General features: G+C 43.9%; 101 protein-coding genes, 1 tRNA gene and 1 riboswitch (1 of these 103 running past the window's edge). Of the genes, 54 read left to right on the top strand and 48 right to left on the bottom strand.

Annotated elements, in window-relative coordinates; translation table 11 throughout:
• The 4 genes from DYU05_RS17840 to DYU05_RS17825 all read left to right on the top strand — a co-directional run.
• On the top strand, positions 1–370 hold the final stretch of the coding sequence (locus DYU05_RS17840; protein ID WP_117384509.1) for an acyltransferase family protein. 845 nt of this gene lie to the left of the window's left edge; 370 of the gene's 1,215 nt are visible here — the last part of the coding sequence; the start codon falls outside the window, past its left edge; the stop codon is at positions 368–370.
• A 24-nt stretch (positions 371–394) separates the two neighbouring features.
• Positions 395–1,732, top strand: coding sequence for an acetylxylan esterase (locus tag DYU05_RS17835; protein ID WP_117384508.1), 1,338 nt, complete (start codon positions 395–397; stop codon positions 1,730–1,732).
• A gap of 10 nt (positions 1,733–1,742) precedes the next feature.
• Positions 1,743–2,588, top strand: a complete 846-nt coding sequence (locus DYU05_RS17830) for a hypothetical protein (protein ID WP_133300258.1) — start codon at positions 1,743–1,745, stop codon at positions 2,586–2,588.
• 132 nt (positions 2,589–2,720) lie between these two features.
• Positions 2,721–3,101, top strand: coding sequence for a hypothetical protein (locus DYU05_RS17825; protein ID WP_117384506.1), 381 nt, complete (start codon positions 2,721–2,723; stop codon positions 3,099–3,101).
• 954 nt (positions 3,102–4,055) lie between these two features.
• Here the strand turns inward: DYU05_RS17825 and DYU05_RS17815 are convergent.
• The 3 genes from DYU05_RS17815 to porV form a co-directional block, all read right to left on the bottom strand.
• Complete coding sequence (locus DYU05_RS17815) at positions 4,056–4,661, bottom strand: hypothetical protein (protein ID WP_117384504.1); 606 nt, start codon at positions 4,659–4,661, stop codon at positions 4,056–4,058.
• 111 nt (positions 4,662–4,772) lie between these two features.
• Positions 4,773–5,255, bottom strand: a complete 483-nt coding sequence (ispF, locus tag DYU05_RS17810) for a 2-C-methyl-D-erythritol 2,4-cyclodiphosphate synthase (protein ID WP_117384503.1) — start codon at positions 5,253–5,255, stop codon at positions 4,773–4,775.
• A gap of 2 nt (positions 5,256–5,257) precedes the next feature.
• Positions 5,258–6,448 carry a type IX secretion system outer membrane channel protein PorV gene (gene porV, locus DYU05_RS17805; RefSeq protein ID WP_117384502.1) on the bottom strand — a complete coding sequence of 397 codons (1,191 nt, stop codon included), beginning with the start codon at positions 6,446–6,448 and terminating at the stop codon, positions 5,258–5,260.
• Positions 6,449–6,659: 211 nt separating this feature from the next.
• Here porV and DYU05_RS17800 point away from each other — a divergent pair, with 211 nt between their 5' ends.
• The 4 genes from DYU05_RS17800 to DYU05_RS17785 all read left to right on the top strand — a co-directional run bounded on the left by DYU05_RS17800 (position 6,660) and on the right by DYU05_RS17785 (position 10,741).
• On the top strand, positions 6,660–8,351 hold the full coding sequence (locus tag DYU05_RS17800; protein ID WP_117384501.1) for an SUMF1/EgtB/PvdO family nonheme iron enzyme: 1,692 nt from the start codon (positions 6,660–6,662) through the stop codon (positions 8,349–8,351).
• A 438-nt stretch (positions 8,352–8,789) separates the two neighbouring features.
• Positions 8,790–9,263 (top strand): ribonuclease H-like YkuK family protein, encoded by a 474-nt coding sequence (locus DYU05_RS17795; protein ID WP_117384500.1) that lies wholly within the window; start codon positions 8,790–8,792, stop codon positions 9,261–9,263.
• 115 nt (positions 9,264–9,378) lie between these two features.
• Entirely contained in the window at positions 9,379–10,212 is an 834-nt protein-coding gene (locus tag DYU05_RS17790; RefSeq protein WP_117384499.1) for a sulfurtransferase, read from the top strand.
• A 52-nt stretch (positions 10,213–10,264) separates the two neighbouring features.
• Positions 10,265–10,741, top strand: coding sequence for an SRPBCC family protein (locus DYU05_RS17785; protein WP_117384498.1), 477 nt, complete (start codon positions 10,265–10,267; stop codon positions 10,739–10,741).
• A 260-nt stretch (positions 10,742–11,001) separates the two neighbouring features.
• Here DYU05_RS17785 and DYU05_RS17780 read toward each other — a convergent pair whose 3' ends face one another.
• Positions 11,002–12,444, bottom strand: a complete 1,443-nt coding sequence (locus DYU05_RS17780) for a pseudouridine synthase (protein WP_117384497.1) — start codon at positions 12,442–12,444, stop codon at positions 11,002–11,004.
• A gap of 249 nt (positions 12,445–12,693) precedes the next feature.
• On the opposite strand from DYU05_RS17780, the gene DYU05_RS17775 reads away from it, so the two are divergent.
• Positions 12,694–13,476, top strand: a complete 783-nt coding sequence (locus DYU05_RS17775; RefSeq protein ID WP_117384496.1) for a lytic transglycosylase domain-containing protein — start codon at positions 12,694–12,696, stop codon at positions 13,474–13,476.
• Between the two features lie 139 nt (positions 13,477–13,615).
• On the top strand, positions 13,616–14,572 hold the full coding sequence (locus tag DYU05_RS17770; RefSeq protein ID WP_117384495.1) for a nitrilase family protein: 957 nt from the start codon (positions 13,616–13,618) through the stop codon (positions 14,570–14,572).
• Between the two features lie 57 nt (positions 14,573–14,629).
• On the opposite strand, the gene DYU05_RS17765 is transcribed toward DYU05_RS17770, so the two are convergent.
• On the bottom strand, positions 14,630–15,007 hold the full coding sequence (locus DYU05_RS17765; protein ID WP_117384494.1) for a hypothetical protein: 378 nt from the start codon (positions 15,005–15,007) through the stop codon (positions 14,630–14,632).
• 279 nt (positions 15,008–15,286) lie between these two features.
• Between DYU05_RS17765 and DYU05_RS17760 the strand changes: the two genes are divergently transcribed.
• The 4 genes from DYU05_RS17760 (at position 15,287) to DYU05_RS17745 (ending at position 19,333) form a co-directional block, all read left to right on the top strand.
• Positions 15,287–15,808, top strand: a complete 522-nt coding sequence (locus DYU05_RS17760) for a DUF4142 domain-containing protein (RefSeq protein WP_117384493.1) — start codon at positions 15,287–15,289, stop codon at positions 15,806–15,808.
• A 130-nt stretch (positions 15,809–15,938) separates the two neighbouring features.
• The gene (locus DYU05_RS17755; protein WP_117384492.1) at positions 15,939–17,447 is read left to right on the top strand and encodes a cryptochrome/photolyase family protein; all 1,509 of its coding nucleotides are present in this window, start codon (positions 15,939–15,941) and stop codon (positions 17,445–17,447) included.
• A gap of 70 nt (positions 17,448–17,517) precedes the next feature.
• The gene (locus DYU05_RS17750; protein WP_117384491.1) at positions 17,518–18,024 is read left to right on the top strand and encodes a GbsR/MarR family transcriptional regulator; all 507 of its coding nucleotides are present in this window, start codon (positions 17,518–17,520) and stop codon (positions 18,022–18,024) included.
• 103 nt (positions 18,025–18,127) lie between these two features.
• Positions 18,128–19,333 (top strand): hypothetical protein, encoded by a 1,206-nt coding sequence (locus tag DYU05_RS17745; protein ID WP_235854050.1) that lies wholly within the window; start codon positions 18,128–18,130, stop codon positions 19,331–19,333.
• A gap of 3 nt (positions 19,334–19,336) precedes the next feature.
• Here DYU05_RS17745 and DYU05_RS17740 read toward each other — a convergent pair whose 3' ends face one another.
• The 3 genes from DYU05_RS17740 to pta form a co-directional block, all read right to left on the bottom strand.
• Positions 19,337–20,254, bottom strand: a complete 918-nt coding sequence (locus DYU05_RS17740; RefSeq protein WP_117384490.1) for a glycerophosphodiester phosphodiesterase family protein — start codon at positions 20,252–20,254, stop codon at positions 19,337–19,339.
• A gap of 113 nt (positions 20,255–20,367) precedes the next feature.
• Positions 20,368–21,570, bottom strand: a complete 1,203-nt coding sequence (locus DYU05_RS17735; protein ID WP_117384489.1) for an acetate/propionate family kinase — start codon at positions 21,568–21,570, stop codon at positions 20,368–20,370.
• Between the two features lie 14 nt (positions 21,571–21,584).
• Entirely contained in the window at positions 21,585–23,678 is a 2,094-nt protein-coding gene (gene pta / locus DYU05_RS17730; protein WP_117384488.1) for a phosphate acetyltransferase, read from the bottom strand.
• Positions 23,679–23,947: 269 nt separating this feature from the next.
• A riboswitch (SAM riboswitch) is annotated at positions 23,948–24,053 on the top strand.
• Positions 24,054–24,366: 313 nt separating this feature from the next.
• Here pta and DYU05_RS17725 point away from each other — a divergent pair.
• Both DYU05_RS17725 and DYU05_RS17720 read left to right on the top strand, forming a co-directional pair.
• Entirely contained in the window at positions 24,367–27,555 is a 3,189-nt protein-coding gene (locus DYU05_RS17725) for a SusC/RagA family TonB-linked outer membrane protein (protein WP_117384487.1), read from the top strand.
• A 5-nt stretch (positions 27,556–27,560) separates the two neighbouring features.
• The gene (locus tag DYU05_RS17720; protein ID WP_117384486.1) at positions 27,561–29,003 is read left to right on the top strand and encodes a SusD/RagB family nutrient-binding outer membrane lipoprotein; all 1,443 of its coding nucleotides are present in this window, start codon (positions 27,561–27,563) and stop codon (positions 29,001–29,003) included.
• Positions 29,004–29,095: 92 nt separating this feature from the next.
• Here the strand turns inward: DYU05_RS17720 and DYU05_RS17715 are convergent.
• A tRNA-Ser gene (locus DYU05_RS17715) sits at positions 29,096–29,183 on the bottom strand.
• A 270-nt stretch (positions 29,184–29,453) separates the two neighbouring features.
• Here DYU05_RS17715 and DYU05_RS17710 point away from each other — a divergent pair.
• A complete protein-coding gene (locus tag DYU05_RS17710; RefSeq protein WP_117384485.1) occupies positions 29,454–30,425 on the top strand; it encodes a polyprenyl synthetase family protein in 972 nt (323 codons plus the stop codon).
• A gap of 78 nt (positions 30,426–30,503) precedes the next feature.
• The gene (cdaA, locus tag DYU05_RS17705) at positions 30,504–31,298 is read left to right on the top strand and encodes a diadenylate cyclase CdaA (protein WP_117384484.1); all 795 of its coding nucleotides are present in this window, start codon (positions 30,504–30,506) and stop codon (positions 31,296–31,298) included.
• Positions 31,299–31,301: 3 nt separating this feature from the next.
• Here the strand turns inward: cdaA and DYU05_RS17700 are convergent, their stop codons facing one another.
• Positions 31,302–31,655, bottom strand: coding sequence for a hypothetical protein (locus tag DYU05_RS17700; protein WP_133300257.1), 354 nt, complete (start codon positions 31,653–31,655; stop codon positions 31,302–31,304).
• 135 nt (positions 31,656–31,790) lie between these two features.
• Positions 31,791–34,274, bottom strand: a complete 2,484-nt coding sequence (locus tag DYU05_RS17695; RefSeq protein ID WP_117384482.1) for a M1 family metallopeptidase — start codon at positions 34,272–34,274, stop codon at positions 31,791–31,793.
• Positions 34,275–34,439: 165 nt separating this feature from the next.
• Here DYU05_RS17695 and DYU05_RS17690 point away from each other — a divergent pair, with 165 nt between their 5' ends.
• From DYU05_RS17690 to DYU05_RS17680, 3 genes are all read left to right on the top strand, one after another.
• Positions 34,440–35,765: a Gfo/Idh/MocA family protein gene (locus DYU05_RS17690; protein WP_117384481.1), complete on the top strand. Its 1,326-nt coding sequence runs from the start codon at positions 34,440–34,442 to the stop codon at positions 35,763–35,765.
• A gap of 18 nt (positions 35,766–35,783) precedes the next feature.
• Complete coding sequence (locus DYU05_RS17685) at positions 35,784–37,160, top strand: 3-keto-disaccharide hydrolase (RefSeq protein ID WP_117384480.1); 1,377 nt, start codon at positions 35,784–35,786, stop codon at positions 37,158–37,160.
• A 211-nt stretch (positions 37,161–37,371) separates the two neighbouring features.
• Positions 37,372–39,768: an ABC transporter permease gene (locus tag DYU05_RS17680; RefSeq protein WP_117384685.1), complete on the top strand. Its 2,397-nt coding sequence runs from the start codon at positions 37,372–37,374 to the stop codon at positions 39,766–39,768.
• Positions 39,769–39,893: 125 nt separating this feature from the next.
• Here the strand turns inward: DYU05_RS17680 and DYU05_RS17675 are convergent, their stop codons facing one another.
• Positions 39,894–40,304 (bottom strand): BrxA/BrxB family bacilliredoxin, encoded by a 411-nt coding sequence (locus tag DYU05_RS17675; protein ID WP_117384479.1) that lies wholly within the window; start codon positions 40,302–40,304, stop codon positions 39,894–39,896.
• Between the two features lie 203 nt (positions 40,305–40,507).
• Between DYU05_RS17675 and DYU05_RS21475 the strand changes: the two genes are divergently transcribed.
• Positions 40,508–41,356, top strand: coding sequence for a peptidoglycan DD-metalloendopeptidase family protein (locus DYU05_RS21475; RefSeq protein ID WP_205771927.1), 849 nt, complete (start codon positions 40,508–40,510; stop codon positions 41,354–41,356).
• A gap of 116 nt (positions 41,357–41,472) precedes the next feature.
• The gene (gene ahcY, locus DYU05_RS17665) at positions 41,473–42,789 is read left to right on the top strand and encodes an adenosylhomocysteinase (protein ID WP_117384478.1); all 1,317 of its coding nucleotides are present in this window, start codon (positions 41,473–41,475) and stop codon (positions 42,787–42,789) included.
• Between the two features lie 94 nt (positions 42,790–42,883).
• On the opposite strand, the gene DYU05_RS17660 is transcribed toward ahcY, so the two are convergent.
• Both DYU05_RS17660 and DYU05_RS17655 read right to left on the bottom strand, forming a co-directional pair.
• Positions 42,884–43,867 carry a polysaccharide deacetylase family protein gene (locus DYU05_RS17660; RefSeq protein ID WP_117384477.1) on the bottom strand — a complete coding sequence of 328 codons (984 nt, stop codon included), beginning with the start codon at positions 43,865–43,867 and terminating at the stop codon, positions 42,884–42,886.
• A 59-nt stretch (positions 43,868–43,926) separates the two neighbouring features.
• A complete protein-coding gene (locus tag DYU05_RS17655) occupies positions 43,927–44,328 on the bottom strand; it encodes a DUF5655 domain-containing protein (RefSeq protein WP_117384476.1) in 402 nt (133 codons plus the stop codon).
• Between the two features lie 149 nt (positions 44,329–44,477).
• Here DYU05_RS17655 and DYU05_RS17650 point away from each other — a divergent pair, with 149 nt between their 5' ends.
• Positions 44,478–45,200 (top strand): pyridoxine 5'-phosphate synthase, encoded by a 723-nt coding sequence (locus tag DYU05_RS17650; RefSeq protein WP_117384475.1) that lies wholly within the window; start codon positions 44,478–44,480, stop codon positions 45,198–45,200.
• Here DYU05_RS17650 and DYU05_RS17645 read toward each other — a convergent pair.
• A complete protein-coding gene (locus DYU05_RS17645; RefSeq protein ID WP_117384474.1) occupies positions 45,190–48,597 on the bottom strand; it encodes a gliding motility-associated C-terminal domain-containing protein in 3,408 nt (1,135 codons plus the stop codon). The genes DYU05_RS17650 and DYU05_RS17645 overlap by 11 nt on opposite strands.
• Before the next feature lie 125 nt (positions 48,598–48,722).
• On the opposite strand from DYU05_RS17645, the gene gcvP reads away from it, so the two are divergent.
• Positions 48,723–51,632, top strand: coding sequence for an aminomethyl-transferring glycine dehydrogenase (gcvP, locus tag DYU05_RS17640; RefSeq protein ID WP_117384473.1), 2,910 nt, complete (start codon positions 48,723–48,725; stop codon positions 51,630–51,632).
• A 277-nt stretch (positions 51,633–51,909) separates the two neighbouring features.
• Here the strand turns inward: gcvP and DYU05_RS17635 are convergent, their stop codons facing one another.
• A complete protein-coding gene (locus DYU05_RS17635) occupies positions 51,910–52,356 on the bottom strand; it encodes a hypothetical protein (protein ID WP_117384472.1) in 447 nt (148 codons plus the stop codon).
• Between the two features lie 100 nt (positions 52,357–52,456).
• Here DYU05_RS17635 and DYU05_RS17630 point away from each other — a divergent pair, with 100 nt between their 5' ends.
• Together DYU05_RS17630 and DYU05_RS17625 are read left to right on the top strand one after the other, a co-directional pair.
• On the top strand, positions 52,457–52,768 hold the full coding sequence (locus DYU05_RS17630; RefSeq protein ID WP_117384471.1) for an antibiotic biosynthesis monooxygenase family protein: 312 nt from the start codon (positions 52,457–52,459) through the stop codon (positions 52,766–52,768).
• Positions 52,769–52,960: 192 nt separating this feature from the next.
• Positions 52,961–53,383 carry a response regulator gene (locus DYU05_RS17625; RefSeq protein WP_117384470.1) on the top strand — a complete coding sequence of 141 codons (423 nt, stop codon included), beginning with the start codon at positions 52,961–52,963 and terminating at the stop codon, positions 53,381–53,383.
• Here the strand turns inward: DYU05_RS17625 and DYU05_RS17620 are convergent.
• Positions 53,367–54,140: an MBL fold metallo-hydrolase gene (locus DYU05_RS17620; protein ID WP_117384469.1), complete on the bottom strand. Its 774-nt coding sequence runs from the start codon at positions 54,138–54,140 to the stop codon at positions 53,367–53,369. The genes DYU05_RS17625 and DYU05_RS17620 overlap by 17 nt on opposite strands.
• Before the next feature lie 202 nt (positions 54,141–54,342).
• Between DYU05_RS17620 and DYU05_RS17615 the strand changes: the two genes are divergently transcribed.
• The 4 genes from DYU05_RS17615 to DYU05_RS17600 all read left to right on the top strand — a co-directional run bounded on the left by DYU05_RS17615 (position 54,343) and on the right by DYU05_RS17600 (position 59,469).
• Complete coding sequence (locus DYU05_RS17615; protein ID WP_117384468.1) at positions 54,343–54,726, top strand: BlaI/MecI/CopY family transcriptional regulator; 384 nt, start codon at positions 54,343–54,345, stop codon at positions 54,724–54,726.
• Between the two features lie 34 nt (positions 54,727–54,760).
• On the top strand, positions 54,761–56,788 hold the full coding sequence (locus DYU05_RS17610; protein WP_117384467.1) for a M56 family metallopeptidase: 2,028 nt from the start codon (positions 54,761–54,763) through the stop codon (positions 56,786–56,788).
• A 107-nt stretch (positions 56,789–56,895) separates the two neighbouring features.
• On the top strand, positions 56,896–58,569 hold the full coding sequence (gene recN, locus DYU05_RS17605) for a DNA repair protein RecN (protein ID WP_117384466.1): 1,674 nt from the start codon (positions 56,896–56,898) through the stop codon (positions 58,567–58,569).
• A gap of 87 nt (positions 58,570–58,656) precedes the next feature.
• The gene (locus tag DYU05_RS17600) at positions 58,657–59,469 is read left to right on the top strand and encodes an enoyl-ACP reductase FabI (RefSeq protein WP_117384465.1); all 813 of its coding nucleotides are present in this window, start codon (positions 58,657–58,659) and stop codon (positions 59,467–59,469) included.
• A 104-nt stretch (positions 59,470–59,573) separates the two neighbouring features.
• Here the strand turns inward: DYU05_RS17600 and DYU05_RS17595 are convergent, their stop codons facing one another.
• Both DYU05_RS17595 and DYU05_RS17590 read right to left on the bottom strand, forming a co-directional pair.
• Positions 59,574–59,975 carry a hypothetical protein gene (locus tag DYU05_RS17595; protein ID WP_117384464.1) on the bottom strand — a complete coding sequence of 134 codons (402 nt, stop codon included), beginning with the start codon at positions 59,973–59,975 and terminating at the stop codon, positions 59,574–59,576.
• A 181-nt stretch (positions 59,976–60,156) separates the two neighbouring features.
• Positions 60,157–62,697, bottom strand: coding sequence for an ATP-dependent Clp protease ATP-binding subunit (locus DYU05_RS17590; RefSeq protein ID WP_117384463.1), 2,541 nt, complete (start codon positions 62,695–62,697; stop codon positions 60,157–60,159).
• Positions 62,698–63,167: 470 nt separating this feature from the next.
• On the opposite strand from DYU05_RS17590, the gene ettA reads away from it, so the two are divergent.
• Positions 63,168–64,847 (top strand): energy-dependent translational throttle protein EttA, encoded by a 1,680-nt coding sequence (gene ettA, locus DYU05_RS17585; protein ID WP_117384462.1) that lies wholly within the window; start codon positions 63,168–63,170, stop codon positions 64,845–64,847.
• 84 nt (positions 64,848–64,931) lie between these two features.
• Here ettA and DYU05_RS17580 read toward each other — a convergent pair whose 3' ends face one another.
• The 6 genes from DYU05_RS17580 to DYU05_RS17555 all read right to left on the bottom strand — a co-directional run bounded on the left by DYU05_RS17580 (position 64,932) and on the right by DYU05_RS17555 (position 71,106).
• Positions 64,932–65,810 (bottom strand): DUF4349 domain-containing protein, encoded by an 879-nt coding sequence (locus DYU05_RS17580; RefSeq protein WP_117384461.1) that lies wholly within the window; start codon positions 65,808–65,810, stop codon positions 64,932–64,934.
• A gap of 177 nt (positions 65,811–65,987) precedes the next feature.
• Positions 65,988–66,452, bottom strand: a complete 465-nt coding sequence (locus DYU05_RS17575) for a DMP19 family protein (protein WP_117384460.1) — start codon at positions 66,450–66,452, stop codon at positions 65,988–65,990.
• Positions 66,453–66,650: 198 nt separating this feature from the next.
• Positions 66,651–67,106, bottom strand: a complete 456-nt coding sequence (locus DYU05_RS17570) for a nuclear transport factor 2 family protein (RefSeq protein ID WP_117384459.1) — start codon at positions 67,104–67,106, stop codon at positions 66,651–66,653.
• An 84-nt stretch (positions 67,107–67,190) separates the two neighbouring features.
• Entirely contained in the window at positions 67,191–68,615 is a 1,425-nt protein-coding gene (gene dnaA / locus DYU05_RS17565) for a chromosomal replication initiator protein DnaA (protein ID WP_117384458.1), read from the bottom strand.
• A gap of 316 nt (positions 68,616–68,931) precedes the next feature.
• On the bottom strand, positions 68,932–70,476 hold the full coding sequence (locus DYU05_RS17560; RefSeq protein ID WP_117384457.1) for an acyl-CoA mutase large subunit family protein: 1,545 nt from the start codon (positions 70,474–70,476) through the stop codon (positions 68,932–68,934).
• A gap of 99 nt (positions 70,477–70,575) precedes the next feature.
• Positions 70,576–71,106, bottom strand: a complete 531-nt coding sequence (locus DYU05_RS17555) for a DUF7935 family protein (protein WP_117384456.1) — start codon at positions 71,104–71,106, stop codon at positions 70,576–70,578.
• Positions 71,107–71,197: 91 nt separating this feature from the next.
• On the opposite strand from DYU05_RS17555, the gene DYU05_RS17550 reads away from it, so the two are divergent.
• Positions 71,198–71,551, top strand: coding sequence for a HesB/IscA family protein (locus tag DYU05_RS17550; protein ID WP_117384455.1), 354 nt, complete (start codon positions 71,198–71,200; stop codon positions 71,549–71,551).
• Between the two features lie 85 nt (positions 71,552–71,636).
• On the opposite strand, the gene ytxJ is transcribed toward DYU05_RS17550, so the two are convergent.
• The 3 genes from ytxJ to DYU05_RS17535 form a co-directional block, all read right to left on the bottom strand.
• Positions 71,637–71,966: a bacillithiol system redox-active protein YtxJ gene (gene ytxJ, locus DYU05_RS17545; RefSeq protein ID WP_117384454.1), complete on the bottom strand. Its 330-nt coding sequence runs from the start codon at positions 71,964–71,966 to the stop codon at positions 71,637–71,639.
• A gap of 235 nt (positions 71,967–72,201) precedes the next feature.
• Entirely contained in the window at positions 72,202–72,699 is a 498-nt protein-coding gene (ribH, locus tag DYU05_RS17540) for a 6,7-dimethyl-8-ribityllumazine synthase (RefSeq protein ID WP_117384683.1), read from the bottom strand.
• Positions 72,700–72,810: 111 nt separating this feature from the next.
• Positions 72,811–73,488, bottom strand: coding sequence for a tetratricopeptide repeat protein (locus tag DYU05_RS17535; RefSeq protein WP_117384453.1), 678 nt, complete (start codon positions 73,486–73,488; stop codon positions 72,811–72,813).
• Between the two features lie 255 nt (positions 73,489–73,743).
• Between DYU05_RS17535 and recJ the strand changes: the two genes are divergently transcribed.
• The 4 genes from recJ to DYU05_RS17510 all read left to right on the top strand — a co-directional run bounded on the left by recJ (position 73,744) and on the right by DYU05_RS17510 (position 78,386).
• Positions 73,744–75,450, top strand: coding sequence for a single-stranded-DNA-specific exonuclease RecJ (recJ, locus tag DYU05_RS17525; protein WP_117384451.1), 1,707 nt, complete (start codon positions 73,744–73,746; stop codon positions 75,448–75,450).
• 96 nt (positions 75,451–75,546) lie between these two features.
• Positions 75,547–76,287 (top strand): LPS export ABC transporter ATP-binding protein, encoded by a 741-nt coding sequence (gene lptB / locus DYU05_RS17520; protein ID WP_117384450.1) that lies wholly within the window; start codon positions 75,547–75,549, stop codon positions 76,285–76,287.
• 118 nt (positions 76,288–76,405) lie between these two features.
• A complete protein-coding gene (locus DYU05_RS17515; protein ID WP_117384449.1) occupies positions 76,406–77,932 on the top strand; it encodes a GH3 auxin-responsive promoter family protein in 1,527 nt (508 codons plus the stop codon).
• A gap of 61 nt (positions 77,933–77,993) precedes the next feature.
• Entirely contained in the window at positions 77,994–78,386 is a 393-nt protein-coding gene (locus DYU05_RS17510; RefSeq protein ID WP_117384448.1) for a hypothetical protein, read from the top strand.
• Here the strand turns inward: DYU05_RS17510 and folP are convergent.
• A complete protein-coding gene (folP, locus tag DYU05_RS17505; RefSeq protein WP_117384447.1) occupies positions 78,383–79,237 on the bottom strand; it encodes a dihydropteroate synthase in 855 nt (284 codons plus the stop codon). The two genes, DYU05_RS17510 and folP, sit on opposite strands and share 4 nt — an antisense overlap.
• A gap of 194 nt (positions 79,238–79,431) precedes the next feature.
• On the opposite strand from folP, the gene DYU05_RS17500 reads away from it, so the two are divergent.
• From DYU05_RS17500 to DYU05_RS17490, 3 genes are read left to right on the top strand one after another with little or no spacing between them, the layout of a single operon-like run.
• Entirely contained in the window at positions 79,432–79,914 is a 483-nt protein-coding gene (locus DYU05_RS17500) for a DUF1599 domain-containing protein (protein WP_117384446.1), read from the top strand.
• Positions 79,911–81,062: a BT_3928 family protein gene (locus DYU05_RS17495; RefSeq protein ID WP_117384445.1), complete on the top strand. Its 1,152-nt coding sequence runs from the start codon at positions 79,911–79,913 to the stop codon at positions 81,060–81,062. Before DYU05_RS17500 ends, DYU05_RS17495 begins: the two co-directional genes overlap by 4 nt.
• The gene (locus tag DYU05_RS17490; protein ID WP_117384444.1) at positions 81,059–81,571 is read left to right on the top strand and encodes a shikimate kinase; all 513 of its coding nucleotides are present in this window, start codon (positions 81,059–81,061) and stop codon (positions 81,569–81,571) included. The genes DYU05_RS17495 and DYU05_RS17490 overlap by 4 nt, the downstream gene beginning before the upstream one ends.
• Before the next feature lie 42 nt (positions 81,572–81,613).
• On the opposite strand, the gene DYU05_RS17485 is transcribed toward DYU05_RS17490, so the two are convergent.
• From DYU05_RS17485 to DYU05_RS17460, 6 genes are all read right to left on the bottom strand, one after another.
• Positions 81,614–82,123, bottom strand: a complete 510-nt coding sequence (locus tag DYU05_RS17485; RefSeq protein WP_117384443.1) for a phosphoribosyltransferase family protein — start codon at positions 82,121–82,123, stop codon at positions 81,614–81,616.
• 88 nt (positions 82,124–82,211) lie between these two features.
• The gene (locus tag DYU05_RS17480) at positions 82,212–82,613 is read right to left on the bottom strand and encodes a hypothetical protein (protein WP_117384442.1); all 402 of its coding nucleotides are present in this window, start codon (positions 82,611–82,613) and stop codon (positions 82,212–82,214) included.
• 30 nt (positions 82,614–82,643) lie between these two features.
• Entirely contained in the window at positions 82,644–83,756 is a 1,113-nt protein-coding gene (locus DYU05_RS17475; protein WP_117384441.1) for a hypothetical protein, read from the bottom strand.
• A gap of 9 nt (positions 83,757–83,765) precedes the next feature.
• A complete protein-coding gene (locus DYU05_RS17470; protein WP_117384440.1) occupies positions 83,766–83,981 on the bottom strand; it encodes a DUF2442 domain-containing protein in 216 nt (71 codons plus the stop codon).
• Between the two features lie 94 nt (positions 83,982–84,075).
• Complete coding sequence (locus DYU05_RS17465; protein WP_117384439.1) at positions 84,076–84,801, bottom strand: YebC/PmpR family DNA-binding transcriptional regulator; 726 nt, start codon at positions 84,799–84,801, stop codon at positions 84,076–84,078.
• A gap of 105 nt (positions 84,802–84,906) precedes the next feature.
• Positions 84,907–85,857 (bottom strand): NAD-dependent epimerase/dehydratase family protein, encoded by a 951-nt coding sequence (locus tag DYU05_RS17460; RefSeq protein WP_117384438.1) that lies wholly within the window; start codon positions 85,855–85,857, stop codon positions 84,907–84,909.
• Positions 85,858–86,110: 253 nt separating this feature from the next.
• On the opposite strand from DYU05_RS17460, the gene DYU05_RS17455 reads away from it, so the two are divergent.
• Both DYU05_RS17455 and DYU05_RS17450 read left to right on the top strand, forming a co-directional pair.
• Positions 86,111–87,118: an aspartate-semialdehyde dehydrogenase gene (locus tag DYU05_RS17455; RefSeq protein WP_117384437.1), complete on the top strand. Its 1,008-nt coding sequence runs from the start codon at positions 86,111–86,113 to the stop codon at positions 87,116–87,118.
• Between the two features lie 173 nt (positions 87,119–87,291).
• Complete coding sequence (locus DYU05_RS17450; protein ID WP_117384436.1) at positions 87,292–88,530, top strand: ABC transporter permease; 1,239 nt, start codon at positions 87,292–87,294, stop codon at positions 88,528–88,530.
• A gap of 6 nt (positions 88,531–88,536) precedes the next feature.
• Here DYU05_RS17450 and DYU05_RS17445 read toward each other — a convergent pair whose 3' ends face one another.
• From DYU05_RS17445 to DYU05_RS17430, 4 genes are all read right to left on the bottom strand, one after another.
• On the bottom strand, positions 88,537–89,286 hold the full coding sequence (locus tag DYU05_RS17445) for a tyrosine-protein phosphatase (protein WP_117384435.1): 750 nt from the start codon (positions 89,284–89,286) through the stop codon (positions 88,537–88,539).
• Between the two features lie 3 nt (positions 89,287–89,289).
• Entirely contained in the window at positions 89,290–90,342 is a 1,053-nt protein-coding gene (rfbB, locus tag DYU05_RS17440) for a dTDP-glucose 4,6-dehydratase (RefSeq protein ID WP_117384434.1), read from the bottom strand.
• Positions 90,343–90,417: 75 nt separating this feature from the next.
• Complete coding sequence (gene galE / locus DYU05_RS17435; RefSeq protein ID WP_117384433.1) at positions 90,418–91,437, bottom strand: UDP-glucose 4-epimerase GalE; 1,020 nt, start codon at positions 91,435–91,437, stop codon at positions 90,418–90,420.
• Between the two features lie 33 nt (positions 91,438–91,470).
• A complete protein-coding gene (locus DYU05_RS17430) occupies positions 91,471–92,463 on the bottom strand; it encodes a UDP-glucuronic acid decarboxylase family protein (RefSeq protein WP_117384432.1) in 993 nt (330 codons plus the stop codon).
• Between the two features lie 133 nt (positions 92,464–92,596).
• Here DYU05_RS17430 and DYU05_RS17425 point away from each other — a divergent pair, with 133 nt between their 5' ends.
• From DYU05_RS17425 to hemH, 9 genes are all read left to right on the top strand, one after another.
• Positions 92,597–93,817 (top strand): 3-deoxy-D-manno-octulosonic acid transferase, encoded by a 1,221-nt coding sequence (locus tag DYU05_RS17425; protein ID WP_117384431.1) that lies wholly within the window; start codon positions 92,597–92,599, stop codon positions 93,815–93,817.
• 86 nt (positions 93,818–93,903) lie between these two features.
• A complete protein-coding gene (locus DYU05_RS17420; RefSeq protein ID WP_117384430.1) occupies positions 93,904–94,719 on the top strand; it encodes an alpha/beta fold hydrolase in 816 nt (271 codons plus the stop codon).
• On the top strand, positions 94,719–95,342 hold the full coding sequence (locus DYU05_RS17415) for a 1-acyl-sn-glycerol-3-phosphate acyltransferase (RefSeq protein ID WP_117384429.1): 624 nt from the start codon (positions 94,719–94,721) through the stop codon (positions 95,340–95,342). The genes DYU05_RS17420 and DYU05_RS17415 overlap by 1 nt, the downstream gene beginning before the upstream one ends.
• 30 nt (positions 95,343–95,372) lie before the next feature.
• Positions 95,373–95,972, top strand: coding sequence for a 1-acyl-sn-glycerol-3-phosphate acyltransferase (locus tag DYU05_RS17410; protein ID WP_165852101.1), 600 nt, complete (start codon positions 95,373–95,375; stop codon positions 95,970–95,972).
• A gap of 33 nt (positions 95,973–96,005) precedes the next feature.
• Positions 96,006–97,067: a glycosyltransferase gene (locus DYU05_RS17405; protein WP_235854049.1), complete on the top strand. Its 1,062-nt coding sequence runs from the start codon at positions 96,006–96,008 to the stop codon at positions 97,065–97,067.
• Positions 97,040–97,702, top strand: coding sequence for a carotenoid biosynthesis protein (locus DYU05_RS17400; protein WP_117384426.1), 663 nt, complete (start codon positions 97,040–97,042; stop codon positions 97,700–97,702). The genes DYU05_RS17405 and DYU05_RS17400 overlap by 28 nt, the downstream gene beginning before the upstream one ends.
• Positions 97,703–97,793: 91 nt before the next feature.
• Positions 97,794–98,645: a 4-hydroxy-3-methylbut-2-enyl diphosphate reductase gene (locus DYU05_RS17395; RefSeq protein WP_117384425.1), complete on the top strand. Its 852-nt coding sequence runs from the start codon at positions 97,794–97,796 to the stop codon at positions 98,643–98,645.
• Positions 98,646–98,673: 28 nt separating this feature from the next.
• A complete protein-coding gene (locus tag DYU05_RS17390) occupies positions 98,674–99,348 on the top strand; it encodes a fatty acid desaturase (protein WP_235854048.1) in 675 nt (224 codons plus the stop codon).
• Positions 99,349–99,430: 82 nt separating this feature from the next.
• Positions 99,431–100,483 (top strand): ferrochelatase, encoded by a 1,053-nt coding sequence (gene hemH / locus DYU05_RS17385; protein ID WP_117384424.1) that lies wholly within the window; start codon positions 99,431–99,433, stop codon positions 100,481–100,483.
• On the opposite strand, the gene crtD is transcribed toward hemH, so the two are convergent.
• The 3 genes from crtD to DYU05_RS17370 all read right to left on the bottom strand — a co-directional run bounded on the left by crtD (position 100,480) and on the right by DYU05_RS17370 (position 103,551).
• The gene (gene crtD, locus DYU05_RS17380) at positions 100,480–101,952 is read right to left on the bottom strand and encodes a 1-hydroxycarotenoid 3,4-desaturase CrtD (RefSeq protein WP_117384423.1); all 1,473 of its coding nucleotides are present in this window, start codon (positions 101,950–101,952) and stop codon (positions 100,480–100,482) included. The two genes, hemH and crtD, sit on opposite strands and share 4 nt — an antisense overlap.
• A gap of 66 nt (positions 101,953–102,018) precedes the next feature.
• Positions 102,019–102,570 carry a type 1 glutamine amidotransferase domain-containing protein gene (locus tag DYU05_RS17375; protein ID WP_117384422.1) on the bottom strand — a complete coding sequence of 184 codons (552 nt, stop codon included), beginning with the start codon at positions 102,568–102,570 and terminating at the stop codon, positions 102,019–102,021.
• 60 nt (positions 102,571–102,630) lie between these two features.
• Positions 102,631–103,551, bottom strand: coding sequence for a LysR family transcriptional regulator (locus tag DYU05_RS17370; protein ID WP_117384421.1), 921 nt, complete (start codon positions 103,549–103,551; stop codon positions 102,631–102,633).
• A gap of 274 nt (positions 103,552–103,825) precedes the next feature.
• Between DYU05_RS17370 and lipA the strand changes: the two genes are divergently transcribed.
• The 3 genes from lipA to DYU05_RS17355 are packed head-to-tail and all read left to right on the top strand — an operon-like array spanning position 103,826 to position 106,142.
• Complete coding sequence (lipA, locus tag DYU05_RS17365; RefSeq protein WP_117384420.1) at positions 103,826–104,704, top strand: lipoyl synthase; 879 nt, start codon at positions 103,826–103,828, stop codon at positions 104,702–104,704.
• Between the two features lie 24 nt (positions 104,705–104,728).
• Positions 104,729–105,280, top strand: a complete 552-nt coding sequence (locus DYU05_RS17360; RefSeq protein ID WP_117384419.1) for an RNA polymerase sigma factor — start codon at positions 104,729–104,731, stop codon at positions 105,278–105,280.
• Position 105,281: 1 nt separating this feature from the next.
• On the top strand, positions 105,282–106,142 hold the full coding sequence (locus DYU05_RS17355; RefSeq protein WP_117384418.1) for an anti-sigma factor: 861 nt from the start codon (positions 105,282–105,284) through the stop codon (positions 106,140–106,142).
• A gap of 204 nt (positions 106,143–106,346) precedes the next feature.
• Here the strand turns inward: DYU05_RS17355 and DYU05_RS17350 are convergent, their stop codons facing one another.
• The 6 genes from DYU05_RS17350 to DYU05_RS17325 form a co-directional block, all read right to left on the bottom strand.
• Positions 106,347–107,846, bottom strand: coding sequence for an NAD(P)H-hydrate dehydratase (locus DYU05_RS17350; RefSeq protein ID WP_117384417.1), 1,500 nt, complete (start codon positions 107,844–107,846; stop codon positions 106,347–106,349).
• Positions 107,847–107,924: 78 nt separating this feature from the next.
• Positions 107,925–110,771, bottom strand: a complete 2,847-nt coding sequence (uvrA, locus tag DYU05_RS17345) for an excinuclease ABC subunit UvrA (RefSeq protein ID WP_117384416.1) — start codon at positions 110,769–110,771, stop codon at positions 107,925–107,927.
• A 160-nt stretch (positions 110,772–110,931) separates the two neighbouring features.
• Entirely contained in the window at positions 110,932–111,828 is an 897-nt protein-coding gene (gene porD / locus DYU05_RS17340) for a type IX secretion system protein PorD (RefSeq protein ID WP_117384415.1), read from the bottom strand.
• On the bottom strand, positions 111,825–113,027 hold the full coding sequence (gene coaBC / locus DYU05_RS17335; RefSeq protein ID WP_117384414.1) for a bifunctional phosphopantothenoylcysteine decarboxylase/phosphopantothenate--cysteine ligase CoaBC: 1,203 nt from the start codon (positions 113,025–113,027) through the stop codon (positions 111,825–111,827). Before coaBC ends, porD begins: the two co-directional genes overlap by 4 nt.
• Positions 113,028–113,119: 92 nt before the next feature.
• Positions 113,120–113,458 (bottom strand): DNA-directed RNA polymerase subunit omega, encoded by a 339-nt coding sequence (locus DYU05_RS17330; protein ID WP_117384413.1) that lies wholly within the window; start codon positions 113,456–113,458, stop codon positions 113,120–113,122.
• A 13-nt stretch (positions 113,459–113,471) separates the two neighbouring features.
• Positions 113,472–114,401: an outer membrane protein assembly factor BamD gene (locus tag DYU05_RS17325; RefSeq protein ID WP_117384412.1), complete on the bottom strand. Its 930-nt coding sequence runs from the start codon at positions 114,399–114,401 to the stop codon at positions 113,472–113,474.
• Positions 114,402–115,343: the final 942 nt, after the last annotated feature.

Here is a 115,343-nt window from a genome sequence, read left to right as displayed (position 1 = left end):
CAGTATTGCCATATTTTTTTACGGCTTGCTCACCGAGACCACTATTCTCAAAAAAATCCTTTCCAACAAGTTTGTAGAATTGCTGGGCAAAAGCTCTTACATCTTTTACCTTATCCACCTCGGCTGGATGTACGACCTCCTGCACAGCAGCTTTAACACGTGGAACGACAAAGCTTTTGAACTTTACGATAAATGGGGGGTAGACTGGGTTTCACCTTTCCAGTACGACAGCTTAAACGTGCTGTATGCTTTCATCATTCTAAACGGCGTGTCAATATTATTATTCAGGCTGATTGAGGAACCGCTGAACCATTACATTCGTAAATCAGATTTTTTAATTAAGAACAAACAGCGTACTACATCCGTATAACAGGGGCTTTAACTATACATCTAAATGCGATCACTACAAGGCTTTAAATTTTTCATATTCACCATAAGCATTTTGCTGGCCGGTTATTGCAGCGCTTACGCACAGGACGAAGAAAAAAGCGAGGGGGAGGTTTTTGTCGAGGTAAAACCCGGCAACAAGGACGCTATTTTTAAGGGCAACGACCAAATAGATTTTAAGCTGAAGGTAAAGAGCACCTACGCCACAACGCAGGATGGTAAACTTACCTACAACGTGCTTACCGATGATTTTAAACCGCTGAGCACCGCATCGTTACCCGTGCACCTTACTAAAAACTCGTCGGAAACGTATAGCGTTACCCTGCCAAAACGCGGTCCTGGTTTTTACCGCGTACACTTTATGCTTAACCTTACCGAGTACGACGATACGGTTAAACGCGTGTTCGGTATTGATCCCGAAAAGATAAAAACAACCCTTTACAAACCGGTGGATTTTGATGCTTTCTGGAAAGGTACTATTGATACGCTTAAAAGCATTAAACCGGAGTTTAATGCAACTGAAGATAAAAAGCGATCAACCAAAGACAAGATAGTTTACCTGTGCGAGATGAAATCCTGGGAGGGTGTTACCATCCGCGGCTGGCTTACCGTACCTAAAGGCGGCAAAAATTGGCCGGTGCTTTACCGCGTGCCTGGCTACACCATTGAAATGAAGCCCGATTATGATAAGGAGGACTTTGCTGTATTTACCATTAACGTACGCGGCAACGGCAACAGCCGCGATGTGATAGCGCCAGACTATAAGCAGTATAACCTGGTAAACATTGAAAGCCGCGACAAATACATTTACCGCGGCGCTTACATGGATTGCCTGCGCGGGATGGACTTTTTAGTGGCCAATGCAGAAAAGCTGAGGCTTAATGCAGATAAGATTGTGGTTGAGGGTGGCAGCCAGGGTGGTGCCCTGGTGGTGTTTACCGCCGCTATGGATAAGCGTGTAAAGCTGTGCACTTTCCAGGTGCCGTTGTATGCCGATATGCACGACAGCTACGCAATTGGCAGCTCGTACCCGGTAGATACCTGGCCGACGCTGGTCTTTCATGATTATATAAAAAAACACCCGGGCTTTACTAAGGAAAAGTTGCTAAAGGTGTGGGATTATTACGATCCGCAAAACTTTGCCGACAAGGTAAAGTGCAAAGCTTTGATGGGTATTGGTTTGCTTGATGAATTTTGCCCGCCGCGTTGCAGTTTTGGCATGTACAACAAGTTCCCTAATAGCGGCAAAGAGTATTTTGTAGTGGCCGACAAAGCCCATGAAGTTAATTTTACCTACTTTACATTTCAATATTATTGGCTGAAGGAAGATTTCCGGATGCCGTAAACGAATACCTATGAAAAAAATTTCTACTAAGCTTTTATTGCTAATGTTGATAGTGGCGAGCGGGCAACGGGCTTTTGCCGGCTGGCCGGTGGGCAAGTACCGCAATATTGTGGTACCATCTTTTAACTACTATACTTCAAAAGATACTTACAACTCGCAGGGCAAAAAAGTAAAGGGTGCCCCGGGCACTTACTTTAACTCTTTTGCTTACGGGGTATACTTTGCACATGGCCTTACCCGCCGGCTGGACCTTATAGTTAACGTACTTGCACCAAATCAAATATCTAACTCGGCCACCGACGCCGGCAACTTATACCAGGAAGCCTTTGGTCTGGGCGATATGCAGGTAGGTCTAAGCTACGCATTAGTGAATTTCGACTATAAAGCGTATTTCTCGGTACAGGTATCGGGCATTGTGCCGTTGTACAAAAATGAGGATACAGGGCTCGATCTGGGTTATGGCTCCTACGGTTCCGAAGTTAAGTTTATGTATACAGGTGGTTTCAACGGCAACTTCTTAAAGGGTTGCTACTACAACGTAGAGACGGGTTACAGGCGCTACTTCGACCACCAGGGTCCAAATGTGGTCCTGTATTCAGCCTTATTGGGTGTGCCGCTAAACAAGCGTAACCAGGTGAGCTTTGAAATAGGGGGACAAAACTCTTCCAGCTCCAACAAAACCTTCAATGCCAATTTAAGCGTCAACCGCGATTTTGCTTTTACCAAAGGGTCCATCAACTATGGCCACACGTTTAGCCGCCGGTTATCACTATTCGCCAATGGCTTTTATACCTTCATGGGCCGTAACTCGGGCGTAGGGTATGGCGGCGCGCTGCAGGCAGTGGTGAAAATCTGATCTTCTGATTAACGAGCAGTTGTAAACTCTTAGAAAATAGCACAAGTACTCCGCTCACAGCACTGCATACTTGCTTTAGTAAAAGAAACCTATAATTGTTATGCAACCAGTACCCTTTAATTAAATCATTAAATGAAAGATAGTGTAGAGCAATTAACAGATAATATTAAGCTACAAGCCGAGGCGTTCCTTTTAGACGCTGGAGAGTTTTATCCCTTTGGAGCTAGCATAAGCACTAAAGGGGTTTTGAGGCCGTTAAGTGCTTATTCAGAATCGGATAATCCCCCATCAATCGAGTTAATAAACTTGCTAGAGTCGTATATAAAAAGAAGTGTGTTAGATGGTAAGTATTTAATAGCAGCTATCGGAATAGATGTCAACATTAAAGAAAACGATATGAACATTGACGCAATAGAAGTCCGTTACTTTGAACCTGAGCGAGTATTTAAACGATATTATAAATACCAAATAGAAAGAGGGTCAGTAAAGTTTGATTTATTACAGACAAAGTAGCCAGTAGATATTACGCCGTTGCAAGTATGCAGCTTGGGGCAAAAGCATGGCCTACTTGCGCTCGAACTATAAAAGCTTTTAAATATTGGTATAATTGTATATTAACTAGCAATTGTAAACTTTTAAAATAGCACAAGTACTCCGCTCATATCATTGCGCTGCATACTTGCGCTAGCGAGTGAACACACAACTGCAGTTAACAATTAACGCAATCGCAGATACATTCACGTCAAATAAATGATTAAAACATTTATAATTACAACCCTTTTTCTGCTACAAATATCTGTCGCAAACAGTCAGAGCACTAGCACCGGAATTGATTTAATCATTACAATAAACGGGGAGGTAATAGTAGGTGATATCATGAATGTTAAAATTTCGTCGACTTCTGAGACGAAAATGCAAGAGATTATCAATTGTGGTTACTATCCGGGAAAGTTGAGTGTTCCTGAAAGCGGTTTTGAGTCAATTCCCGATAGTTCGGAAGTAAATCTGTCATTTGATTTTTACGGCGACTCCCTTGGAGGTAGGAAGCTTTCGAATTTCAGAATAAAGTTAATGAAGCGGTGGCTAAAGAGTAGTTATCTAATACTTCATGTATTCGACCTTAATGACAAAAAGTATAAAAGGATATTTGAACCCATTTCAAAAGATCAAAACTACACATTTTCTATTACCAGTCCAGACTATTCCTTTATACGCGTGACGAAAAAAAAAATTAAACAATGACACCGCACTGGCGCAAGTATGTAGTGTGGGCAAAAAGCACAGCCTACTTGTGCCTATTGAACTGTAACTATTGGTATAATTGTATATTACCGAGCAGTTGTAAAATCTTAGAAATAGTACAAGTACTCCGCTCACAGCACCACGCTGCATACTTACGCTAGCGAGAGAACTTTACCAATAACAACATTGCTCGTACTTAAATCGGAAATAAGAGAATTTTAACCCTCAAGAATTCTTAGATTTTTTCCACTTAATATATCTGGAAAGTTTAACAAGTTCTATTAACTCTTCTCTTTCAGGAAAGGACGGCAAGTTTTCTATTTCAACATAACCAATATCCTGTGCATTGGATTTTTCACCAAGCATATTATCCAAAACCAAGTAGCTCGCAGTTAGAAAATCTTCCTTGTTACTCGAGGCATAATTTTCAATTAATATTTTTAAGCCAATCTTTTGAGAGTTTTTGCTATTTAGGGGGATAAACCACATGTCCTTTGGATTTAATTCAATGCCATTATAACCAACAGTAAAGTCTTCTCTGGCTGGTTTAAAAGCGATTACATTCCAATACTCTAATACAGGGGCCTGTTTCACAAGTGTTTCAACTAGGTCAAAAAAATCTGTATCACCATCAGCTGTAATAATCAAATCTTGCTTTTCATGTGGATGACCACCAACTTCGAAAAACAAATGGTCGCAATATTCGTGTAAATGAGAAAGAAAAATATCTAATAATCGTTCTTTCTCGTCGTCATCATTTATCTGATTAAGAAAAAAATACTTGGCTTCGTTCTCCTTAAACCAATCCCAAAATTGTTTTTCTTTAAACATCAGTCATTCGTATTAATATGAAAAGCCATTAAAAGGCTCCCGCGCTAGCGCAAGTATGTCGGGATAGATAATTGAATTAAAGCTACTTGTAGCTATGTACACCTGCTCCTCTTACGGTCGTTCTATCAGGCACACGGCGTAAGCTACAACACCTTCTTCGCGGCCAATAAAGCCTAATTGCTCGTTAGTGGTGGCCTTTATAGAAATGTCTTCTTCGCTGATGCCGGCAGCTTTGGCAATGTGAACCTTCATAGCCGGTATGTGCGGATTGATCTTAGGTGCTTCCAGGCAAACCATCGCGTCTATATTGCCTATTTGCCAGTTCTTTTCGGCCAGCAGTTCAACCACATGCTGCAGCAAAACCAGGCTGCTGATGGCTTTCCACCGGTTATCAGTGTTTGAAAAATGAAAGCCTATATCGCGCAGGTTGGCCGCGCCTAAGAGCGCGTCGCATATGGCATGCAACAGTACATCAGCATCTGAGTGGCCGTAGGCACCCGCGTGGTGGTCAAGCGTTACGCCACCTAAAACAAAAGGGTGTTGTTCTCTTAACTGGTGAACATCAAACCCGAAACCAACTTTAATTTTAGCCATTATTATTGAGGAGAACCCGCGCTGCTTTTACCGGCATTACCGGTGCCGCCAAAGCTTGCAGATAAAGTGAACCGAAGAGTATTAGCCAGCGGACTGTTTTGCTGGCTTGCTGCCAGGTAAGAAAAATCAAAAGTGAATACGTCGTACTTTAAACCAACACCAAGCGTGGCATAATGCCTGCCGCCTTTGGCCGGGTTTTCGTAAAAGTAACCCGCACGTATGGCCACCATTTCGTTGTACCAATACTCCGCACCCGGAGAGAAAGATATTTCTTTTAGTTCTTCGCTGAAGCCACCGGGCGCATCTCCAAAGGATTGGAATATGCCCGCCGGAACCGATACATTATCATCATGGCCAGAAATGATTTTGCCATCTGCATCACGGATAGGCGGCGTTGGCACCAAAAGCTTGTTAATATCAAAAGCCAGCGTAAACTTGCTCAATCCGTTTAGTCGCCAGGTATTGGCAACACCAAGTTTTAAATTGGTTGGCAGGAAATACTTGGTCCCGCCGTCGCTGTAAGAGATCTTGGAGCCAATGTTAGAGATGTGCGCACCGAAAGCAAAAGTAGAGCTATCACCGTAGTTTTTACTGTAGAACATGGATACACCGGCTGATACCGCATTGCCGGGCCCGTTTTGCGCAGTGTTACCGCCCGAGGCAAATGATCCGCTGGAGAAGTTAGAGTGTATATAGCGAAGCGTTAGTCCCAATGAAAGATTGTTGCCGAACTTACGGGCAAAGGAACCATCTAAAGCCAATTCGTTTGGCTTGTAGGTACCCTGGTCGTTCTGGTTATCATCAATCAGTTGTATCGATCCTAAATTAAAATATCTCAACGATGCGCCAAAGGTATTGCGGTCATCTATTTTATGGGCGTAACTTAAATAAGCCAGGCTAACATCCGGCACAAGGTGCCTGAGCCATGGGCTGTAAGACAACGAAATGTCGTTATTGCTTTCTAAAAAGGCAAGCTTGGCGGGGTTCCAGTAATTAGCATTTACATCCGGAGAAATGGCCACGCCTGCATCGCCCATAGCGCCCGAACGGGAGTCTGGACTGATGTTAAGAAAAGGCACCGCAGTTGAAATAGCATTGGCATTGCTTCCGTTAGTAGAAGTTTGCGCTGCAGCCGCACCCGGTAGAGCAAGTAAAATAAACAACAGGAACTTGTTCGTATAAATACACTTCATCGGGTGCAATTTAGCTCTAAAATTCAAAATAATAAAACCTCAAGGGCAGCCTTGCCGGCTGCTGAAACCAATATTACATTAAAATAATGTAACTAGCCGTATAATTTATACGTTTAACCACCACTACAGGTTCTGTTATTAATATCGCCTGTGATTAGGATATTTTGTATTGATTTTGTTAAATTTACCTCCAAATAGATTTTTGTATAGTATGAAAGCACTTTTTACTAATACTGCTTTGGTGTTGTTGGGTTTAGGCACATTGCTGAGCAGCTGCAGTAAACGTCAGCAATCGCAAAAGACGGGCCTTACCTATAACGACCGTACAAACGGCGGTTATTTGCGTTTTAAACAAGCGCATCCAACCCCGGGACCTGGCCTGGTTCCTATTGAAGGCGGCACTTTTGTACTTGGCGGCAGTGCCGATCAGGATGTTACTTACGATTACAATAACGTACGGCGCAGGGTTACTGTACCATCTTTTTATATGGACGAAACCGAGGTAAGCAACCAGGATTGGCTGGATTACCTGCACTGGATAAATATTACCTTTCCTGAAGATGGCGAACTGTATTACAATGCTTTGCCTGATACGTTGGTATGGCGTAAACCGCTATCCTATAACGAGCCCTATGTAGATAACTACCTGCGTCACCCGGCTTTCCAAGATTATCCGGTTGTGGGTGTAAGCTGGGACCAGGCACAGGACTACTGCGTATGGCGTACCGACCGTACCAACGAGAATATACTGCGTGAAAAAGGCATCATGACCACCTGGAAAGATGCAACTAAAGGCGGTGGAGCAGGAGCTGGCGGCGGCCAGACACGTAACGCCCAAGGAGCGGCAACTGCAGGTACTACTGCGCAAGCTAACGGTAAGCAACCATTTAATACAGATATTTACCTGAACGGACAGATAACAGGTGCAGGAGTTGACGGCAAGAACAGGCCGGTTGACCTGAGCAAAGGCGGCAAGGCACGCAGGCCGGTACGTATGGAAGATGGTATACTAAAACAAGGGTACCGTTTGCCATCTGAAGCCGAGTGGGAATACGCTGCGCTGTCATTAGCCGGTAATACCGAATTTGAAAACATAAACGACGGCAAGGTTTACCCATGGAACGGCCTTGGCGTACGTTCTCCAAACCGCAAAACCCGTGGTTTGATACTGGCCAACTTTAAACGAGGCGCAGGCGACAACGCTGGTGTTGGCGGCGGACTAAACGACAAGGCGGATATTACCGCGCCTGTACGTTCTTACGAGCCTAACGATTTTGGCCTGTACAACATGGCCGGTAACGTAAACGAGTGGGTGGCCGACACCTATCGCCAAACATCGTTTGAAGAGGTGGAAGATTTTAACCCTTTCCGTGGTAACGAGTTCACCACCAAGCGCCTAGCCGACCCAACGAAGGGTTTGTATGCAAAAGATAAATATGGTCGCCCTATTAAAGACCCTGCAAGATCAAACAAAAAGCTGAAGTACAGCGATATGATAGCACAGCAGAACGCGGCTAACAATGCAGCGGCTGCCGGTACCATACCGTCAACAGGCGCAACGCAGCCTGCAGGTAACAATGCACCAACTACACCAAACACTATCAAATACAGCGGCAGGGCTTATAACCCGGATTTTCGTGGCGAGAACGACTCGGTTAACACTGTGCTTTATGGCACCACTACTTTGGTGAACGACCATTCGAAGATATTCAAAGGCGGATCATGGAATGACCTGGCCTACTGGATGAACCCGGCGGCACGCCGCTTTATGGACGAGGATGAATCAAGTGCCGAAGTTGGTTTCCGTTGTGCCATGACCATGGTAGGTGCCCCGGAGATACACCCTGAAGGCAAGCCTCACCTGCCTGTTAAAAAAGCCAGAAAATACAGCGCGAAACAATAACGCGATATACGATAATCAAAAGCCGCTCTAACCAAGAGCGGCTTTTTTTGTGCTGCATGTTTTTGCGGATGTGCTAAATCCCAACTGTATCACAAACTCCAAATTGCCCAAAAAGTGTAACACCCCTCCATAAACTGTAGCTTGAGTTTTGTTTAAGTGACTGTCTTACAGATAAAGGAGTGTTTTTTGGATGGAAAAGTGTATCAGGTGTAACACCTTCTTGTGATACAGAAAGGCTAACCCAATAGCAAGTGCCCGAAAGCTTGGGCGTTTTCGAGCAACGAAGGCACTTACTAAGCGGTTGTGGCTGTAACTTGTTAATATTCAAGCAAGTGTTAACAAATAAATCATAGGATATTTACGTTTATAAAATAGTTAATCGCTTATTTTTATAGACCCATAAAAGGTCAGGCAGAGAAATTCACTAAACAATTTTATATGACCTGGAGAAAATTCAGCGGGGAGGTGATCCAAACACCCATCTTAGAAGAGGTTGAGCACGCTATAGAGCGGGAAACCAACCTGGGTAACAAACTTAAAGTATGTATCGGGACAGATTCGCAGGTAAAGGGCGCGGTAACAGACTTCGCTACGGTGATCGTGTTCCTGCGCGAGCAACGGGGTGCGTTCATGTTCATACACCAGGAGCGTACATCGCAGAAGATGAGCATCAAAGAGCGTATGCTGTACGAGGTGCAGAAATCTATTGATATAGCCTACAAACTATGCGACCTGCTGGACCTCTACGATGTTGGTCTGGAAGTTCATGCAGATATTAACACCAACCCAATGTTCAAGAGCAATCAGGCTTTGCACGAGGCAATGGGATACATCTTGAGTATGGGTTTCGTGTTCAAGGCAAAGCCAGAGGCGTTTGCGAGTTCTTGCTGTGCTAATAAAATGGTGCAGTAAATAGCAGCTAAAGGGGGCAGTTTGCGGATTGACAATTGCCTTGCAAAACAAATTAGTGGATTTGCTAACTTGCAGTTCCAACAGCAGTAGTTGTTAGCATTAACCTCTGATAAGCATGTCACCTTTAATAGAAATCACCGATCCGAAGATATTTGATCCTTCAGTAATAATTGTAGATGTACGCGCCGGCGCGAATGCGCGGGAACGCTATTTCCAAGGCCATTTACCGAATGCTATTTTCGCCACGCTTGATGATGATCTTGCGGCGCATCCTGATGCCCCGGCCGTTGGTGGACGGCACCCGTTGCCATCGCTGCAGGACTTTGCTGAGACGCTCACTCGCTGGGGTTTAACACCTGATACGCATGTAATAGTTTATGATGATAAAAGTGCCGCAATGGGCGGCGCACGCCTTTGGTGGATGCTGCGGTCCATAGGGCACACTAACGTACAGGTGCTGGATGGCGGCCTTAAAGCAGCTACTGACGCAGGTGTAGAACTTAGCACAGCCGATTACCAGCCTACAGCTGCTGCGGTCACTTACCCTATCCCGGAAGAGTACAAGCACACGGTGGATCTGGAGGAGGTTAAACAAGCAGCACAAGACGAGGGCAGAGTTGTAATAGATGTGCGTGAAGGTGCCCGTTACCAGGGCTTAACCGAGCCACTTGACCTTGTTGCAGGGCATATACCCGGTGCAGTCAATTTGTTTTATAGCAACAGCCTTTCGCCGGAGGGCAAGTATCTTACCTCGCAGGCATTAGCAAGTTTGTATAAAGACACCATTGGCGACATTAAGCCGGAGAATGTAATTGTGCACTGCGGGTCGGGTGTTACGGCCTGCCACACACTGTTGGGAATGGAACACGCGGGCATTACCGGCCCTAAACTGTATGTTGGATCCTGGAGTGAATGGAGCAGGCGCGGACTTCCAATTGCCACGCAATAGTAATTAATAGCTGTAAACCAAACTGCTGTAACGCATTGCACGTATTACAGGTATGAAAACCTATTTCTTAAAGTTCACACAGAATTTGCCGATAACCCTGGATGAGGCCTGGGATTTTTTCTCCTCGCCGCATAATCTTGCCCGTATAACGCCTCCACAGATGAACTTTATAGTTACATCTACTTATAACGGCGACGCTAAAATGTACCCGGGCATGATCATCACCTATAAGGTATCACCATTGTTTGGTATACAGATGAACTGGATGACTGAGATTACCCACGTGCAGGACAAAGTATACTTCGTTGACGAACAGCGCTTTGGACCTTACGCTTTATGGCATCACCAGCATCACTTTAAAGAAATACCCGGCGGGGTGGAGATGACAGACCTGCTGCATTATGCTATACCTTACGGACCTATAGGCCGCATCACCAATAAGATACTGGTTGGTAAGCAGGTTAAGAAGGTGTTTGAGTTCCGGACGAAAGCTGTAGAAGAGATATTTGGCAAGTACACCGGCAAGTAGCCCGGTGTTCAAAAGTGTTCAGCTTTTTTTGTGCCGATGTATTTTAAACGCAAGTTGAACACCCCGTCAGAAAACGTTAAAACCTGCGCTAATAGCAGCTAAAAGGCCGTTTTTGCCCCGATTTAATTGCAGGTACCTTCAAAAACCACACTTAAAAACATGGTAAAAACAACTTAAATTTGGAAAGTGGTTTTTTATTACAGGTGAATTTCCAGATTTTCAGGGCATAAAAAGGCCGTCTTTTTGGGACGGCCTTGTTGTTATATCAAGTGTTTTAATTGTATCAATTCCTTCTCATCGAGGTAGCGCCAGCGGCCACGCGGAAGATCCTTTTTGGTAAGGTTCGCATATACCGATCTGTCCAGCTTTACTACTTCGTAACCTAGGCTTTCGAATATGCGGCGTACAATGCGGTTTTTGCCGCTGTGTATCTGTATGCCTACTTCGCGCTTTGTACCACCGGTAACATAGCTGATACTATCAGGTTTAATAAAACCATCCTCCAGCTCCAGCCCGAACTCTATTTTGTTCAGGTCGCCTTGTGTAAGGCTCTTGTTAAGCTCTACATTATAAAGCTTAACAATATTATTGCGCGGGTGCGATAACTTATCGGCCAGGTCGCCATCGTTGGTCATCAGCAATAAACCGGTTGTATTACGGTCAAGGCGGCCAACAGGGTATATTCTTTCCCTGCTTGCTTTCTCTACCAGGTGCATTACCGTACGGCGTTCCTGCGGGTCTTCGGTTGTAGTAATGTAATCCTTTGGTTTGTTCAGCAGTACGTACACCATTTTTTCGCGTTTAAGCGCTTCGCCGTTGTACCGTACCAGGTCCTTTATAGGGTCAACCTTGTAACCAAGTTCGTTCACTACCTCGCCGTTTACAGATATTACGCCTGCCTGTATCAACTCATCAGCTTTACGGCGGCTGCAAATGCCAGCGTTGGCAATGTAGCGGTTTAGTCTTATCAGGTCACTTTCTTTCTGTACAGGGTTCTTACGGCTGCGCATGGTGCGTTTAGGCGCGTCTGCCTCGCTACGGTTCTCATCGCGGCGTTTAAATCCCGATGTTGTACTCCTGAAGTCTTTTTTACCGGTACTGTTGGCGTAACCTGTTCCTGTACGTGGTTTACCTTCGCCGGTAGGGCGATCGCCGCTAAAGCTGCGCTTTGGCCTGTCGGTATTGGTTTGTCCGCTTACAAAAGGCTTTTTACCGCCATACGGCTTCCTGTCGCCAGAAGCTGCGTCGCCATAACCTCTTCTGCCGCCTTTTTCGTTGCTATCTCCTTCGGTACGGTTGCCAAAAGGTTTAGCCGACGGGTTAAATGGCTTTTTATCACCGTATGATGGTGCACCTGTTCCGCGGCGCGCGTTATCGCCATATGATGATGCACCTGCATTACGCTTCGGCTTGTCTCCGTAAGAAGGTGCACTTGGGCTCCGGCGCGGTTTATCACCAAAAGATGGCGCGTTACCACTCCTGTTAGGCCTATCGCCTTCTGGTTGGTTGTTACCTGTAAATGATCTGTTATTTGAGGGCTTGCGGCCCGGAGAGAATTCTTTTTTGTCGCCTGCGGCTCGGCTGCCATAAGGTTTGCCGGGTGCAGATGAACTGCGTTTTGATGTGTTGTCGCCACCGTCTGTACGGCGGGTTGATCTGTTTGGCTTGTCGTCGCGACTACCTGTTGGTCTCTTAAATACCATGTTTTTTTGTTTAGCGCTTTCGCAGCGTGAAGAGGACAAAATTACAACATTTTACGCTACTTTTTGTTAAAAAGAACAAGTTTTTGATGCGGTTCAAAAACAGGCTTTACAGTACTTTAAACGCACATTTTTTGCCTTAGTGTACAAAGCTGAAACACTAAGTATCTATTAAGTATTTGATAATCTGATTTCTATACCATACCTTTGCGGCACATTGTACCATTGTTTAATTAAAATAAGTTATTTGAAATGGGTAAAAAACATCTAGTTACGTGCTCCGTAATAGTGGTGCTGGTTATCATTTCCACACTTAACATTTTCAGTACAAATCCTGTACTTCCTGCAAAAACTACTCCAAAATTTATCGAGGCTACTACTGCCGATCTGCTGTTTCTAAAAACAGAAAAAGCTGAGGATAATTTCAATTTTGCGAATGAGGCATTGCCGGTTAACGACAAAAGAGTCGACTACAAATTAAAAAAATCAATAGCTACCCACCGGTTCCGGAATGTTCAGTCTAACATCTTGCATTCCAAGGCCGACAAGTTATTCCCTGTTATTGAGCCTATACTTAGAGCCTACGGTATTCCCGAAGATTTTAAGTTTGTTCCGTTGGTAGAGTCGGGCCTTCGCGAAGGCACATCACCAAAAGGCGCAAGGGGCATTTGGCAATTTATGCCAGGTACTGCACGCAGCTACGGCCTTAAGGTAAACCGTGGTAAGGATGAACGGCTTAACATCCGTAAGTCTACCATTGCGGCGTGTAAGTACATAAAAGAACTGTATGCCGAATTTAACAGCTGGACACTTGCCGCTGCGGCTTACAACAATGGTTCTATTAAGTTAGAGCGCGCCATAAACAGGCAAAAGGAAGATAATTACTTCCGGATGTCTCTTAACCGCGAAACAGGCTCGTACGTATACAAGCTTATAGCGATGAAGGAGATCATCAACAGGCCAAAGAAATACGGCTATAATAATTATTATAGCTATCTGCAAAAGCCACTGCCAATGTTAACGGCAGTAAACTAAGTAATTAAATATTACGGAGCACATTTGAAACAGACCGTTTCGCTGCAGGGCGAAACGGTTTTTTTGTGCCGTTTTAATTTTTGCGGAGTAGTATATTTGTTTACCCTCCCGGCGCTGCCGGCTGTAAACCAAAAAACCTATGCAGAACATCAGGATAGCTACCGCCCAGTTTGAAAACAGGAGCGGCGATAAAGCGTACAACCTTTCTGTAATAAAGCAACTAACTGCGGAAGCCGCTGCCGCCGGCGCGGATGCTATTGCTTTTCACGAATGCAGCATTACCGGCTACAGTTTTGCCAGGCACCTTACCGGGCAGGAGCTGCTGGAGGTTGCTGAAATGGTGCCCGACGGACCGGGCGTAGCAGAACTTACCCGTTACGCCGCAGAGTATAACATAGCCATACTGGCGGGACTGTTTGAACGCGATGCAGCGGGCGACATTTACAAGGCTTATGTATGTGTAGATAAGAACGGGCTGGTAGCAAAGCACCGCAAGTTGCACCCGTTCATAAATCCGCATGTAAAGCCCGGTAACAGTTATACAGTGTTTGAACTTTGCGGATGGAAGTGCGGTATATTGATATGCTACGACAATAACGTTATAGAAAACGTACGGGCTACGGCGCTGCTTGGGGCCGACATTATATTTATGCCACATGTTACAATGTGCACACCTTCCACACGGCCGGGTGCCGGTTTTGTTGATCCAGCCCTTTGGATTGACAAGGAGGCCAACAAAGATTTGTTGAAACAGGAGTTCAGAGGGCTGAAAGGCCGCGAGTGGTTAATGAAGTGGCTGCCTGCCCGGTCCTACGATAACGCTGTTTACGCAATATTCAGCAACCCTATAGGTATGGATGATGACCAGTTGAAGAATGGCTGCTCGATGATAATTGACCCATATGGCGATATCATAGCCGAATGTACCAGCCTAGACAACGAGATTGTAATAGCAGAAATAAGCGCCGATGCGTTAACTAAAGCTGGCGGTTACAGGTACCGCAAGGCAAGGCGGCCCCATCTTTACAGCGACATAATAGGGCAGCCGCATCAAAGCGAACAAAAAGTGGTATGGCTAACCAACTCAACTGAATAGCAGGCGAGACCATCGACAACAGCTGCGCTGCTTACTACTTTATCATCTCTGGTGTTGTTACAGCCCTGCTGTCCGCTGATCCATTTCCTCGGGCTCTGTAAGCAATGATGCCATAAGCCCCGAAACGCCCACTGCTACTAATGCATTGCGGGCCTGTTTGTTCCCCGAAAAGCCCAGCAACCAGGGAGATGCAATAGCAAACAAGCTTACGGAAAGATCTACCGCCAGATGTGCTTTAAATGGCAATATTTTATACAAACCCCATTCTGCCTTAGTTAAGGCAGAGTAAGCCAGTGCCCCACCGCCTAACAACCTGCTGAGTATAGCAGCATTTTTTTCTTTTTTATAAGATGCTAACTCCGGAAGAAAGGGTACCAGTGCAGCATATGCATAATCTATAGCGCCGTGCGCTTGTCTTGAAATTGGCTTTTCCATATCTATCTACAACATTCGTATTATTTATTTAGTTTAACTGAAATGATAATTTATATCCTAAAAATTATACACTTGTGCTAAATCAGGTACGAAATGGCGCGCATGTGTGCTCATCTTACTAATGCAGTTGACAATTAACATGTTTTTTAGTCTACATGTGTAAACTGTTGTTTTTCACAATGTTATTTAGTGTGACTGAAAGGGTACGGGTATACTTAAAATCGGGATGGTGTACTGAATGGATACGGTTTTGTCTGACAAGGTGCAAAACGATCTATTATGAAAAAATTTACTTTAGGATTAATGATGCTACTAGGTAGTATTGTTTCTTTACAAAGCTGTAAAGATGAAGAGAACGACGGCATGCGTATTAGCAGCCAGGAATTTACCACACAGGCTGCAAGCGGCAACATGCTGGAGATACAGGCCGGACAGCTTGCTTTAACGAAAGCTTCCAATGCAGAAGTTAAGCAGTATGGCCAGCACATGGTAACCGACCACACCAAAGCTACCGACGAACTCAAAGCTACAGCAGCTAAAAACAATATTACTGTACCTACACAGTTAACTGCCGCGCATCAGCAACAGCTAAATGCATTGGCCCCACTATCAGGCGCCGAGTTCGACAAAGCTTTTGCAGCTTTAATGGTACAATCGCACCAGGAGCAGGTTACTTTATTTGAAAAAGCCACTACCTACGCAGATATAGGCGATTTCAGGACCTTAGCTGCCGAAAAGCTGCCGACGTTAAAGGAGCATTTAACCGAAGCAACTACGCTTAATGCTACGGTAAACAAATAAAAAACACGGCTTTTAGTAGGTTGATGTAGAGAGGTTGCTTCAAATAAAAAGAAGCAGCCTCTCTTTATTCGTTGTATCATTATGCATCGGCTAACGTTAAACAAACCGCTGCCAGCAGTGTTCAAAAACTATGGAAAGTGTTACCCTTGTTTTCCCCCATCAGCTGTTTAAACATCATCCTGCAATTAGCAGCGCCCGCCCGGTTTACCTGGTAGAAGAGGCGTTGTTTTTCAACCTGTATTCTTTTCACAAAAAAAAACTGGTGCTGCACCGCGCATCTATGAAGTGTTACCAGGACGCGCTGGCTAACAGGGGGATAATGGTGAACTACATTGCTGCGGATGATGAACATTGCGATGTTCGGAAGCTGGTTCCCTGGTTAGCAGAACAAGGTGTTAAAACCATCCACTATGCTGCAACAGCAGACAATTGGCTGGAAAGGCGCCTAGCCAGGCAATGTGCCGGCAACAGCATTGAACTAGCCGAATACAAAAGCCCTGCGTGGTTAAACAGCCGGGCAGATGTTGATGAGTTTTTTGATAAGCAGAAAACGTATTTCCAAACAGATTTTTATGTAAACCAGCGAAAACAGCGGAACATACTGTTGGAAGATAATAACAAACCACTTGGCGGAAAATGGACCTATGACAGCGATAACCGCAAGCGTTTCCCAAAAACGGGAGTGGTGCCGCTGCTGGATACACCGGCCAGTAACGACTATGTTAAAGAAGCTGCAGAAAGGGTAAATAAAAGCTACCCGGATAACCCCGGTACAACAGCATCTCCTTTTGGGAACCTTGGTGGTTTTTACCCCGTGGATCATGAACAGGCTGAAAAGTGGCTGACGGATTTTATGGACCAGCGCTTGTATAACTTTGGCATTTACGAAGACGCTATGGTTACGGGTGAAAGCTTCCTGTACCACTCTGTGCTATCGCCTTTGTTAAATACGGGGTTACTTACCCCAAACCAGGTGATTGATAAAGCCCTGCAAACGGCAAGCGAGCAGGAGATACCGTTGAACTCGCTTGAAGGGTTTATCAGGCAGATTATGGGGTGGAGGGAGTTTATACACCAAGTGTACGAACGCGAGCACGTAAAGCAGCGTACTACAAATTACTGGGGCTTTAGCCGTAAAATTCCTTACCAGTTCTGGACAGGTAACACCGGCATTGCTCCAGTTGATAATGTTATAAAACGCGTGCTGAACACCGGCTACTCGCACCATATAGAACGTTTGATGGTGATGGGCAACTTTATGCTGCTATGCGAGTTTGATCCCGACGAGGTGTACCGCTGGTTTATGGAAATGTATATAGACGCCTACGACTGGGTAATGGTGCCCAACACCTACGGGATGACGCAATTCTCTGATGGAGGGCTGATGATGACCAAGCCTTACATCAGCGGAAGTAATTACCTGTTAAAAATGGGCGATTGGCCAAAAGGTGAGTGGCAGGAGACATGGGATGGCCTCTTCTGGCGGTTTATGCATGTACACCGAAAATTCTTTATGAGCAATCCGCGTTTAGGTATGCTAGTCAAGACTTTTGACAAGATGCCCGACAACAAACGCGAACAGCATTTGGCTAATGCCGAAAAATTCCTGAACGTGCTTGATGAATGGAATGCTGCTTAACCGCCCGGAAATACTGTGGCTGTACTTTCAAAACATTTTGAAATTTACGGAACATAGGTTATATTTGTAAATGCAGTTACCTGAAGCTAAAGGAAAATTTATAGAGGCCTGGGGCAAACTAGGCTCCGAATGGGGCATTAACCGCACAATGGCGCAGGTACACGCGCTGCTGCTGGTTACCCCGGCTGAGCTTACCACCGAGGAGATAATGGAAGAACTGAAGATATCCCGCGGTAATGCCAACATGACCCTGCGCGATTTGATCAGTTGGGGCCTGGTAGAAAAGCGCCACAAAGCCGGCGAGCGCAAAGAGTACTTTTATGCTGACAAAGACACCTGGAACATTGCACGCCAGGTAGCTAAAGAACGCCGCAAACGCGAGCTTGACCCTATAATAAAACTGTTGAACGAACTAACCAAAGTTGAGGGCGACAGCAATGATCCTGCGTTTAAAACCTTCAACCAGTCGGTAACCGACATTAATAAGCTTGCGAAAAATGTAGACAAAACATTAGAGACCATGCTTAAAGCGGACGAGAACTGGTTCTGGAAGTCTATCTTCAAGATTTTCAAGTAAGCTGCTGATCCCGTCGGGACTGTTGCAATTGGTTATTACACAATTTTAATTGTTAATTCCAGTTTAATTTTATGTAAATTTAAACTACCAATTGTAAACGCCAATGTTTCGGCTTCCCAGGCATATTGTCTTTTGTTTCCTGATCCTCAGCCTGGCTTACAGAAATGCCAGGGCTGATAACCAGCGCATTTGCTTTGAGTTTTACAATGGTACCTTCAACAGCGAAATAGATAAAGCCCTGTTGGTTAAGGTACCGCAGGTGCTATCGCAGCAATCGGTAAAATCATTTTACAACCAGCTGAATGCCGGTAATTACAAACCCCTGGTTGATTCGTTAACCGCATATAAAACCAGGAACGAATTAAATGATTGGTTGTACTATCAGCTTGTACGCAAAACCGCCGAGCAGCTAAGCCCCAAAGCCGACAACTATGCCCGGTATACCTTATATAAGTGGTTCTTAATGACCCATTCGGGTTACGATGCCAGGGTGGCACTTACTACGGATAAGATTATCTTCTACGTACTAAACGACGAGGACATCACAGATATACCTTCTTTTAATGTTGACGGGGAAAAGTATATGTGCCTTAACTATCATGATTATGCCAAGGCAGACATTAACCAGGATCCGCCGGTACCTATACCCGTGAAGGTTGCTGGTGCCACTAAATCTTTCTCCTACAAGGTTACCCGCATGCCTGATTTTAGTCCGGAAAGTTACGAGGAAAGGGAGCTGCAATTCACTTATAAGCACAAAGCATACTACTTCAACATAAAGCTTAACCCGGAAGTCGGTAAGATTTTTATGAACTACCCGGGAGTAGATTTCGAAACTTATTTTAACATACCGGTAAGCAAGGTAACCTATAGCTCGCTGATACCACTCCTGCGGAAAAACATATCGGAAATGAGTGCTGTAAAAGGCGTAGACTACCTGATGCACTTCACCCGATACGCATTTTTATACGAGAACGACGAAGAAAACTATGGACATGAAAAGCGCCTTTCGCCCGAGCAGACGCTTTCCTCAAAATACAGCGATTGCGACGATCGCGCAGCATTATTCTTTTATCTCGTAAAAGAAATTTACAACCTGCCCATGATAGCCATGCTTTATCCTACGCACATTACCATGGCGGTTGAATTTAACAAGCCGGTTGGAGAACCCATAGTCTACAAAGGTAAAACCTACTCCGTTTGTGAGCCCACACCACAGCGTAAGGATCTGGCAATAGGCCAGCTTTCTTCTAAACTTAAAAACGAGGCGTACAAAGTAGTTTACGAATACACACCTACCGGTCAGTAGGTGTTAATTATTGAGGTTAAACAGTGTAGGATCATCTGATATAACGCCATCCACTTTAAGGGCTTTAAGCGCCTCTATCTCTTCTTTAGTATTTACTGTCCAGGGTAGTACTTTAATATTCTTATCGTGGCATTGCTTTACCAGGTCTGCATTTACCAGTTTATAAGCCGGGCTGTAAATAAACGGGGTGTAGCCCAGATCGGCTATATTCATCTCAACGCTGTTCTTATTAGCAATAAGGTAGGATGTGCGCACTTTAGGGTAGCGGGCGTGAATAATCTGCAGCGTACGTTTGTCAAATGATTGAATAATTACGTACGGCGTTATTCTCTTTTGCTCAATCACATTCATCAGCAACTTTACAAATTCTTCCGGTGCAGGGTTGTAGATGTTGTCGCCTGCGGGAGAGCACTTTGTCTCGATGTTATAGAATACCTGCTTCTTGTGATTAGCCTTTAAATAGGTTTGTACCGAATCGATGACATCCCCAAGCCTGGGAATATAGGTCTTAACCTTTTTCTGCTTGGGAAAATTGCTGTACAATTTAGAACCCACATCATATTTGCTCAAATCAGCATAATTCATCTTGTAAAGCACCAGCGATTTGGCTTGCTCGGGAGTAATTTCCTTACCGTTCGGGTCCAGTGTGAACAGCGGGTTGATGAACTCGTCGTGTGACAGCACCACTTCGTTATCAGCAGTAATGTGAGTGTCCATCTCCAGGCCTGTTACACCAAGGTCTATCGCGTTTTTCATGGCGGCAATAGTGTTTTCGGGCATGAGCGATCTGCCGCCACGGTGAGCCTCTGTATCAAACGCCGGAAACTCCGCGGGTTGCGTAAATAAGCTGTTGCTGATGTTAAATCCTGATAATGCGATCAGCGTTAATCCTGCGATAAGATAAATTTTCCTGTTTTTCATTCGGCATGTTGTGTTCGCCAAATTTATAGCCGTAATGTTAGCGCAGTATTAACAATAAGTACTGATGCAATTATTTACAAGTATCACTTATCATAAGTGTATGTCGTAGTAGATCAGGCACCCATTAACAAGTCCTGGCATTGCCTGGCTATTTCCAGTTCTTCATTGGTAGGGATCACGAGTACCCTTGTTTTTGCCTGGAAGGCAGTAATGTCGCGAATACCGCTTTCTCTTAATTCATTTTTAGCGATATCTATACCGATGCCCAGGTATTCCATATCTCGGCATACCAGTTCTCGTGCGAGCGCATCATTTTCGCCAACGCCTGCTGTAAACACTATTGCATCCAGCCCGTTAAGAACGGCGGCGTAAGCGCCAATGAATTTTTTGATGCGATAGGCGTACATGTCATAAGCCAGCTTAGCCTCAACAATGCCCTGTCGGTAAAGTGCGCTTATATCGCGCATGTCGTTGTGGCCGGTTAAACCAAGCATACCGCTTTGCTTGTTTAGGAGGTTTTTCAACTGCTCCGTAGTGTAGTTGTTTTGTTCGGTAAGGTATAACAGTACAGATGCATCTATACTACCGCTGCGTGTACCCATAATAAGGCCGTCTAACGGCGTAAGCCCCATACTGGTGTCAATACATCTACCAGCGTTTACCGCCGCCATGCTGCAGCCGTTGCCCAGGTGTATAGTAATTACTTTCGCGTCCGGCTTGCTTAGGTAGTGTGCTGCCTCCCGGCTAACATATTGATGACTGATCCCGTGAAAGCCATACACCCTTATGCCAAGCTCATGATAAAGCGTGTTAGGTATAGCATAACGAAATGCCTTCTCAGGAAGGGTTTGATGAAATGCGGTATCAAACACCGCCACTTGCGTAGCCTCTGGGAAAGTTTTTTCTGCTACCTTAATGCCTTCGTAATGGCCTGGATTATGCAGCGGTGCCATCGGAAACAAGGCCTGTATCCTGTCTTTCACTTCGGGGGTTATAACCGTTGTGTGCGTTAATGTTTCTCCGCCATGCACAATACGGTGGCCAACAACGTTGATGTCCTCTGCGCTTTGTACAACGGCAATGTCCGCTCTTGTTAATAGCTCTGCTACAGCCAGCATGCCTGCTTCATGGTCTGCAATTGGCTGCTCTATACGGATAACATCTTCCTTGTTATTACGGTGGTATTTATGAGTTATCTGCGCGTCACTATGGCCTATGCGTTCCACAAGGCCGCTGCAAAGCGGTGTAGCTGATCCCTGTATGAAGAGCTGGTATTTAATAGAGCTGCTGCCCGAGTTAATCACAAAAATATTCATGTGCAAGAGTATAGTTAGCTATCCTGGCTTTGGATAGCAGTAATAATAACTGTATTGAAAACGTCGTCTACTGTGCAGCCACGGCTAAGGTCATTTACAGGTTTATTAAGGCCTTGCAGCATCGGCCCTATGGCCAATGCGCCGGTTTCGCGCTGTACCGCCTTGTAAGTGTTATTGCCCGTGTTCAGATCAGGGAAGATGAGTACACTTGCTTGCCCGGCCACTTCTGAACCGGGAAGTTTTTGACGACCTACTACAGGATCAACGGCTGCATCATATTGTATCGGTCCTTCAACCTTCAGGTCCGGTCGTTTCTCTCGTACGAGTTGTGTAGCCCTCCTTACCTTTTCTACGTCCTCACCCGAGCCGGACGTGCCCGAAGAATAAGAAAGCAAAGCAACCCGCGGCTCGATACCAAACCGGGAACTATTATCTGCCGACGAAATGGCTATTTCTGCAAGTTCCTCTGCGGTGGGGTCGGGGTTTACTGCACAGTCGCCAAATACCGATACCCTATCTGCCAGGCACATAAAGAATATAGAAGATACTGTAGAAATACCCGGTTTGGTTTTGATGAACTGCAGCGCGGGCCGTATGGTGTGCTGCGTAGTGTGTACAGCACCTGATACCATCCCATCAGCATGGCCTTTATAAACCATCATGGTACCAAAGTAAGATACATCCGTCATCAGGTCCCGCGCCATTTCCAACGTAACGTTCTTGCTTTTGCGAAGCTCATACAACGTTTGCACATAGTCGTCGTAAAAGGTGGAGTTAGCAGGAGATATTATGTTGACCTGGCTGAGGTCTACATCTATACCCAGTCGCTTTACGGATGCAGCTATTTCACCCGGATCGCCCAGCAAGGTGATATTTACCAATTGCTGGGAGATTAACCTTGCAGTGGCTTGCAGAATACGGTCATCATTACCCTCTGGTAAAACGATGTTCTTACGCTGTCTCTTTGCCCATTGTGTAAGCTGGTACTGGAACATGTGGGGTGTCATCGCGTCAGAGTGGAAAGTCACCAGCATTTTTTCCAGCGAAGGAACATCTACATACTTGTTAAATGTTTCTATGGCAAGCTGTATCTTCTTAGAATTATCAGGCGTTATACGCGCCTTAACAGATGCGATGTTGTTGGTGGTCTCGAAAGTGCCGGAGTCCACGGTAAGTATCGGCACAACATTCTGCAACCCTTCTATCAGGCGCATCACCGGCTCTTCGGGTATGCTGCCGGCTGTAAGTACAATACCTGCAACCCTTGGGTAACTTGCAGACAAGTTAGCCTGCAGCGAACTTATAATAATATCGCCGCGATCGCCCGGCGTCACAATCAGTACGTTCTCCTTTAAATAATTTAAAAAGTTTGGCACCTGCATGGCACCGGTTACAAAGTGATCTACCTGGTTGGCAAGATGTTCCCGGCCAAATAGTAAACGTCCGTTCAAACATTCAAAAATGTCGTTTACCGTGGGGTTTTCAAGTGTCTGCTCCGCAGGGATAACAGAAACCAAGATGTTCTCTGGCAGTTGCGCCACAAGCAATTGCTTCACATCAGCTGTTTGGGCAGATTGCACCCTGTTGGCCACCACGGCAAGCACTTGTATATCGTGCGACTGATAGGCTCTCCAAAAATTGAGTGTGTCCTGTACAATCTCGGCCGTGGTTTTATTATCGCCCGATACCAGCAGTAAAACCGGTGCATTCAGGTTTTTGGCAATTAACCTGTTGGTTTCAAACTCAAATGCTGTAGCCGGCCCAGCAAAATCGCTGCCTTCTACAACGGTGTAGTCATAAGCAGCTTCAAGGCTTTTAAACCTGCTGATGATCGCGTCCAGCATATCGCCTTGCCGCCCATCCTTCAGGTGTTGCATTGCATCTTGCCTGGTAAAAGCATAAGTATCTGCATATGCCTGCGGTAGTTGAAAGTGAGATAGAATAGTTTGAATATGGCTGTCCGGCTGTTCTTGCGGAGCAAGCGGTATTATAGGTTTAAAGTAACCTATTTTTTGTGCCCTACCCAGCAGCATGGCTACCAGCCCAAGTGCAATAACTGACTTACCACTGTAGGGTTCGGCAGAGGCTATATAAATGCTTTTAGTCAAAGTAATATTGTATAGTTTCCGGCAAAGGTAAAGCTTAACTGCTTGCAAATACCTGTCGTAAATTAATAAATAAGGTAATTTAAGTCACCTTGAAGGTCGTCTTAATTAACAGGTAGCACAGCATTAATGTTTATTCCTAAGGAACTGTTTTTACCATATCTGCTTGCACTGCTAACCCATTAAAGGGAGAATAATTTATTTTAAATAAAATCTATTAATTCTATAGTCTTTATATTTTATTCATATATTTGCATCGAAATAGTTCTTTATAGTTATCAAGAAAGACCGAGGGAAAGGCCCTATGACGTCTTAGCAACCTATACAATAAGTATAAAGGTGCTAATTCCTGTCTGCCATTGGCAGAAGAGATAATGTTTACAATACATGCTTAGCTGTCGGGCTTATCAGTACACAATATCTCCCCGGTGCAATCTTGATGGCTGAAAAGCAATATTGTTAATGCTATATTATTATGAAAACACCTTTTACATTTCGCTCGTTTTTAAATCACTCGCCATCATCATCTGCATGTTTCATGCAAGGCATGCGTTGTTGCTGCTAATTTAATTCCCCATCCTGCTGAGGCGTGCAGCCTCTGGTTATTCAAACATCCTTTACAATAGCTAATTGCAGTGCAGCTGCATTGGGCTTTCGTACAGGCATTTTTTACCTCTTACAATTAATAGTCATGTCCAAAATTTACAAGCTGTTTTTGGCGGCTTTACTGCCATTTTTCTTGCTGCAAACTACCTACGCCCAAACGGTTAAGGTTAGCGGCGTTGTCACCGCCCGGTCAGACGGGCAGCCGCTCCCCGGCGTTACGGTGGCTGTTCAGGGATCTACCAATGGTACTCAGACAGATGTACAGGGCAGGTTTTCCCTCAATGCAAAACCAAATGATGTACTCCGGATATCCTACTTGGGCTTCACCACACAACAGGTCACGGTTACACAGGCCGACGCACCGTTGCAAATAGTACTGGTAGAAGCCGCAAACTCGTTAAACGAGGTGGTGGTAACGGCGCTTAACATCAGCAAAGACAAAAAGTCGTTGGGCTACGCGGTACAAAGCTTAAAGTCGCGTGATATATCAGAAGCTAAAGAAAGCAACCTGGTAAACGCGCTTGCCGGTAAAGTTGCCGGTGTACAGGTTACCAACAGCCAGGGCGACATGGGATCATCACGTATAGTTATTCGCGGCGAAACATCGGTATCGGGTAACAACCAGCCACTGTTTGTGGTGGATGGCGTTATCGTAGATAACTCGCAGTTTCAGGGTGCTAACGGGTCAAGAGATTTCCCTAACGCAATTTCCGACCTCAACCCTGAGGATATAGAATCTATAAGTGTACTTAAAGGACCAAACGCTGCCGCACTGTACGGCTACCGCGCAGCTGCGGGTGTTATCCTTATAAAAACTAAAACAGGTAAGGGTGCCAAGGGCCTTGGTATCACTATCAACTCCAACACCAGCTTTGCAACCCTGAAGGTCTTCCCTGATTATCAAAACCAGTTTGGACAGGGATCCAACGGGAAATTTAGCTACGTGGATGGCAAAGGCGGAGGCGTTAACGATGGTGTGGATGAAAGCTGGGGCCCTCCATTGGATGGACGATTGATTCCGCAATTCAACTCTAACGGTGTTGCGGTGCCTTTTGTAGCGCATCCTAATAACGTACGCGATTTCTTCAACACAGGTGTCACCCTAAACAATGGTGTTGCACTTGCGGGCAGCGGCGACAAGTACGATTTTAGGTTGTCATACAACAACCTGCATCAAACTGGTGTGGTGCCTAATTCATCACTGGGCCGTAATTCATTTTTATTGAACACAACGTTCAGGCCAACACCAAAGCTTACCGTTACTACTATAGCTAATTACATAAAAGACGATGCAGGCAACCTTCCGGGTGCTTACGGCCGCAGGGCAACCAGCACCATGCTTCAGTTTACATGGTTTGGCCGCCAGGTGGATATAAGCCAGTTGAAAAACTACAGAAACCCTGATGGCAGCACCTTTAACTGGAACAACAGCTACTATAGCAACCCATATTTTATAGCTTATGAGAACACAGTTGGGCAGTATAAAGACCGCCTGATTGGCAGCATCGAGCTGAATTACAAAATTGGTGGCGGCCTATCTGCAAATTTTAGAACCGGTACCGACTTTTACAACGACCGTCGTAAAATAAAGGTGGCCTATGGTACTAATGGAACACCATTCGGTTCTTATGAAGAAGACGCTTATCACGTGAGCGAAACCAATACTGAAGGCCGGCTGCAGTACACTAAAAAGCTGAGCAAAGATTTCTCCCTTGATGCATTTATTGGTGGCAACATAAGCACAATTATAAACGAGCAGAACGACCAGATAGCACCTAAGCTGGCAGTTGCGGGCCTTTATACGTTGAGTAACTCACGTGATCCGCTGGTATCATCAAATTACTATGGCAAGCTTAAAACGTACAGCTACTTTGCATCGGCACAAATTGGATATAAGGACTATGCGTTCCTGAACCTTACCGGCCGTAACGACTGGTCGTCTACTTTACCTGTAGCAAACCTGTCTTACTTCTATCCGTCGGTGAATGGTAGTTTGGTACTATCTCAGGCGCTTGACTTTAAAAGTGACGCATTAAGTTACCTAAAACTAAGAGGTGGTTGGTCTAAAGTAGGTAAGGCCGCTACGCCTTATCAGCTCATCAACACATATAACTTTACAGCGCCTTTTGGCACCAATCCGCAGCAGAACGCTAATAGTATAGATCTTAACCCGAATTTAAAACCTGAGACAACAACCTCTGGCGAAGCTGGCTTTGAGGCCGGTTTCCTGCGCGATCGCGTACGGCTGGATGTAAGCGTTTATAATACAAACAGTATTAATCAGATACTTAACGTTGATGTTAGCCCTTCAACAGGTTATACGCAAAAGCTGATAAACGGCGGCCGTATAAATAATAAGGGCTTGGAGGTACAGTTAAGCGGCACGCCAATTAAAAAGAATGATTTCTCGTGGGATGTAACCGTGAACTATTCGCTTAACCGCAGCAAAGTAGTATCGTTAGATGAAGAAGGCAGGCTGCAAAGCTATATTTTAGGCACCAACCGTACGGTGCAGGTACTTGCCGCAGTGGGGAAACCTTACGGTACATTGTTTGGCAACGCTTACCAGCGTGATGCCGCCGGCAACATTGTTATAGATAACAGTGGTGTACCGGTTATCAACCCTACCAAGCAGTACCTGGGTAAGTACACACCTGATTTTTCCGGAAGCATTAACAACAGCTTCTCTTATAAAGGGATTAATTTAGGTTTCCTGGTGGATGCCCGGTTTGGAGGATCCATCTACTCTAATACCAACAGAACGGGAACTTACACGGGAGTGCTGGCATCAACGCTGCCCGGCCGAGGTGCACAAAACGGCGGATTAAGCTATTACTATCCCGGTAATAATACGTCAGCTACCGCGGTGCAGGTTAACGGAGGTGCTGCTGCACCAAATGGCGAAACTGTTTATGACGACGGTATGGTATGGAAAGGCGTAAAGGCAGACGGCACAGCAAACAGTAAGGTTATACCAGCACAGTCTTACTACAAAGGATTTACCAATGTGGACGAGGCCTTTGTTTACAGCGCATCATTTATAAAGCTTAGGGAAGTTAAGCTAGGCTACACTTTCCCGGCGAGGTGGGTAAAAGGGATAGGGCTGCAGTCGGCGACCGTCTCAGTTGTTGGCCGGAATCTATGGATCATTCACAAGAAAGTGCCAAATATCGACCCGGAAACGGCATTCAACACCGGCAACGGCCAAGGCCTTGAAGACCTTACGCTACCTACTGTTCGCAACATCGGCTTTAATGTTAATCTTAAATTCTAACTATCATGAAAATCAAACATTTATCAGCATTAATACTATTTGCCGCGGTTACACTATCAACAGTGTCGTGCAAAAAGGATCTGCAGGATATAAACAAAAGCCCGAATGCATCTGAAACTGCACAGCCTGACTACCTGCTTACTGCAGCTATAAAAAATACAGCCGACACCTATTGGGGTACCGCAAATAACATGGATGCGAGCCTGCTTTTTGTACAGTACTGGGCTAAGATCCAATACACCGATCCGGACAGGTATATCTACTCTAACAATGCTTTCCAGGAGTTGTGGACGGTAGGTTACTCAAAAAGCATAGTTAATCTGAACCAGATAATAAAGTTAGCAGACGCGCAGTCTAACCCTAATTACAAAGGTGTGGCGCTGGTGCTGCGTTCATGGACTTTTCAATTACTTACCGACGCGTACGGCGATATACCTTACAGCCAGGCAACTAACATTTCGCAATATCTTACCCCTGCTTATGACAAGCAAAAAGATGTGTATTTCGCTTTGTTGGAAGACCTGAAAACGGCACAGTCTTCGTTGAACGCGTCAGGACCGGCAATCTTGGGTGATGTTATTTACGGCAATAACATTACTTCATGGAAGAAATTTGCCAATTCGCTGCGTTTGCGAATAGCCTTGCGTATAGCAGACCGCGAGCCTGAAAAAGCTAAACAGGTACTTGCCGAGATACAGGCAGAGGGCAGCGGCTACATAAGCAGCAACAGCGAGACAGCACAGTTGGTTTATCTGGCATCACCAAACCAAAACCCTATAAGTAACCTGTTCGACACCAGAGATGATTACCGTATAAGCAAAACTGTTGTTGACAAGCTTTTTGCATTGAATGATCCGCGTTTGCAGGTTTACGTCAGCAAAACAAAAGATGCCACGCCAAACACTTACGTGGGCATACCTAACGGGTTATTAGTTGGGGATGCCAGTAACCTGGGTTTTACAAAAACATCAAAACCTGGCGCCTATTTTCTTGCTCCAGGTGCACCGGCGGTTATTCAAAGTTATTCGGAAGTGCTGTTTGACCGTGCAGAAGCTGCAGCAAGGGGGTTTACCACAGAGAATGCAGGCGAACTATACAAGCAAGCGATTACAGCATCGTTAAAGCAATATAGCGTAAGTGATGCAGATGTTGCCACTTACCTTGGCCAACCTGCTGTACAGTATAATGCCGGTAACTTCCGTAAATCCATAGGCGATCAAAAATGGCTCGCGTTATTTGGACAGGGGTTGGAAGCATTTGCGGAGTGGCGCAGGTTAGATTATCCTCAGCTTCAGCCTGCTGTAGCTGGTACGCTAAACGGAAAACTGCCGTTAAGATTCCTGTACCCGGGTACAGAGCAATCTTTAAACGGTACTAACTATCAGTCCGCGGTATCTGGTCAGGGCGCTGACGTATTAACAACCAAACTTTGGTTTGATGTGAATTAAGTTAGAAGCTAAATATCATCTACTTAATACACAGCAAAGTTTTAATAAAACAAAACGCCTTAATGCATAATTAAGGCGTTTTGTTTGTAGTGCGGAGAGGGAGGGATTCGAACCCTCGATACGCTTTTGACGTATACACACTTTCCAGGCGTGCTCTTTCGACCACTCAGACACCTCTCCGTTTTGGGCACGCAAAGGTAAAATATTTATCCGTAAGGGCAACAAAAAAGCGGCTATCCAATGGGTAACCGCTCAAAACGAAAACTCTAACTCACAAAAATCAAAACTTATATACTCTATCTTACTAACTTATACCTAATAGAGCGTTTTAAATGCTAAAGGTTTAATCTGCTAAAACAAGAAGCAGCTTTACGCAGATATATTTTTTTAGCTTATGTTTGCTCCGCAATATCCGGCTGCTAAGCCGGGTGTATTATCGCACTAACGCAGATGCTGAACATCAACGAGATAAAGAAACCCATTGCTGCAGAAATTGATGTTTTTGAGGAGAAGTTTAAAGCCTCTATGCAAAGCTCTGTTCCGCTGCTGGACCGTATTACCCATTACATTGTAAAACGGAAAGGAAAGCAGATCCGACCAATGTTCGTTTTTTTTTCCGCCAGTATATGTGGTGGTATTAACGAAAGCACTCACCGCGGGGCTGCGTTAGTAGAACTTTTGCACACCGCAACACTGGTACATGACGACGTGGTAGACAATTCTTATCAGCGCCGGGGGTTCTTCTCTATTAATGCACTTTGGAAAAATAAAATAGCAGTGTTGGTGGGCGACTACTTGCTCTCGAAGGGGCTGCTGTTGTCTATCAACAATAATGATTTCAGTTTGCTTAAGATCGTATCAGAAGCGGTTAAGCAAATGAGCGAAGGAGAGTTGTTGCAAATTGAGAAAGTGCGTCGCATGGATATTGGGGAAACCGTGTATTATGAAGTTATTCGTCAGAAAACTGCGTCGTTAATTGCTGCGTGCTGTGCCTGCGGAGCAGCTTCCGCCGGAGCAAGCGAGGAAGTAATAGAAAAAATGCGATTGTTTGGTGAAAAGATCGGCATAGCATTTCAGATAAAGGATGATATGTTCGACTTCGGCACCGATGACGTTGGCAAGCCATTGGGCATAGATATAAAAGAAAAGAAAGTGACGCTGCCGCTGATATATGCTCTTAGTAATGCAAGCAGCAGCGAAAAGAAGCGGATTATCAATTTGGTTAAAAACCACAATGATGATTCTAAAAAGATCACCGAGATCATCAACTTTGTAAAGCAAAACGGCGGACTGGATTATGCCGGGATACAAATGAAAAAATACCAGGATGAAGCATTTGCTATTCTTGATACCTTCCCTGCAGGTGATGCACGCACAGGGCTGGAGCAATTGGTGCGATACACTACAGAGCGTAACAAGTGATATATTTACGTTCAATTGATAGCGCTCATCTATAAGCCTGTTCGGTAATCTTTCATATAAACTTATTACATTCGTAATATGCAGTCCTTCAATTTCAGCTTCTTAAAACTTGGTATTCTTGATGTAGTTGATGTGCTGTTGGTGGCGTTTATTATTTACCAGTTGTACAACCTGATCAGGGGGACAATAGCTGCCAACATAGTAATAGGTTTGGTTACTATCTACCTGCTTTATATGGTAGTAAGAGTGCTGCATATGCAATTGCTTACCGGCATATTGGGCAAGTTTGTTGATGTAGGTATTATCGCAGTCATCATAGTTTTTCAGCAAGAGGTTCGGCGGTTTTTGTTGCTTGTTGGTAAAAACGCCTCATTACAGCGCAACAAAGCCTGGTGGAAGTACTTTTTTGGAAAGGCCGAAGCAGAAAAAAACAATTATGCGCGCATTAAGCCAATAGTTGACGCCTGCAAAAGCATGAAGCAAACCCGTACCGGAGCACTTATAGTTTTTGCTAAATATTACGACGAGCAATTCTATCAAAATAGCTGCGAAGTGGTCGAGGCCAAAATCTCTAAACGGCTGTTAGAGAGTATATTTCAAAAGAACAGCCCATTGCATGACGGTGCGGTGGTGATATCAGAAAATAAAATAAAATCTGCCAGTTGCATATTGCCTGTAACTGAGAAAGCCGACTTGCCCGCCCAATTTGGTTTGAGGCACAGAGCTGGGATAGGCGTTACAGAAGCAAATGACGTTACAGCCATTATCGTTTCAGAGGAAACCGGCGAGATATCATACGCGAAACAAGGGCGTATAAAAATGAACATTAGCTTCGCCGAACTGGAGAAGCTACTCAATAAAGATTTTCAATAAGGCTTACGGACGCTCTACTATAACGACATTATCGTTTTTAGAAGGAGTTTTTCCAACCACCGGCATTTTAGAGTTCCCACGAAGTTTTACAACGGGCATTTTAGAATAACCCTGTAGAGCAATAATAGGCATCTTGTCTAAAGCTTTTATGTCATAAATACCTTTTGGAAGCGCTTTCATGTTGGTTTGCGGTACCAGCGATAAATCTTTTATAATTTGCGAGTTTATGGTAGTATCTGGTTTGAAAGGAAACGTTTTGTTTAGGGTTGATGGTGGAACGGTTGTATTTCCATTCCCTTGCGCCAATAATTCCCCTGAGCAGGTAGCTAAAATAATTACCAAAAGCAGCTTTTTCATAACCATTGTATTGTTAATACTAAGTTAGCTAATCTACTCCTTAGTAACATGTTAAATCAAGTTAAAATATGTTAAAACTACAAAGCCACCCTTTGGGTGGCTTTGTAGTTTATGTAATTTAAGATGGGCTGTTGCTTAGTTAAGTGGAGCAACTGCTTTATCTACGGTTGCTGCTGAAGCAGTATCGCCCATTTTAGTACGCGCATCTTTAATACCGTTAAGTATTTGTATTACTGAAGGAGCAACGCCGTACTGTTTGTACTTGAGGCCAACTTCTCCAATAGCTTGAATCCCTTGCTGTGCATATTCGGGATTTTTAACCCTTGCAGCAAAATCCGCTACTTTACGTACCATGCCAAACTGGGTGTTAGGATCGCCTGCATTCTTGAACGCGTTATAAACGTAAGGCCATTCGGCATCGGTGCCTGATGTTGCATAAACGTTTATCACAGCTTGTTTAGCGGCGCCTTCGGCATCTTTTTCGCGGCTTTTTGCCAGCTGGAGTGCTTCTGTTGGGTTAATTTGTCCAATGGCATTCATTGCAGCGCCTTGTATCACATAAGAGTCGCTTGCATATGCTTGTTTGAACAAGTTAAGATTGCCTGATGCTTTTAGCTTTCCTAAAGCGTTTATTGCCGCAGCACGTACAAGGTTGTTTTCGTCTGATTGTGCAAGTTTAACCAGTACCGGTACAGCCGCGTTGCGTACGTCGTCGTTGGTTGTGATGTTAGCTGCATTAATTGCTTTCAGGCGTAAGCCATAATACTTGTCCTGCATTGCTGCTACAATAACTTTACGTGCTTTCTCGTCTGTCTGGCGCGCTTTCACACCGTCAATGGCTTCAAAGCGATCCAGGTAAAGCGGAGCATTAAAGTATTGAAACGAAAGTTCGTCCAATGATTTGGTATCGGTCTTTTTAGTAAGCAATATTTTGTCACCGTCAACATTCACCAGGTCAGGTTTAGCAGCTACGTCGAAAGTAAGTGTATCAGTCTTATCGCGCATCCAAACATTATGGCGTACTTTTTTGCCACCTGCATAAATATCTATAGCCATTGGTAGTATAAATGCATTACCATCCTGCGTTTGCTCTAAATAAACAGTTTGTTTTTTGGTTGCATCATCCCATTTATAGGTGACGTTTAATATTGGGTGACCCGCACCGTAATACCACTGGTTAAAGAACCAGTTCAGATCGCGGCCGCTTGCTTCTTCCATTGCTAAACGCAACTGCTGTGCCTCGCCATTTTTAAAGGCGTTAGTTTTAAGGTAAATATTCAGTCCTTTGTAGAAAGCTTCTTTACCCAGGAAGTTGCGTAACATATACAAAATACGCCCGCCCTTTTGGTAAGTTACTACATCAAACACATCCTCTTTATCATTGTAGTGAAAGCGTACAAGATTTTTGGTTTTGGCATTTGGCTGGCTTAAATAGTTCAGCATAGCTTCGTAACTGTGTGCGTCTCCTGCATCTTTGCCATACTTGTACTCGGCCCAAATGCTTTCGCTAAAATCAGCAAAGGATTCGTTTACCGTAAGGTTGCTCCAGCTTTCAGCAGTTACGTAATCACCAAACCACTGGTGGAAGAGTTCATGCACAATAGTGCTGCGGCCGCCATCATAATAGCGGTCGGCAAGTTCACGTTTGGTGCCTTGCACATATTCGCCATGAAGGGTTGCGCTGGTGTTCTCCATTGCCCCGCTTACATAATCGCGAACAACTATCTGCGAATATTTATACCATGGATAATCAACGCCCAGGGTTTTTGAGTAAAACTCCATTACCTCTGGCGTAAAGCCGAAAATGTCTTTTGCGTATGGCGCGTACTTCGGCTCCAGGTAATAGCTTACTTCTTTATCGCGCCATTTGTCTTTGTATATTTTAAAGTCTCCCACAGCCATCATAAACAAGTATGGCGAGTGCGGAAGTTCTTGTTTCCAAACGTCGGTACGGGTACCGTCGCCGTTAACTTTTTGTGAAGCCAGGCGACCGTTAGATAACGTAACGTACTTTGCAGGTACAGTCATCGCTATCTCTTCCGTAGTTTTTTGGTTTGGCTTATCAATGGTTGGGAACCAGCAAGATGAGCTTTCAGTTTCTCCCTGAGTCCAAATTTGTGTTGGCTTATCTTTTTCAGTACCATCAGGATTAATAAAGTATAATCCTTTCGCATCGCTGATAGCTGCGCTTCCCTTAGCTTTTAACTCGTTAGGTTTTGAAGTATAGTCGATATATAATGTATAAGCTTCACCGCCCTGGTAAGTTTTGTCAAGCTTTATGGCAACGGTAAGGCTATCGTAAGTGAACTTTAATGGCACGTTCTTACCATTCTTTACAACAGCAATGGTCTTAAGGTCCATGCCTTTGGCATCAAGGCGCAGGCTGTCGGTCGGATAAAAGTGGGGCTTCAACGTAACCCACTCCTTTCCATACAGGTAACGCTTTTTGTAGTCGAACCTAACATCCAGCTTGGTGTGTACAAGGTCGTTTATTTTTGGAGTAGTTTCCCGGTACATCTTGTAAGCAGGGCTTTCAGGTGCGGGAGCTTGTGCAAAAGCTGTGCTGATGGCCAGCGCGCTCATACTGCCTCCAATGAGGGCAGCGTAAAGTGTTTTCATAGTTCGTTAATTAGTTTGAATAGTATGCATGCATAATAAAATCTAAATTATTAGTTTTTATTGAAAGGTAAGACGCTATTTATCTATCAATGTTACACAAAGCTGTAGGTAAAACCACTAAATTAGCCAATACCAATTATTGTTTTACCTATACAATATCTGCTTATGCAAAGAAGAACATTCATCAGGACCGCAGCTGTGGGCGGTACTAGTTTTCTCGTTAGTGAAAATACCTTAGCCAATGGTTTATATACCGGTTCGCCTAATAAAAAGGTGGTGATAGGCGTAATGGGCGTAAACAGCCGTGGCGCATTCCTGGCTCAAAAGCTTACCGCAGTTCCGGATGTCGAAATTGGCTACATATGCGATGTGGATAGCGTAGCACTAAACAAGTGCATTGCAGATATAGAAAAACTCACCGGCAAAAAGCCCCAAGCTATAACAGACGTGCGCAAACTGCTAGAGAAAAAAGACCTGGACGCATTGGTAATTGCCGCGCCTGACCATTGGCACGCGCCAGCAACTATATTGGCCTGCCAGGCCGGCAAGCATGTGTATGTAGAGAAGCCTTGTAGCCATAACCCACACGAAGGAGAACTGGCAATTGCCGCTGCTGGTAAATATAACCGACTGGTGCAAATGGGTAGCCAGCGGCGCTCGTTCAACAATGTACAAAAGATGATTAAGGAACTGCATGATGGCGTGATCGGCAGGGCATATTTCGCACGCGGTTGGTATACCAACAATCGTAAGTCGATTGGATACGGCAAACCTGCACCCGTCCCAGCTAATCTTAATTATGAACTCTGGCAAGGCTATGCCCCTCGTAGGCCGTATAAAGATAACCTGATCCATTATAACTGGCATTGGCACTGGAACTGGGGAACTGGTGAGGCCCTCAACAATGGCACGCATGAAATAGATGTGATGCGATGGGGGCTGGGTGTCGACTTCCCTAACCGTGTAACCTCATCGGGCGGCCGTTTTGCCTTTAAGGATGATTGGGAGACACCTGATACACAAACTATACTGGTTAACTTTCCTAATAACACAGCCTTGTCATGGGAAGGCCGCAGCTGTAATAACTATTACTCTGAAGGCGTAGGTCGTGGTGTGGTTTTTTACGGTGACGGAGGTACAATCTACTATGGTGGAGGGAACGGTTACCAGGTTTATGATATGGACAATAAGCTGGTGAAAGAAATAAAAGATGAAACACCTGTTGATGCATCTAACAAGGTTAGCCCTACAGAATTGCTTGACCGGGTGCACCTGCAAAACTTCGTCAGTGCTATACAGGGAAGTGAACAGTTGAACCAAACTATCATCAATGGTCATAAATCAACCTTGATACCACAGCTAGGCAACATTGCACAGCGCACCGGGCGAGTGCTTAACTGCGATGCATCAAATGGCCATATCTTACATGATGCAGATGCAATGAAGCTTTGGACACGTGATTATGAACCAGGCTGGAACCTTAAAGTATAACATCAACCCTGAATAAAAATGAGAAACAATTTAAAGCTTTGGGCACTTGCCGGATTAACGTGTTTTGCTGCGGCAGCTACAGCGCAGGTGAAGCCCGGGTACACCAGTTTGTTTGACGGAAGTACCCTTAAAGGATGGAAGAAACTGGCCGGCAATGCAGAATATACTGCTGCCAACGGAGTACTCACCGGTACCGCCGTGCTTAATAGCGGCAACACCTTCCTGGTTACCGATAAAGAATATGGCGACTTTGTGCTGGAGCTGGATATTATGACAGAAAGCAACCTCACCAACTCTGGTGTGCAGGTACGCAGCCATTACAATCCCGCGGGACACGAAGGCAAAGGGCTTGTTTATGGAAGGCAGTGTGAAATAGACCCCAGCGAACGCAAATGGACCGGTGGTATATATGATGAAGGCCGCCGAGACTGGCTGTACCCAATGGAACTTAATGCAGCGGCAAAAGTGGACTGGAAACCAGGAGAATATCACCACATAAAAATTGAAAGCATTGGCAACACCACCAAGACATTTGTGAACGGCATTCCGACCGCTATGGTTGTGGATACTGTAGACGCAACCGGTTTTATCGGTTTACAGGTACATGCCATAAGTGATGCAGGGCAGGCTGGCAAAAAGATATATTTTAAGAATATTCAGATAAAAACAACCAATCTTCAGCCGGCGCCTGTTACCCGTAACTTGTATGTAGTTAACTTGGTATCTAACCAATTGTCGGGCTACGAACGTCAACACGGCTGGAAGCTGCTTTTTGACGGCAAAACCAACAAAGGCTGGCATAGCGCTACTGCAGCAACGTTTCCGGCTAAGGGCTGGAAGATAGAAAATGGTATGCTCAGCGTTATTGGTGCAAATGGTGGTGAGTCGGCAAACGGCGGAGATATTGTTTCTGACGGGCAATTTGCCGCATTTGATCTTTCATTTGAATTCAGGATGAGCAAGGGGGCGAACAGCGGCGTGAAATACTTTGTTACGCTTGACGAAAAAACGCAAGGTTCGGCAATTGGTTTGGAATACCAGGTGCTGGATGATGCCGTACACCCCGACGCTAAACTTGGCCGGGACGGCAATCGCACATTGGCTTCGTTATACGACTTAATTACCGCTAAAAAGCAAAGCCGGTTTGTGCACCCGATAGGAGCATGGAACACAGGCCGGGTGGTAGTGTATCCCAACAACCACGTTGAGCATTATCTTAACGGAATAAAGGTGTTAGAGTATGATCGCGGCTCAAAAGAATACCGAGACCTGGTTGCCATAAGTAAGTACAAGGTTTGGAAAGACTTTGGTGAGGCAAGGCAAGGTCACCTGCTGTTGCAGGATCATGGCTTTGATGTTGACTACCGCAGCATCAAAATCAAAGAGCTTAAGTAATTTACTTACAGTTAGTAACAGCTACAAGTGGAGGTGCAATTTTGCGCCTCTTCTTGTTTAATACCGAACACAGACCGTTCGTATTCGAACATTATATGAGCTGGTGATTTTTGTATTTAATTGTTAATCAGCGACTTTCAATATTGGCACATATCTTATATCTGTTTACATAGCAAGCTAGCTTGCTATGTACCTAAAAATCAACAATATCATGATAAAGAACTACTTGAAAGTTGCTTGGCGCAATCTGGTTAAGAATAAAACACACACCTTTATCAATGTTGCCGGCTTGTCTGTTGGGATGGCAGTAGCGATGCTGATCGGTTTATGGATATGGGATGAGCTATCCTATGATCGTTCTTTTGAAAACAAGGACCGCATAGCACAGGTAATGCAGCACCAAACCTTCAACGGAAAAATAGGTACCCAAACTGCCATTCCTATACCTTTAGGCACAAAGCTAAGCGCCGAATATCGTAACGACTTTAAATACGTAGTGCTATCTAGCTGGAACTATGATCATATACTTGCTTACGGCGATAAAAAGTTGAACCAGCAAGGGAGTTTTATGCAGGCGGAAGCGCCGGATATGCTGAGCCTTAAAATGATTGAGGGAACACGCACCGGGCTAAAAGATCCTTCATCTATCCTTATGTCCCAAAAAACTGCCAGGGCTGTTTTCGGCGATGAAGATCCTATGAACAAAACGGTTAAAATTGACAACCAGCAGCTGGTTAAAGTCACCGGCATATACGAGGACCTGCCGCGTAACAGCACCCTTACCGATGTTTCTTTCATACTTCCCTGGGATTTGTATATGACAACGCAGCCCTGGCTTAAAAGGGCCGCCACCCAGTGGGGAAATAATTCATTTCAGTTGTTTGTACAGTTGAACGACAATGCAGATATCAACAAAGTAAATGCCCGTATCCGCGATATCAAAGCAAAAAATATAGCCGCGCAAGGCGATATGGTTGGTGCATCATTTAAACCGGTATTGTTTCTGCACCCTATGGAGAAATGGCGTTTATACTCGGAGTTTAAGGATGGTATTAATACAGGTGGTGCTATCCAATGGGTGTGGATGTTTGGTATAATAGGCGGCTTTGTTTTGTTGCTGGCTTGCATCAATTTTATGAACCTAAGCACCGCCCGTTCCGAAAAGCGCGCTAAAGAAGTAGGTATTCGTAAAGCTATCGGATCAATAAGGGCGCAGTTGATTGGTCAATTCTTCAGCGAGTCCCTTTTAGTAGTGGCCTTTGCATTTGTGTTTTGTATAGTGTTGGTGTTGCTGATACTACCCTGGTTTAACCAGGTTGCCAACAAAAACATGAGCGTACTTTGGCTAAACCCGGTGTTTTGGATAATTGGTATTGGCTTTAGTTTGCTTACAGGAGTTGTGGCAGGCAGCTATCCCGCGTTTTACCTTTCCTCTTTCCAACCGGTTAAAGTGCTTAAGGGTACTTTCAAAGCTGGTAGGTTTGCAGCTATCCCTCGTAAAATATTGGTTGTGCTGCAGTTTACCGTGTCGGTTACGCTTATAATAGGGACAATTATCGTATTCAGGCAGGTACAGCATACCAAAAACAGGCCGGTTGGCTATGATCGTACAGGTATGGTACAAATGAGCATGAAAACCGACGACATCCACAAGAACTTTATGGCTGTACGTACCGATCTGCTGTCGAGTGGAGCTATTGTAGAAATAGCTGAATCGGGTAGCCCGTTGACGGATGTATATTCTAACAATAGTGGCTATACCTGGAAAGATAAAGCCCCGGATCTGCAGGACGACTTTGCTTATGTGCCTGTTTCCCCTGAATTCGGCAAAACTGCAGGCTGGAAGTTAATAGAAGGACGTAACTTTTCCAGGGATAACCTGGCAGACTCCATGTCAATTATCCTTAACGAATCTTCGGTGAAGTTTATGAATCTCAAACATCCGGTAGGAGAAATTGTAAAGAATGGCGACGATAAGCTAACTGTGATTGGCGTAGTAAAAGACATGGTAATGTCTTCGCCCTACGAACCTGTTAAGACAACCATATTTGCTTTCAACAGGAACAGCGCGAATATGATCGACATCCGCTTAAACCCCAAGGTGCCGGTTAGAGAAGCTCTGGCTAAAATAGAAGCCGTATTTAAAAAATATGATCCGGGTAGCCCGTTTGATTATCGTTTTACCGACGAAGAGTATTCAAAGAAATTCTCTACCGAAGAGCGTGTTGGTAAGCTTGCCGGCTTTTTTACCATTCTGGCTATTTTCATTAGCTGCATGGGGCTATTTGGTATGGCATCCTTCATGGCAGAGCAACGCACAAAAGAAATTGGTGTACGTAAAGTTCTGGGTGCTTCAGTATTTAGTCTTTGGCAAATGATGTCTAAAGATTTTGTTACGCTGGTTTGCATATCGCTGCTGCTTGCCATTCCCACAGCATATTACTTTATGCATGGCTGGCTTCAGGATTATAAATACCGCGCAGAGCTTTCCTGGTGGATATTTGCAGGCACTGCTGTTTGTGCCATATTCATAACAATATGCACAGTAAGCTATCAAAGCATAAAAGCCGCGTTAGCTAACCCGGTAAGAAGTTTACGCAGCGAATAAGAGAAAGGGATCAAGATTTAAGAGTCAAGAATCAGGAAAAAAACAAAGGGCCGGAACTAAGTTCCGGCCCTTTGACATGTATGATGTCCTTATCTTAAATCCTGATTCTCTAATCTTGATTCTGCTTAGCAATACTGCTCAAAAGCACCTATCAGGTTGTCTGCTATCATTTGTGCAGGACGGCCTTCTATCTGGTGGCGCTCTATAATGTGCACTAACTCGCCATCTTTAAACAAAGCCATTGATGGTGATGATGGTGGATAGGGCAGCATCAGGTTACGGGCTGCATCTACCGCCTCTTTTTCCATACCTGCAAAAACAGTTACCAGTTTGTCCGGATGTTTTTCGTTCTGCGCGGCCATACGTGCAGCAGGGCGGGCGTTAGCAGCGGCGCAACCGCATACAGAATTTACCATTACAAACACGGTGCCTTCGCTTTTTATAGCTTTCTCTACAGATTCGGCATCCTTCAATTCTTCAAAACCAACTTTGGTAAGTTCTGCCCTCATCGGGGCTACAAAATATTCTGGGTACATATCTATTCGCTTAATTTCTACAAAAATAGCATAACATTAATTAATAGGGGAGCGTAAAAGAATAAACTGTAATAATTGACGTTCGGATTATGTTCGGCACGTTATCAGGAAATTAAAACTTCTTGCTAAATTGCAGTTCGGGTAAAACCGAACCCCCTGATTAATTAACTAAAGAACAAACTTAAAAATCGAGCATTTAGGTAATGGGCATTATTTCTCAAAAAAATCAGCCTCAACCGCGGGTTGTACAGGTAAAAGCAAAGCACTTTAACGGGTTAAAATTTGGTATAGCAGTAGTACTTATTATGGTGATGGTGCTTATGTCGGCCATTATGCGCCTTAACAACCAAGTGGTACAGCAAAGCCAGGAAAACAGCCGTTTGCACTCGCAGATTGCAACACTGCAAGGTGAGATAGACAAAACCACCGAAGATGCAATGCTTGCGTCTGCCGAAAAGGAAGGCAACCGCAGCAAAGCAGTGGGCTACATAGAAAGCATTCAATCAAAATTAAAGAGCATAAATAATTACCTAAGCAAGCGCGGCCTGCGCAGTATCTCTTTTAAAACAGTTAACATCAGCAACAAAAAGAACGATACTAAAATGTATAGCGAGTTTAACGCCTATTTAGATAAATTGGTAAATAACATTGCCTACATGCCTATGGGTTACCCAAAGCTTAGCTCTTTTACTTCATTTTTTGGCTACCGTGGCAACCCTTTTGATTTTGGCGGAAGCGAATTTCATCCGGGTCTTGATTTCCGCGGCCAGAAAGGGGATGCTGTAAAGTGTACAGCAAGCGGCAGAGTGATATGGGCATCCCGCGCAGGAGGTTACGGCAACTGCGTTAAAATAAAACATACCAATGGTTTGGAAACCTGGTACGGCCACTTGTCCAAGATTAGTGTACGCGAAGGGCAGCGCGTTACGGTAGGAGATGTTATTGGTAAGGTTGGGTCTACCGGCCGCTCAACCGGTCCGCACCTTCATTATGAAATTCGTAAGAATGGACAACCGGTTAACCCTAAACAGTATTTAAGCCTGAACATGTAAGCCCTACCAGGATAGATAATTGAAGACAAGATTGCCATAGGGCAATAAAGTTCCCCGGATGATACACCATTTCTTCCGGGGATTTTTATTGCCTATTTTTGTGAAAAATTAAAATTATGTCTACAGTAGAAACTGCATACGTTAAGAATAAAGTGAAAGACATTTCACTGGCCGAGTGGGGCCGCAAAGAAATTGAATTGGCCGAAGCAGAAATGCCTGGCTTGATGGCACTTCGTGCGGAGTATGGCGCGAGCCAGCCACTTGCCGGCGCACGTATAGCAGGCTGCCTGCACATGACCATACAAACCGCTGTATTGATTGAAACGCTACAAGCATTGGGTGCACAGGTAACCTGGTCGTCATGTAACATATTCTCTACCCAGGATCACGCTGCTGCTGCTATAGCTGCTGCCGGCACTTCTGTTTACGCCTGGAAAGGCATGAATGCCGAAGAGTTTGACTGGTGTATAGAACAAACGTTGTTCTTTGGCGAAGATCGCCAGCCGCTTAACATGATACTTGATGACGGTGGTGACCTTACCAACATGGTGTTTGATAAATATCCTGAATTGGCAGCGGGCATTAAAGGCCTTTCTGAAGAAACTACTACCGGTGTACACCGTTTATATGAGCGCATGAAAGCAGGTACTTTATTGGTGCCGGCTATTAACATCAACGACTCTGTTACCAAATCTAAGTTCGACAACAAATACGGTTGCCGTGAGTCATTAGTAGATGCTATCCGCCGTGCAACCGACGTAATGATGGCGGGTAAAGTAGGTGTTGTTTGCGGTTACGGAGACGTAGGTAAAGGTTCTGCAGATTCTTTACGTAATGCTGGCGTTCGTGTTATTGTTACTGAAATTGACCCTATTTGCGCGCTACAAGCAGCTATGGAAGGTTTTGAAGTGAAGAAACTTTCTACTGCAATTGCCGAGGCTGATATTGTTGTTACAGCTACAGGTAACAAGAACATTGTTCGCGAAGAGCATTTCCGTGCTTTAAAGGATAAAGCTATCGTATGTAACATTGGCCACTTTGATAATGAAATTGACATGGCATGGTTGAACGGTGCTTACGGCAATACCAAAATTGAGATAAAACCTCAGGTAGATAAATACACTATTGAAGGTAAAGACGTGATTGTACTTGCCGAAGGTCGTTTGGTAAACCTGGGTTGTGCTACCGGCCACCCAAGTTTTGTAATGAGTAACTCGTTTACCAACCAAACACTTGCACAACTTGAGCTTTGGACAAATACCGACGCTTACGAGAAAAAGGTATATACCTTGCCTAAGCACCTGGACGAGAAAGTAGCCCGCTTACACCTTGCTAAAATTGGTGTGGAACTTGAAGTACTAGATCAGGACCAGGCGGAATACATTGGCGTAACTGTGGAAGGGCCGTTCAAACCGGAGTACTACCGTTACTAGGTAGAATCAGGACGATTAGAGTCAGGAATCAAGATAAGACTAAAAGGGATGTGGTGTGAGCCATGTCCCTTTTTTGCTGATACATTTTTAAGCTTTATTGCTCAAATTCATCGTCGACCGTTTGGCGAAGGTCGTACAAAAGCCATTGCTTATGTGCAATGTCGGCAGCTTTTGATTTTAGAAGTTCTATAAAGTCCGTTACACCTATTGGTTCGTTGCCGTTACCATGTATCAGCACAATGCTGCCCGCGCGCGGCTGTTGTCCCTTTGCAAGCCACGCATCAGTACCAATTGGAATAAGCCCGAAGCCGGTGATTTCATAAACAAGCTGCTGATCAGATACCAGGCCGGGAAATCTGAAGAATACTGATGGCAACAGCCCATTCCTTAGCATATCCCTTTCAGTTTCGAGAACCTCATAATTAATATTGGTGCCGGGCTCAAGCAAAAAATTGCGCTTTAGCGGAGCTTTTAAACTAACCCGGTGCTTGTAAGAGTGATTAACCCAGGTGATGTTAATTTCATGATCATTCTGCATCTGCTTAAGCCAGGCAAGGTCTTGCTGATGCTTGTTTAGCCACAAGCCACTTACCGACAGGGCTACCGGCACCGGCCGCTCCACAGCTTTAAATTCGTTGAGGATATCAACAAAAATTCGTTTATCCAATGAGCGGTGTGATGGACAAAGATCTGCTGTCAGGCTGATGCCGGTCTCCTTTGGCAACCCACGCTCTATCCCTGCATCCTGCACCGCTACCGAATGCTGTTCTGTAGATGAGAGGGCTCTTACATACGGCAAGTATTTAAAGGCCGCTCTTAAATCTGCTAAAGGCATCTGTTGCACCGTGTAGTTGCTCTCCAGGTCGGTTCGCGTATTAAGTGTCGCCTGATCAACTAAAAGCAAAAATTTACGGCCATGATCCTCAAAACGGCGCAATGTAAGCCAGGTTTTGCCGAAACGTCTGGCTGTCCCAAAGTAAACCTCGTATTTATCCAGCGATCTGAAGTCAGCTTGTGCTGAAGCAGTTGTAGTAAAGGCGAATACAAATAGCAGTACGGCAAGCGCGTGTTTAATCATGTTCTAATAAATACAAAAGATATACGTAGCTAGCAATTCGATCAATCTGGTTTAATCTTTTACAATAACTCATAAGATGTCCTTATCCATGCAAATACCTGTGGTTGAAGCTCAGCCACATTGCTTAACCGAAGATTATGCTGGTAACGGCCCGCAACTTCCACGCTTTTATAGAGTTGTGGCTGCTCTAACTTCTCCGGGGTATAAAACTTTAGATCAAGAAACTTTTGCATCGGGCGAATTACAAAAAACGTTTGGCGGTGTACAAACGTGATGCAGTTGGGTGTGGTCCCCACCAGCACTTCGGGCCAGTCTGCTACCTCTGCCAACAGCTTGTCGAATAACAACAATAACTCATCAGGCTTACCTTTAAATAAATCGTCGAGGCTCACCCTTGCGCAATAATGTCGCTGACTTTCGTTTACTAGTTCGCGGTCGCACTTTGGGCAAATGTAGGGCATTGTTAAAGTTATAAAAATTTAGGATGAAGAGTAAACCTTGAAAGAGATTACTATCGAAGTGCCAAACAAGCTATAATGAGGAAGCCGACCGCGCCGGTCTTTTTTTAAAGCTTCATAATGCTGATATTTGCCGCTAAACATTCCATACTATGGCTCGTCTGTCGGTAAATATCAATAAAATAGCTACGCTGCGTAACTCGCGCGGGGGCAACAATCCCGATCTGGTTCAGGTAGCAAAAGATTGCGAGCGGTTTGGTGCGCAGGGTATTACCGTACACCCCCGGCCGGATGAGCGCCACATTCGCTACCAGGATGTGTTCGATCTTAAAAAGATCGTAACCACGGAATTTAACATAGAAGGAAACTGCCAGGAACAAAAGTTTGTAGACCTTGTGCTCGCCTCAAAACCGGAGCAAGTAACGCTGGTGCCGGATGCCCTGGGGCAAATAACATCTAACCATGGCTGGGACACTGTGGCAAATCAGCAGTATTTGCAGGATATTATTAAAGTGTTTAAAGATGCGAGCATACGTGTTTCCATCTTTGTCGATCCTGTAATTGGCATGGTAGAGGCTGCTGCTACAACGGGTACCGACCGAATTGAACTTTACACCGAAGCTTACGCCACAGGTTATCACCAAAATAAAGCAGAGGCCTTAGCCCCTTACGTGAAAGCTGCGGAGAAAGCGCATGAGCTTGGCCTGGGTATAAACGCTGGCCACGACCTGGACCTGCATAACCTTAAATACTTTGCAGAGAACATCCCTGCTTTAGATGAGGTAAGCATCGGGCATGCTTTAATAAGCGACGCACTTTACTATGGTCTAGAGAATACCATACAGATGTATCTACGACAACTGGTTAACGGATAACGGTTACGTTCCCGCTGAACTGCCCGCAGCTTGTACCTGTATTGATGACGTAGTAGTACGTTCCAGATGGTAATTGTTTGCCGCTTAAAGTGCCATCAAAAGGTTTTGAGTACCCGCGCGACTGGAACACCTTGTCTCCGTAACGGTTGAATATTTGTACAGTAGCTGCGTTATTAAATTCAAGCCCCTTAATCATCCAGTAATCGTTTATGCCGTCTCCATTTGGTGTAAAAGCAGTGGCTATATCTTTAGCAGTTATACACAGCGATACCAGTACTTTGGTACGTGCACTTTCGCAATAGCCATAGGTAAGGCTTACGTAGTAACTTCTCCCTTCGGATACTTGTATATCAAAGTTGCCCCCAATTTGCTCATCAATAAACTGGGTTGAACTTTGAGAGTCATACAAGCGGTAAATAGCTGTTGGAAAAGGATCTTTTATTGTTATTTGTCCCCTCCCTGCCCCGGACAACTGCACATTATTGGCAACTGGTGCAGGAGGTGTGGCGCTTACATCAATTATAGAATAGGGGAGTTCTGCCAGGTTGCAGCCGCCATCAGTTATCCGCAACTTGTAATCACCAACGGGTACATTATCAATGGAGGATTGATTTTGGCCGGAAATAGCATTGCCGTTACTATCCAGCCACTGGTACTCATAATGGCCGCTCCCGCCGGTGACAATGGTGGATGACACCCTGCCGGTACCTACCCCGCATTGTATATTGGTAATGGTGCCAAATGTGGTTACTACCATTGGTGAATATTCTTCAACGGTGTAGCTTTTATACAAGTTCTCGCAGCCATTTTGGTCGGTGAGGTATAACTTGTAGTCTCCTTTAGCTAAAAACTGCACAGTTTTGTCGAAGCCAACATTATCACCTTTACTATTCACCCAGCGGTAGTTAATAGGTTGGCTGGGCGAGTTACCGGTGTTTAGTGTAATGCTGCCGGTGGGGAACGCTGCGCACGATTTTACGTAGCTGGCCGGAAAATCTGGAAATAATATGGGCTGCAACTTTGCTACCTGAAACTCTGTTGAATAAGTACAGGTCGCGTTGCTTATCGTCAAAAAGTAATCGCCGGCAGCTATGTTCTTTAGATCTATTGATGAGCCAACAAGCGTGCCGCCGGCGTTTCTCCATTCGACTTTTGTAGCACCATTGGCCTCCAGACCGGTAATAGAGCCGTTGTTGCCTTCGCATCGCTCTGATTGTACGTTAGCGGTACCTGTAATTGAAACCCCGTTGGCGCTTTGTATGGTGATGGGCTCGCTAACAGCCGTGCAAGCGCCCGACTTTACAGTAAGTATGTACGTACCTGCGGGTACATTTTCTAAATCAATACTACCGCCGCCAAACGTTTTTCCGTTTGTATTTGCCCACGAGTATCTCAAGTCCGTACCTTTTGCTGTGAGGCCTTTTATAGATCCATCATAATTATCGCAGGTTGCGTCTGTGAGAATTACCTGGGTTTGATCAATCGTCGGGGCATTTTCATCAATCACGATAACAGGACCGTAAGTTTTTATGCATCCTTCGGCAGATGTAGCATACATGGTATAGCTGCCTGCGGGGATGCCTGTAAGGTCAACGCCTGTACCCCATTCTTTGTTGCTGGCGTCTTTCCAGCTGATTATTATGCTAGTGCCTGTATTATTGGTCAGTTTAATGCCCGTGACAGTTCCATTGCTTTCTCCGCAGGTGGGCTTTTTAACCGCAGGAGGAGTTGCCGAAACCTCAAAGCCTTCCACGATCTCATAATACGGCGTTGATGCAACACAATCGCCATTTGAAGCAATCATCTGGTACTTTCCGGGCTTTACGTCAATTAAATCGCGTTCATTGCCAACTGTGTTGCCCTGCTCATCTACCCATTTAAAGCTTTGCACATTTGCGGGTACAACCCCGGTTATTGAGCCTTTTCCATTACAGGCACTTATCACCTTTACTGAGGTTACATCTATAGTTGCAGTTGTAAATTCTGAGGTGGATCCATTGAAGGTTGCCGAGGCTATAACTGTGCCTGTAATAGCTCCCTCATAGTGCCAATTACCAGCGTTATCTGCCGTAACAGATGCAAAATAGGTCTCGGGTGCACAGGTGCCGCATTTATCGGCGTAAAACAATTCAACGGCAGCATTCGGGGTAGCATTGCCTGATATTGAAGATGCAGTGATATTACTTATGCTGATAGTGGTAAGCGGTGTATAAAGGCTTGCCAGGTATATCGGAGATGCATCTTTGACACAAAAAAAACTATTTTTGTTAAAGTGAACATTAAGGTCATTCACTAAGAAAAGTGGTTTGCAGTATCCAACTACGTTGGCATCTCCGGGATCATCACTACCTATCTGTACAGAACCGTAATAACCCGCCACCATAATACCCTGTATCACATCAAACTTGTGTGTACGGGTTTTGTCGGTCCCAATAAAATTACGCAGCATAATCAGCTTGGATGTACTGTTGCTCACCCATATCGCGCCGAAGCCGCCCGTTGCGCCGGCCACATTGTCCTCTATTCTGATGCTGTTGGCTGGCGTCAGCGAGGATGTCCCCACATTAAGTCCCTGCTCGAATGATGTGGTGGCATCGTGATCTACCCCTATATGATTATTTTTAATAACTAGGTCGCCTCTTGGTGCCGCTGCGTATTCGTTGCCTCCCCAAAGAGACAGGCCTGTTGCAAATACATTCCCTTCGTTGGGTGTGCCACCTATTACAACGTTGCCGTAAGTTTCAAAAAGGGTGCTTTCTTGTTCCCATTTGATGGATAAAGTTTTACCGTCAGGTGCAACGCCCATTATGTTGGCCTTTAAAGTAAGGTTGATTGTTGAATTCCCTGTTTCCATAAAATTGGTCATGATCGGGAAATAAAACCTGTCGCAAACGTTGCCTTTGCCGGCAGCTCCTAAAATGATATTCGTACTGTTGACAATCTCGAAACCGAGTGTGAAATTGAGGAGATCGCCTTTGCTGTTGACGTTATCGTTTGCCTTGGTCAGGTACAATCCATATACTTCTACATCGCTCACATCTCGGATTGATAGTCCTGATAGCGGTGTATCCCTGTCCGTAATGTACGACAGGCAGATCCTGGCGCCGCTTACACCAAATGTGGTACCCAACTGTGAAGAAGCATCGATTACCACATACCCTGTTACGTCCGGTAATTGTGAAGAAAGGATTATTGTCCTACCCGCCTCGCTTAAATCCGGTAAATTGAAATTGATATAGTCTTTTTCAGCAACACCGTTGGCCGCAGCTTTTGTCAAAGCCTCGCGCAGGGTGCCTGGCCCAATATCGGCATTGCTGGTCACTACAAAAATTTCGGCTTTTGCGCGGCAGTGAAAAAAAGCAACAAGGGTTAGTAGTAAAAATATTCGCCGCAACATACACTATCAGGGTCTGCAAAATACGTAATTCTGTTGTAAAACCATTGTAAGTAAACTATTACTCAATTGCTATTCGTATAGCAAAATAGTACCTTTGCGGTAAATTTAAGGGATACCCATATTCAATGAAGCTGAACATAGATTACCAGGAAAAATTCCAGCAGAGGCACATTGCACCGAACGATAGCGACACCGCTAAAATGTTGAAAACGGTTGGTGTGGAAACAATAGACCAACTGATTGACGAGACGGTTCCGGCCCGTATACGCTTAAAAAATCCTTTGAATTTGCCTCCGGCAAAAAGTGAGTTTGATTATCTGAACACACTTAAGGTAACCGCTTCTAAAAACAAGGTTTTTAAAACGTACATAGGCCAGGGTTATTATGATGTGATTGTTCCGGGAGTAATCCAGCGCAACATCCTCGAGAACCCCGGATGGTACACCCAATATACGCCTTACCAGGCCGAGATTGCCCAGGGCCGTTTACAGGCGCTGCTGAATTTCCAAACCATGATAAGCGACCTGACCGGGATGGAGATTGCCAACGCGTCGTTACTGGACGAAGGTACCGCTGCTGCCGAGGCTATGTTTATGCAGTACAGCCTGCGTAAAAACACTAAAGCGAACACCTACTTTGTAAGCGAGGAGCTTTTCCCGCAAACAATTGACATTTTAAAAACCCGCAGCGAGCCTTACGGCATAAAACTGCAAATAGGTGATCACCGTACCGCCGAGCTAACGGATGAGGTATTTGGCGCCATAGTACAGTACCCGGCCGGCCATGGCGCGGTTTACAACTACGCCGACTTTGCCAGCGAACTTCACGCCAAAAACATAAAACTTACCGTAGTTGCTGACCTGATGAGCCTGGCACTGCTTACGCCTCCGGGTGAGTGGGGTGCCGATGTTGTAGTTGGCAGCAGCCAGCGTTTTGGTGTACCGATGGGTTTTGGTGGACCGCATGCGGCATTCTTTGCTACTAAAGAAGAATACAAACGTTCTTTACCCGGTCGCATTATTGGGGTAACTATTGACTCTGCCGGTAACTATGCGTTGCGTATGGCTTTACAAACCCGCGAGCAGCACATCCGCCGCGACAAGGCTACATCTAACATTTGTACCGCACAGGCACTATTAGCTATTATGGCTGGTATGTATGCTGTATACCATGGCCCCAAAGGTGTAAAACTGATTGCTGAGCGTATACATGGCTTATCTGTGTTACTGGCAAATTCGCTAAATACCCTGGGTTATCAACAGTTAAACGAAGCTTACTTTGATACTCTGAAGTTTGACCTGGGCGAACTGGCTGGCCCGATACATTCGGAAGCGCTGAACAACGAGGCAAATCTTCACTACAATGGCAGCATAGTGACCATCTCGCTTGACGAGACAACATCTGTTGAAGATGTAAAGACATTAGTGCGCTTGTTTGCTAAAGTAAAAGGCAAAACCCTGAATGATGCTAATTTTGATACACTGAAAGAAAGTGTTGAGTCGGTAATTCCTGCCGGCTTGCAGCGTACTTCAGCATACCTTACACACGCACTGTTTAACTCGTACCACTCAGAACATGAGATGCTGCGCTACATAAAATCTCTGGAAGCAAAGGATCTTTCGCTTTGCCACTCCATGATTGCGCTGGGATCATGCACCATGAAGCTGAATGCAACTACCGAAATGGTACCCGTTACCTGGCCGGAATTCAGCAAAATGCACCCGTTTGCCCCTGCCGACCAGGTGGGCGGCTATATGCAGCTGTTTGATGAACTGAATAAATGGTTAAGTGAGATAACCGGCTTTGCGGCTATGAGCCTGCAACCTAATGCGGGTGCACAGGGCGAATACGCGGGTTTAATGGTTATACGTGCTTACCATAATGATAGAGGAGACAGCCACCGTAATGTGGCGCTTATCCCGGCATCTGCACACGGTACCAATCCGGCTTCTGCAGCTATGGCAGGAATGAAGATTGTGGTTGTTAAATGTGACGACAACGGAAACATAGACGTTGCTGACCTGAAAGCAAAAGCAGAACAATACCAGAACGATCTATCGTGCCTGATGGTTACTTACCCATCCACCCACGGGGTATTTGAGGAGTCGATCATCGAGATCTGCGACATCATACACCAGAACGGCGGACAGGTTTATATGGACGGCGCTAACATGAACGCGCAGGTAGGCCTTACCAGTCCTGCTAACATTGGCGCGGATGTTTGCCATCTTAACCTGCATAAAACATTCTGTATACCTCACGGTGGCGGCGGCCCTGGTATGGGCCCAATTGGCGTAGCCAAGCACCTTGTTCCTTATCTGCCGGGTCACGCTGTTGTTGATATTGATAATGGCAAGGCCATCCATGCTGTATCTGCGGCACCATGGGGCTCAGCATCAATCCTGATCATCTCACATGCCTACATAGCCATGATGGGCGGCGAAGGGTTAACTGATGCTACCAAGTACGCCATACTGAACGCCAACTATATTAAAGCGCGCCTGAGCGGTCACTATCCGGTATTATATACCGGTGCTAACGGCCGTTGCGCACACGAGATGATTTTGGATTGCCGCTCCTTTAAGCAGGCAGGCGTTGAAGTGAGCGATATTGCAAAGCGTTTAATGGACTACGGTTTCCATGCGCCAACAGTATCGTTCCCGGTTGCAGGTACCGTAATGGTGGAGCCAACCGAATCGGAACCTAAGCATGAGCTTGACCGTTTTTGCGATGCCATGATCTCTATCCGTCATGAGATAGAAGATATTGAAAAAGGCTTGTCAGACAAGGCGGATAACCCGTTAAAGAATGCGCCGCATACAACTGCCGTTATCACCAGCAATGAGTGGGAGCATCCTTATACCCGCCAGAAAGCAGCCTTCCCGCTGTCTTATGTAGCGCAGCACAAATTCTGGCCTTCAGTAGGCAGGGTGAACGACACCTACGGTGACCGTACGCTTATCTGCTCTTGCCCGCCGCTTAGCGATTACGAGTTTGAAGAAAGTGAAGTAACCACACCGGAGTACGGCACGTGAGAATAAGTTTTTTATAAATTTAAAGGCCACCTTTGGGTGGCCTTTTTCGTAGCATTAAAATCGCCAATTATTACCTGTAATATTTGGCTTCGATGCAAATAAATCTTTTTTTAGTGCATTTTTTTCGTGCGGTTTTTGAAGTTTTCTGAATAGGTTTCTTGCAAAAAGTCCCTTTACAGAGCCAATTTGGCGCTTTTTTTAAAGGAATTTTTTAGCCTGCATTGAGTGTTCAAATTGCGTCGGCACAAAAAAAGATGAACACTTTTGAACACTTGAGCTATTTAAGGTAGCTGGATTTCATCAGCTTCATGGCCTCTTTTTCGTCCTCGGCGCAGGCTTCACAAAACGTCCCGCGGCCATCTACCGGGCCTTCGTACTCCCAGGTGTAAGTCTCTGCTTTTTTTGATGTAGCATTCACTATCGCTAGTTTGTCGCCAACAGGGTACGCGTAGTACACTTTATTACCTGTCAACGTCATTTTAAAGCACCTTTTGCCGTTGTAGGTGGCTTTACCGTTATAGGTTACGTTGCTTTCGTTACGGTCGGCGCCGCTCCTGAAGCTTATTTCAGTTGGTTTTGTTCCGGTAAGGTAAAAGCTATACCCACGATAGGAGCTTGTACCCGGCTTACCTGCAGCGTAGTTTGCAACCTTTTGTGCGTAACTGGTTATAGAGGTTAGTACAACTAATACCGTTGCCAAGAAAGTTAATCTGATGGTTTTCATAGTAGTGTGATTTAGCTTATTACTTTAAAGCTTGTTTCAGGAAATTGTTTTATCTTGAGAAATAATGTCAGCTTTGCATTAAGCTATTTTGCCCGATAACATGATTGCTCAAACTCCTCCCGTCCCTTATTACGCTGTAATATTTACGTCCATCCGCACCGGTGTTGATGAGGGGTACGGTGACATGGCTGCCGAGATGGTACGATTGGCAACAGAGCAAGATGGCTTTCTAGGTGTAGAATCTGCCAGGAACGACACGGGAATAACTGTATCTTACTGGAAAAATACGGACGCAATCAGGACATGGAAGGCGAACACCAGTCATTTACTTGCTCAAAAGTATGGCCGAGATAAGTGGTATGAGGAATATAAAGTAAGAATTTGCCTTGTAGAACGCGATTATGGCTTTTAAGTAATGGCAGTTAACTGTTTTATACACAGCTAATAAAAAACCCGGTGTAAATATGTAACAAAAATGTTGGACAACCGTCTGTTCAATCTAATCGTTTATTACTACGTTGCGCCATAAAGTGGTAGTATATTTGTAAATTACAACTAATAGGAATACAACTTTTTGATTATAGCTTCCGTATAAAGATCGTATATGAGCCCTAACAGTACCAAAACCGTAAGCGTCTTATTGGTTGATGATGATGAGATCAATAATTTTATTTCCATTAAGCTTATTAAGAAAGCATTATTGAACACAGACATCATGGCATGCCTGAATGGTAAGTTTGCCATAGACCAGTTAATGGAGATTCAGGACAAGGATCCGGCTAAACTTCCTGATTACATTTTGCTGGATATTAACATGCCTATCATGAACGGTTGGGAGTTCCTGGACGAGTATAAACGTTTAGGTATAGACCCGCTTAGTAAGACAAAAATCTTTATCATTTCATCTTCTGTTTTTAGCAATGACATCAACAAAGCGCGTTCTTATCCGCTGGTAAAAGATTTTGTATCTAAACCATTAAACGTTGATAAAATAAAAGAGCTTTTTGAAGTTAAGGAAGAGGCGTAACCGTATACTGTTCGCCATTGTAACTTACTGTACCAACTGCATTAGCTCGGGCGTGATAAAATAAGCAGGTATATCCATCCGCTGCTGCTATCTTGCCGTAAGCAATTCTCAATTCGGCGCTGCGGTGGCCATCGTAATCATACTTAGCAACAAATTTTCGTAATAACTGCTCAGGTTCGGGCAGTTCGTCTCCTCCAAAGAAAACTTTGCTACCTTCCATATCGAACCAAAACACTTGGTGAAATTTGCTGTGGCCTGCACTCAGTTCATATCTGATTCCCTGCTTAAACTCGCCAACTCCGTCTACCAGCGTTAGCTTTATTTTGCCCTGAAGCGATTCAACGATTTCCTTGTGATAAGAAGACGATGCCCCCGTTAGTGCGTATTCCCATTCCTGCTTATTAATCACGTGCTCGGCTTCAGGAAAACTTGGCTTCAGCTTTCCATTACGTTCTACAACTAACCCGCCGGAATGATCGTAATGCAAGTGGCTCATGAGTACCAGGGTAACTTCCTCAGGATCAAAACCAGCATTGCGGATATGTTGATGCAGTAACAACTCGTCACGGGTATCCTTATAACCCAGCCCCGCGTCTAACAATATCAAATCTGTGGCCGTTTTAATCAGGAATGGATTAACATGTATAAACAAGGAACCGGGTCTGTCTTTGCGACTGTCTGTCTCCGGATTAAACGGTATAAACTTTTTTGTAGCGTCAACAGAATAAGAGCCCTCGCCCAGCACAAAAATTTCCATGGTTTTTAAATGTGCTGCAAATATACAGCTAACTAAGTTTATGATGTGGAATGTGCAGATAAATGACAAAAGCTTGTAACACAAGGGTGGCTTTAGATGTCTCTTACCAAGAACAAGGTCTTTAAAAGAAAAATTAAAAATAATTTTGATATACGAAACTTATCGTACATATTTGTACGAAGGAATTCGTAATAAGTATAGAATGGACTTAAAACCAACAGAAAGCGAGCTGGAAATACTACAGGTGATTTGGAAAAAAGGCGAATGCTCAGTACGTGATGTGCATGACGAGCTTTCCAAAAACAAAGATTCGGGATACACAACTACACTTAAGCTTATGCAAATAATGCACGAAAAAGGATTAGTGGTGCGCAACACCGATGCAAAAACACATCTGTACAAAGCCCTTATTAGCCGGGAACAGGCTCAGCAAGGCGCTTTAGATAAAATCTTATCTACGGTTTTTAAAGGTTCAACATCTGACCTTGTGATACAGGCGCTTGGCCAGCATCGTGCATCCAGGGATGAGTTAGACGCTATCCGAAACTTTCTAGACAAGTTCGATGGCGGACAGGATAAAGAATAACAATAGTTTATTAAAGTGAATTAAATAGCAATTTATGTCTGTTCTATCTTACAACATCAGCCATGTTTTAGGTATAGCCATTCTTCACTCACTTTGGCAGGGTCTATTGATATGGGTTGTGCTGCGGATAATTTTTATAGCGGTTCCGCAATTTTCATCCATCAAGAAGTACAATCTCGCTGTGGTAGCTATCTTAGGTATATCGGTATGGTTTATTGTTACCCTGTTTAGAGAGGCTGGCAACTTTAGCTGGACCTCCAATGTTAACGCGTCGGGTGGAATGTTTTTACCAACTGTTGGTTTGAAAAATAATGTAACACCTTTGGAGGCTGTTGCGAGTAGATACTATATCTTAATATCGGGGTTTTTGCCTTATGTTTCGATATTTTACCTTACAGGGTTGCTTATAAACCTTTTTAAATTGAGCTATTGCCAGGTAAGGCTTCATCAAATAAGGAAAGCGCTTTTACCTGCTGCAAACATGCAGTTTATTACCGACAAATTTGCTGAGTTGCTTGCTATTAACCGGTATGTGCAAGTAAAATTTAGCGAATTGGTTGATGTGCCCTGCATGATCGGTTTCTTAAAACCTGTGATTTTGCTGCCGGTATCCCTCGCTACGAACCTTTCAATTGCCGAAACAGAATCTATTCTACTGCACGAACTCGCTCATATAAAACGAAACGATTATCTGATCAATCTGCTGCAGCAGATCGTGAATTCCTTACTGTTCTTTAATCCTTTTGCCCAGATGATTAATCGTTTAATAAGCAGCGAACGCGAGAACTGCTGCGATGACCTCGTAGTACAAACTACCAATAGTCCGCTGATTTACGCACGTGCGCTACTTAAACTCGAAGAGCGCAGGCAGAGCAACCTGCAACTGGCGCTTGCCGCCACTACAAAAAAACAATATTTACTTACCAGAATTGAACGCATCATGAAAACAAAACAAAAAATAGGCAATATGCGCCACCTGGTGCTTGCCATGATATTATTATTTGGCAGCTTAAGCAGCATAGCCTGGCTTAATCCTCAAATAAAGAACGGTAAAGTATCCATTGCGCCCGTTAAACCTGCGGAAGTTATCAGTACACTGTTTGCTGATACTACTAAGAAGAAATTAGCCAAACCGCGTACTGCTGCGAAAACCAAAAAGTATAAAGTTCAGCAATACAAAACCAATTTCGACTTCAACTACAATAACAATTATAGCGATGGTTTGAAGGATAAAAAACTTGAGGAGCTAAGTGCTGAGGTGCAAAAGCATTCTGACGTTGTAAGTAAGTATTATGACAGTAACGAATTTAAAGCCTACAGTGCCGATCTGGAGAAGCGCGGAAAGGAAATAGAGGCCTTTTACAACAGCGACAGGATGAAAGAGATTACTGCAAAGCAGGAAAAGCTGGGCAAAGAATTTGAAGCAAAATGGGGCGGTAAAGACTCTGAAATGAGTAAGAACGGCGCGCAAATGGAAGCTTTAGGTAAAAAGGTAGAGACATATTTTAATTCCGCAGAGTTTAAAGCTACTAACGATCGCCTTAAGAAAAAGTATGGCATAAGCGATGATAAATATCATGACAGCAGGGACGAAAATTATAAAAAGTACCAGGCTGAGTTGGATCAAACATTATCACCGGAGATTAAACAAACTACTCAGCAAATGCGGAGTTTGGGCGATCAGATGAGAAACCGCGGCGACGCAATGCGCCTTGACGGTGACGAAATGCGCAAAATGGGAGAAAGCATGCGTGAGGCATTTAACAATCCTGAAATGAAGAAACAGCAGGAAGACATGCGAAGGGTGGGCGACAAAATGCGTGCATATGCAAATAATCCTGAGATTGAAAAGCAGAAAAAATTATTAAGGGAGTCAGCAGATAAGTTAAGAGCTTACACTCAATCCGCCGAATTTAAAGCAAAGGTTAAGGAGTGGAGAAAAACACATCCACAAAACTTTAATTGGAATGACAACAAAGATGACAGCGAGAAGGTTGAAAGTACGGAGAGACCAGAGAAGCCTGAAGCACCTGAAAAGCCAGAGCCCGCAGAAAAGCCCTAGTTACACAATAAGTTAATGTTTTTAATGCAGTTGTAATCCAGAAAAAGCATCAGCAGTAAGTTCTAAAACCGTAATTTAGTATCCTCAAAAGCGAGGATACTTTTTTTATGCTTCAAAAGCTGACCATAAACAATTATGCCCTTATTGATAATCTGGAGATAGAGTTCGACGCCGGGTTAAATATTCTAACAGGCGAAACCGGGGCAGGTAAATCTATCATTCTTGGTGCTTTGTCGCTTATATTGGGGCAAAGGGCAGAGAGCAAGTACTTTTTCAATCAGCAAAAAAAGTGTGTTATAGAAGGCGCATTTAAGATAAACGGATTTCATCTATCGGGCTTTTTCGAAGAAAATGATCTTGATTATGATAGCGACACTGTGTTGCGCCGGGAGATATCTGCTGATGGTAAATCAAGAGCTTTTGTTAACGATACGCCGGTAAATCTAACCAAGCTTAAGCAACTTGGCGAAAAGCTTATTGATATACATTCTCAGCATGCCACACGGGAAATAAACGACCCTGAGTTCCAGTTGCTGGTTGTGGACGGAGTTGCAGGTCACGTAGAATTGCTGAATAATTACAAGGGCAAGTACAAGTCCTACCGTAAGGCTTTGAGTGAGTTGCAGCAATTAATAGAGGAGAATGATAAAGCCAAGGCAGACCTTGACTATTTCCAGTTTCAATTTGATGAATTGGAGAAAGCAGGACTGAGTGCTGATGAGCAGGAGCTGTTAGAAAAAGAACTTTACACGCTCAATAATGCAGAAGAAATTAAACGCAATTTGCTGGGCGCGCATTACCTGATGCATGAAGGAGAAACATCGGCTATAATTCAGCTTCGCGAGGCTGGGCAACAACTATCAGGCATTGAAAAATTTACGCCCGAAGTTGAAGAACTTAATGAGCGACTGAAGAGTACGCTTATTGAATTGAAGGATATAGCAGCAGAGATAGAAGGCTTAGAGCAGAAAACATTTACCAACGAGGCGCGTGCCGAAGAAGTAAATACCCGATTGAGCCTGATTTACAACCTTCAAAAGAAACATCGGGTTAGCACAAACGCTGAGCTGCTGGATATTCAAAATATCCTGTCCGACAAAATACAACAGGCTGTTTTTGGGGACGAGGCGGTAGAGAAATTAAACAAGCAGATAGCAGCAGCCAGAACAGAACTTGAAGAGCTTGCAGCTCAACTGTCAGCCAATCGCAAGAAGGCAATACCTGCCATAAAAACTAAGGTTTTGACAACTCTTGCAGAAATGGGCATGGATAACTCTGCGTTAGAAATAGAAGCAGGGCGCACTGAAATACAAAGGACGGGCGATAATCTTACAAAGAACGGGATTGATAACGTCCGTTTCCTGTTTTCGGCCAACAAGGGGCATGCCTTGGCAGACATGAGTAAGGTAGCATCTGGTGGTGAGTTGAGTCGGCTGATGCTGAGCATCAAATCTCTCATTGCGGAGTATACCGCGCTGCCAACTATTATTTTTGATGAAATTGATACCGGTGTTAGCGGCGAAGTAGCTAATAAGGTGGGGCAGGTAATGGAACGTTTATCCGGCAACTTGCAGGTGATTACTATTACACATCTACCGCAAATTGCCGGAAAAGGCAACAGCCATTACTTTGTATACAAAGACAATAATGCGGCTGTTACCAATACACGCATAAAGAAATTAAATGATGATGAACGCGTTTTGGAAATAGCTAAAATGCTTAGCGGGGATAAACCTGGTGAAAGTGCCCTGCTGAATGCCAGGGAGCTACTTAAAAAGTAAGTGCAGCTAAACAAAATCTGCTCTAAATCCGCAATTCTGAATTCGTAAATAAAAATTACCTTTGCCCTACTTACAAAACTAAAAACGATGGCTTACAATTTATTAAAAGGTAAAAAGGGAATTATCTTCGGCGCCCTTAATGAGCAATCAATTGCCTGGAAAGTGGCACAACGCTGCCATGAAGAAGGTGCTGAAATAGTACTAACTAACTCACCTTTAGCCCTGCGCATGGGCGAACTAAACAAGCTTGCCGAAGAATGCAACGCGCCGGTTATACCAGCTGACGTAACCAGTAATGAGGACGTAACTAATTTGTTTACCAAATCTCTTGAGCATTTTGGCAGCGGTGTTGATTTTGTGCTCCATTCTATAGGTATGAGCCTAAATGTTCGTAAGAGCATCCCTTATACCGACAATAATTATGATTTTACCCATAAAGGCCTTGATATATCTGCATTGAGCTTTCACCGCGTATTGCAAACAGCCATGAAGCTGGATGCTATAAACGAGTGGGGGTCTGTTGTGGCACTTACCTATATAGCCGCCCAACGCGTATTCCCTGACTATAATGACATGGCAGATAATAAAGCATATTTGGAAAGCATAGCCCGCAACTTTGGATACCAATATGGTGTAAAAAAGCATGTACGTGTTAACACCGTATCACAATCGCCAACCCGCACTACAGCAGGTAGCGGCGTAAAGGGTTTTGATGGCTTCATCAACTATGCCGAAAGAATGAGTCCGCTAGGTAATGCAGATGCTAGCCAGTGTGCTGATTACGTAGTAACCTTATTTAGCGATCTTACCAAAATGGTTACCATGCAAAATCTGTTTCATGATGGCGGCTTTTCTACAACCGGCGTTACGCAAGCCGTAATAGAAAGAATGGGAGAGTAATTGGTGATTGTTCTGCACTCACAAGTGGAGTTGCTCTATACAGTTCTTTATAAACAGAAAAGGCCTTCGGATATCCGACGGCCTTCTCTGTTATAGTCTGATGATTAATCGACGTTCGAATCGATTAGCACTATTTTTACATCAATAGGATCAGGCTTCGTAAGTGTACCCGTTGGGTTTTGGGCATAGATAGAAACCCTGCCAACGTCATGTGTAAAGCTAAATGCACGGCCGCCATATATCTCCGGGATCTGCTCCCACTCGGTACCGCCGGGTCTGGTTATATAAACTAATACGGCACCATACTCGCTGTAAGTTTTGTCGAGCTTAGAAACAGGTATATCAACAACGTAAGAGCCACCACCATCGTTGGTGAGTTCCCAATTAGATACGTTGGTTGCATAAACAGTTTGATTGGTGTTCCCTTGAACAATGGTTTCTTTTTTACAAGATGCAACTGCCAGCATTATAAAAGACAGGCACAGGATAGATAAAGTTTTTTTCATGATGGTTATATATATCTATAAGAACAATTTTTATAGAAAAGGTTTAACTTGGATTTTGACATATTTGTTGCGAGGTTAAACTATACAGCAATTAACCAAATGTCCAAGTCGAATGCCCTAATACCTAAACTAAAAAAGCCCCGCAGTAGTACTGCAGGGCTTTAAGTTATCAAAGATCAACTTATGATTGTTGCTCTTCTTCCGGTTTGTTTTCGCCGGCAGTTTTGTTTTTATCAAGTATCTTAATCGCGTCGGCTTCTTTGTCGTAATCTACTTCCATGGTATCACCTTCTGTAAGTTCACCTTTCAGGATTTCTTCGGCAATTGGGTCTTCCAGATATTTCTGAATAGCGCGTTTAAGTGGACGTGCACCGAATTGAGAATCATAGCCTTTTTCTGCAATAAACTCCTTGGCAGCAAGTGTTAGCTCTATCTTGTAGCCTAGTGTATTCACACGGCCAAACAGCGATGCCAGCTCGATGTCAATGATCTTGAAGATCTCATCCTTACCAAGCGAGTTGAACACTATAACGTCGTCTATACGGTTCAGGAACTCCGGTGCGAAAGCACGTTTTAAAGCGTTCTCTATTACACCACGAGAGTGAGATTCTGCTTGGGTTGTCTTAGCACTGGTAGAGAAACCTACACCCTGACCAAAATCCTTCAACTGGCGTGCACCAATGTTTGATGTCATGATGATGATGGTGTTCCTAAAGTCTACTTTACGTCCTAATGAGTCAGTCAGCTGACCTTCATCAAGCACTTGTAACAGAATGTTGAATACATCCGGGTGTGCTTTCTCAATCTCATCAAGCAAAACTACAGCGTATGGCTTCCGGCGTACTTTCTCAGTAAGTTGTCCGCCTTCTTCATATCCTACGTAACCCGGAGGCGCACCCACCAAGCGTGACACAGCGAATTTTTCCATGTACTCGCTCATGTCTATCTGTATCAAAGCATCCTCGGTGTCGAACATAAAGCGGGCAAGTTCTTTAGCAAGCTCTGTTTTACCAACACCAGTAGGACCTAAGAAGATGAATGAACCAATTGGCTTCTTAGGATCTTTCAATCCGGCACGTGTGCGCTGGATGGCGCGGGTCAGCTTTTTAATGGCATCATCCTGGCCTATGATCTTGTTAGCTATAGTTTCATTCATGTTCAGCAGCTTAAGGCTGTCGGCCTGACCCACGCGCTGTACTGGTATACCGGTCATCATGGCAACAACTTCTGCCACGTTGTCTTCAGATACGGTGTAGCGCTTAGATTTGGTTTCGGCTTCCCAAGCAGATTTAGCTTGCTCAAGTTCTTCTAAAAGATGCTTTTCAGTATCGCGCAGCTTTGCAGCCTCTTCATATTTCTGACTACGAACAACTTTGTTCTTTTCAATCTTGATCTGCTCTATCTTTTGCTCAATATCCAAAATGTTCTGCGGAACATGGATATTGGTCAGGTGCACTCGAGAACCTGATTCGTCCAGCGCATCAATAGCCTTATCAGGCAGGAACCTGTCGGTAATGTAACGGGTGGTCAAGGTAACGCAGGCGTTTATCGCTTCAGGAGTGTAGGTAACGCCGTGGTGTTCTTCGTACTTCTCTTTAATGCGATTCAATATCTCGATGGTTTCGTCCGGTGAGGCAGGTTCAACCATTACCTTTTGAAAACGACGGTCTAAAGCGCCATCTTTCTCAATATACTGGCGATACTCGTCAAGCGTGGTAGCGCCGATGCATTGTATCTCTCCACGTGCCAAAGCCGGTTTAAACATGTTAGATGCATCTAACGAACCTGAGGCGCCACCAGCACCAACAATAGTATGTATCTCGTCTATGAAGAGGATAACATCCGGAGATTTCTCTAACTCGTTCATTACTGCTTTCATGCGTTCTTCAAACTGGCCGCGGTACTTTGTACCAGCTACCAGCGAAGCAAGATCCAGGGTAACAACACGTTTGTTAAACAATACGCGGGATACTTTACGCTGAACTATCCTAAGGGCTAAGCCTTCAGCGATGGCACTTTTACCAACACCTGGCTCACCTATAAGTATAGGGTTGTTCTTTTTACGGCGTGAAAGTATCTGCGATACACGCTCTATCTCTTTCTCGCGGCCTACAATTGGATCAAGCTTTCCTTCTTCCGCTGCTTTTGTAAGGTCGCGTCCAAAGTTATCCAATACTGGCGTTTTAGACTTGATGTCAGATACCTTTTTCGGTTGTGTAAAGCCATCGTCCTCTTTAAAGTCGTCATCGCCGCCTGTTGATGAACCTGGCATTTCGTCGGTAACATCATTTTTGTGTGATTCTACTTCGCTTTTAAAAACTTCGTAGTTCACGTTAAATTGCATAAGTATCTGTGAAGCAATGTTATCTTCATCGCGCAGGATAGAAAGCAACAGGTGCTCGGTACCTATCACATCGCTCTTAAATATCTTGGCCTCCAGGTAAGTGATTTTTAATACTTTTTCTGCTTGTTTGGTTAGCGGGATACTGCCTATATGTACGTTAGTGCCAACTGTTCCTTTTACGGCATCTTCTACAGCACGGCGTAATTTGGCGGTATCAACGGTAAGCCCTTTTAATAATTTGATTGCTACGCCGTCCCCATCACGAATGAGGCCGAGCAAAAGGTGCTCAGTTCCAATATAATCATGGCCGAGGCGCAACGCCTCTTCCCTGCTGTACTGTATCACATCTTTAACCCGAGGCGAAAATTTAGCTTCCATATATACCTTTCTGATTATGATCGTCCTAATCTAAAATTTTGTTTCCATTAGTCAGGCGATTGCTTTTAGATTTATCAACAATATTGCCAACTTTTTACATTCATCGCAAACAGACAATATAATGATACACCGGCTGTAAATATGAAATAAAAATCGGCAGTTGTTTGTTTTGTTACTCCGTAAACCGCCTGATAGTTAATATAATTACGGTAAATCTATTATTTAGATATAGATTACTGTAAATTGTTTAAGCCCATTATGCAAATTATATTTAGCAGGGCATATAGTCATGTTCTTGTATGACAATACGGCACATTCGTTTTGGGGCCGTAAAGTGGTTTGGGTTTATTACAAACCAAAACATTTGCATTGTAAAATACAATACCTCCAGTGAATTTTAGATGAAAATAATCGCAGGTGCAAAAATCCATTCTATATTTGTGTCCCACTAAATAAACCGCGTTAAAAGCATGGCTGACGAAAAGATAATTTTTTCAATGGCAGGGGTAAGTAAAGTTTATCCGCCACAAAAAACTGTACTCAAGAATATATACCTGTCGTTCTTTTACGGAGCAAAAATCGGCGTTATAGGTCTTAATGGTTCCGGTAAGTCATCGCTTCTTAAGATAATTGCAGGGATTGATAAAACCAATATAGGCGAAGTAGTTTTCTCGCCCGGGTACACGGTTGGTTACCTGAGCCAGGAGCCGGAGCTTGATCCTGAAAAAACCGTAAAGGAAGTAGTTGAGGAAGGTGTTGCTACCACCATGGCCCTCCTAAAGGAATACGAGGACATAAATGAGAAGTTTGGCCTGGAAGAGTACTACAGCGATGCCGACAAAATGGACAAGCTGATGAGCCGCCAGGGCGAATTACAGGATCAGATTGATGCTATTGGTGCATGGGAGATAGATACCAAGCTGGAGCGTGCTATGGATGCACTGCGCTGCCCTGAGCCCGAAACTAAAATTGCTGTGCTTTCCGGTGGTGAACGCCGTCGTGTGGCACTATGCCGTTTACTGTTGCAGGAGCCTGATGTATTGCTTCTGGACGAGCCCACCAACCACCTTGACGCGGAATCTATTGATTGGCTGGAGCAGCACCTTAAACAATACAAAGGAACTGTTATAGCTGTAACGCACGACCGTTACTTTCTTGATAATGTTGCAGGATGGATACTTGAACTTGATAGGGGAGAAGGTATTCCGTGGAAAGGTAACTACTCGTCATGGCTTGATCAGAAAGCTAAGCGCTTAGCCCAGGAAGAGAAAAGTGAAAGCAAACGCCAGAAAACGCTGGAGCGTGAGCTTGAATGGGTGAGGATGGGTCCGAAAGGGCGCCATGCTAAGTCAAAAGCCCGTTTGTCAAACTATGACAAGTTAGCATCCGAGGAAACAAAGGAGAAAGAAGAAAAGCTGGAACTGTTTATTCCGCCGGGCCCGCGTTTGGGTAATGTGGTGATAGAGGCCAACGGCGTTACCAAAGCATACGGTGACAAAGTTTTGTTTGATAACCTTACCTTTTCGCTGCCGCCTGCCGGTATAGTAGGCATCATAGGCCCGAACGGTGCAGGTAAAACAACATTGTTCAGGTTAATTACGGGGCAGGATCAGCCAGATGCGGGTACCTTCAGAGTGGGAGAGACCGTTGCGCTGGGTTATGTAGACCAAATGCACGACGACCTTGATCCTGCTAAATCTGTTTGGGAAAACGTTACCGGCGGGCTGGACAACGTAATGGTAGGAAATAGACCGCTTAACTCAAGGGCATATGTATCTAAGTTTAACTTTAATGGCGCCGATCAGCAGAAAAAAGTAGGTGTACTATCAGGTGGTGAACGCAACCGTGTGCACTTGGCTATCACCCTTAAAAAAGGATCTAACGTACTGCTGCTGGATGAGCCTACCAATGACATCGACGTAAATACACTCCGTTCCCTTGAAGAGGCGCTGGAGAACTTTGGCGGTTGTGCGGTAATCATCAGTCACGACCGCTGGTTCCTTGATCGTATATGCACGCATATACTGGCATTTGAAGGGAACTCGCAGGTTTACTTTTTTGAAGGAAACTACAGCGAATACGAAGAGAATCGCAAGAAGCGCCTCGGTGATGTTGCGCCGAAAAGAATCCGCTATAAAAAGCTTGGATAGTAAGAGTATCATTAAAAAAGGCGGCCGAACAAATGTTCGGGCCGCCTTTTTTATGCAGGAAGTGGCTGTTACTTCAGATTGTTTTTAAATGCTTTTGCTTACCGGTGATGGGTAATTCTTTTTATAAGTTTTATAGCCTATCCACAAGCCCACGCCGGCAAGTATCAGCACCCACAAATACGCTAACCCTAAAATAAGCTCAACAAATATCGTCCATCCGTTTGCAAGGGCCATCAACAGGCGTTTAAAAAAAGGCAGCTGGTATGCCGAAGGGTCATCATTAGCAATCATTTCTTTCAATATAGTATTGCTCTGGAAAAACGCCAGACTAACATTGCTGTATCGCACATTCTGATCAATCTGCTGGTTTTCAATTTGTCCGTCTGTCATGTCATCCTTCAGCCAGAGCACTTTCTGCGGATCCTTTATCGTTACCTTACCGCTTTTTTGCTGTGCTACCAGTTCTTTACGGCTTTGTAACTTCAGCTTGGTTGATAAGTAATCTAAAGATTTATCCTCAATGTCCATTTGCCGCCGGGTAACATACAGGCCCATGTGGCTTATCTTGGTCATGAACTCCTGCAGCCTGGCAGATGGTACCTTAACGGTCATATCTGCACTTGTGCTAAAAGCAGATACCCGCATCAATGAGTCGCCGCTGACATGTATATCCTCGCTGTTGTTTACACTGGATGTCATCTGGTGATGCATAACCATACCACCAATACGTGCCGTTAACGCAGAGATGGTATCGCCGGTTTGTTGTACATTCTTAACCTTAAAGCTTATATCAGCTGTCTTCACCAGTTTGGCTATAGCAGCGCTGTCCGCAGCTGCCGTGTCCGCCGTGGCACTGTCAAAGGCACGTTTGTCAGTATTCGCCATTTCATAGTCACCGTGTTTGCCTTGGCAGGCTGCAAGTAAAGCAATGCTTCCCAGCAGAATAAGGGTTCTTGTCTTCATGATCGTAATTGGTTTTTAATTGATACCGCGCACGAAAGAAGGTAACCATGTACTGGACTGATAACGGGAATGTTACAGGTGGCTGAAAGCGAAATTTCCACTGCCCTGGGTGGTAAATTGGAGGTTCCTATTTGTTAATGACGATACCAACAAGTGCGAAATGTATAATCTCGGCTTTTAACTATTACCTGTTATAAAATTTAGCAGCATTTCCATCACATCTTCTCCATTATTCGCATAAGCCTTATCAAGCTGATTAAGTGGCTCAAACAAATCTTCATCGGTAATTAGATTCTTGTACCTTTTTTTCAATATTTTCTCTTGAAAAACTACCGGAGCATCGTTAGCAGCGTTAACCAGTTGGTAAGCTCGCTTAACGATCTTTGCGGTGTCTGTCGCACCTATCATAATTAACGCGTTTATGGCTTCCTGAGCAAATGCACCATAACGGTTTGTGAAGTATTGGTGGAACCCGCCATTGAAAACCTGATTGTCAAGATTGACAATAAAATAGATTGCTTGTCTCCAGGTGGGTAACGCAAGCAAGTATTCGCTTAGCTGTTCCTGTTTAAAAACCCACTCAGGCTTTATACCCGAGATGATATCTTCATACTGTTCTTCAATAAAGCTGGCATCGCTCATATTCAAAAACTATGAAACGCCTTAGAAGGACATGTCTTTTTTATCTGAATAGCTTTTTCCAATGCGCTATTTGCTTCATTGGTGTTGTCACTATTACCGCTGGTAGGTAGCAAATTGCTTATTTTGTTGATGACAACACCAATTAAGTACGTAACAGCGCGCGAAGAGCGATTATCGCTATCCAAATTGCCATAATGCTTATTCAGGACAGTTATCCTTACGGCGGGTATCAACAATATAAATAATCTTCCAGCCTGTGGCGGTTTTCATTAGTTGGAAGAAGTTAACTCCGCAATGGCTGAACTTGTCGCCGAGGTAGAACTTGTATGGCGTCCATATGCTTGCAAGCGCGCCATCTATCTTGATGTCGCCCCAGGTAATGCGTTCGTCGTATACCTCCTTGTGCGGCGTACCTACCTGCTTTACAAACTCATCTGCTTTCTCGGTAAGGAGCGCTGTGGTACCATCCTTTTTATTTACCACGCTTTGCAGCACCATATCTTTATGGAAAGTTGTGCGTAATACAGTACTATCTCCTTTGCGCATGCCATCAAACATGGTAGTTATGGTTTTCTTTACATCGTCTTTATCGGTTTGGCAAAAGGCTGTTGCAGAAAATGCAAATAAGGAGACTACAAGTAAAAAGGTTTTCATGATTGGTTAGTTTAGTACAAGTTAGCTAAAAGTTTACTAAACAAAAAGCCCCGCAATTTGCGAGGCTTTCTATTTTAAAACGTCTTACGACATCTTCAATTTCTTCTGTATATCGGCTACGTAGCCTTTAAATTTTTTGTCGGTATCTATCAGGTCTTCTACAGTTTGGCAAGCGTATATTACGGTAGAGTGGTCGCGTCCGCCAAAAAAGTGCCCTATCGATTTCAATGAACTTTTGGTGTGTGCCTTGGCGAGGTACATTGATATTTGCCTTGCCTGCACAATCTCACGCTTACGTGTTTGAGACTTGACCATATCAATTGGTACCTCAAAATATTCGCAAACCAGGCTTTGGATGTATTCCATTGATATCTCCTTGGCAGAATTTTTTACAAAATTCTTTAGCATTTGCTTGGCCAGGTTCAGGTCTATTTCTTTACGATTGAGTGTGCTTTGTGCCAGCAGGCTCACCATGGCACCTTCCAGTTCGCGTACGTTGTTATCAATGTTGTGGGCAACATATTCTACCACATCATTTGATAGTTCAATACCGTCCTGATAGATCTTGTTTTTCAAGATAGCCATGCGGGTTTCCAAATCAGGAACCTGCAGGTCGGCAGATAAACCCCATTTGAAACGTGACAATAAACGCTCTTCTAAACCTGCCAAATCTTTAGGGGCTTTATCTGATGTGATGATCAGCTGTTTGCCGCTTTGGTGCAGGTGGTTAAATATGTGGAAGAAGAAGTCCTGTGTTTTTTCCTTACCTGCAAAGTTGTGCACATCGTCCATGATCAGCACATCTATCGCCTGATAAAAATTAACAAAGTCGTTAATGTTGTTGTGTTTTAAAGCGTCAACAAACTGCTGGGTAAACTTTTCGCAGCTTACGTATAAAACAAGCTTGTCAGGTAAGGTGCGTTTTATCTCATTGCCAATTGCCTGTGCCAGGTGTGTTTTACCTAAACCTACACCGCCATAGATCATGAGCGGGTTAAAAGACGTGCCGCCCGGTTTTGCTGCAACAGCATAGCCCGCAGAACGCGCTAAACGGTTGCAATCGCCCTCTACAAAACTTTCAAACGTGTAGTTGCGGTTAAGTTGAGGGTCAACGTTAAGCTTTTTAAGGCCTGGTATAACAAATGGGTTTTTTATATCCTTATTGATAGCAATAGGGATAGGCATGCTTTGGTGTTTAGATTCGGCACCGTTACCGTTCGACGGCATATTGGTGGTATAAGGCTGCTTGGTAGACTGCTCTACAACTATATTATACTCCAGCCGTCCTTCGTCGCCCAGTTGTTTTTTTATAGTCTTGCGCAACAGGCCAACATAGTGCTCTTCCAGCCATTCGTAAAAAAATAAACTTGGAACCTGTATGGTAAGTACGCTGCCTTCCATCCTCAACGCTTTAATCGGCTCAAACCAGGTTTTGAAACTCTGGGCCGGTATGTTGTCTTTGATGATTTGCAAGCAACTATTCCAAACGGTAGTACAAGTTTTTTCCATATAAATATCAGTAATTATTTGATTTTCAGTATCCCGCTAAGCTGGTTTTCTCGCCGTTTCGGAACATCGAATATTCAAAAAAAAAGCGGTTCAAAAAATTAAATGTTAGTTTTTTTGTTAATTATTTTTTTGCCAAACGGCACTTATTTTAAGGTTAAATTCATATTAAATTATATCTTTCGCATGCGTTTTTTCATTATCTGCTCACATTCAACGGAAAGGCGTTTTTAAAAGTTTAAACAACAAAATCCCGCAAATTTGCCTTTATTTAAAAGGTAAATTCGTTTTAAAAATTAGATAAAATAATAACTTGTAATTAATGCTCTCCAAATATTTCCCGGAGCACATCCGCGATTTCACCGAGTGTTGCATAGCGCTCTACCGCGGTTAAAATGTAAGGCATCAGATTGGCCGTGCCGCCGGCTGCAATTCTCAATTCCTGCAGTGCAAGTGTTACCTCTGCGTTGTTTCGTTCTTCTTTTAAACGCTGTTTTTGCTCTATTTGTTTCTGCCGGATGGCATCATCAACCCGGAAAACGGTATCTCCCACAGGTTCAGGCTCATTAAATTTATTTACCCCCACCAGTGTTTTTTCGCCGCTTTCTATGTCATTTTGATACTGGTATGCCGATGCTGCTATCTGCTGCTGCATGTAGTCCTGCTCAATCGCTTTTACCGATCCCCCCATAGCGTCTATCTTATCTATATACACCTGGGCGGCTTTTTCAATTTCGTTGGTAAGCTCTTCTATGAAGAACGAGCCGGCCAGCGGGTCTACAGTATCGGTAGCGCCGCTTTCAAAAGCGATGATCTGCTGGGTACGCAAAGCTATTTTGGCTGCGGCCTCTGTTGGGAGGGAAAGAGCTTCGTCATAACCGTTGGTATGTAAGGATTGTGTGCCGCCAAGCACCGCTGCCAGGGCCTGCATGCTTACCCTTACAATATTATTCATGGGCTGCTGCGCAGTAAGGGTAGAGCCCCCTGTTTGTGTATGGAAACGAAGCTTTTGTGCAGACGGGTCGGTAGCGCCAAGTTTCTTAGTGATATTGGCCCACATACGCCTTGCCGCCCGAAATTTTGCAATCTCTTCAAAAAAGTTGTTGTGGCAGTTAAAAAAGAAGGAGAGCCTTTTCGCAAATACATTAATGTCTAACCCTTTGCTTTGTGCTGCTTTTAAGTAAGCCTTGCCATTAGCAAGTGTAAAGGCAAGTTCTTGTACGGCGGTGGACCCTGCCTCACGTATGTGGTATCCTGAGATGGAAATGGTGTTCCATTTAGGAACTTCTTTACTGCAGTACTCAAATATATCGGTGATGAGCCGCATGGATGGGCCGGGAGGGTAGATGTAGGTTCCCCTTGCTGCGTATTCTTTTAAGATGTCGTTTTGAATGGTGCCTGATAGTTGCTTAAGATCAGCACCTTGTTTTTTCGCCAGGGCAATATACATTGCCAGCAGTATAGAGGCTGTAGCGTTGATGGTCATGGACGTAGTAATATTCTTCAGCTCTATGCCGTTGAACAAAATCTCCATATCCTTTAACGAGTCTATGGCAACGCCCACTTTGCCCACTTCGCCTTCGGCTAGTTCATGATCGCTGTCATAACCTATTTGGGTGGGCAGGTCAAAGGCAACTGAAAGACCCATGGTCCCCTGACCTAGCAGGTAATGGTAGCGTTTGTTGCTTTCTTCGGCTGTTGAAAAACCAGCATACTGGCGCATGGTCCAGGGCTTACCACGATACATGTCTTTTTGTATCCCACGGGTGTAAGGAAACTCACCGGGAAGCTCTTCCATACCGGATGGCTGAGTATAAACCTCCTTAATTTCAATGCCGGAAGAAGTGGTGAATTTTTTACTCATCGCTATGCTTAATTAAGTGTGGTTTTTAAAGATTTCTGCTCGTGAAAACGGCTGTAAACCGGTTTATTTATGCTTGTTTAAGCTATTGCTGAAGGTAGATCAAAAAAGGTCTTCCAGGTCCTGGCGCAGCAAGTTGGTGGCAATGTCATAAGGGTTATCTTCAACTTTGCCTAAATGATTTAATAGCATCCGACCAAGATCTAGTCCTGTGGCACTCTCCGGTAAGCCCTGAACCGCGTTGTTGATCAGGGAAACGGTATCATCCTTTACCTTGCGGATGACGCTCCAGGCACGGGTGCTCACATATATTTGCTGGGTAGTATTGTGCTGCAGTTCCGTGCGGATCTCGTTAAGGATAACCACTTGTAATTCTGCAGCAGACAGGTTGTTGCCGTTTAACCTTATAAGCATATTAGCAGGGTTTATCCTGTCTACAAACAACACCAGGCGCTCATAGGCTTGTAATTTAAGTGGCAGTGTTTGGGTACTTACGGCTTTTTTTATCTCCAATATCTGCAAATTTTGAGATTTATCCAGATATGGTTTAAGCATATAAAAAGCAACGTAAACCACGCCAATGCCAGCAACGGAATATTTAAGAATGTCGATTAGTAAACTATAAAGCATCATTTTAGGTAATGTTAGGCAGAGGTCATAATATCCAGGCCGAAACAAAAATCCGCATTTTAGCTTATATTTGTGTGTTTAAATATAAAATAAGATGAGCGCTGTTGTTGAAACCCTTACCGCACCTGTTACGTTTACACCGGGTGCCGTTAAAGAACTTTTTAAGCTTAAAGATCAGCAGGAGATTTCGGACGAGTTTGGCCTGCGTGTTGGTGTTGAAGGTGGTGGCTGTTCGGGCATGAACTATGTTCTTGGCTTCGATCAAAAGAAGGATGGCGATCAGGAATTCATTATTGATGGTATTAAAGTGTACATGCATAAAGCGCATGGCCTTTACCTTGCCGGTATGCAGATAGACTTTCAGGATGGATTGAATGCCCGTGGATTTACCTTTAACAATCCTAATGCAGCAAGCACCTGCGGTTGTGGATCTTCGTTTTCGGTATAAGTTTAAGACTCATAAAATATTAAGGCCCGCTTTTGGCGGGCCTTTTTTATTGAGTTCTAATTTTTTTATAGCTGTAAAACAATACTTAGTTCAATACCGAAACGGCTTCGTCTACTGAAATAGCACCATGTGATTGGTCAAGTACACACTCGCCATCTTTTATTAACAGCAATTGAGGAGATTCGTGATGTACTTGGAAATCTGTCGCAATTTTATTCGATAGTTCACGATGTTTAATCAAGTCAAGAAAATAGAGGGGCATATCATCAGGCAGGTTTTCCCAGTCGAGTTCAAATCGCCTCTTGGCCATCATGCTGATAGAACAGCGTGTACTATGTTTAAATATTAAACTATAGCCTTGATTTTGTTTAATATTATCTATCTGCGCCGCAGTATCTAACGATATCCATTCCATAAAGCAAAATTACGAGTATAAACTTTGTTAATAGTTAATACAATGTAAAACTGCGTAGGTTTTAATTAAAGCTATAAACAACACACCGTTCCTACCTTCCCCTATTAGGGTAGGAGCCATAAGCCGGACAAAGTTTGTTAGAGCATGAAGATATGCTGCAACCTAAAGCCAATGCTACAACAGCAATGTAAAGTGCTTTTTTCATTTTTATTTTTGTAAACACAATAATACGTTTTTACTCCTTTAATTTTGCAGCCAACTTGGCCATTTTAATCGCTGTTACAGCAGCCTCGTCTCCTTTGTTGCCATGTTTGCCGCCTGCCCTGTCAATTGCCTGTTGCTGATCGTTAGTGGTTAACACACCAAATATAACAGGTTTAGCATATTTTACACCAACAGTATACAGACCATTTGCAACCGCGTCACATATAAAATCGAAGTGACGGGTTTCGCCCTGTATCACACAACCTAAACATATAATAGCATCAAACTTACCCGTTTGCAGCAAAAGGTCGGCACTTGCAACAAGTTCGTAACTACCCGGAACAGGGTAGCTATGTATATTCTCCTCTTTTGCGCCATATTTAACTAAAGTGTCAAATGCACCTTTGTATAAAGCGCCGGTAACTTCAGCATTCCATTCTGCTACGGCAATACCAAATGTAAAATCTTCTGCAGAAGGGATATCTGACGCAGTTGAAAAATCAGAGAGGTTTTTTAATGATGATGCCATACGTTGATCGTTATTAATTAATCGCTTAAAGGTTTTAAATAAAAAAAGGTTGAAAATGTTACCGCAAACTACGCGGGCCATTTTCAACCTTTTTACTTTTACTTGTAGTACTTATGATTTTGCCTCAGCACGTGCAATATACTCATCAATGTTTTGGGCTTCAGCACTTGCCGGGTAATCTGTCTTTATTTTCTTATAGCTTTCAGCAGCTGCCTTATTGTCGTTTTTAGCTTCGTAAACAAGGCCTAATTTTTTCAGGTAAACGGGAGATAAGAACTGGTTATTAGCTTTATCAATCGCTTTTTTAAAGTAGGTCTCTGCTTTGTCGTAATCTTTAAGTTCTACGTAAGCGTCCGCTGCGCCACCGTAAGCTTCTGCCGCCACCATAACATCATCTCCACGATAGCTGTTGAAGTTATCAATAGCCTTACGGAACTCGCCTTTATTGAGGTAAGCAACGCCAAGGTAAAAATAAGCCAGGTTAGCAGTTTTGGTATTACTGTAATCAGCAATAATTTTCTCAAAGCCAGGATAGCTATCAGCACCCTTAATAGCCTTGTCCCAGTCTTTCTTGGCCCAGTATTCCTGTGCTACATGCATCTGATTAGCTGCAGTAACTTCACGAGGAGCCAGGTAAAGCCTTAAGTAAGCAATGTATATTACAACTAAAACAATAATAGCTCCAGCTATAAATAGTAAGCTTTTTTGATTCTCCTGAATAAAACTACCTTTCTTCTCCACCACATTGGTTGGGGCTGTAGTTTTTGTATTCACCTCGGTTGCTGACATCTTTGTATTTAAAAATTAAGTTTGCAAAAATACGGTTTAAAAAGGTTTTAGCAAATAATAATTTTGTATAGTTAAGTGGTTGATAGCGTTAGGAATGAATGCTTTGGGCGAATTCATGCATGTGCTGATAACTGTAAATTGCGGATTAGCAAGCCAGGGCAAAATACGTTTTAATGTTGATGGTATTTTAGCGACAGAGGCGTTAGTAAGGGTTAATGCGAAACCGCTATCTTTGTCATCTTATTTTCTATTGATATGGCCAAACGATGGGTATTGAAAGATGCCGGTAGTACTGAAGTGATAGAGCATTTAGCGACTGAGCTTAACATAAGTCCGGTATTAGCTAACCTGCTTGCTCATAGGGCTATTAGCAGTTTCGAAGAAGCCCGTTTTTTTTTCAGGCCAAGCGAGCTGCACCTGTATGATCCATTTCTGATGCAGGATATGGAAAAAGCTATCGATCGTATTGACCTTGCAATAGCCCGCAACGAGAAGTTTTTAGTTTTTGGCGACTATGATGTGGACGGTACTACGGCCGTTTCGCTGGTATATAGCTTCTTTAAAAAACATCATGGCAACATAGAATACTACATTCCCGACCGCTATAAAGAGGGGTATGGGATATCAACGCAGGGGATTGATTATGCTGCAGAGCACGGCTTTACGCTGATTATCGCACTTGACTGTGGTATCAAGTCTGTTGATAAAATTGCTTACGCGAATACCCTTAATATCGATTTCATTATTTGTGACCATCACTTACCCGGCGACGAGTTACCGGATGCCGTAGCTATACTGGATCCTAAAAGAGCTGATTGCGATTATCCTTATAAAGAGCTTTCCGGTTGTGGCATCGGCTTTAAGCTTGCCCAAGCTTACACTCAGAAACATGATTTGCCTTTTGAGCAAGTTGCCGAGTATTACGACTTAGCCGCTATAAGCATTGCCTGCGACATTGTACACATCACAGGTGAAAACCGTGTGCTGGCACACCTTGGTTTGCAAAAGATTAACAACGACCCTTGCATTGGAATTAAAACGCTTATGGAGGTATCTGGCCGTGGTGGCCCTTACACCATTTCTGATGTTGTATTCTCATTAGGTCCCCGCATTAATGCTGCCGGGCGTATAGCTGATGCAAAAGATGCGGTGAAACTTCTGATCGCCTGCCATGAAGATAAAGCAAAGGAACAAGGGTTGTTGATAAACAGCCGAAATGCGGAGCGCAAAGGACACGATCAGCAGATTACTGATGAAGCCTTGGGTATGATTGATAGTGATGAAGCACTGATCAAGCGAAAATCTACCGTTGTTTTCAACGAGAACTGGCATAAGGGTGTTATCGGCATTGTAGCATCGCGGTTAACTGAGAAGTATTACCGGCCGACAGTGGTGCTTACCCGCTCTAATGGGCATGTGGCAGGTTCAGCACGCTCGGTATTAGGGTATGACCTCTACGAAGCACTTTGCGGCTGTAGTGACCTGCTGATACAGTTTGGTGGTCATCGTTATGCAGCTGGTTTAACTATGAAGCCCGAGAATGTCGACGCTTTTATGCACCGGTTTGAAGAAGTAGTAAGCACCAGCATTAGCGAAGAGCAACTAACACAGCAGATTGTTATCGATGCGGAGTTGAACCTCAGCGATATTGATTCGAAATTTTTCAGGATAATGGCGCAGTTTGCACCATTCGGCCCGGAGAATATGGCACCGGTGTTCCTAACCAAAAATGTGTATGTTAGCGGCAATGCAGGGTTGGTGGGTGGTAATCACATAAAAATGAATATAATACAGCCGTGGTCGGCGGCGTTTAGCTGTATTGCTTTTAACCATGGCGAGTACCTGCCAATGCTAAAACCGAATGTACCTTTTGATGTGTGTTATACCATCGAAGAGAATGTTTGGCGCGAGCAGCGAAGCATCCAATTGAATATAAAAGGGATTAGATTTAGTTCCGTTTAAGTAAATGTGAGCTACTAAACCAAACAGTACCGGCGGCATATAATATAACAATACCACCAGTCTCACGTTACGGGAGATAAAGAGGGCTAGGGCTTTATGATATTACGGGCAGAACATCTGATTAAAAAGTATAAACAGCGCACTGTTGTAAGCGACGTAACGTTCAACGTTTCGCAGGGCGAAATCGTTGGGTTACTTGGCCCAAATGGGGCAGGTAAAACTACGTCGTTTTACATGATAGTAGGCCTTATTAAGCCTAATGAAGGTAAAATATACCTTGATGATGAGGATATAACCGGAGATCCAATGTACCGCCGAGCACAAAAAGGTATAGGTTACCTGGCACAGGAAGCTTCTGTGTTCAGAAAGCTCACGGTTGAAGATAACATCAAAGCGGTGCTGGAAATGGGTAAAATGCCTAAAGATAAGCAGCGGGATAAGCTGGAGGAACTGATAGATGAGTTCAGCCTGCATAAAGTACGCAAAAATCGTGGCGACTTACTATCCGGGGGTGAACGGCGTCGTACTGAAATAGCACGGGCGCTTGCTGCCGAACCAAACTTCATTCTGCTTGATGAGCCTTTTGCTGGTGTAGACCCTATTGCTGTAGAAGAGATACAAGCGATGGTTGCAAAACTCCGCCACCGCAATATCGGTATTTTAATAACCGACCACAATGTACAGGAGACTCTCTCAATAACGGACCGCGCCTATCTGCTATTTGAAGGGAAGATACTCGAGTCCGGCGTGCCGGAAGTACTCGCCGCTAATGATTTGGTACGTAAAGTATACCTGGGTGCAAATTTTGTTTTGAAGAGAAAAACTTTTGCTCAATAAGTTTCTTTAGTTTTAATCTGCCGGTGCATCTTCAAAGCTGCTGTGGCAGGTATTGGTAATTATGTATTTATCGCAACCAATTATCAAACACGTCAAAACGCACTGCTAAACATCCTGTATGACCATTTTAAACTCTGTTTTTACCTGGTTTATGAAAAAGCGTATCCATCAGATAGAGCTTTTTATGAAGTATCCAAACGAAGTACAGGAAGAGTGGTTTGAGCAATTAGTTGCTGGTGCTGAAAACACGGAATGGGGCAAAAAGCATCACTATAAAAGCATTGAAAATCTTATTGATTTTAAGGAGCGGGTACCAATACAAACGTACGATACGCTAAAGCCTTATATAGAACGAATGCTCAAGGGCGAGCAAAATGTGCTTTGGCCATCTGAGATACGATGGTTTGCGAAGTCGTCAGGCACTACCAGCGACAGGAGCAAATTCATACCGGTAAGTGAAGAATCTTTAGAGGAGTGCCATTTTAAAGGTGGCAAAGATATGCTTACTCTCTACTTTAATAACCGACCCGATGCACGTATTTTTACGGGTAAAAGCCTCACCCTCGGCGGCAGCCATCAGGTAAGCCAGCTGAGTGACGCTACCTTTTTTGGCGACCTTTCTGCAGTGATCATGAAGAACCTGCCCCTATGGGCTGAGTTTTATCGTACACCTCACCTGGATATAGCGCTTCTCGAGAACTTTGAGGAGAAAATAGAAAAAATGGCGTATGCCACCAAAGATGTAAACGTAACCAGCATCAGCGGGGTACCTACCTGGAATATCCTGCTCTTTAAACGTATATTAGAGATTACCGGTAAAAATAATTTGCTAGAGGTTTGGCCCAACCTTGAGCTTTATTTCCATGGTGCAGTAAATTTTACCCCATATCGGGAGCAGTTTAAAAAGCTGATACCTAACAACGAGATGTATTATCTGGAAACTTACAATGCATCTGAAGGTTTCTTTGGTATTCAGGACCTGGAGACACCCGGCGAAATGCTGCTGATGTTGGATTATGGTATCTTCTATGAATTTCTGCCTTTAGAAAACTTGTACGACGAACATCCCGATACGTTAACATTAGATGAGGTAGAACTTGGTAAAAACTATGCACTTATTATCAGTACCAACGCTGGCCTTTGGCGGTACATGATCGGCGATACCGTTAAATTTACCTCGTTAAGCCCGTACCGCATACAGATTACAGGCCGTACCAAGCATTTTATAAATGCATTTGGCGAAGAACTGATTGTAGATAATGCAGAACGGGCACTTGCAGAAGCTTGTTCTCAAACTGGCGCTATCGTACGCGATTATACTGCAGCACCGGTATATTTCAGTGATAATGAATGTGGCGCGCATGAGTGGCTGATAGAATTTGAAGAGCGGCCTCGAGAATTTGACAGGTTTGTTGATATTCTTGATGAGACTTTACGCCGCATAAATTCTGATTACGATGCAAAACGGTTTAAGGATATGGCATTACGGCGTCCGCTGGTGCGCAAAGTTGCCGAGGGTACATTCTTTTCTTGGATGAAAGAACGTGGTAAAATTGGAGGTCAGCATAAAGTACCCCGGCTGGCAAATAGCCGCGAGTACGTTGACGACATATTAAAGATGATGGCATTGGCCGGAGAAGTTTAAATTTCAGGTACCTACTGTAGCACAACTGCTTAATTACCCGTAATAGCAATAAACCCACATTATGAAAAAGGCTTTACTGTTAATGGCTGTTGTAGCATTCCTGGCATCCTGTAAAAAAGATAAAAAAGTAGTGCCAGTCTCCGGCCTGTTTGGAAAATGGGAACTGGCTTCTATTTCCGGCGGATGGTCACAACCGGCGAAAGTACCGGCAGGTAACGGCGACATCTATCAATTTAATAGAGATAGTACCTACATTAGATATCTTGACGGTAAAATGCAAAAGCAAGGAAAGTTTAGCATTAACATAACCGAGCGTCGCGACACCCTGGCATTTGGTACCATCAAGTTCACTAATCCTGACTATAGCGATGCGTGGACAGAGACCCCTAACACTATCACTATTGGTACATCTATAGCAGACGGGCCATCATACGGCTATCGAAAAGTAAATTAAGCCGTCACCGCTTCCCAGACATTTACTGCTTCTACTGCTTCCTTCACATCATGTACCCTCAGGATAGTTGCACCTTTCATAAGTGCAATGGTGTTAAGTGCAGTAGTGCCATTTAGGGCTTCGTCAGCTGATGTACCCAGCAGGCCATAGATCATGCGTTTGCGCGATACTCCTGCTAATATGGGCAGCTGTAGACGTTTAAGTTCATCCAAACGCTTCATAAGCTCGTAACTGTGTTCTGCAGTTTTTGCAAAGCCAAACCCTGGATCAAGGATGATATCGTGAACACCGAGGCGCTTTAGCTGATAGATCTTTTCGACAAAGTAGTCGAACACTTCACTGAATACGTCAGTATAGTTTGCTAGCTTAACCATGTTTTGTGGTGTGCCTTTCATGTGCATTAGAATATACGGCACCTGCAAACGGGCAACAGTGGTAAACATGTTTGTGTCTAAACTCCCGGCCGAAATATCATTTACAATATGACCTCCGGCTTTTACAGCAGCTTCCGCAACTTTAGCCCGAAACGTGTCTATGGATAGCACTGCATCAGGAAAGGCTTCAGCAATGGCGCGTACTGCAGGTAATAACCTGTCCAGTTCCTCGTCGGCAGAAATATCTTCCGCGCCAGGTCTTGAGGAATAAGCGCCAATATCCAGGAAGGTTGCACCTTCTGCAAGCATGCGTTCTGCCTGACTTAAAATATCATCCAAACTGTTCTTGCGGCTATCGGCATAAAAGGAGTCGGGTGTTATATTGATAATACCCATCACCTTTGGTGAGGAGAGGTCTATCAATTTGCCGCCTGCATTTATGGTTGCCTTTTTTCTAAAAAATGTATCTTTAGCCATCGTTTGTTTAGTTAACGAAGGTACAGTCTAATTATCTTTGTTGCGCTATTCAGCAAATATATGCGCACCCTTTTCGAAGGAGCAAATGGGATAAATACACTCGCCCGCAACGCATATACCACTAAAGGAGTTTTCAAGTGAGCAATACATCTGTAGAATACGACTCGGTCATCAACGTTTGCAAAGGCCTTTTTATGAAAAAGACCCGCGATTATGGCACTGCCTGGCGGATACTTCGCCCGTCGTCAATCACGGATCAAATTTTCATAAAAGCCCAACGCATCCGCACGCTGGAAGAAAAAAAAATTTCTAAAGTGGGGGATGATATTACGGGGGAGTACATTGGTATAGTAAATTACTGTGTTATTGCCATGATGCAGTTAGATAGTACAGATGATACTTCTTACGAACTAGAGCCTGCACACGTAGAACAAATGTTTGATGCAAAGGTGAAAGAGACCAAAGATCTGATGTTTGCAAAAAATCACGATTACGGCGAAGCTTGGCGCGACATGCGGATAAGCTCACTTACCGACTTGATCTTGATGAAAATTTTACGAGTTAAACAGATAGAAGATAACCAAGGACAAACACTTGCTTCTGAGGGTGTGCATGCCAATTACCAGGATATGCTTAATTATTCGGTGTTTGCGTTGATAAAGCTGGGAGTAAAATGAAGAACCGTTTAGTTTGGTTTTGCCGGATTGCTGTTGGTTTACTGTTCATATTTTCAGGACTGATAAAGGCTAACGATCCACTTGGGTTTTCCTATAAGCTTGAGGAATACTTTGAAGTATTTGGATTAACATTCCTGAGCAGTTTTTCACTTGCAATGGCGATTATTCTTTGCGCATTAGAGATGCTGCTTGGCTTCTCGTTGCTGGTAGGTGTAAGAGCCGTGAGAGTTGTATGGGGTTTACTGCTGCTTATTGTCTTCTTTGGCTTTCTCACTTTTTACTCGGCCTATTTTAAAGTAGTGCAAACCTGTGGCTGTTTTGGTGACGCAATCCCGCTTACGCCCTGGCAGTCGTTCATAAAGGATATGGTCCTCCTTGCTTTGGTGTTGGTACTTTTTGTCAATCGTAAGCGCATACAGCCATTAGTTAAACAGAAGGTAGGTGATAAGCTGCTGATAGGAGCTGCCATTGTTTCGGTAGGATTTGGCTTGTACACTTACAACTTCATGCCGATAGTAGACTTTCTGCCTTATAAAGTAGGTAACAATATTCTGGCTCAAATGAAAACCCCTCGGGGTGCCGCACCGGACGAGTTTGAGATCACCTACCACCTTAAGAACAAGGAAACAGGTGATACTAAAACCATGACCGATAAGGAATACCTGAAGACGGCCATATGGAAAGACACTAACTGGGAGATAATTGGTAACCCCGAAAACAAGCTTATTAAAAAAGGCTTTGAGCCTAAAATACGCGACCTGAACATTCAGGATAACGGCGGCACAAATTATAACCAGGAACTTCTTTCAAGTCCGTACTACAGCTTATGGATTGTGGCCGACAATCTGGAACAAGCTGACAATGCTGCTTTGGCCAAGCTCAATGCGCTTGCTGCTAATCTGATAGAGCATTATAACACAAGAGTTATCTTGCTTACATCGAATGCACCTCAAAATGCAGAGCAGTTTGCAAAGCAGCACAAGCTAGTAACTGAAGTATTTTATGCAGATGGGGTGCCACTAAAAACAATGGTGCGCGCCAACCCAGGTATAATGCTGATAAAAAACGGAACTGTTGTTAATAAATGGCATTATCACAACGTACCATCATACGATGACCTCGTAAAACAATACTTCAGTAAGCAATGAGCCGGATCTTCCTTATAGGGTTTATGGGATGTGGTAAAACCACATGGGGTAAAAAGCTATCTGCTGCAACTGGTTACGCGTTTATAGACCTCGATAATGCCCTCGAAGCAGAAGCAGGCATGAGTGTGGCGGAGTACTTTGCTGCTCACGGTGAGGAGGCTTTTAGAAAGCTGGAGTCGAAGGTTTTAAAGGAGACCGAGTACCCCGAGGATGTTATTGTTTCTACCGGTGGCGGCTTGCCTTGCTTTTTTGATAATATGGTTTGGATGAACAGTCATGGCCAATCATTATACATTAAGCATTCACCAAAAACACTAGCCGATCGCTTAGAGAATGCCCGCGTTAAACGGCCGTTGGTGCAGGGGAAAAGCGGTGATGAACTGGTAAACTTTATATCGCAAAAGCTTGCAGAAAGAAAAATGTACTATGAGCAGGCAACGCACATTGTTAACGGTATAACCATATCTGCAGAGGGTCTGATGGAGGTTACCGGCATTAAAGCCAAATAAGAATAACCCGATTGCGGCAGAGACTTGATAGCTGGCCTTTATTTACATCAAATAAACGGCGTCTTCTTCACCTTCCTGGTCCAGAACAACGCTTACGTGTTCTTTTATAACAGTAGATAACGCCATCCCTGCATAGTCGGTAGTTACGGGAAAGCTTTTGTGGTTTCGGTCTACCAGTACTACGGTGCGGAGCTTTTTTAGAGGGACATCAAGAAACACCCCAAAGCCATAAGCCAGGGTCTTGCCGCTGTTAAGCACATCATCAACCAATACAACTACTTTATTTGCGCACTCCTCTATATCAAAGTTGATCTTAGCCTGCAGACTGCTGCTTTGTTTTTGTAGTTCAATTACCAGTAGCCTTGTTTTAAACGGAGCAATATCATCTAATACAGTCTTCAATCTTTCGGCTACATGGTTACCCCTGGGTAATATACCGGCAATAAGCAATTCCTCTTCATCAAAATTATCTTCCAGTACCTGGTAAGCAATGCGGTCTATCTTTTGCTGTATTTGCTGGCTGTTGAGTATAAGAAGCTTTTTCTCGGACATGGTTTTCGCTGCGGTATAGTATTACTGAAGGTGAAATTGCTGTTGCCGTAAAGATAAACGAACATTACAACATTTTAACAGCCCGTAATCAACTCTTAGTGTAAGGGTAATAAACAAAATTTGCACCCTCTGGTACGATCACAAAAAGGCACATAAAATCATTGGGATTTTTATACGTGTTCATAAAGCGGTCTTTCAACTCCTTTTTAATAATCCCTTTTTCTACAAACTCCTCTATAGTAGAAGCGTGTATGCTCCACTCAGTATTCAGTTCATTACGGTCCAATATTACTTCTCCAAGCTTAACTTCGTGCTGATGCGCAATAAATATTGGAGTAGAAGATATACCTTCTGACATGATATCTACCGCTACTTCGTGAATAGACTCGTTAAAGAATTTCAAATCCCGTTCGAGGCTTACCAGCGGGCTCTGCTTTTTAGGCTTCTCTTCGCTGCCACGATCCTGATTAAAAAGTTCCTGGGTATCCATATAATGAAGTGGTGTTATGATCAAATAAAATTACTCTTGCGGAGGTTTGGGTTTTATATTGAAACGAGGTTTAAACCCCGCAGGTTTTGATGCTTTTGGCTCTGCAGTAGTATGCTCCGGTGCAGCGGTTAAGGCTTCATCTGGCGAATCACTCTCCACAGGTTCGGTGCCGGTATCGTTATGTAACTCTCCAGGTTCGGCTGGCTTAGGCGCAACCATTTTCATGTTAAACCCGGGCTTAAACCCGGCAGGCTTAGCTGCGCCCTCATCTTTCGTCTGCTGTTCGGGTGCTTCAGGTTGTCGAGATTCGGTAGGAATGTTTGTTGAACTTACATCTTCTGCCTGTTCTTTGTTTTCCGGTTCTGCTGTGCCTGGCTCCTGTTGGGGCTTGGCACCTGCCATTTTCATATTGAATCTCGGTTTAAAACCTGACGGCTTTGGCGCTTCCGATTTTTCTAATTTTGGCGATGTTGGCTCTGAAGCTATAACCGGGTTCTCGTCTTCAGGGTGTGTTTGCTCGAGCTTTTTAGTTTGAGGCGCGTCGCCACTCGTCATCTTCATGTTAAACCGGGGTTTAAAGCCGGGTTGTTTGGTGCCGGTCCTGGCAGATGGAGTTGGTGTATCGTCAGCAGGCCTGTCGGTTTCGTCCGCAGCGGCTTGCATCGCTTCTTTTTCCTGCTGGTACTCCGGTGATTGATCTTTGGTTGAGGCAGCTTCATTTACCTCGGGAGTAACTGTAGCCCTTTCCTTTGATACAGGATGTTGTAGATCAGACGTATTGGTAGTTGATATGGGGGTTGCAGCTTTAAACCTTGGCTTAAATCCTGATGCTTTTGCAGCAGGGCTTGGTGATTCATCACTTTGTGGCTTTTGATCTTGACTTTGAGGGATGTTTTCTGTCAGTGTTTCTACGATGGTTTGTTCAGCAAGGCGGTTCTCGAGGTGTACTTTTTCCGGCTTTAGCTCCGGTGCAAGATGGTACTGTAACCTTAATTTATTGAACCAATACTTTTTTGTATGATCGAAGCTTTTTTCGCCCATCTGCTCAAAATGCTCCCGGAACTCTGCAAATAGTACGGGCTCACCAGCTTTCAGGGCCATAAGGTCAATCCGCTTTTTATTGAAGAACTCTTCGAAAGTCATTTTTGTAGCTTATAAGTCCACGTCGACGCCAAGTTTGTTAAAGCGCAATCCCTTATCCGTTTGATCCCAGTCTTCACGTTCTTCGTCGGTAGCGTTCATTAACTTAGGAAACCATTCCAGCGGGAATGCTTGCTGCTTTCCATCTGCTTTCTCCACAAAAAGCAAACCATTGGCAAAGGTGACCTTTACTTTCTTTTCCTGCTTACGTGTTGATAATAGCGGCATGAAACTTCCTCCGGATCTTCGCTTAAAAAAGAAGACTTTTTGTCATCAAATGGTAATCACCTAAACCTTTCCAAACCGAATATTGACAAGTACGTTACTCGGCCATGTTATGGTAAACCGCCTGCACATCATCATCTTCTTCCAGGCGATCCACTATTTTCAGTACATCCGCTGCCTGTTCTTCGGTAACTGAGGTGGTTGAAAGTGGAATACGCTCCAGCTTAGCTGACTTCGTTTCGATGCCCATCTCTTCTAAAGTCTTCTGCATTTTGCCAAAGTCCTCATAAGCTGCATGGATAACTGCAATATCGTTGCCTTCTTCGTCCGACTCTACAAACAAGTCTTCTAGGCCTGCATCAATCAGTTCAAATTCCAGTTCTTCCAGGTCACGTTCTCCCGGATCAAAACGAAAAACAGACTTACGGCTGAAGATAAAATCCAGCGAGCCGGTTTTGCCTAACGTGCCGCCATATTTGGTAAAGTAGCTACGTACGTTAGCCACAGTGCGGTTGGTGTTGTCGGTTGCGGTTTCTACCAATATTGCTACGCCGTGTTGTGCGTAACCTTCGTAAACCAGTTCTTCGTAATCTTTTTCGTCGCGGCTGGTAGCGCGTTTAATGGCCGCTTCTACACGGTCCTTCGGCATGTTAACCGCCTTGGAGTTTTGGATAGCGGTACGCAATCGCGAGTTGGTGTGAGGGTCGCCACCACCTGCTTTAACTGCCATCACAATTTCTTTACCCAAACGGGTAAACTGCACTGCCATTTTAGCCCAGCGCTTAAACTTTCTTTCCTTACGGAATTCAAATGCTCTTCCCATATTAGCTAACGATCTCCTAAGGAGCTCAATTTATCGTTTTTATCAATATATTGATAATTTTTTAATAACCGTACTTCCGAATAAATGTGTTACGGCAACGCGATGTTATAATGTCTTCTTTAGATTATCCAGCATGTCCTGCGTCATCTTTGGCAGGTCATACTCTAATTGCCATCCCCAATCTTGCTGGGCCTGGTTGTCATCAATTGATTTTGGCCAGCTATCTGCAATTGCCTGGCGTGGGTCATGGTCTGCATAGCTGATCTCAAAGTTCGGCAAATGTTTTTTAATCTCATCAGCTAATTGCTCTGGTGTAAAGCTGATTCCTGCAAGGTTGTAGCTGGACCGAACAGTAATATGCTCTGCAGGAGCATCCATCAGGCTTATTGTTGCACGTATCGCATCGTCCATATACATCATTGGCAAGGCTGTACCTTTAGATAAAAAGCTTTGATATTTGCCTGTTTTAAGTGCCTCATGAAAAATATGAACAGCATAATCAGTTGTGCCGCCACCCGGGTTGGCACGCCAGCCTATTAGGCCCGGATACCGGATACTGCGTACATCCAAACCATATTTTGCGAAGTAATACTCGCACCAGCGCTCGCCAGCTAGTTTACTAAAACCGTAAACAGTATTAGGGTCCATAACGCAGTACTGTGGAGTGTCCCACTGGGGTGAATGTGGTCCAAATACCGCTATCGAACTTGGCCAGAATACTTTAGCTATTTTAAACTCAACAGCCAGGTCCAGTATGTGCAGCAGGCCGGTCATGTTAAGGTCCCAGGCCAACTTAGGCTTTTGTTCGCCCACTGCGGACAATATTGCAGCAAGCAGATAAACTTGAGTAGGGCGGTGTTTGTCAAACAAGTGATGCAGGTTGTCCTTGTCCATCACGTTGGCAAATTCAAAGGGGCCGTTATTTCGTAATGCGTAAACGGGGCTGTTTATATCAGATGCAATAACGTTCTCAGCGCCGTGTATAGTCCTTAATGCAGTTACCAGTTCGGTGCCAATTTGGCCATTAGCCCCTATCACAAAAATCTTTTCGCTCATGCAGATGCAGGTTTGGTTGCAAAGGTAGAAAATTGGCGGAAATGACCTCAATCCGTAATGGAAAGTTTACAGCTAACAAGCGTGGGATTGGTAAATTAAAAGTGATATAGACGCACTCTTAATTAAATAAATTATACTAAACCAGTCGTCTTTCATCTTCGGTTTAGTTTAAAAATCGCATATTTGCGTTTACATGCAATGTTGGCATCGCAGCCAGTGTTGCTATTTAATTATCATTAACAATAAACACAAAATGAAAGTCGCAGTAGTAGGTGCAACCGGTTTGGTAGGCACTAAGATGTTGCAGGTTTTAGCCGAACGCAACTTCCCGGTTACAGAATTAATCCCCGTAGCTTCCGCAAAAAGTATTGGTAAAGAAATTACTTTTAAGGGTAAGCAGTTTAAGGTGGTTTCTGTTGAGGATGCGATAAAGCAGAAGCCGGACGTTGCAATTTTCTCTGCGGGTGGAAGTGCTTCACTAGAGCAGGCACCATTGTTTGCGGCTGCAGGTACTACTGTTATTGATAACTCATCTGCCTGGAGAATGGATCCAACCAAAAAATTGGTTGTACCAGAGGTTAATGCCGATGTGCTTACCCCGGAAGACAAGATAATTGCTAATCCTAATTGCTCTACCATACAAATGGTAGTGGCATTAAAGCCATTGCACGATGCTTATAAAATAAAGCGTGTAGTAGTATCTACTTACCAGTCTGTTACAGGCACAGGCGTAAAAGCGGTAGACCAGTTATTTAACGAGCGTAAAGGTATTGACGGCCCTAAGGCTTATCCATATACTATTGACCTGAACGTTCTACCACATATAGACGTATTTACTGAAAACGGTTACACCAAAGAAGAAATGAAGATGGTGAAAGAAACTGTTAAAATTATGGGTGATGAGAACATCAAGGTTACCGCTACTACTGTTCGCATTCCAGTGATGGGTGGTCACTCGGAATCTGTAAATATAGAATTTGAGAATGAATTTGATCTGGCGGAGGTTAGGGACCTCCTAAGTAAAGCACCTGGCATCGTAGTGGTTGATGATGTGGCTAACCTTAAATATCCCACACCGCTTGAAGCACATGATAAGGACGATGTTTTTGTCGGCCGTATTCGCCGTGATGAAACGCAGGGGAAAACACTTAACTGCTGGATAGTATCTGATAACTTGCGTAAAGGTGCTGCAACCAATGCTGTACAAATAGCTGAATACCTTGTTGCAAAGAACCTGATTGGGCAAGCAGTAGAGGCGTAAGGCAGAATAAATATATTACGATCAGCTATCTGATTGAGTAGAAGCGCATCAATTTAGATTGATGCGCTTTTTAATTGATATGTGCCTAACGCTGCCAAAGCATTTAATTTAGTCTGATTGTAACAAAGCGTATCATGATGCAGTCAAACGGCTAAGTTTTTGAAATTTACAGCATGGCGGTAAAAACTACCCTACGAGAAAATATATCTATTGCATTGCAATCTATAAGTGGAAACCGGTTGCGTACCTCGCTTACAGCGTTGATTATTGCTATAGGTATAATGGCCCTTGTAGGTATTCTAACAGCTATAGAAGGAATCAAACAGTTCACTAACGACGCTTTCGCAGGCTTGGGTGCAAACTCTTTTACCATCCAGAATCGTGGATCGGGTATTAGCTTTGGTATGGGCGGTCACCGAAAGATGTACCCGGTAATTACTTACGAGCAGGCAGCCCGTTTTGAAAAAGGCTTTAAGCTGCCGGCAAAGGTGCGTATAGACCTGAGTGTAACTGGTACGGCGGTAGCGAAATATAATAGCATCAAGACCAATCCCAATATCTCTGTAACGGGCTCAAATGAGAACTACCTGTTAACAACCGGGCACAAGATGGCTTCCGGTCGCAACTTCTCTGCATCAGAGTTGGAGCATGGTGCTAACGTAGTTATAATCGGCGACGAGATAAGGTTAAAGTTATTTAAGAATGAGGACCCACTAAACAAGTCAATTTTGCTTGGCTCCAGCAAGTTCAGGATAATAGGCGTGTTTGCGCCTAAAGGCAGCAATAGTTTTGGTGGAGATAAGTTTTGCATTATACCGGTGGTAAAGGCCCGTCAGATAGCTGCTACCTCAAAACCTTCATTTCAGATAACCGTTGCCATAAGCGATCCTACCGCCCTTGATGCTACTGTTGGTGAGGCAACATCTTACTTCAGGAACATTCGCGGGTTACGCATTAGCGAGGATGATAACTTTGAAATTTTCCGCAGCGACTCTATTCAGCAGGAGCTTACCAATAACTTAAATGGTGTTACAGTAGCAGGCTTTGCAATAGGTTTTATAACCTTGCTTGGCGCAGCAATAGGCCTGATGAACATTATGCTGGTATCTGTTACGGAACGAACACGCGAGATAGGCCTGCGCAAATCAATAGGCGCAACGCCTGCAGTTATACGCAAGCAGTTTTTAATAGAAGCTATAGTAATCTGCCTTATTGGTGGTTTGGGTGGAATAATATTAGGTATGGCTGTTGGGAACTTAATAGCCGTGCAAATCAGTGGTACGTTTGTAGTGCCGTGGATGTGGTTATTCTTTGCTATAATGCTGTGTACCTTTATTGGGCTGTCATCAGGGTTTTACCCGGCTAAGAAAGCAGCCAGGCTTGATCCGGTAGAAGCTTTGCGTTACGAGTAACGGTGTTTATTGCAGCAGCATCTTATTTTTCAGCGGATAATCGTTCAATAGTTTTTCTACGTAGTCGGTAATTAAAGCATCTTCAAACGCGGCGGCGTGACGTGGATGGTGCATGTCGCTTGATATAAAGTCAACCATCTGCTCATCTACCAGGTCTTCGGCCATTTTCTTGGTAGGCTTGCCGTAATAACCAGTTAGTGAAATCGTATTCAGTTGAAGGTTACATCCCCAGCTACGTATCATTCTTAATCGGTCAATATCCATATAACCATATCGTTCCGGGTGCGCGAGTATAGGTTTATAGCCCGCGTCGCGCATTTTTTGGATCATCTGGATAACGTTTGGTGGTTCGTTTATAAAGGAAAGCTCAAATAAGACGAATTTCTGATCGCCACCCATCGTCATTAGGGTACGTTCGTCAATCCTTTTCTCAAATACTTCGTCAAAATAATGTTCAGCTGCGGCTTCTACTTCAATGTCTATGTTCTGCTTTACCAGCTCTTCTTTAAGAACAGAAAGTGCATTAGATATGGTAGTGCTGTCGTTACGGTAATAATCTACCATTACGTGAGGTGTCGCAATAATCTTTTTAATGCCAAGCTCCATCATTTTTTTGATAAGAACTATAGACTCCTCAGGAGTTTGCGCACCATCATCAATTCCGGGCAGTACATGCGAATGCATGTCTACAATAATAGGCCCGTAATCAAGCGTTCTAACTTTTTTAACTTCCTTTTTCTTAAACAGTCCAAACATTATTTACCGGTTGTTATATTGTTCGCTATAGTAGTCCTGGTAATGTCCAGATGTAACGTCGTTTAACCATTCGTCGTTTGCCAGGTACCAGTCTACCGTTTTTTCGAGCCCTTCCTCAAAAGTAATTGACGGTGTCCAGCCCAGCTCATTCTTAAGCTTGGTAGCATCAATTGCATAACGAAGGTCATGTCCTGCTCTGTCTGTTACGTAGGTGATCAGCTTTGCCGACTCTCCTTCAGCTCTGCCCAGCTTCTTGTCCAATATACGGCAAAGCAGCTGTATCAGATCTATGTTCTTCCACTCATTGTGTCCGCCAATATTGTAAGTAGTACCCGATGCGGCGCTATGGAAGATAACATCAATTGCGCGGGCATGGTCTTCTACCCAAAGCCAGTCGCGCACGTTCTCGCCCTTACCATAAACCGGAACAGCCTTCTGCTGTTTTATATTATGGATAGCCAATGGTATTAATTTTTCAGGAAAGTGAAAAGATCCATAATTATTAGAACAGTTGGATATTACAACATCAATGCCGTAAGTATCATGGTATGCTCTTACAAAATGATCTGAACTTGCCTTTGATGCAGAATATGGTGAATGCGGGTCGTAAGCCGTTGTCTCCGTAAACATATCCGTTTCGCCAAGCGTGCCATATACTTCGTCTGTCGATACATGATAAAACCGTTTGTCGGCGTAATTGCCTTTCCAGATGTGTTTTGCGGCGTTCAGCAAGTTAACGGTGCCCACCACGTTGGTCATCACAAATTCCAACGGGTTAGATATGGAACGATCTACGTGGGATTCTGCCGCAAGGTGTATTACCGCATCTGGCTGCTCCGTTTCGAACAGGTTGTTTATATAAGCAAGGTCTACAATATCACCCTTAATAAAGCGATAGTTAGGTTCGTTCTCGATATCTCTTAGGTTAGCAAGGTTACCGGCGTAGGTAAGTTTATCCAGGTTAATGATCTGATATTGAGGATAGGTTTTTACAAATCTGCGCACTACATGCGAACCAATAAACCCCGCGCCACCTGTAATAATAATTTTTTTCATTCGGAAAGATTGTTTCAAGTCAAAGCCTTGTAACACACCGCAAAGGCGTATTACAAGGCTTCGCAAATATCGGTATTATAACGGATTTTCAGCCAAATACTTTTCCCAGGCCCAGGCAGAAGACATCATTTCTTCAATCCCCAGTTCTGTTTTCCAGTGTAGCTCGTTGGCAGATTTTGTAACATCACCCCAAACCTGTTCTACGTCTCCGGCACGTGGTGGGCCAATCTCGTAATTAAGTTTTACACCAGTAACGTTTTCAAATGCCTTTACCACCTCCAATACAGAAGATCCTTTGCCGGTACCTAAATTAAATACATCAAAGCCCTTAAAGGAGTCTTGTTCTGCCAGTTTAAGCGCCGCTACGTGAGCTTTACCTAAATCTACTACGTGGATATAGTCGCGAACGTTACTTCCGTCAGGCGTATTGTAGGTGTTGCCAAATACTGTTAGTTTGTCCCGTTTACCTATCGCCGTTTGAGTGATAAATGGTACCAGGTTTTGCGGAACGCCTAAAGGCAACTCGCCTATTAACGCCGATTGATGTGCGCCAACGGGATTAAAGTAGCGTAAAGATATGATCTTGTAATTACTGCCGGCAGCAATTACATCGTTAAGTATCTCTTCGGCAATTTGCTTGGTGTTACCATATGGAGATTGCGCAGCCTTAACAGGAGCATCTTCGGTAACAGGCAATACATCTGGTTGACCGTATACAGTGCAGCTGGACGAAAAAACAAAGTTCAGCGCTTTGCCTTTGTATGCGTTAAGCAGGTTAATAAGCGAATAGAAGTTATTGCGATAATACTTTAACGGCTCTTTTACCGATTCGCCAACTGCCTTATAAGCAGCAAAATGTATTACACCGCCAATTTCAGGTTCAGATGCCGCGAAATCCAGAACAGCCCTTTCGTCGCACAGGTCAAGCTCATAAAATGCGGGTTTGTACCCGATTATTTTGGCTAGCTGATCTAAAATTTTGATGTTGGAATTAGAAAGGTTATCAACAATAACCGGTTCGTAACCTGCCCCAACCAATTCAACCACTGTATGCGAGCCGATGTAGCCTAGCCCGCCTGTTACTAAAATCTTCATATTAAATCAGGTTGATTTGCCCGAGCAAACCAACTACTTGTTGTAAGTTGTAAAATCTTTGTGTTCAATTTTATCAATGGCTTCCTGAGGTAACGATTTAAAGTATTCATAAGTGATCTTTAAACCTTCTTCACGGGACACCTTTGGTTCCCATCCCAATATAGAACGCGCTTTAGTAATATCCGGGCGACGTTGCTTAGGGTCGTCTAAAGGTAAATCCTTATACACCATTTTTTGTTTGGTGCCGGTGAGTTTTATTATTTCTTCACCAAATTCTTTTATTGTTATTTCGCTTGGATTACCAATGTTTACAGGGTATGCATAGTCGCTAAACAGCAAACGATAGATGCCTTCTATCAGGTCGCTTACATAGCAAAATGATCTTGTTTGTGAACCATCGCCAAAAACGGTAAGGTCTTCACCACGGATGGCCTGGCCTATGAAAGCAGGTAGCACACGTCCGTCGTTTAGGCGCATACGCGGGCCGTATGTATTAAATATACGCACAATGCGGGTTTCTAAGCCATGGAAGGTATGGTAAGCCATGGTAATAGACTCCTGGAAACGTTTGGCTTCATCGTACACACCACGTGGGCCTACTGCGTTAACGTTACCCCAATATTCCTCGGGTTGTGGGTTAACATTCGGATCGCCATAAATTTCAGAGGTAGAAGCAATAAGCATTCTGGCTTTTTTAGCACGGGCAAGGCCAAGTAAGTTATGCGTACCTAAAGAACCAACTTTAAGGGTTTGTATCGGGATTTTAAGATAATCAATAGGGCTTGCCGGAGACGCAAAGTGAAGAATGTAGTGTAACTCGCCCGGTACGTGCACAAACTTAGATACATCATGATTGTAAAACTCAAAATTTTCCAGTTTAAAAAGGTGCTCAATGTTGCGCAGGTCGCCGGTAATTAAATTATCCATTGCAATAACGTGATAATCTTCACTTATAAACCTGTCACACAAATGCGACCCCAGAAAGCCGGCTGCACCGGTAATTAAAATGCGTTTACGATTTGCCATATTTGATTGTTGATTTTATGCCGTAGAACAAAGTTCAGGTGGTATTTATTTAAGCGTTGATACTAAAAAGCTATTGTTGTTGTCAATATACTATTTTTGCTTTCGCACGAAGATAATAATTACAATTTATAAAATGCTGTTTATATATAACATTGGCATACGGATATATTACCTGCTGATAAGCATTGCCGCCTTGTTTAATAAAAAAGCAGCTTTGTGGATAAAAGGGCGCAGAGGACAAATTGTACAACCTCTACCGTCCAGCATCTGGTTTCATTTTGCCTCATTAGGAGAGTTTGAACAGGGCAGGCCGGTACTTGAAAGAATGCGCGAGATGTATACGGGCAAGCCGTTAGTAGTTACTTTTTTTTCTCCTTCGGGATATGAGATCAGGAAAAACACACCGCTGGCTGATGCAGTATATTATTTGCCCTTAGATACTGCGAAAAATGCCGCAGGCTTTATAACTACCATTAAACCGCAGATGGCAATATTCACCAAGTACGAGTACTGGTACCACTATTTTGATCAATTGCATAAGGCGCACGTGCCGCTGTATATGATATCTGGTATCTTCAGGCCCGGGCAGGTTTTTTTTAAATGGAATGGCGGTTTACACAGGCGCATGTTAAAAATGGTGACCTGGTTTTTTGTTCAGGACATCGCCTCTAAACATTTACTGCACGATGCCGGAGCAACTAATGTAACCATTAGTGGCGACACCAGATTTGATAGGGTTTGGGCAAATGCTATGCAGCCACGGCAGTTGCAGGATATAGCCTTATTTAAAGGTAACAATAAGTTATTTATAGCAGGCAGCACCTGGCCTGCAGATGAGCAGCTGGTGGCAGAATTAATTAAAGCCCAGCCAAAGTCAAAATTCATTATTGCCCCTCATGAAATATCAGAAGAGAAGATCACCGGATTAATGAGATTGCTACCTGCAGATAGCACTGTCAGATATTCACAACTGACCAGCAGGCAAACGCCTGCAAACACGCTTATTATAGATAACATTGGTATGCTGTCTGCCTTATACCAATACGCCGAGATAGCTTATATCGGAGGCGGGTTTGGCGTGGGTATACATAATACATTAGAGGCAGCGGCATTTGGAATGCCGGTAATATTTGGACCTAAATTCGAAAAGTTTAAAGAAGCCCGTGACTTAGTAGAACTTGGTGCCGGCTTCGTTATAAATAATGAGGAAGAACTGCTTCGGACCGCAAGGCAACTGATGGATGACGAACAGTTAAGCGCAGCAGCTGGTGCTACAGCAAAGAAGTATGTGGGGGATAATGTTGGCGCAACAGAAGCCATTATAAAGTATATTACCAGCAAGCACAAGCTGTAGTTTGCCACTACCAGTAAGCGGAGCAAAATTCTAATTAGGTGCTCTTCCAAAACAAATCAGTTCAATTTTCATTAATATTGCCGGCTATGGGTTTTCTGGATCTCCCGGGTTTGGGCAAGGCACACTATCATGAATATGGCAAAGGCAGTAAGCCTATGCTGGCTTTTCATGGGTATGGGATGACCGGCAAACAGTTTCATGTATTAGAACGATCCATTTTGCAGAAGTACCACGTCTATGGTTTCGATCATTTTTTTCACGGAGAAAGCAAACTAGCCGGCTGGACAGAGGAGCAGATACTCGCAGGCATGCCGCGCGAAATGGTGAGGGGCTATGTAGAAGAATGGTTTGCTAAATACGGCAAGCAGCGCTTTTCGCTCATGGGGTACTCCATAGGTGCTAATATCGTACTCGTTTTGATTGAAGAATATGGCGATATGATCGACGATGTTATTCTGATGGCACCCGATGGCTTATCAGTTTACAAAGGATTTGAAATATTATTGCACAAACGTTACGGGCGATACTTCTTTAGAACGGTTACTAAAAGCAAGTGGCTGGCACCCTCAGTTATAAGGACGTTGAAGAAGGTTGGATTCATTGATCAAAGCTTGTATAACATTGCATATAACGAGATAGATACCGAACAAAAACGTCAGGATGTTTATTACACACTTAATCTCATCCGCTTACTAAAACCAAATGCCAGGAAAGTTGCTGAACTAATTGGCAGGTATAATATAAACTGCCGGCTGATTTTTGGAAAGGATGATAACTTATTTCCTAAATCAGCAGCGGCTGCTTTTATTGAAAGCGTACCCACGGCCAATGTACACGAGGTCGCGCTTGGGCATTGGTTGGTAGTGAAAGAATTGGATGAGTATTTAGTAAATTTGCAGTAATGATACCTGCCCGCCGAGTAACTATCTTTAGCAACTGGTTCGCTTACTACATGCGTTACAGAATGCGTAAAGCCTTTAACCGGCTGGAAGTAATGCCTTTTACACCAAAAGAGGGCCACTCTGTTTTGCTGCTTTGCAACCACTTTAGCTGGTGGGATGGGCTATGGGGCAACTATCTTGCCTATTGGCATCTAAAACGCAAGTTGTACATTATGATGCAAGAGGATCACTTGCAAAAGCGGATGTTGTTCAATCTTTTCGGTGGCTTTTCCATCAATCGCAGCTCGCGTGAGATGATAAAATCGTTGCAATACGCCGCTGGATTACTAAACAATACTGAAAACCTTGTAGTGGTATTTCCGCAAGGTGAACTAATATCTAATCATACTACTGGAATTAAAGTTGAGAAGGGGATAGAGCGGCTTATAAAAAATATTAAGGGCCCCTGCCAGATAGTATACAATTGCGCGCTTATCGATTACTTTGAAAGCTTAAAGCCATCTGTTTATTTTCATTTATTTGATTGCGGCGTTGCCGGGGAGGTGAGCTTTGATGAACTGACCGAAAAGATAAACAGCTTTCACCGCGAGGCGTTGGCAGCACAGATAAATGTAGCACATTAACGCATGCTTTATCCTAAAAATAACCTGTTTATGAAATGGATCTTCCGGACCTATGTAAACAGGTTGGTGAAGAACGAATTTCATGAAATTACCTATAACAATGTTCTCATAGATCCGGAAAGGTCGGTGCTATTGATAGGTAACCACTTTAGCTTTTGGGATGGTCTTATTTTATTTTATCTGAATGAGAAACTGTTCAAGAAGAAGTTTCACGTTATGATATTGGAGGAGACAGCTCGTAAAAGTAGTATGCTGCGGTACGGCGGGGCATTTACAGTAAACAAAACCTCCAAAGATGTAATTGCTTCGTTAAATTATGCCGCAGAATTACTAAAGGACCCGAGTAAACTGGTGCTGATGTTCCCGCAGGGAAAGCTGTTCTCGAACTTTGTAGAAGAAGTAAAGTTCGAGAAAGGCGTGATGAGGCTGATAGACAAGGCAGGAGAGAGGTGCCAGGTGATATTTGCGGCAACTTTTATTCAGTACTTCAGGCACAAAAAGCCAAATGTGAACGTTTATTTAGAAGCGCCGGTTAGGGAATATGCCGGACTTGATATAACCAAGTTGCAAAACGATTACCAGCAACTGTATAAGGCTGGTCATGAGCAGCAAACCAAAATAGAGATATAAGTGATCATAGTACTGCTCATTGTATTTATTTTTTTGATACTGAGGTTTACGGTTACCCTGTTCAATTATGTTTCTAACCCTAAGCTGCCGCGTATTGGCAAACACTATACGGAAAAGGTGTCTATCCTGATCCCCGCACGCAATGAGGAAGAAGATATTATTGCATTACTGCAGTCAATTGTTGAGCAAGATTACAGCTATTATGAAGTAGTGATACTCGACGATAACTCAACTGATAAAACTTATGAGCTATGTGAAGCGTTTTGCGCTAAACACCGCCAGTTCCGTGTGATAAAGGGTAATCCACTGCCTGAAGGTTGGTTGGGTAAAAATTATGCCTGCTGCCAGTTGGCCCAACAGGCGAAAGGCAAATACTATTTATTTTTAGATGCTGATGAAAAGGTATACAAAGGGTTGCTGAACAGCGCCGTACATCGTATGCACCTTCGTGGACTTACCCTTTTAAGCCTCTTTACCAACCAGGAGATGCAAACTACCGGCGAGAAGATTGTAGTGCCGTTGATGCATTTTATTCTGCTTAACCTGCTACCGTTAAGACTGGTGTTCCTGGTAAGGAGTGCGTCTGTATCAGCTGCTAGCGGTCAGTTTATGTTGTTTGATGCTGAAACCTATAAAGAATATCAATGGCATCAATTAGTTAAGGACAAGATAGTAGAGGACGTGGAAATAATGAAGCTGGTGAAATCAGCAAAGCTAAATGGCGAGGCGTTGCTGGCAAATGGTATGATAAGCTGCCGCATGTACAAAAGCTACAACGAAGCTATCAACGGCTTTAGCAAAAACTTTCTGGCTGCATTCAATTACAATATAGTTGGCTTTGCCTTATATCTGCTCATGATCATTGGCGGCCCGGCAATTATTCTTGCTACCCGAAATCCAAACCTTGTATCTATTATGCTCACCTTGGTTGTCATGAGCCGTGTAATGATTTCGCTCGCCTCGGGCCAGAACGCCCTCCGCAACATATGGCTGCATCCTTTACAGATGTTTGCGCTGCTGCATATCGGTGTTACATCTGTACAAAAGTATTTCACTAAATCTACCACATGGAAAGGCCGGAAAATACCTTCCTGAGTTCCCGCATTGCCGTGGCTGTAATAGTACTGTTCCATTTTGTTGGTCTGGTTGGTTTTGCGATACCCTCAACACGACCGCTTTTTACGCAGGTTGTGGTTTTACACCTGTTGCTCATGTTGCTGATCATTACGCTTAACCACAGTACCATAAATGTGTGGTTTTTGACGTTTTTTGCTTGTGTTTTTACCGCTGGAATTGTTGTTGAATGGATTGGCGTTCACAAGCACTGGCTCTTTGGTGACTACAGCTACGGAGCCACACTAGGCACCAAGGTGCTTGATATACCATTGATGATTGGGGTAAACTGGTTTCTGTTGGTGTATGCTACAGGGGTTACCCTGCAGCGAAGCAGGCTTAAAAATCAGTTTTCAAGGATTATCATTGGGTCGCTCATACTGGTATTGCTGGATGTGTTAATAGAACCCGTAGCTATAAAGTTTGACTATTGGCATTGGACAACCGGTGTAATTCCGGTTAAGAATTACGTCTGTTGGTTTTTGGTAAGTGCTGTGATGTTATCTGTATTTGAGCTGTTCGGGTTTAAAAAACAAAGCATTGCTGCGCCGGTTCTATTGTTGACCCAGTTTGTGTTTTTTGGTATTTTGCTACTGATAATCAGTATTCAACGGTGATTTCGGTGAAATAAACATTGGTTTGTCGGCAAAGTTTCATCCTTTTTATTGATAGGTGCTCTTTAACACTTAATGCGTATTTTTGTAAACAATGAGCGAGTTAAACTTACAGGTAACTATAGATCAGGACTCTGGCTTTTGCTTTGGAGTAGTTTACGCTATTGATATGGCGGAGGAAATACTGGCCGAAGATGGCTATCTATACTGCCTGGGCGACATAGTGCATAATGACGAGGAAGTTAGCCGTTTAAAGGCGCTTGGTTTACGTATTATTGATCATACTGACCTTGCGAACCTGTACAACGAGAAAGTACTTATCCGTGCACACGGCGAAGCACCTGAAACGTATCGTTTAGCGCTCGAGCATAATATTACCCTCATTGATGCATCTTGTCCGGTTGTACTTAAACTGCAAAACCGGATAAAAACCTCCTATGATAATAAAGAGCAGATATTAATATTTGGTAAGCATGGCCATGCAGAAGTAGTTGGCTTACAGGGACAAACAAACGGAGAAGCGGTAGTTTTTCAAGACATCGCCGAGTTGGATAATGCTGACCTTCCGGCTAGCTTCACGCTTTATAGTCAAACTACCAAGAGCATGGAAAAGTTTTATAGTGTTAAAGATGAATTGCTCGCAAGAGGTTACGAAGTGAAGGCTAATGATACAATTTGTCGCCAGGTAAGTAACCGCGATAAAGATCTGCCGGCGTTTGCCGCTAAATTTAACAAGGTGGTATTTGTATCTGGCAAAAAATCATCTAACGGAAAGGTGCTTTTTGAAGTTTGCCGAAAGCATAATCCGGATACTTATTTTGTATCAAGCCTGGACGAATTAGACCCGGGTATGTTCTCTGAAAATGATAAAGTAGGTATAGCAGGGGCTACATCAACTCCTATGTGGCTTATGCAACAAGTGAAAGCCAAACTGGAGTCGTTTTAACAGCACGCTTTTTGCTGTATACAGTTAATTGAAAAACAAACCCTCTTACATCGGTTTATTGGTTGCCATTGCGGTTATTGGCAGTTGGATAACGTCAACCGTATTGCTGATGCAATCGTCGGTAAACTTTAGCAGTCCACTTTTATATTTATTCATTCTGGTGCAAATGCATCTGTACACAGGTTTGTTTATCACCGCACACGATGCTATGCATGGCACAATAGCTCCGAATAGAATGGTGAACAATGTGGTAGGGCAAGCCTGCACATTGTTTTACGCATCTTTCTGGTACCCTAAGCTTTATACAAAGCATCATCAGCATCACAACCATGTTCATTCCGATGAAGACCCCGATTATCATGATGGAAGCTTCGTTAGCTGGTATGTGCGGTTTATACGCAATTACCTTGCGTGGTGGCAAATTGTTGTAATGGCAGTTGTATTCAATGTCTTGAAGATTTGGATTCCGCAAACCAATCTCATCCTTTTTTGGGTGGTGCCATCGCTTTTAAGCACTTTGCAGTTGTTCTATTTTGGCACTTACCTGCCTCATAAAGGAGAGCACGACAATAAGCATCAGTCGCGGAGCCAAAAGCGAAACCATATTGTTGCTTTTGTCACCTGTTACTTTTTCGGCTATCATTATGAACATCATGATGCACCATGGGTGCCCTGGTGGAAGTTGTGGAAGGTAAAAAACTAAGTTTACAGCTTATCATCTTTTTGTAAGTTGTTGATCATTCAAGAACTTAGGGCTGAAATTTTATTATTTTTGTAGTTCAATTATGGCTAAAAAGGGAATTTTACTGGTTAATCTGGGTACGCCGGATAGCCCATCAACAGCAGATGTTCGCAAATACCTTGATGAATTTTTAATGGATCCAAGGGTTATTGATGTAAACCCTGTGCTACGCACCTTTTTAGTAAAAACCATTATTGTTCCGTTCAGGGCACCTAAGTCTGCAAAGCTTTATCGCGCCATATGGGATGAAAAAACAGGTTCGCCGCTGTTGCATTATAGTATGCTTCAACAACAATTGCTACAGCAGCGACTTGGTGACGGGTATATGGTGGAACTCGCAATGCGGTACCAAAGCCCATCAATAGATTCGGCCCTGCAGCGGTTGAAAGAAGCCTTGATTAGTGACATTCAGGTTATCCCACTGTTCCCGCAGTATGCCTCTGCAAGTACAGGATCAGTACAGGAAAAGGTTATGAGCATCGTTAAGGAATGGCAAACTATTCCCAATATCGGCTTTTTAAATTCGTTTCATGACGATGATCTGATGATTGAAACTTTCGCGGATAATGCTGCAAAGTATCAGCCCGATACCTACGATCATATCCTATTTAGTTTTCACGGATTACCACAGCGCCAGCTTAAAAAGTGTGATCATACCGGCAACTACTGCTTAAAAGTTGACGGCTGCTGCAATACGCTGAACGATATAAATAAGCTTTGTTATTCGGCTCAGTCGCATGATACCGCTAGGTTAATAGCAGCTAAGATGAATTTACCGAGGGAGAGATATACCGTTTGTTTTCAATCGCGCCTGGGTAGCGATCCATGGGTTCAACCTTACACCAGCGAGATTATAGAAAAGCTGGCTAAAGAAGGGAAAAAGCGGCTCTTAGTTTTTTGCCCAGCGTTTGTTGCCGACTGTCTTGAAACTGTATACGAGGTTACTACAGAATACGGAGAGGAATTTAAGGCACTTGGCGGTGAGCATGTGCAGTTGGTTGAAAGCCTTAACGATTCGCCAAAGTGGATAGATGCTTTGGAAAGGATCGTTAAAAAGGAAGTAAATACCACTGCGAAAACACCACAGTTGGTTTAAGCTACCAGTTCACTGGTAATTTTAGCTGATAAAAGGCACAATGGTATACCCCCGCCCGGATGTACGCTGCCGCCACAAAAGTAAAGTCCATTTACCTTATTCGATTTATTTGAATGGCGGAGGAATGCAGCAAGTTTGCTGTTGGAGCTGGTGCCATATATAGATCCTTTGTAAGAAGATGTTTTAGATTCTATACTGATTGGATTTAATATGTTTTCACAGGCTATAAGCTTACTAATGTCTACTCCAAGTATTTTGGATAGTTTACTTTGAATGTTAGCCCTCGCTTCTTTAATTATCTGTTCCCAATCTTGACCATCGTTTGATGGTACATTTATCATCACAAACCAATTCTCACAACCTTCTGGTGCGTCGTCTGATTTATACTTGGAGCTTATGTTAATATACACCGTTGGATCATGATAAACAGTGCCTTGTTTCCAAACATGTTCAAATTCAGCGCCATTATCGCTGCTGAAAAATATGTTGTGCAAATCCAGTTCGGAGAAAGTTCTTTTAATACCCCAGTAAAAGATAAGTGCAGAACTGCTTCGTTGCTGCTCCAGCGTTCCGGTGGGATGCAAATTAACGTGTTTGCTCAATAGTTTCTTGTAGGTAAACCATACATCCATGTTCGACACCACCACATCGCTAGGTATGTCTTGTCCATTAACGCGTACACCTTTTGCTTGATTATTGATAAGGACTATCTCATCTACCCGTTTGTTAAACGTAAAGGTGACACCTAAATCTTTTGCCAACTGTACCAATGACGAGGTAATGCTGAACATCCCGCCGTCAGGAAACCACGCGCCATAATGATGCTCGAGGTGAGGAATTACATTCAGTGTTGCAGGCGCCTGGTAAGGATTCGAGCCATTGTAAGTAGCGTACCTGTCAAAGAACTGTATTAACCTTTTATCCTTAAAAAACTTCCTGTTAGCATTATGCATGCTGCGTAAAGCATCAATTTGCGGCAGCTTTAACATAGATTTGAACGTGCCCCATTGCAGGTACGTTTTTAATTGATGAAGTGATTGCTCCAGGAAGACATGGTTGGTAATATTATAAATATCTGCACTGTTGGCCAAATAATTAATGATAGTAGAAGTTGGCTCTCCGGTGGCATTAGTTATTTCCCGGGCAAATCTCTCTGTATGGTCGTATGCACATAACCGGGTACCGTCAGGATAAAAGTACTTGCAAACCACTTCCAGCTTTTGATAGTTAAAGTAGTCACGCGGGTTTTTTCCGGCTAATTCAAAAAGCTCGTCAACGTATTGCGGCATGGTGAACAAACTTGGGCCGGCATCGAAACGATAGCCTTCAATTACCATCTCAGAAAGCTTGCCGCCTGGGTAGCTATTTGCCTCAAAGACATCCACATTGTAGCCTTTAACGGCTAAACGGATTGCTGCAGCTATTCCGGCTATACCGGCACCAATTACAACGGCTTTTTTGTCGGGCATGGGTGTAAAGATAAAAAGCAGGACGATGTTTCCTGCTTTTTAAATAATGTTTAGTAAGAGGACAAACTATCCTTCATGGACGCCTTCGCCTATCTCCTCAATTGTTTTCCTGTTAAACGCTTCCAAATCGGCAGGAGTTCTGCTGGTTACCAAGCCGTTGTCAACCACAACTTCCTCATCAACCCAATTTACCCCTGCGTTTACCAAATCGGTTTGTAACGACGGGTAGGAGGTAAGTGTTCTGCCTTTTAACATACCCGTTTCTATTAAGGTTTGTGGTCCGTGGCATATCGCTGCAACTGGTTTACTCTCATCCAAGAATGCTGAAACAAAGGCTACTGCATCTTTATTCTGGCGTAGCTTATCCGGGTTGAGCACACCTCCGGGCAGTACCAGGGCATCATAGTCATCGGGGCTAACGGCGTTTAGCTCTTTGTCAACGTCTATCTCAATTCCCCAATCAGTCTTGTTCCAGGCTTTTATTTTTCCGCTTTTAGGTGATATTACGTGTACAGTTGCACCTGCTTCTTCCAAAGCCTGTTTAGGACTGGTAAGTTCCACTTGCTCAAATCCTTCTTCGGTAAGTATTGCTACTTTCCTGTTATCTAACTTAGCCATAGTAGTAGTTTTAAATTGTTTACTTTAACTACAGCTTTATGAACAGAAGGTTTTAAGAAATCAGGATTGTGACACGAGTTGCTTATCTGCAACGTGAGCAATTGCGTAATTAATGAAATTGCCCGTTAAACCGTAGTCTTCAGTGCCTTTCCTGCGAATGAAATAGAAATCGCGGGTTATTTTAAGACCCTCAACCGGAACTTCTACCAACTCACCCTCAGCTAATTGCCTGACAATTGACGGGCGCGGCATAAAACCAAGGCATTGGTCTGCAAGTAAGAAGTTTTTTAGTGCCTCGGTACCGCCCAGTCGAATTTTTACAGATAAATCACCGGGTTTAATATTCAGGGTAGATAAAGATTTAAGCAACGCGGTTAACGTTCCTGAACCGCGTTCCCGCAGTGCCAAAGGCGTTTTTACAAACTGTTTTAATGTCAGTGACTTACCTGCCAGCGGGCTTTTTGCAGAGCAAACAGGTATTACCTCGTCACTCATGAAATGCTTGTAAGTTACGGTGGTTAACTTGCTATCTGCCTCAATAATACCCAGATCCACCTCATGGTTAAGCAATGCATTAAGTATGTATTCAGAATTACGGTTAACCAATTGTACACCCACATTAGTATATTCCCGCTGGAAACCTGAAAGAATATAAGGCAGTATATACAACGCAATGGTAGTACTTGCCCCTAAACGCAGGTGCCCTGCAGCGCTCCCGACATTGCTTAATATGGATAGCTCATATTCTATTTTGCGCTCTATATCAGTTGCTTGCTGCAGGTATTCGTTTAGTTTAATGCCTGCGTTAGTAAGTAAAATGCTGTTCCCCTTGCGTTCAAAAAGGGCCACCTTGTATTGGTCCTCCATTGCTTTTACATGTTTGCTAATGGCGGGTTGAGTTACAAACAGCACCTGGGCTGCTTTGGAAAAACTCAGGTTAGCGGCAACTTCCATAAACACGCGGTGCGAAAAAGATATCATCTCGGGAGCATTTGCTCAAATATACGATATAATTAAAAGTTATAACGTGAGACGATCTGCCCTTAAAAATAGCATCGACAAGACCATCAATCGGTGATTTCACGAGCAAAAATCTGCAAAAACCACATTTTTTTAGATGCAGGATACTCGTCTTGAACTCGAAGGCGGTAATTTAATTGGTGACGCTGTTGGAAAGCATTTCCGTTCATCAACCATGTGTAAAACTTGTGACGGTGCTTTAGTTGTTTAGTGGCTTTTTACTTACTTTTGTGATATGATAGAATTGCCTGTAGTGCCTGCCACCCAACCACAGCGTAAGCCGGACTGGTTAAGAGTAAGGCTCCCTGTAGGGAAGGAGTATGCCCACGTTCGCGGTTTGGTGGACACCCACAAATTGCACACCATTTGCGAAAGCGGTAACTGCCCTAATATGGGCGAGTGCTGGGGTGCCGGTACGGCAACTTTCATGATATTGGGTAATATTTGTACCCGTAGCTGTTCTTTTTGTGCAGTAGCTACCGGCAGGCCATTAGCTGTGGACCTTGACGAGCCAAACCGTGTAGCTAACTCTGTTAAGCTAATGCAGGTAAAGCATTGTGTGATCACATCTGTAGACCGTGATGATTTAAAGGACGGCGGATCTACCATTTGGGCAGAAACCATTAATGCCATTCGCCGGGAGAGCCCGGAAACAACATTAGAAACCCTGCTGCCCGATTTCCGTGGCATATGGGACAATCTTGATCGTGTAATAGCGGTACGGCCAGAAGTAGTTTCTCATAACCTGGAAACCGTCCGCCGCTTAACCCGCGAGGTACGTATCCAGGCCAAATACGACCGCAGCCTTGAAGCGCTTAGGCGAATATCAGACAGTGGCCTCCGTACAAAATCAGGCATTATGCTAGGCTTGGGCGAAAAGGAAGAGGATGTGCTTGAGGCGATGGACGACTTGCTGCAGGCAGGCGTACACATCTTAACGCTTGGCCAATACCTGCAGCCAACACGCAACCATCACCCGGTTATAGATTGGATACACCCTGATCAGTTTGCTGCTTACAAGGAGTGGGGATTAAAAAAAGGTTTCAGGTATGTAGAAAGCGGACCGCTTGTGCGCTCGTCTTACCATGCTGAGAAACACCTTTTTGAAATGTAATTATTCCTTTCTATCTTCACCGAGTTGAGCAAGAAGAGAAAAATATCACTATCAGAGGAAGAGCTGGTAAGTGCCCTTCGTAATCGCGAGAAAGTAGCAATAGAAGCATTATACGATATGTATTCCGCTTCGTTGTTTGGTGTTATCTCCCGCATCATTACTGATACCGCCGTTGCTGAAGACGTTTTGCAGGAAACATTTGTTAAGATCTGGAATTCTTTTTCTGGCTATAGTGCCGAAAAAGGCCGCCTGTTTACCTGGATGGTCAATATCGCCCGAAATTTGTCTATAGACAAGGTGCGATCAAAAGATTATAAAAATCAGAACAAAAACCAGGAGCTTGAAAATAACGTAACTTTTATAGACGAACAAAGAAACACGGTTTACAAGCCTGAGTTGCTGGGGATCAGAGATTTGGTATCTACCTTAAAACCCGAGCAAAAATCCATACTTGACCTGGTGTATTTTAAAGGGTATACCCACGTGGAAGCAGCCGACGAACTTGGCGTGCCGCTGGGTACCATTAAAACACGGTTAAGAATGGCGATACAGCAACTCAGAAAACATTTCAATTAAAGTGGAAAACATCAGGGAGTATATTGAGTCAGGGATTTTGGAGCTTTATGTTCTGGGCGATTTAAGCCCTGAGGAAAAGCTTCAAGTGGAGGCAATGGCCGCCCAGCATGCTGATGTTAAGGCGGAGATTGAAGATATTGAACGTTCCATGGAGTTTTACGCAAAGGCAAACGCAGTTGAACCTGCCGAACCATTGCGCGACAAAATCATGAACAGCTTGCTTACAAACCTTGGTGATGATCGGATTTTTACTAAAGCCCGTAAACACACCGAGGAAGATATCCCTTACGAGGATGATAATAGCGGAGCAAAAGTTGTTGAAATGCCTGTTAGAACCGGTAATTTTTACAAGTATGCTTTTGCGGCCTGCCTTGCTTTGCTGTTGGTAAGTATATATGGCATAGTAAATTTGTATAGCCGTTTGCAGGAACGCGATGCGCAACTTACGGCAATGACTACTGATAGGGAGAAGATAGCTAACCAGGTTAATGTTATGGACAGGGAACTCGGCGTTTATCGCGATCCTATTTATAAGGTATTGAGATTGAAGGGAACAACTAAATCCCCTGACGCAATGCTCACCATCGCCTGGAACACGGCCAACAAAAAGATACTGGTAGATATGAAAAGTATGAAGCTGCCGGCTCATGATACAAAGCATCAGTATCAGCTTTGGGCAATCGCGGGCGGTAAACCAGTTGATCTTGGTGTATTTGACTCCGCCGGTAAATTAGATTCATCTGCTGTTAAGGAAATGAAGGCTATTGCCGCTGCAGAAATGTTTGCCGTAACTGTTGAGCCAATGGGCGGAAGCGTAAACCCTACTATTACAGAAATGGTAGTTGCAGGCGCCACAAACTAGCTTGTTAAAAATATAAAGGACTGTCCCCGTGAGCAAAACTCACGGGGATTTTTTATTCAGCAAAAAACCAAAAATAAATTGCTGTGTTTAGTAACTATTACATATTTCGCTCGTCATATGTATACTAGTTTGAAGTATTTAGTTCTTTATAAGATCAGTTAATAGTTTTGGAAAACGGATGTATGATACTTGCACCCGTTTTTTTTATGCCAGTATTTTTGCCATTGTAGCAGGCAGTTGCGTTATTACCCTGCCCGGTAAAACTACATTCATCCGGTTTGGTAAAGCCAGTTCGTCTCCCGCTTTACCGTGCAGGTAAACCCCAAGGATACAGGCCTGGGTAGGCGCGTACTTTTGCGCCAACAGCGAAGTGATGATCCCCGTTAAAACGTCGCCCATACCACCCGTCGCCATGGCAGCGTTCCCGGTGGAGTTAAAGTATAATCTCCCTTCCGGCGATACCGTTATGGTATAGTCATTCTTCAGTACTATATTAATTTTAAGCTCTGCTGCCTTTACTTTAGCAGTTTGTAAACGATGCCACCAGCTGGTGTGCTCGCCAAAGAGCCTGTCAAATTCTTTCATATGCGGCGTAAGAATGCTGCCTGGGGGAAGTTGTTTTAGCAGCTCTTGATGCTCGCTTAACAGGTTAAGCCCGTCCGCATCAATCAATATCGGCTTTTTAGAATTTGAGATAACATGTTTCAGCAAGTTGACCGATGCGGAATCCTTACCTAATCCCGGGCCGATGCCAATTGCGCTATACTTGTCCAGGTCAATTTCCGGCAAGTTATCATCCTTCCGTACAATAGCCATCAACTCCGGTAGGTAGCTGTTCAGCGCAGTCAATCCGCTTTGCGGGATGCAAGCAGTAGTTAAACCCGCACCTGCATGCGCGCAGGCTGATGATGACAGCAGCGCAGCACCCATAGTTTCGTCGGCACCAGCTATAATCAACCCATGCCCGTAAGTTCCCTTATTGCTAAAACGATGCCTTTCGGCTATAATCACTTTAGCATCGCTCTCTTCTATAAAATAATATGGTGTAGCCAGCGAGTTTATAAACAATTCATCCAACCCAATTTTTACCACTTCCAAACAGTTAATGTATGGCGCAGATTCAGGAAGCAGAAAGTTAATCTTTGGCTGTTCGAAGGTGATGGTGAGGTCAGTCCTTAATGCTACTGCCTCGTCAGGTATCTCGCCGTCAGTAAAAAAGCCTGTTGGTACATCAACTGCAACAACGGTTTTTTGCAAACCATTAAGGTAATTAACAACTCTTCTGTAATCACCCTCAAGCGGCTTGTTTAAGCCGCTGCCAAGCATGGCATCTATAATTATGTCGCTGTTTTCGGGCGGTAATGAAGCCCCACTTCCAATTTCAAGACGCTTTATACCACCCAGCCTTTGCAGGTTTGCTTCAAAATCCTCACTAGCTTTTGCCGAAAACCTGGTGATCTTGACGTTAATAAGATTGTAGCCATGATCGTTCAGCAGGCGAGCGATAGCTAATCCGTCGCCTCCATTGTTGCCTGTGCCGCAGTACACCGATATACTTTTTCGCTTATCCTGAAAATGGTTTATGAACCAGCCCACGAAAGCTTTAGACGCACGCTCCATCAGGTAGAGAGAGCTTATCGGTTCGTTGGCAATGGTGTAAGCATCCGCCTGGCGGATCTGTTCGGCAACAAGTAATGGCAACATATCTTGTAAAGATATGCTGCCAAAGTTTTGTTTGAAAGTTTTATAGGTACTACCAGGCGGCTACCGCCTGCAGTTGGGCTATTTTATTCCCATTTCTTTCTTCAGGAATTGCCCTGTAAAGCTTTCTTTTACTTTACACAATCCTTCCGGCGTGCCGCTGAACAGGATCTTGCCACCGCCCGAGCCTCCTTCAGGCCCAAGGTCAATCACGTGGTCAACAACTTTTATTACATCCAGGTTATGTTCTATAACTAACACCGTATTGCCTTTGTCTACCAATTGATTAATTACGCCAAGTAGCACGTTAATGTCTTCAAAGTGGAGGCCGGTCGTAGGTTCGTCCAATATATAAAAGGTGTTTCCGGTGTCTTTTTTAGATAACTCCGTAGCCAGTTTTACACGTTGCGCTTCACCGCCGGATAGCGTAGTAGATACCTGACCAAGCGTTATGTAACCTAAACCAACATCAAACAGTGTTTTTACCTTTCGGTAGATGGATGGTATATGTTCAAAAAATGGTGTGGCATCCTCAATGCTCATGTCCAGAACATCGCTGATAGATTTGCCACGGTACCGAACTTCAAGCGTTTCGCGGTTATAACGGCGACCCTGGCATTCTTCGCAAGGCACCTGTACATCCGGTAAAAAGTTCATTTCTATCACCTTCATACCACCGCCCTGGCAAGTTTCACAACGGCCACCTTTGACATTGAAGGAGAACCTGCCGGGTTTATAACCACGTATGCGCGACTCCGGTAGCGCCACAAACAGGTTACGAATATCAGAGAATACGCCTGTATAGGTAGCGGGGTTTGATCTTGGCGTACGCCCAATAGGTGTTTGATCTATCTCGATCACCTTATCTATGTGTTCCAAACCCTCTATTTTGTCATAGGGAAGAGGATGTTTCTTCGCTCTAAAAAAGTGGTGGTTGAGTATAGGATACAAGGTTTCTGTTATCAGGCTTGACTTACCACTGCCCGATACCCCTGTTATACCTATAAGCTTACCTAAAGGAAAGTCTACAGAAACCTTTTTGAGGTTATGACCGGTTGCCTTTTTAAGGCTCAGCACCTTTCCATTTCCTTCACGGCGTTTCTTTGGTATTGCTATTTCTTTTTCCCCGTTGATGTACGATGTAGTGAGCGTATGTTTAGTCATTAATTCGGCAGGGGTGCCCTGTGCGACCACTTGGCCGCCATGCACACCTGCAGCCGGGCCCATGTCTATAACGTGGTCAGCTTCCAGTATCATGTCTTTATCGTGTTCCACCACCAGCACTGTATTGCCCAAATCCCGAAGGTTTTTAAGCGCGTTTATCAACCGTTCGTTATCCCGCTGGTGAAGCCCAATGCTCGGTTCATCCAGGATGTACATTACGTTCATCAACTGCGAACCTATTTGTGTAGCCAGCCTGATGCGCTGCGCTTCTCCGCCCGATAAAGTTTTCGCGGTGCGGTCAAGCGTTAAATAACTTAAACCTACGTCCAGCAGAAAGCCGATGCGCGCGCGTATCTCTTTCAGTATCTCTTTTGCAATAACATTTTGTCGCTCGTTTAAACGGTCCTCCAGATTGGTGAACCACTTTTGAAGCGTGTTGATGTCCATAGTGGCAAGTTCAAAGATGTTCTTCTCGTCTACCTTAAAGTGGAGCGACTCCTTTTTTAACCGTGCGCCATTACAAACCGGGCAGGTACGCAGCACACGATAGTTTTCCATATCGTCCATACCTTCATCGTTGCGGCGTTCCTGCTGTTCTTCCAGCATGCGGATGATACCGTCGAATGTGATCTGGTAGCTTTGTACATTCCACTTGTTGTATTCAACCGCAACGGTTATCATGTCCGGACTACCATTTAAAATGATGTCCAGTTGTTCGCGTGTGAGTTTTTCTAAAGGTACTGATAACGAGAATTCGTACTTTTTACCCAATGCTTTTAACACCTGGAAGATCCAGGTTTCGCGGTATTCGCCGATAGGTGCCAAGCCACCATTTATAATGCTGAGCTTTGGATTGGGTATAACAGAAGCTTCGTCAACCTCGAATATGTAGCCTAGGCCATTGCATTTTTCGCATGCGCCGTAAGGCGAGTTAAAGGAAAATGTGTTTGGCTGGGGCTCGTCATAAGATATGCCCGATACCGGATCCATCAAGTATTTACTAAAGTAAGCTACGTTATTATCCTTATCCGCAATACGAATGATGCCTTTTGCAGTTTTAAGTGCCGATTGTACTGATGTGTACAGGCGTTTACTGTCCGCTTCGCTTACTACCAGGCGGTCTACTACAATATCTATATCGTGTATTTTATAGCGGTCCAGCTGCATTTTAGGCTCAACGTCCATAATGGCGCCATCAACGTATACTTTCAGATAGCCTTGTTTGCGTATCTGCTCAAACAGCTCCCGGTAGTGGCCCTTACGTGCTTTAACAACCGGTGCTAATATATTTACAGGCTGCCCGTCAAATTTTTCCATTATGGTACGCAGGATCTGGTCCTCGCTCATCCGCTCCATCTTCTCGCCGGTGGTGTAGCTGTAAGCATCACCCGCCCTTGCAAAAAGTAAGCGCATAAAATCGTATATTTCGGTGATGGTACCAACGGTACTGCGCGGGTTTTTGCTGGTTGTTTTTTGCTCGATAGCAATTACGGGACTAAGCCCTGACACCTTATCTACATCAGGCCGTTCCATACCACCCATAAACTGGCGCGAATAGGCCGAAAAAGTTTCCATATAACGGCGCTGCCCTTCTGCGTAGATCGTATCAAAAGCAAGTGACGATTTCCCGCTGCCACTTAGGCCGGTGATCACCACCAGCTTGTTGCGCGGAAAAGAAACATCTATATTTTTAAGGTTATGCACCCGGGCGCCGTACACTTCAACTTCACTTTGCTCGCCCAGGTCTATTTGTTTTTCATTCATATATGTCAGCAAAAACAGGTAAAGGGCTGAGGGGTTTTAGTCAGCCGATTAAATACTAAAAAAGTTCGCAAATATACTCAAAAACGGCGGGCTTTCATACAGTTACACCTGGTACGAACATGAAGATTAATGTAATAATAACCTGAAGCGCGGCTGCTTGTTAGTTCGATTTTAACGTTTCGTACTTGTTGCCGTTAGATGGGTCGGCTTGTAAAAGGGTGTTCATCGCCTGCATCTTTTCGGTGCCGCTTGCTTTGCTGAATATGGAAACCAATTCCTCATCCTTCGCGGTAAAAAATGCCAGAGGGTAGTAAGAACCTATACGCTTGCGATCAACCTGGGTAAGCTGCGGCAGTAAAGCTGCTATAGCTTTGCGCGCACGCGTGGGATTATCTGCCATAAGATCCAGTCCGTTTCGGTGATAGTCGTAACTGAAACTGCGAAGATTGTTGTAGATTTTATTGTTCAGGTTCTCCGCCAGCCAATACCGGTTTAGGTTGCTGTCGAAAGCTTTCCAGCCTTTAAACGAGGCTGTTTGTGCATTAGTGACTATGTTTTGTGCGTTCAGAAAGTAATTTGTTCCGCCAAATCGGGAGAACGAATCATAATCCATTCCTACAATAATGTAGGCATAAAAAGCCATCACGGAACTCAGGTTGTTTTGAAAGTTTTGATCGCTGTAATCAATTGTCTGCCCCTCGGTATAGCTAAAGTCTACATCTTTGTCGTTAATGTTCAGCAGTGTGGTCGTATACCCCGAATTGTAAACCGGCCTGGATGATTGCACCTGCAGCTCGCAACTAAAATTGCTGCCGCCGTCCCATGCATTTACATTCAGTACAAAGTTGCAGTCTATCCTTTCCAGCGGGCCAATAGCATCAGCCGCCCACTTGCGACCGTTTAGAAAATCCTTTATAGCTGTTTCAAGGGTAGAGAAAAGGCGTTTGTTACTTACCTGTATTTTAGGTGTGAGTACTTTTACCCGTGCCCGCAAGTCCTGCGCTTGGGTAAAGCAGCACAACAACAGCAAGACAGCTAGTAAAAAGAAACGCTTCATAGATTTAATAAGGATATAAATTTAGCACAAATATCCTTCGCTACTTCATTTTTATCCTTCAAATCAAAAGCAGTCTTATTTAAGCTGCTATCTATAATGGTAATTTTGTTAGTGTCACTTTTAAATCCGGCACCTGCATCGTTAAGTGAATTAAGAACTATTGCATCCAGGTTCTTGTTCTGCAGCTTACCAATGGCATGCTGTTCTTCGTTCTCGGTTTCCAGTGCAAAGCCAACCAATACCTGCCCTTGCTGCTTTTGCTGGCCAAGCGTTTTGAGGATATCGGTGGTTTTCTTAAGTTCAATGGTTAAGCTGCCTTCCTGTTTTTTTATTTTTTGCGGAGCAACTTCTGCCGGCGTGTAGTCTGCCACGGCGGCGCACATTATGCAGCCATTTGAAGATGGAAAGTAGATTAGGCACTCGCGCAACATATCGGCTGCGCTAACAACATCTATCCTCCTAATATTTTTAAATGTGCTTTTTTGTGCCGTAGGACCTGCAATCAACGTAACATCTGCACCCTTGGCGGCTAATTCATCAGCAATAGCAAAACCCATCTTGCCTGAAGAGTGATTGCCAATAAACCTAACCGGGTCAATAGCTTCATAAGTAGGACCCGCAGTTACCAGCACTTTTTTATTAGCTAATGGCAGGTTCTTTTTCAGATCAGCTTCTAAAAACGTCAGGATCTCTTCAGGTTCGGCCATCCGCCCTTCACCATGCAAGCCGCTGGCCAGTTCGCCGCTTCCGGGAGGAATCAAAGTGTTGCCAAAGGTTTTTAGCTGGGCAATATTGTGCTTTGTAGAATCATGCTTCCACATGTCAAGGTCCATTGCAGGGGCAAAGTACACAGGGCATTTTGCCGACAGGTAAACCGCGGTAAGCAGATTATCTACCAATCCGCCGGCCATCTTCGCCATCGTGTTAGCACTTGCCGGGGCAATAAGCATGAGGTCGGCCCAAAGGCCAAGTTCAACGTGGTTGTTCCACTCGCCTGTTTCGGTTTTGAAGTACTCGCTATACGCCGGTTTTGTTGAAAGGGTGGACAGTGTAAGCGGGGTGATAAAGTTGGTAGCATCAGGTGTAAGCACAACCTGTACTTCTGCACCAGCTTTGATGAGTAACCGCACCAACGTGGCCGATTTATAAGCTGCTATACTCCCGCAAACGCCTAATAATATCTTTTTACCTTCCAGCATACAAGTTAAAGTAAAAAATAAAAAGTCAAAGTTCAAAAACCGGCAATACCTGATCTTTGAACTTTGACTTTAAACTTTAGATTTAAGGAAGCTTATGCTTCTTTTTCCTTAGCAGGGTTACGATAATAAACCTTGTCTTCAAGAAACTCCTGTACCGCAACCAAAGTTGGTTTTGGCAATCGCTCATAGTGTTTAGAGATCTCTATCTGCTCGCGGTTTTCAAAAACCTCTTCCAGGTTGTCATTTGCTGATGCAAACTCAGATAGTTTCTGGTGCAATTCTTCTTTGATATTGTTAGATATCTGGTTAGCACGTTTAGACATGATCACCAACGATTCGTAGATGTTGTCGGTTTTTACATCCAGTTCGCGCAGGTCGCGTGTTACGGTACTGCTGGCAACTGTGCCTTTATTTGTGTTGTTAGCGCTCATATATCTTTACTAATTAATATGGTATTTTCTGGTTATCTCTGTCTTTTATTGATGGTGGATGAGTAGCCGTTGTATCCTTTTTAGCAACTTTTTCTGCAAGCTTCGGGTTCACCGAAAGCTGAGCCATAAAACGCTTGGCTTTCAAAGCACCTTGCTCGCTGCTTTGTTTTAAATCGGTAGCTTGTTTACTATAGGTGCTGCTTGGGTATTTTTCGGTAAACTGGTCAGCATAGCTAATTGCCTGGTTAAAGCGTTCTTCCTGCTTTGGCTCGCTGCTCACTTTGGCATACTCGTATTGAGCCTTGATAGTTAAAAAGTCAAGCTCCTCAGCATACTTAGTGTCGGGGTAATCACGCAGCGTATTGTTAAACGCAATAACAGCCGCCTGGTAATCGCTTATAGTAAGGTATAGCTTAGCATTTTCGTAAGCCTTTCGCTCCAGTTTATCGCGCAGGTTTTGTATTAGCTTGCTCGCTTCGGTAACACGGTCACTTTTGGGATAAAGGTTGATAAACAACTGTAGTGCCTCTATAGCCTTAGTGGTATTCTCCTGATCCAGCGAATAAATTGGCGAGTCCAGGTAGAAGCAATAAGCAGCTATAAACCGGCACTCTTCCGCGCGCGGGCTAGATGGATAAGTATCTGCAAAGGTTTTGAAGTGATAGCGCGCGCTTGCGTAATCTTTTAGCTTATAGTTTGTGTATGCGTAATAGTAGTAAAGGTCTTCTGCACCCTGGCGACCGCGGTAAAGTGTTACCAGGTCTTCAAATAAACCAAGTGCTTTGCTGTAATCCTTCTTATTATAGTATTTAACCGCTTCTGAGTATTTCTTAGCGTTATCGTTACTGGCTTTTAGCTTTTCGTATTTGCTTTTACAACTCCCGAACGCAATAAGCAATAACAGCAATGCGCCCGAAATTATATGTAGTTGCTTTTTAAACATTTTGCAAAGATAAGTTAATATTCATGACCCGTCAATTATTTATTTAACAGGCGAATATATAACGGCGTTTGTTCTCCTTATATATATAGTAGCACGATTTAACATCTTTTAACGCTTGCTTATATGATACACGACAAGCTATTCTGTTGCTGTGGAGGAGGGTTGCATATATACTATACATACAGGCCTACGGAATAAATGCTAATTATAACTGTGTTATTAGTATGTTGAAGGTTATAATGTCATTCATCCGATCGTCCGGTATGTATTCTTAGGCCTTCAATTCTTTACCGCAGGAATTTACCTGCGTCTATTGGCATCAATGTGACGATACTACAGCATACGTTTATAATATAGTATGCATTTATCCTCCGTTGAATGCGGCTTGGCGTTTATTGGAATAGGGGTATATAGCAGAAACCGTGGATACGTTATTATCAGTCCCGAATGATTGTAGATTAAATTTTTGGATAACAATTAGGCGTTTTAGGGACCAACTGCATTATTTATTTACGTCCGCTACAAGACTGATTAAATTTCTGCATTCATTTACAGTGGTTTAAGAAAAGTGAGTGAAATTAATTGAGCAAACGTTTGCGAAAGCAGTTTCTGTTCGTACCTTTGCAGCCCGCAAACGAGATAGTGGGATTAGTTCTCTGACATCATGCAAATAGAAAATACTTTAAGGAAAGTGAAAATAACACTTGACAGGAGTTAAAAATATTTGCACCTTTGCACTCCGCAAATGAGGCAACGAAATTGCGGTAGTTAATTGAAATAGGGGAACAGAAAAGAGCAAAAAAATTAAAAAATAATTTTTGCAGAAATAAAAAACTTTTCTACCTTTGCAGTCCCAAAACGAGGGAGAGAAAATCGGAAACGAGATTTGAAAATAACGTTAAAGAGCCGGAAGCGTTTTCCGGGGAAAACAAAAGATTGAAG

Origin of the sequence: Mucilaginibacter terrenus, assembly GCF_003432065.1 — a bacterium.
Taxonomy (GTDB): domain Bacteria; phylum Bacteroidota; class Bacteroidia; order Sphingobacteriales; family Sphingobacteriaceae; genus Mucilaginibacter; species Mucilaginibacter terrenus.
The sequence above is the reverse complement of the archived record's forward strand: the minus strand, read 5'-3'. Positions and strand labels throughout refer to the sequence as shown.

What these genes read in the sequence shown, in the direction of transcription:
- porV (WP_117384502.1), bottom strand. Translation starts at nt 6,448, where the DNA reads ATGAAGTGTATTTATACGAACAAGTTCCTGTTGTTTATTTTACTTGCT.
- DYU05_RS17765 (WP_117384494.1), bottom strand. Translation starts at nt 15,007, where the DNA reads ATGGAAAAGCCAATTTCAAGACAAGCGCACGGCGCTATAGATTATGCA.
- DYU05_RS17700 (WP_133300257.1), bottom strand. Translation starts at nt 31,655, where the DNA reads ATGAAAAAGCTGCTTTTGGTAATTATTTTAGCTACCTGCTCAGGGGAA.
- DYU05_RS17480 (WP_117384442.1), bottom strand. Translation starts at nt 82,613, where the DNA reads ATGGATACCCAGGAACTTTTTAATCAGGATCGTGGCAGCGAAGAGAAG.
- DYU05_RS17420 (WP_117384430.1), top strand. Translation starts at nt 93,904, where the DNA reads ATGGGTTTTCTGGATCTCCCGGGTTTGGGCAAGGCACACTATCATGAA.
- DYU05_RS17495 (WP_117384445.1), top strand. Translation starts at nt 79,911, where the DNA reads ATGAAGAACCGTTTAGTTTGGTTTTGCCGGATTGCTGTTGGTTTACTG.
- DYU05_RS17630 (WP_117384471.1), top strand. Translation starts at nt 52,457, where the DNA reads ATGATTGCTCAAACTCCTCCCGTCCCTTATTACGCTGTAATATTTACG.
- DYU05_RS17800 (WP_117384501.1), top strand. Translation starts at nt 6,660, where the DNA reads ATGAAAGCACTTTTTACTAATACTGCTTTGGTGTTGTTGGGTTTAGGC.
- porD (WP_117384415.1), bottom strand. Translation starts at nt 111,828, where the DNA reads ATGAAGCGTTTCTTTTTACTAGCTGTCTTGCTGTTGTTGTGCTGCTTT.
- lipA (WP_117384420.1), top strand. Translation starts at nt 103,826, where the DNA reads ATGATAGAATTGCCTGTAGTGCCTGCCACCCAACCACAGCGTAAGCCG.
- DYU05_RS17790 (WP_117384499.1), top strand. Translation starts at nt 9,379, where the DNA reads ATGTCACCTTTAATAGAAATCACCGATCCGAAGATATTTGATCCTTCA.
- DYU05_RS17375 (WP_117384422.1), bottom strand. Translation starts at nt 102,570, where the DNA reads ATGGCTAAGTTAGATAACAGGAAAGTAGCAATACTTACCGAAGAAGGA.
- dnaA (WP_117384458.1), bottom strand. Translation starts at nt 68,615, where the DNA reads ATGGAAAAAACTTGTACTACCGTTTGGAATAGTTGCTTGCAAATCATC.
- DYU05_RS17680 (WP_117384685.1), top strand. Translation starts at nt 37,372, where the DNA reads ATGATAAAGAACTACTTGAAAGTTGCTTGGCGCAATCTGGTTAAGAAT.
- coaBC (WP_117384414.1), bottom strand. Translation starts at nt 113,027, where the DNA reads ATGCTGGAAGGTAAAAAGATATTATTAGGCGTTTGCGGGAGTATAGCA.
- DYU05_RS17735 (WP_117384489.1), bottom strand. Translation starts at nt 21,570, where the DNA reads ATGAATATTTTTGTGATTAACTCGGGCAGCAGCTCTATTAAATACCAG.
- DYU05_RS17785 (WP_117384498.1), top strand. Translation starts at nt 10,265, where the DNA reads ATGAAAACCTATTTCTTAAAGTTCACACAGAATTTGCCGATAACCCTG.
- DYU05_RS17445 (WP_117384435.1), bottom strand. Translation starts at nt 89,286, where the DNA reads ATGTTTGGACTGTTTAAGAAAAAGGAAGTTAAAAAAGTTAGAACGCTT.
- hemH (WP_117384424.1), top strand. Translation starts at nt 99,431, where the DNA reads ATGGCTAAAAAGGGAATTTTACTGGTTAATCTGGGTACGCCGGATAGC.
- DYU05_RS17825 (WP_117384506.1), top strand. Translation starts at nt 2,721, where the DNA reads ATGAAAGATAGTGTAGAGCAATTAACAGATAATATTAAGCTACAAGCC.
- DYU05_RS21475 (WP_205771927.1), top strand. Translation starts at nt 40,508, where the DNA reads ATGGGCATTATTTCTCAAAAAAATCAGCCTCAACCGCGGGTTGTACAG.
- recN (WP_117384466.1), top strand. Translation starts at nt 56,896, where the DNA reads ATGCTTCAAAAGCTGACCATAAACAATTATGCCCTTATTGATAATCTG.
- DYU05_RS17830 (WP_133300258.1), top strand. Translation starts at nt 1,743, where the DNA reads ATGAAAAAAATTTCTACTAAGCTTTTATTGCTAATGTTGATAGTGGCG.
- DYU05_RS17615 (WP_117384468.1), top strand. Translation starts at nt 54,343, where the DNA reads ATGGACTTAAAACCAACAGAAAGCGAGCTGGAAATACTACAGGTGATT.
- DYU05_RS17490 (WP_117384444.1), top strand. Translation starts at nt 81,059, where the DNA reads ATGAGCCGGATCTTCCTTATAGGGTTTATGGGATGTGGTAAAACCACA.
- DYU05_RS17650 (WP_117384475.1), top strand. Translation starts at nt 44,478, where the DNA reads ATGGCTCGTCTGTCGGTAAATATCAATAAAATAGCTACGCTGCGTAAC.
- DYU05_RS17500 (WP_117384446.1), top strand. Translation starts at nt 79,432, where the DNA reads ATGAAAAAGACCCGCGATTATGGCACTGCCTGGCGGATACTTCGCCCG.
- DYU05_RS17760 (WP_117384493.1), top strand. Translation starts at nt 15,287, where the DNA reads ATGAAAAAATTTACTTTAGGATTAATGATGCTACTAGGTAGTATTGTT.
- DYU05_RS17410 (WP_165852101.1), top strand. Translation starts at nt 95,373, where the DNA reads ATGAAATGGATCTTCCGGACCTATGTAAACAGGTTGGTGAAGAACGAA.
- DYU05_RS17660 (WP_117384477.1), bottom strand. Translation starts at nt 43,867, where the DNA reads ATGATTAAACACGCGCTTGCCGTACTGCTATTTGTATTCGCCTTTACT.
- DYU05_RS17465 (WP_117384439.1), bottom strand. Translation starts at nt 84,801, where the DNA reads ATGGGAAGAGCATTTGAATTCCGTAAGGAAAGAAAGTTTAAGCGCTGG.
- DYU05_RS17815 (WP_117384504.1), bottom strand. Translation starts at nt 4,661, where the DNA reads ATGTTTAAAGAAAAACAATTTTGGGATTGGTTTAAGGAGAACGAAGCC.
- DYU05_RS17415 (WP_117384429.1), top strand. Translation starts at nt 94,719, where the DNA reads ATGATACCTGCCCGCCGAGTAACTATCTTTAGCAACTGGTTCGCTTAC.
- DYU05_RS17635 (WP_117384472.1), bottom strand. Translation starts at nt 52,356, where the DNA reads ATGAAAACCATCAGATTAACTTTCTTGGCAACGGTATTAGTTGTACTA.
- ahcY (WP_117384478.1), top strand. Translation starts at nt 41,473, where the DNA reads ATGTCTACAGTAGAAACTGCATACGTTAAGAATAAAGTGAAAGACATT.
- DYU05_RS17780 (WP_117384497.1), bottom strand. Translation starts at nt 12,444, where the DNA reads ATGGTATTTAAGAGACCAACAGGTAGTCGCGACGACAAGCCAAACAGA.
- DYU05_RS17580 (WP_117384461.1), bottom strand. Translation starts at nt 65,810, where the DNA reads ATGAAGACAAGAACCCTTATTCTGCTGGGAAGCATTGCTTTACTTGCA.
- DYU05_RS17690 (WP_117384481.1), top strand. Translation starts at nt 34,440, where the DNA reads ATGCAAAGAAGAACATTCATCAGGACCGCAGCTGTGGGCGGTACTAGT.
- DYU05_RS17400 (WP_117384426.1), top strand. Translation starts at nt 97,040, where the DNA reads ATGGAAAGGCCGGAAAATACCTTCCTGAGTTCCCGCATTGCCGTGGCT.
- DYU05_RS17470 (WP_117384440.1), bottom strand. Translation starts at nt 83,981, where the DNA reads ATGCCGCTATTATCAACACGTAAGCAGGAAAAGAAAGTAAAGGTCACC.
- DYU05_RS17555 (WP_117384456.1), bottom strand. Translation starts at nt 71,106, where the DNA reads ATGATGCTTTATAGTTTACTAATCGACATTCTTAAATATTCCGTTGCT.
- DYU05_RS17725 (WP_117384487.1), top strand. Translation starts at nt 24,367, where the DNA reads ATGTCCAAAATTTACAAGCTGTTTTTGGCGGCTTTACTGCCATTTTTC.
- DYU05_RS17395 (WP_117384425.1), top strand. Translation starts at nt 97,794, where the DNA reads ATGAGCGAGTTAAACTTACAGGTAACTATAGATCAGGACTCTGGCTTT.
- DYU05_RS17370 (WP_117384421.1), bottom strand. Translation starts at nt 103,551, where the DNA reads ATGATATCTTTTTCGCACCGCGTGTTTATGGAAGTTGCCGCTAACCTG.
- DYU05_RS17675 (WP_117384479.1), bottom strand. Translation starts at nt 40,304, where the DNA reads ATGTACCCAGAATATTTTGTAGCCCCGATGAGGGCAGAACTTACCAAA.
- DYU05_RS17710 (WP_117384485.1), top strand. Translation starts at nt 29,454, where the DNA reads ATGCTGAACATCAACGAGATAAAGAAACCCATTGCTGCAGAAATTGAT.
- DYU05_RS17695 (WP_117384482.1), bottom strand. Translation starts at nt 34,274, where the DNA reads ATGAAAACACTTTACGCTGCCCTCATTGGAGGCAGTATGAGCGCGCTG.
- DYU05_RS17425 (WP_117384431.1), top strand. Translation starts at nt 92,597, where the DNA reads ATGCTGTTTATATATAACATTGGCATACGGATATATTACCTGCTGATA.
- DYU05_RS17560 (WP_117384457.1), bottom strand. Translation starts at nt 70,476, where the DNA reads ATGAGTAAAAAATTCACCACTTCTTCCGGCATTGAAATTAAGGAGGTT.
- DYU05_RS17515 (WP_117384449.1), top strand. Translation starts at nt 76,406, where the DNA reads ATGACCATTTTAAACTCTGTTTTTACCTGGTTTATGAAAAAGCGTATC.
- DYU05_RS17460 (WP_117384438.1), bottom strand. Translation starts at nt 85,857, where the DNA reads ATGAGCGAAAAGATTTTTGTGATAGGGGCTAATGGCCAAATTGGCACC.
- lptB (WP_117384450.1), top strand. Translation starts at nt 75,547, where the DNA reads ATGATATTACGGGCAGAACATCTGATTAAAAAGTATAAACAGCGCACT.
- DYU05_RS17750 (WP_117384491.1), top strand. Translation starts at nt 17,518, where the DNA reads ATGCAGTTACCTGAAGCTAAAGGAAAATTTATAGAGGCCTGGGGCAAA.
- DYU05_RS17475 (WP_117384441.1), bottom strand. Translation starts at nt 83,756, where the DNA reads ATGACTTTCGAAGAGTTCTTCAATAAAAAGCGGATTGACCTTATGGCC.
- uvrA (WP_117384416.1), bottom strand. Translation starts at nt 110,771, where the DNA reads ATGAATGAAAAACAAATAGACCTGGGCGAGCAAAGTGAAGTTGAAGTG.
- DYU05_RS17450 (WP_117384436.1), top strand. Translation starts at nt 87,292, where the DNA reads ATGGCGGTAAAAACTACCCTACGAGAAAATATATCTATTGCATTGCAA.
- galE (WP_117384433.1), bottom strand. Translation starts at nt 91,437, where the DNA reads ATGAAGATTTTAGTAACAGGCGGGCTAGGCTACATCGGCTCGCATACA.
- crtD (WP_117384423.1), bottom strand. Translation starts at nt 101,952, where the DNA reads ATGCCCGACAAAAAAGCCGTTGTAATTGGTGCCGGTATAGCCGGAATA.
- cdaA (WP_117384484.1), top strand. Translation starts at nt 30,504, where the DNA reads ATGCAGTCCTTCAATTTCAGCTTCTTAAAACTTGGTATTCTTGATGTA.
- DYU05_RS17595 (WP_117384464.1), bottom strand. Translation starts at nt 59,975, where the DNA reads ATGAAAAAAACTTTATCTATCCTGTGCCTGTCTTTTATAATGCTGGCA.
- DYU05_RS17325 (WP_117384412.1), bottom strand. Translation starts at nt 114,401, where the DNA reads ATGTTTAAAAAGCAACTACATATAATTTCGGGCGCATTGCTGTTATTG.
- DYU05_RS17455 (WP_117384437.1), top strand. Translation starts at nt 86,111, where the DNA reads ATGAAAGTCGCAGTAGTAGGTGCAACCGGTTTGGTAGGCACTAAGATG.
- DYU05_RS17610 (WP_117384467.1), top strand. Translation starts at nt 54,761, where the DNA reads ATGTCTGTTCTATCTTACAACATCAGCCATGTTTTAGGTATAGCCATT.
- DYU05_RS17430 (WP_117384432.1), bottom strand. Translation starts at nt 92,463, where the DNA reads ATGGCAAATCGTAAACGCATTTTAATTACCGGTGCAGCCGGCTTTCTG.
- DYU05_RS17655 (WP_117384476.1), bottom strand. Translation starts at nt 44,328, where the DNA reads ATGCCCTACATTTGCCCAAAGTGCGACCGCGAACTAGTAAACGAAAGT.
- folP (WP_117384447.1), bottom strand. Translation starts at nt 79,237, where the DNA reads ATGGCTAAAGATACATTTTTTAGAAAAAAGGCAACCATAAATGCAGGC.
- DYU05_RS17590 (WP_117384463.1), bottom strand. Translation starts at nt 62,697, where the DNA reads ATGGAAGCTAAATTTTCGCCTCGGGTTAAAGATGTGATACAGTACAGC.
- DYU05_RS17625 (WP_117384470.1), top strand. Translation starts at nt 52,961, where the DNA reads ATGAGCCCTAACAGTACCAAAACCGTAAGCGTCTTATTGGTTGATGAT.
- DYU05_RS17770 (WP_117384495.1), top strand. Translation starts at nt 13,616, where the DNA reads ATGCAGAACATCAGGATAGCTACCGCCCAGTTTGAAAACAGGAGCGGC.
- DYU05_RS17600 (WP_117384465.1), top strand. Translation starts at nt 58,657, where the DNA reads ATGGCTTACAATTTATTAAAAGGTAAAAAGGGAATTATCTTCGGCGCC.
- DYU05_RS17485 (WP_117384443.1), bottom strand. Translation starts at nt 82,123, where the DNA reads ATGTCCGAGAAAAAGCTTCTTATACTCAACAGCCAGCAAATACAGCAA.
- ettA (WP_117384462.1), top strand. Translation starts at nt 63,168, where the DNA reads ATGGCTGACGAAAAGATAATTTTTTCAATGGCAGGGGTAAGTAAAGTT.
- DYU05_RS17835 (WP_117384508.1), top strand. Translation starts at nt 395, where the DNA reads ATGCGATCACTACAAGGCTTTAAATTTTTCATATTCACCATAAGCATT.
- DYU05_RS17645 (WP_117384474.1), bottom strand. Translation starts at nt 48,597, where the DNA reads ATGTTGCGGCGAATATTTTTACTACTAACCCTTGTTGCTTTTTTTCAC.
- DYU05_RS17685 (WP_117384480.1), top strand. Translation starts at nt 35,784, where the DNA reads ATGAGAAACAATTTAAAGCTTTGGGCACTTGCCGGATTAACGTGTTTT.
- ribH (WP_117384683.1), bottom strand. Translation starts at nt 72,699, where the DNA reads ATGGCATCATCATTAAAAAACCTCTCTGATTTTTCAACTGCGTCAGAT.
- DYU05_RS17720 (WP_117384486.1), top strand. Translation starts at nt 27,561, where the DNA reads ATGAAAATCAAACATTTATCAGCATTAATACTATTTGCCGCGGTTACA.
- DYU05_RS17755 (WP_117384492.1), top strand. Translation starts at nt 15,939, where the DNA reads ATGGAAAGTGTTACCCTTGTTTTCCCCCATCAGCTGTTTAAACATCAT.
- DYU05_RS17550 (WP_117384455.1), top strand. Translation starts at nt 71,198, where the DNA reads ATGAGCGCTGTTGTTGAAACCCTTACCGCACCTGTTACGTTTACACCG.
- DYU05_RS17620 (WP_117384469.1), bottom strand. Translation starts at nt 54,140, where the DNA reads ATGGAAATTTTTGTGCTGGGCGAGGGCTCTTATTCTGTTGACGCTACA.
- DYU05_RS17570 (WP_117384459.1), bottom strand. Translation starts at nt 67,106, where the DNA reads ATGAAAACCTTTTTACTTGTAGTCTCCTTATTTGCATTTTCTGCAACA.
- rfbB (WP_117384434.1), bottom strand. Translation starts at nt 90,342, where the DNA reads ATGAAAAAAATTATTATTACAGGTGGCGCGGGGTTTATTGGTTCGCAT.
- ispF (WP_117384503.1), bottom strand. Translation starts at nt 5,255, where the DNA reads ATGGCTAAAATTAAAGTTGGTTTCGGGTTTGATGTTCACCAGTTAAGA.
- DYU05_RS17740 (WP_117384490.1), bottom strand. Translation starts at nt 20,254, where the DNA reads ATGAAAAACAGGAAAATTTATCTTATCGCAGGATTAACGCTGATCGCA.
- recJ (WP_117384451.1), top strand. Translation starts at nt 73,744, where the DNA reads ATGGCCAAACGATGGGTATTGAAAGATGCCGGTAGTACTGAAGTGATA.
- gcvP (WP_117384473.1), top strand. Translation starts at nt 48,723, where the DNA reads ATGAAGCTGAACATAGATTACCAGGAAAAATTCCAGCAGAGGCACATT.
- ytxJ (WP_117384454.1), bottom strand. Translation starts at nt 71,966, where the DNA reads ATGGAATGGATATCGTTAGATACTGCGGCGCAGATAGATAATATTAAA.
- DYU05_RS17745 (WP_235854050.1), top strand. Translation starts at nt 18,128, where the DNA reads ATGTTTCGGCTTCCCAGGCATATTGTCTTTTGTTTCCTGATCCTCAGC.
- DYU05_RS17350 (WP_117384417.1), bottom strand. Translation starts at nt 107,846, where the DNA reads ATGTTGCCATTACTTGTTGCCGAACAGATCCGCCAGGCGGATGCTTAC.
- DYU05_RS17775 (WP_117384496.1), top strand. Translation starts at nt 12,694, where the DNA reads ATGGGTAAAAAACATCTAGTTACGTGCTCCGTAATAGTGGTGCTGGTT.
- DYU05_RS17510 (WP_117384448.1), top strand. Translation starts at nt 77,994, where the DNA reads ATGAAAAAGGCTTTACTGTTAATGGCTGTTGTAGCATTCCTGGCATCC.
- DYU05_RS17330 (WP_117384413.1), bottom strand. Translation starts at nt 113,458, where the DNA reads ATGAGCGCTAACAACACAAATAAAGGCACAGTTGCCAGCAGTACCGTA.
- DYU05_RS17575 (WP_117384460.1), bottom strand. Translation starts at nt 66,452, where the DNA reads ATGAGCGATGCCAGCTTTATTGAAGAACAGTATGAAGATATCATCTCG.
- DYU05_RS17795 (WP_117384500.1), top strand. Translation starts at nt 8,790, where the DNA reads ATGACCTGGAGAAAATTCAGCGGGGAGGTGATCCAAACACCCATCTTA.
- DYU05_RS17535 (WP_117384453.1), bottom strand. Translation starts at nt 73,488, where the DNA reads ATGTCAGCAACCGAGGTGAATACAAAAACTACAGCCCCAACCAATGTG.